Origin of the sequence: Guyparkeria sp. WRN-7 (assembly GCF_001641825.1) — a bacterium.
Taxonomy (GTDB): Bacteria; Pseudomonadota; Gammaproteobacteria; order Halothiobacillales; family Halothiobacillaceae; genus Guyparkeria.
Genome location: NZ_LRFH01000016.1, coordinates 169,204 through 284,546, shown reverse-complemented (window position 1 = coordinate 284,546; position 115,343 = coordinate 169,204). Strand labels below are relative to the sequence as shown.

The following is a 115,343-nucleotide window of genomic DNA, read 5'->3' as shown; positions in this document are numbered from 1 at the left end:
GGGGCGTGTCGCGGACCGAGAGGCGCTCGAGGCCAGCATCGGCTCGCTGTTCGCCTTTGATGCCCCCGACACGGCCAGCATCTACGGCGGGCTGTCCGGCGTGCGCTTCGGTCTCAAGCGGCTCACCGAACTGCTGGCCGGCAACTCGCGCGCACCGCGAGATCTCGAACTGACGCGTTACGTGGTCACCCTGTTCGCCGTGACCAAGTCATTCCGCAACGAGCCCGAGATGGGCGACACGCTCTTCCGCCGCCTGGAGGAACTCAAGCCCAGTTACCAGGAGCACGGCGCCGATGCGGGTCTGCTGTCCGACCTGAACAACCTCTACCGCGAGACGCTCAGCCACCTGCCGCAGAAGTTCGTCATCAACGGCGAGAAGCATCACCTCGAGGAAATGCAGGTCTCATCGAGCGTCCGCGCCCTGCTGCTCGCCGGCGTGCGGGCGACCATCCTGTTCGACCAGGTCGGCGGTCGGCGCTGGCGGCTGCTGTTCCAGCGCGGCAAGTACGTCGAGGGCGCGCAGCGGCTACTGCGTCAGGCCTGACCGGAGAGACACGGAAAACAAAAAGGCGGCCCGCGCGAGAAGCGGGGCCGCCTTTCTCGTTTGCGCCTGTCGGTGTGAAACTAGATCTGCAGGTGCTTGCGCAGCTGGTACTGCCAGATGAAGCCGATCACCGAGAAGACGGCGAAGATACAGGCGGAGATGGCCCAGAACTCCCAGCCCTTGGGCTCGATGCCGCCGATGGCGTACTCGAGATACAGCCCGGCGCTCATGCCGAGCACGAAATAGACCAGCCATTCGACAATCCGCCACCAGAACGACTTCTGTCGACCCGGCTGCGCCACGCGGATGACCAGGAACAGGCGCTGGTTGACGAACGGCAGGTTCGCCAGGACGAACAGCCCGATCAGGTAGCTGACGATGATCGAGTCGGCAATCATGGGAACCTCATTGGCTTGAGCCGGTTGCCCGCGCCCGGTTTACAGGCCGAAGGCACCGGCAGTGAGTGCGGTCAGGCCGGTAGGATACAGGCCGAAGATCAGCATGGACGCCCCACTCAGGGCCAGTACGCCACGCACGTTGGCATCCGCCTGGATGGGACTGGTGTCAGTCGGCTGGTCGAAGTAGACCATCTTGACCGCGCGGAGGTAGTAGAACGCGCCGATGACCGCCGTGACCACCGCGAAGATGGCCAGCCACCACAGGCCGATACCCACGATCGACTGCAGTACGGCGAGCTTCGCCCAGAAACCGAAGGTGAACGGGATGCCGGCCATCGAGAACATCAGCAGCAGGAAGACGAACGCCATCACCGGGCTGCGGTCGTTCAGGCCCTTGAGATCCTCGAGGCTCTCGGCCTCGAATCCCTGGCGGGCAAGCAGCAGGATGATGCCGAAACCGCCGATGGTCATCACCGCGTAGGCGATGGTGTAGAACAGCGCCGCGGCATAACCCTCGTTCGTGCCGGCCAGCACGCCCAGCAGGATGAAGCCGACATGACCGATGGTCGAGTAGGTAAGCATCCGCTTGAAGCTCGTCTGTGCGATCGCGACCACGTTGCCGATCGCCATCGACAGCATCGCCACCACGATCAGCATCGGCTGCCAGTCGGAGAACAGCGGGCCCATGCCGTCGACCAGCAGACGCATGACCAGGGCGAGCGCCGCGATCTTGGGCGCAGCGGCCAGATACAGGGTCACGGCCGTCGGTGCGCCCTCGTAGACGTCCGGCAGCCACATGTGGAACGGGGCGATACCCATCTTGAACACCGCACCGACCACGATCAGCACCACGGCCGCCTTGAGCGCCAGGGAGTCCTCGCCGCCGGCCACGCTGTCCGCGATCGCGGTCAGGGTCAGGTCACCGGTGACGCCGTAGAGCAGCGACATGCCGTACAGGAGGATCCCCGAGGCCAGCGCGCCGAGGACGAAGTACTTCATCGCCGCTTCCGAGGCGCGGCCATCGTCCCGCTTGAACGCGGTCATCGCATACATCGCCAACGACAGCAGTTCGAGGCCGAGGTAAAGCAGCAGGAGGTGGTTCGACGAGATGGTGATCATCATCCCCAGCACGCCGAACAGGCCGAGCATGTAGTACTCGCCCTTGTCGATGCCGCGCTGGCGCAGATAGGTGCGTGACATCACGAGCACCGCAGCGACCAGCGCGTAGATGACGAGCTTCATCACGTCGGCCATGGGATCGTTGACCACCATGCCGCCAAAGCTCATGCGCACGCTGTCGTCCATCTGCAGCAGCGTGATGACGAACAGGGCGACCAGCGTCAGCAGCGACAGCGCATAGCTGACCGACGGACCGCGTTTCGGCATGAACGGGTCGACGAGCAGGATCAGGCAGGCCATCGCCGCGAGGACGATTTCGGGCAGGACCGGTTGCAGGTTCAGTGAGGCGAGTGTCATAGGGAACGTCTTACAACTTGGTGGTCAGCGCCTGTTGCGCCAGGTTCTCGATCGAGGCGTGCATGACCTCGACCAGCGGGTTCGGCCAGACGCCGATCAGGACGATCAGGAAGGCGAGCACGCCCAGCACCCAGGCCTCGCGGAAGTTGAGGTCGTCGAGCGTCTTGACGCCCTCGTTCTTCACCTCGCCGAAGATCACGCGCTTGACCATCCACAGCGTGTAGGCCGCACCGATGATCAGCGTCAGCGCCGCGATCAGCGCGATCCAGAAGCTGGCCTTGAACGAGGCGAGGATGACCATGAATTCCCCAACGAAGCCCGAGGTGCCCGGCAGGCCGACGTTGGCCATGGCGAACACGACGACCAGCGCACCGAACCAGGGCATGGTGTTGACCACGCCGCCATAGGCCGAGATCTCGCGGCTGTGCAGCCGGTCGTAGAGCACGCCGATCGAGAGGAACATCGCCGCGGAGATCAGGCCGTGCGAGATCATCTGCACCATCGCGCCTTCCAGCGCCAGGGTCACGCCGCTCGCCGAGGTATTGGCCGGGTTGGACACGATCATGAAGATCACGAACATGCCGAGCGTGACGAAGCCCATGTGCGAGATCGACGAGTAGGCGACCAGCTTCTTCATGTCCGACTGGACCATGGCGACGAAGCCGATGTAGACGATCGCCACCAGTGACAGCAGGATCATCAGCCAGTCGAGCTCGGCGGCGGCGTCCGGCGTCATCGGCAACGAGAAACGCAGGAACCCGTAGCCACCGATCTTCAGCATGATCGCCGCCAGGATCACCGAGCCGCCGGTGGGCGCCTCGACGTGGGCGTCAGGCAGCCAGGTATGCACCGGCCACATCGGGATCTTGACCGCGAAGGCGATCAGGAACGCCAGGAAGATCAGGATCTGCTCGGTCAGCGTCAGCGGCAGGTCGTGCAGCACCGGGATCGCGAAGCTGCCCGACTGGAAGTACATGTAGATCAGCGCGACCAGCATGAACACCGAGCCGAGGAAGGTGTACAGGAAGAACTTGATCGTCGCGTACACCCGACGCGGACCACCCCAGATACCGATGATGATGAACATCGGGATCAGCATGCCTTCGAAGAAGAAGTAGAAGACGATGGCATCCATCGCGGCGAAGGTGCCGTTCATCATCCCTTCCATGATCAGGAAGGCGGCCAGGTACTGGTGCGCCTTGTCCTTGATCACTTCCCAGGCCGCGACCACCACCAGGATGGTGGTGAAGGTCGTCAGCACGATCAGCGGCATCGAGATGCCGTCGATACCCAGCGCGTAGTTGATGCCGAACGCCGGGATCCAGGGCACGTGCTCGACGAACTGCATCGCGGCGGTCTGGGTGTTGAAGCCCACGATCAGGCCCAGGCTGATCACGAAGACCGCCACGGACACGATCAGGGCGAACCAGCGGGCGGAATTCGCACGCCGCTCGCCGAACAGCATCACGGCAAGGCCTGCCGCGATCGGCAACCAGACGAGCAGGCTCAGTATCGGCCAGGAGGTCAGCATCGAACCGTTATCCTTCGCTTGTTATCTATGGGGTGTTACGCGCCGACGAACACGATCCAGGTCAGCAGGCCGATCAGGCCGAGGATCATGACGAACGCGTAGTGATAGAGGTAACCGGTCTGGATCAGGCGCCAGGTGCGGGCCAGATACCCGACCACGGCAGCCGAGCCGTTGACCACGAGCCCGTCGATGGCGCGCACGTCACCGACCTGCCACAGACCACGGCCCAGCAGGCGCGAGCCACCGGCGATCACGGCATTGTTGAAGCCGTCGAAGCCGTAGCCCTCTTCCATGACCCGCTTGGGCCACGCGAACACACGGGCGAACAGCTGCGGAAGCACCTTCGGCATCGCGAGATACATGATCGCCGCGAGCGCCACACCGGCCAGGGCCATCCAGACGACCGAGGTGACCCAGCCGTGGGTGAACATCGCCCAGGCACCGTGGAACTTGGCCTCGAGGCTCGCCATCGCCCCGTGGGTCGCCAGTACGCGCAGCGAGTCATCGAAGTACCCGCCGTAGAGCATCGGCTCGATCACGAGGAAGCCGATAATCAGCGACGGCACGGCCAGCAGCATCAGCGGCACCGTGACCACCTTCGGCGTCTCCTTGACGTGGTCGTACTCCTTCTGGCTCATGCGCGGTTCACCGAAGAACACCAGGAAGAACATGCGGAAGGTGTAGAACGCGGTCACGAACACGCCGGCGAACACCGCCCAGTAGGCGAACGTCGCGCCCGGCAGGGTCGAGGCCTCCACGGCATAGATGATCGATTCCTTGGAATAGAAGCCGGCCGTGCCCGGGAAGCCGATCAACGCCAATGCCCCGATCAGGAAGGTGATGAACGTGATCGGCATCTTCTTCGCCAGACCGCCCATCTTGCGGATGTCCTGCTCGTGGTGCATCGCGATGATCACCGAGCCGGCCGCCAGGAACAGCAGCGCCTTGAAGAAGGCGTGCGTCATCAGGTGGAACAGCGCCGGGCTGTAGGCGGACACGCCCAATGCGACAGTCATGTAGCCCAGCTGCGAGAGCGTCGAGTAGGCAATCACGCGCTTGATGTCGTTCTGCACGATGCCCAGCAGACCCATCGACAGCGCGGTGATCGCACCGATGACCAGGATGAACGACAGGGCGGCGTCCGACAGCTCGAACAGCGGCGAGAAACGGGCGACCATGAAGATGCCGGCGGTCACCATGGTGGCCGCGTGGATCAGCGCGGAGATCGGTGTCGGACCTTCCATCGAATCCGGCAGCCACACGTGCAGCGGCACCTGCGCCGATTTACCCATCGCGCCGATGAACAGCAGGATCGAGATCACCGTGACCAGCGACCACTCCACGCCCGGCCAGTACTCGACCTTGATGTCGGCCAGTTCCGGCAGACGCTCGAAGAAGGTGGCGTAGTCCAGCGTGTCGGCGTACATCAGGATCGCGGCGATGCCCAGCAGGAAGCCGAAGTCGCCGACGCGGTTGACCAGGAATGCCTTGAGGTTGGCGAAGATCGCCGACTCGCGCTTGTACCAGAAGCCGATCAGCAGGTAGGAGACCAGGCCCACCGCTTCCCAGCCGAAGAACAGCTGCAGCAGGTTGTTCGACATCACCAGCATCAGCATGGAGAAGGTGAACAGCGAGATGTAGCTGAAGAAGCGCTGGTAGCCCGGGTCGTCGTGCATGTAGCCGATGGTGTAGATGTGCACCATCAACGAGACGGCGGTGACCACCACCATCATCATCACCGTGAGATGGTCGATCAAGAACCCGATCTCGAAGGTGAACATGTCCGAGGCGATCCAGGTGTATACCGCCCCGTCGAAGGTGGGCAGACCACCGAAGACGTGCATGTAGAACGCGTAAGCGGACGCGGCCAGCGCGATCGCCACGCCGATGATGGTTACCCAGTGGGCGCCGGACCGACCGATCTGTCGTCCGAACAGGCCCGCGATGATCGAGGCGATCAGCGGGGCAAGTACGACGGCAAGATAAACCTTTTCCATTGAATCAGCCCTTCATCTCGGTCAGGTCTTCGACGTTGATCGTGCGCCGGTTGCGGAACAGCGTCACCAGGATCGCCAGGCCGATGGCCGCTTCGGCCGCGGCCACGGTCAGGACGAAGAAGACGAACGCCTGGCCATCGATGTCGCCGGAGAAATGCGAGAACGCCACGAAGTTCACGTTCACCGCCAGAAGCATCAGCTCGATCGCCATCAGCAACACGAGCACGTTCTTGCGGTTGAGGAAGATGCCGGCGACGCTGATCGAGAACAGCAGGCCGCCGAAGATCAGGAATTCGGACAGGCTGATCATGACGTTTCCTTATCCTGTTGGGCGGAAGTCTCGCCGGACAGGTCGCCGCGGCGGGTCTTGTCGGCATCCAGTTCGGCGATACGGACACGGTCTTCGGCGCGGACCCGAACCTGCGCGTCGATGTCCTGGTAGTGCACGCCCGGACGACGGCGATGGGCCAGCGCGATGGCCGCGACGATCGCCACCAGCAGGATGAACGCGGCGATCTCGAACGGATAGACGAACTTGGTGTAGAGCACCTGGCCGATCGCGAGCGTGTTGCCCGTACCCGCCGGGGCCGCCTCGGGCGCCGGGTAGATGTCGAGACCGAAACTCGCCGGGCCCAGGATCAGGGCCAGCTCGACGATCATCACCAGTGCGACGAACACGCCCACGGGCAGGTTCTTGATGAAGCCCTCGCGCAACGGCGCGATATTGACGTCGAGCATCATCACCACGAACAGGAACAGCACCATCACGGCACCGACGTAGACCAGCAGCAGCACGATGCCTAGGAACTCGGCTTCCATCAGCACCCAGACGAGTGCGGTGGAGAAGAATGTCAGCACCAGGAACAGCGCGGCATGCACCGGGTTCCTGACCGTCACCACCCGGATGGCGGCAATCACCGCCACCGAGGCAAATACGTAGAAAAGGATCTGATAGAGCGACATGACTATCCTTCTGCTGGGAGCGGGCTGACCGCCCCAAAGCCGGTTGACCGTTATTTCGTTCGTTGTCCGTTAGGCCGCGAGCGCGGGCGAGACGTTACCACGCCCGGGCCTTCGATGCTTAGCGGTACGCGGCATCCGCCAGGCGATCGGCCGCGATCTGCGATTCCAGGCGGTCACCAATCTCGAGGAGCTTGTCCTTGGTCATGATGTTCTCGCCACGATTCTCGAAGTGGTACTCGTAAACCCTTGTCTCAACGATGGAATCGACCGGGCAGGCCTCCTCACAGAAGCCACAGTAGATGCACTTGAACAGGTCGATGTCGTAACGCGTGGTACGACGGGTGCCGTCGTCACGCTGCTCGGACTCGATCGTGATCGCCAGTGCAGGGCATACCGCTTCGCAGAGCTTGCAGGCAATGCAGCGCTCCTCGCCGTTAGCGTAACGACGCAGGGCGTGCAGACCACGGAAACGGGGTGACTGTGGTGTCTTCTCCTCCGGGTACTGCACGGTGTATTTGTGACCGAAGAAGTACTTGCCGGTCACCGACATGCCGAGAAACAGTTCCCACAGGAACCAGGTCTTGAAGAAATGCTTGATGGCGTTCATTGCATCGCCCCCTTAGAACCACGGACCGACTTGGTAATAGTGGAAGACGCCTTCCACCGCGATCCACAGGATCGTCACCGGGATGAATACCTTCCAGCCCAGTCGCATGATCTGGTCGTAGCGGAAACGCGGGAACGTTGCGCGGAACCAGATGAACACGAACAGCAGGAACGAGATCTTGAGCAGGAACCAGACGATGCCCGGCACGAAGGCGAACACCGGCTCGAGGAACGTGCCCTGGAACGGCGACAGCCAGCCGCCGAGGAACATTACCGCCGCCAGTGCCGAGATCAGGATCATGCTCGCGTACTCGGCCAGCATGAACAGCGCGAAGGCCATGCCCGAGTACTCGACGTGGAAGCCGGCGACGATCTCGGACTCGCCCTCGGAGATGTCGAACGGCGCCCGGTTGGTCTCGGCCACGCCGGAGACGAAGTAGACGACGAACATCGGCAGCAGCGGCAACCAGTACCAGTGCAGGATGCTGCCTTCCTGGCCACGGACGATCTCGGACAGGTTGAGGCTGCCGGATGCCATCAGCACGCCGACCAGCGCGAAGCCCATTGCCAGCTCGTAGGCAACCTTGTGTGCCGCCGAGCGCATGCCGCCAAGCAGCGCATACTTGGAGTTCGACGCCCAGCCGGCGAGGATCACGCCGTAGACACCGGCCGCACCGATCGCGAGCACGTACAGCAGGCCGGCGTTGATGTCGGCCAGCACCCAGCCGTCATCGAACGGGATGACCGCCCAAGCGACCAGCGCCGCGACCAGGATCAGGATCGGCGCGAGGTAGAAGATGAACTTGTTCGCGACCGTCGGCGTGATGACTTCCTTGAACATCAGCTTGAAGACATCCGCGAACGGCTGGAACAGCCCGCGCGGGCCGACCCGGTTGGGGCCGATGCGCACGTGCATGTAGCCGATGACCTTGCGCTCGGCCAGCGTCAGGTAGGCGACCGCCACCACGATCGGCATCATGATCACCAGCGTCAGCAGCACGTGCACGACGAAGTACTGCCAATCGGGCGACATCCAGCCGATGACCGGGGAAAGCCATTCGGTGATCATGCGGCGACCTCCACCTTGATTTCGACCTTGCCGGCGCGCGGCGCCAGCTCACCGGCATGGGCGCCACTGAAGACGACCACGCTGCCCGGGGTGACGCGATAATCGATTCGGATCGGCAGCTCGATACGCACCCCGTCCTGTTCGATCGCCGCGGTCATGTCGTCTTCCCAGCCCTCGCGCTCGGCATCGGCCGGATTGACCAGCACGTGTCGCTGCAGCTCCGCCTTCTCCGTGCCCTGCAGGGCGGACGCACGACGGATGACCGGGTCGATGCCGTACATCGCCACCGGGGCGATGCGCTGGTAACCGCCCTGCCCGGCCGTGTCACCCGGTAGTTCGAAGCGGGCCTTGTCCAGGCCGGCCGTCTTGTTCTCGAGTGCCACTTCCTGGCACTGCGTCTGCAGTTCGCGGCGCACTTCGGTGGCCGCCATGTAGTCGAAGCCGTTGAGATCCAGCAGGTTGCCGAGCACGCGCAGGATCTTCCAGGCCGGCCGCGATTCGCCCAGGGCGCGGACGGTGCCGTTGACCGACTGCCAGCGACCCTCGCCGTTGACCCAGGTGCCGGCCGTCTCGACGGCGGTGCCCATCGGCAGCAGCACGTCGGCGTACTGCTTCATGGCCGGCGTGACGTAGCTGGTCATGGCGACCACGCATTCTGCCTTCTCGAGGGCCTCGAGCGCGGCACGACCGGCAGCCGAATCATGCTCGGGCTCGATCCCCTGCAGGATCATGGCCGGGCACGGCTCGGCCAACAGTTCAGCGGCGTTGCGGCCCTGACCGACGGCCTCGGCACCACCCGCCCCTCGATGCGGTACCGCACCGGCCAGCCAGGCGCCCGAGGCATTGCCGCCCTGCGAGACGATGCCCAGCTGAGCGCCGGTCAGGCGGGCCAGCTCGGTGGCAGCGGCACGGATCGCGGCGAATTCCGGCGCGTTCTGCGCGACCGCGCCGAGGAAGATCGCGGCGGACTCGCCGTCCTTGAGCTCGGAGACAATCGTCTCGGCATCGTCGAGCTTGGCCACCGGGTGGTTGGCCAGTGCCTTCGGGATCTCGCCACCGGCGGCCTTGACCAAGGCCAGGAGCGTGCCCAGCTCGCCGCCTTCGTCGACGCGGCTGGCCACCTGCCGCGCCGGGAAAGTCAGGCCCTGCTCGAACGGGTGGACCAGGGTCAGCTTGGCGCCGTTGGTCAGCGCGGCCTGGCGCAGGCGATGACCGAACAGCGGCACCTCTTCGCGAACCGCCATGCCGACGGTCAGGCCGGCGTCGAGCTCGGCGATCGCCGGGATGTCCATGCCCAGCCACGGCATGACCGGGTCGTCGGCATCGCCTGAGAAGTCCACCTGGCGCAGGCGATGATCGATGTTGTTCGAGCCCATGCCGCGCACGATACGGGCAGTCAGATACTGCTCTTCGAGGCTGGCATTGGGCGAGACCAGCGCGCCGAATGCCGACGGGCCCTGCTGGTTGACGATTTCCTGGATGCCCTGAGCGGCGGCCTCGAGCGCTTCTTCCCAGCTCGTGGGCACCCACTCGCCGTCACGCTTGACCATCGGGCGGGTCAGGCGGTCCTCGGTGAACAGACCGGTGTAGGCGAAACGGTCGCGGTCGGCGATCCAGGTCTCGTTGACCGCGTCGTTGTCACGCGGCACGGTGCGCATCACCTGCCCTTCGCGGGTGTGCACGTAGAGGTTTGAGCCGAAGGCATCGTGCGTGGACAGGTGCTTGTGCTGCACCAGCTCCCACGGACGATGGGTATAGCGCGACGGCTTGGCGGTGAGCGCGCCCACCGGGCACAGGTCGATGACGTTGCCCGACAGCTCGGAGGTCACGCTCTTGGAGATGTAGGTGCCGATCTCCATCTGGTCGGAACGACCGGTCGCGCCCAGCTCCTTGAGCCCGGCAATCTCCTCGCCGAAGCGCACGCAGCGGGTGCAGTGGATGCAGCGGGTCATGTCGGTCGCGATCAGCGGGCCGATGTCCTTGTCCTTGACCACGCGCTTGGCCTCGGAGTACTGACCGACGCCCTCGCCGTAGCCCATGGCCACGTCCTGCAGCTCGCACTCGCCGCCCTGATCGCAGATCGGGCAGTCGAGCGGGTGGTTGATCAGGAGGAACTCCATGGTCGAGCGCTGGGCGCTGATCGCCTTGGGGCTGCGCGTGGAGACCTTCATGCCCTCGGAGATCGGCGTCGAGCAGGCCGGCAGCGGCTTGGGTGCCCGTTCGACCTCCACCAGGCACATGCGGCAGTTGGCCGCGATCGAGAGCTTGCGGTGATAGCAGAAGCGCGGGATGTTGATCCCCGCCTTGTCGGTCACCTCGATCAGCATGTCTCCAGGACTGCCCTGGAGGGTCATGCCGTCGACTTCAAAGGTAATCTTCTCGTCACTCATACCGGGAAACCTGCTCGCACGGCCGGATTCAGGCCGCCTGGGAGGCGCGGTCCACCATGCTGTGGCCGTGCTTGATGTAGTACTCGAATTCCGGACGGAAATGCTTGATGAAGCTCCGTACCGGCGTCGCCGCCGCATCGCCGAAGGCGCAGATCGTGCGTCCCTCGATCTTGCTGGCGACGTCGTCGAGGCGGTCGAGATCCTCCGACGTGCCCTTGCCGTCGATGATGCGGTTGAGCATGCGGTAGAGCCAGCCGGTGCCCTCACGGCACGGCGTGCACTGGCCGCAGGATTCCTTGTAGTAGAACTGGGCCACGCGCCGCAGCGCCTTGACCATGCAGGTGTCCTCGTCCATGACGATCAGCCCGCCCGAACCCAGGAACGTGCCGGCCTTGGCGATCGCGTCGTAGTCCATGTTGGTCTCGAGCATGATCTCGCCCGGGATGACCGGCGACGACGTGCCGCCGGGGATCACGGCCTTGCACTTCTTGCCGCCACGCATGCCGCCGGCCATTTCCAGCAGATCCGCGAACGGCGTGCCCATCGGGATCTCGAACACGCCCGGCTTGTTGACGTGGCCGGAGACCGACCAGATCTTCACGCCACCACTGTTCGGCACGCCGAGATCGGCGAACCACTGGCCGCCGTTGCGCATGATCGCCGGCACGGACGACAGCGTCTCGGTGTTGTTGACCGTGGTCGGGCGACCGTAGAGGCCAAAGTTGGCCGGGAACGGCGGCTTGAATCGCGGCTGGCCCTTCTTGCCCTCGAGCGATTCGAGCAACGCCGTTTCCTCGCCGCAGATGTAGGCACCCGCACCCAGCGACCCCCACAGGTCGAAGTCGATACCCGACCCCTGGACGTTCTCGCCGAGCATGCCGTACTCGTAGGCCTCTTTCACGGCCTGCTCGAAGCGCTGGAACACCAGGTCCGAGAACTCGCCGCGCATGTAGTTGTAGCCCTTGGTCGCGCCGATCGCGTAGCCGGCGATCGCCATGCCCTCGACCAGCGCGTGCGGGTTGTTCATCAGGATCTGGCGATCCTTGAACGTGCCCGGCTCGGACTCGTCCGAGTTGCAGACGATGTACTTCTGCCCCGGGGCGTTGCGCGGCATGAACGACCACTTCAGGCCGGTCGGGAAGCCCGCCCCGCCACGACCGCGCAGGTTCGAGGTCTTGATCTCCTCGATGATCAGCGCCGGATCGGTCTTCTCCTCGAGGATCTTCTTCCAGGCCTGGTAGCCGCCGGCCTCGAGGTAGGCCTCGAGCGACCAGGGCTTCTCGTGGCCCAGCGTGGCGAAGCAGACCGCAGTGGAACTCGCGTAGTTGAAACTCATGGCGTCAATCCAGCTTGTCGAGAATCTCGTCGACCCGTTCCGGGGTGAGGTTCTCGTAGTAGACGTGATCGACCTGCATCATCGGCCCGCCGCCGCAGGCCGCGAGGCACTCCTCTTCCTTCTTCAGCAGGATACGGCCGTCCGGCGTCGATTCGCCGGTCTTGATGCCCAGTTTCTTCTCGCAATGATTGACGATCTCGTCGGAACCCATCAGCGAGCAGGCAATGTTGGTGCAGACCGAGACGTGGTGCCGCCCACAGGGCTTGGTCTCGATCATCGAGTAGAACGATGCCACCTCGTAGACCGAGATCGGCTCCATCTCGAGGTACTCGGCGATCGCGTCCATCAGGTCGACGGTGACGTGGCCGTCGTTCTGGTGCTGCACGATCCGCAGCGCGGCCAGCGAGGCCGACTGCTTCTGGTCCTCGGGATAACGAGCGAGCCAGCCGTCGATCTCCTCGCGGGTGTGATCGGTCAGCAGGTGGAGTTTGCTCTCGGTCATCAGCGGTCGACCTCTCCGAATACGATGTCCTGGGTGCCGATGATCGCCACGACGTCGGCCAGCATGTGGCCACGCGACATTTCATCCAGACCCGACAGGTGCGCGAAGCCCGGCGCACGGATCTTGAGGCGGTACGGTTTGTTGGCCCCGTCGGAGACCAGGTAGATGCCGAACTCGCCCTTCGGGTGCTCCACGGCCGAGTAGGCCTCGCCACGCGGCAGCGTGTAACCCTCGGTGAACAGCTTGAAGTGGTGGATCAGTGACTCCATGTCCGCCTTCAGCTCCTCGCGGCGCGGCGGTGCGACCTTGTGGTCGTCAGCCATGACCGGACCCGGGTTCTTGCGCAGCCAGTCGATGCACTGGCGGATGATGCGGTTGGACTGGCGCATCTCCTCGACACGCACCAGGTAGCGGTCGTAGCAGTCGCCGTTCACGCCCACCGGGATGTCGAAGTCGAGCTGGTCGTAGACCGCGTACGGCTGGTGCTTGCGCAGATCCCACTCGACGCCCGAGCCGCGCAGCATCGGACCGGTAAAGCCCATCTGCAGCGCACGCTCCTTGGAGACGATGCCGATGTCGACGGTGCGCTGCTTCCAGATCCGGTTGTCGGTCAGCAGGGTCTCGTATTCGTCGACGTACTTCGGGAAACGCTCGGTGAAGTCCTCGAGGAAGTCGAGCAGCGAACCCTGGCGCGCCTCGTTCATCCGGTTGACTTCACGCTCGCTGTGCCACTTCGAGGCCTGGTACTTCGGCATCGAGTCCGGCAGGTCGCGAGCCACGCCGCCCGGGCGGTAGTAGGTGGCGTGCAGGCGCGCGCCGGAGACCGCCTCGTAGCAGTCCATCAGGTCCTCGCGCTCGCGGAACGCGTAGAGGAACACGGCCATCGCGCCGATGTCGAGCGCGTGCGCGCCCAGCCACAGCAGATGGTTCAGGATGCGGGTGATCTCGTCGAACATCACCCGAATGTACTGGGCACGCTCGGGAATCTCGAGGTCGAGCAGCTGCTCGATGGCGCGCACGTAGGCGTGCTCGTTGCACATCATCGAGACGTAGTCGAGCCGGTCCATGTAGCCGATCGACTGGTTGTACGGCTTGCTCTCGGCGAGCTTCTCGGTCGCGCGGTGCAGCAGGCCGATGTGCGGATCGGCACGGACGACCGTTTCGCCGTCCATCTCGAGCACCAGGCGCAGCACGCCGTGGGCCGACGGGTGCTGGGGACCGAAATTCAGGGTGTAGTTGGCGATTTCCGGCATCTATCAGCCCTCGTCGAGGTCAATGTAACGGCTGTCGTCGCGGTGCACCTTCGGCACCAGCACCCGCGGCTCGATCGACACCGGTTCGTAGACGACACGCTCCTTCTCGGTGTCGTAGCGCACCTCGACGTTGCCGATCAGGGGGAAGTCCTTGCGGAACGGGTGCCCGACGAAACCGTAGTCGGTCAGGATGCGACGCAGGTCCGGATGGCCGTCGAACAGAATGCCGAACAGGTCGAAGGCCTCGCGCTCGAACCAGTTCACGCCGGCCCAGACGGACACGACCGAGGGCACTGCCGGCGCCTGATCGTCCGGGCAGTAGATGCGGACCCGCAGACGCCAGTTGTGCGTGTAGGACAGCAGGTGGGCAACGACCGCGAAGCGCGGCCGACCGAGGTCGCCGGTGTCCGGCTCGTCACCGAACTTCAGCCAACCGCTGGTATTCGGCTCCACGCCGCGGCTGTAGCCGGTGTAGGACACCGTCTCTTCACCGGCCCACTCGTCGCGGCCATATTCCAGATAATCGATGCCGCAAAGGTCGACGCACTGCTCGAAGCGGGTCGCTTCGCTCTTCTCGAGCCGTTCCGCGACTTCCCGCCAGTGCTTGGCCTCGACCTCGATGGTCATCTCGCCGCGGTCAATGGTCTGATCGACGATGTACTCGCCGATGGTTTCCTTGAGGGCCGTTTGCAGGTTCATGGATGAGGCTACCCCTGTGCTTGCCGGTACCGGTCAGGCACGCGCGATGGTGTTGGTGCGACGGATCTTGTTCTGCAGCTGGATGATCCCGTACAGCAGGGCTTCCGCCGTGGGCGGGCAGCCGGGCACGTAGATATCCACCGGCACGATGCGGTCACAGCCGCGCACCACCGAGTAGGAATAGTGGTAGTAGCCGCCGCCATTGGCGCAGGACCCCATCGAGATGACCCAGCGCGGCTCGGCCATCTGGTCGTAGACCTTGCGCAGTGCCGGCGCCATCTTGTTGACCAGGGTACCGGCGACGATCATGACGTCCGACTGCCGCGGACTGGGGCGGAACACCACGCCGAAGCGGTCGAGGTCGTACCGGGCTGCGCCGGCATGCATCATCTCGACGGCGCAACAGGCCAGACCGAACGTCATCGGCCACAGCGAACCGGTACGCGCCCAGTTGATCAGCTTGTCGGCCGAGGTGGTGACAAAGCCCTTTTCCAGAACGCCTTCTACTCCCATTCCAGCGCCCCCTTCTTCCACTCGTAAATGAAGCCGACCACCAGAACGCCAAGGAAGATGGCCATTGCCGCGAGACCGAAGCCGCCGATGTGATCAAGCGCCACGGCCCACGGGAACAAAAAGGCGATCTCGAGATCGAAGATGATGAAAAGGATCGCCACCAGGTAGTAGCGGATGTCGAACTTCATGCGGGCGTCCTCGAAGGGCGCGAAACCGCACTCGTATGCATCCAGCTTGGCCGAATCCGGACGGTTGGGTGCCAGGACCTGGCCGACGACCAGGAGCCCCAGGGAGAACAGGGTGGCCACACCGAAGAAGATCAGGATGGGAATGTAGCCTTCAAGCATCTGACACCCTCTTGCTCGAACACCGGCCGGGCCATCCGGCCGGTCTTTTTTCTGCGCGTTCGACTGCCTTGCGCGTGCCGCGGATCAGACCAGGGCAACGTACAAGGATAGCGAATCGAACCGGAAAAGTGTGTTTGGTGCGGACGGTGGGACTCGAACCCACACGGCTTTCGCCACTACCCCCTCAAGATAGCGTGTCTACCAGTTCCACCACGTCCGCTTTGATTGTCAACCGGACCAACGCTTGGTCCGGCCGTAACGACGGTTGCCCATCGTTACTTCCAGGCTCCTCCGACGGCTATTGGGTGCTGCCGTCTTCGTTCTGCCCAGAGGGTGCCGCCGAGTTCGGGGATGGGACGTCGGTCGGCTTGTCTGCCGGCTTGTCGGACGGGGTGCTTCCGTCCTGCTCGGCAACGTTCCCGCTCTCGGAAACGGGTGCAGAATCTACCACGCTCGAGGGCTCCTGGGAAGTGTTAATCACGTAGGCAAGCAACAGACTGGTGCCGAAAAAGGCCACCACCAGCCAACCCGTCAGTTTCTGCAGGCTGTTAGCCGGCCCACGAGCGCCATGAACGGTGCCGGAAGCGCCCGAACCGAACGCTGCGCCGGCATCCGCCCCCTTGCCGTGCTGAATGAGCACCAGACCGATCAGGGTCAGGCCCAGCAGCACGTGGACGATGATCACGAATGTCGTCATTGTTTAACCTACCGTCTCTGCCGCTGCACGGCAGATGCCAAGAAAATCCTCGGCCTTGAGCGACGCGCCGCCGATCAGGCCGCCGTCGATGTCCGGCTGCGCCAGCAGCTCGGCCGCGTTGCCCGGCTTCATCGAGCCGCCGTACTGGATGCGTACCGACTGCGCGACGTTCGCGTCGTGGTCGGCGAGCTGGGCGCGAATGAAGGCATGCACCTCCTGGGCCTGCTCCGGCGAGGCGGTGCGGCCGGTGCCGATCGCCCAGACCGGCTCGTAGGCGATCACGATGTTCTTGAACGCCTCGATGCCGTTGCCGGCGACCACGGCCGCCAGCTGCTGTCGAACCACCGCTTCGGTCTCGTCGGACTCGCGCTCTTCGAGCGTCTCGCCGACGCACAGGATCGGGGTCAGGCCGGCCGCCAGCGCGGCCTTGACCTTGTCGCTGACGATCGCGTCGGTCTCGCCGTACATTGCCCGACGCTCCGAGTGACCGACGATCACGTAGCGTGCGCCGACGTCATGCAACATGCCCGGAGCCACCTCGCCGGTGAACGCGCCGCTGTCATGCTCGCTGCAGTTCTGCGCGCCGAGACCCAGATCGGTCGCTTCGGCCAGCTTCGCGACCTGCGGCAGGTAGACGAAGGGCGGGCAGACGCCCACGTCGATACCGGCCAGTTCACGCATGCCATCGAGGACGCCGAGCACGAGCGACTCGTTATCGGCAGACGACCCGTTGAGCTTCCAGTTTCCAACAACAATCGGTTTACGCATCCGATGGTTCCACTTCAATGTTCAAGAGCGTTGCGACGTCCGGGTTGGCTCGACCTGTCGGGAGCCACCCCGGGAAACGGGCGACAAGCCTACTTGGCCGCCCCCCATAAATCAATCCGGCTTGGCGGTTCGACAGAGCAAGGCGACCGCCTCGGCAGCCACACCCTCCCCTCGCCCGGTAAAGCCGAGCCGCTCCGAGGTGGTTGCCTTGACGTTGACCCGATCGACGGTCAACCGAGCCGCCCGGCCAATCGCCTCGCGCATGGGCTCGATCCAGGGAGCGAGCTTCGGCGCCTGCGCGATGACGGTTCCGTCGATATTGACCACCGACCAGCCTTCCGCCGTCAGCAGGTCGACCACATGGCCGAGCAGTTCGCGGCTGTCGGCGCCGGCATAGGCGGGGTCGGTGTCCGGAAAATGCCGGCCGATGTCGCCCAGTGACGCCGCACCCAGCAACGCGTCGCAGATCGCATGCAACAGCACGTCGCCGTCGGAGTGCGCGCGAAAGCCCCGGTCGAACGGGATCCGGCACCCTCCGATACACAGATGGTCACCTGGCTCGAAGGCATGCACGTCAAAGCCATGACCGACACGCAGGGACATGGGGTCAGTCATCGAGCACCCCCTGACGAACGAGAATCGCGCGGGCGATCGCCAGATCCTCCGGATGGGTGATCTTGAGATTGTCCGCCGCCCCCGGGACCACGCGAGGATACCGCCCCGCCCGCTCCAACGCCGACGATTCGTCGGTCACCTCGAAACCGGCTGCCAGTGCCGCGTCGAGCGCATCTCGCAGCACCTGCGCGGGAAACAACTGCGGGGTAAGCGCGTGCATCAGCGGCTGCCGGTCGACCGTCTCGGCCACGTGTCCGTCGGCATCGACACGCTTGATGGTGTCGCGCACCGGCGCGGCCAGCAGCCCGCCCTCGGGGGCGCGCACCTGCCGCAGCAAGCGCTCGACGTCCGCCGGACGGACGCAGGGGCGAGCCGCGTCGTGCACCATCACCCATTCGTCTTCGCCGCTTTTCGCCTCGACCGAGGCCAGTTCAGCCCGACGCTCACGGAACATCACCAGGCCGTTGCGAACGCTCTCGGCACGGGTAGGACCGCCCTCGACCCGGTGGACCGGGACCCGGAGCTCGGCGAGGCCGTCGTTAATGGCATCGGGAATCGGGGCCGACGTCACCAGGATCACGCCGGCAAGGCCGGGAAGGTCGACAAAGCGGGAGAGCGTGATCTCCAGCACGGAGCGCTGACCCAGGCGCAGGTACTGCTTGGGGACCTCGCTCTGCATGCGCTGACCGGAGCCCGCGGCCGGCAGCAGCAGCCACCAGCGCCCGGCGGCAACCGGACCGCGCTCTCTCACCTCGGCGTCACTCATCGATCAGGGCGCGAGACGAGCGGGACGAATCCACCGTGGGCGGCATGATGGTGTCGGGACGAACCGCCTCGATCACCTGGTAGAAATGCTCGTCCGGGCGCACCAGCCCGAGGTTGAGCCGCGCCTGAGCCTCAACGGCATCGACCCCCTGACGAAGGCTCTCGACCTCCGCGACCAGGGTTTCGTTGCGCCGATCCAGGCGGGTCTGTTCGGCCTCGAGCAGTGCCAGGCGAGCTTCCTTCTGGTGAATCTCGCCCACCGAGGCATCACCGAACCAGACCCGATACTGCAGGCCGGCCAGCATCAGGACCAGGACGACGGTCAGGCCGCGCATGTCGCTGGAATCCTGGGCTGACGAGGGGTCACGGCCGCGCCTTGCGCCTTACTGGCCGAACGCCGCGCGGCCCGGGAAGCGGGCCTTGTCGCCCAGGCGCTCCTCGATGCGCAGCAGCTGGTTGTACTTGGCGATACGGTCGGAGCGCGACAGCGAACCGGTCTTGATCTGACCGGCATTGGTGGCCACCGAGAGATCCGCGATGGTGGTGTCCTCGGTCTCGCCCGAGCGGTGGGAGACGACGTTGGTGTAGCCGTTCTCCTGGGCCAGACGCATGGCGGCCAGCGTCTCGGTCAGCGTGCCGATCTGATTGACCTTCACCAGCATCGAGTTGGCGATCTTGCGCTCGATGCCCTCGCGCAGGATCTTCTCGTTGGTGACGAACAGGTCATCGCCGACCAGCTGGCACTTGTCGCCCAGGCGCTCGGTCAGCAGCGCCCAGCCGTCCCAGTCATCCTCGGCCATGCCGTCCTCGATCGACAGGATCGGGTAACGCTCGACCCAGTCGGCCAGCAGGTCGACCATGCCGGCGGCGTCCAGCGTACGGTTCTCGCCGGTCAGGACGTACTTGCCGTCCTTGATGTACTCGGAGCTCGCCGCGTCCAGACCGAGGAAGACGTCCTTGCCCGGGGTGTAGCCGGCCTTCTCGATCGCCTCCATGATGGCCTCGATGGCCGCCTCGTTGGACGGCAGGTCCGGGGCGAAGCCACCCTCGTCACCGACGGCCGTCGACAGACCGCGTGCCGCCAGGACCTTCTTCAGGGCGTGGAACACCTCGACGCCGTAGCGCAGCGCCTCGGTGAAGCTCGGCGCACCCGCCGGGATGATCATGAACTCCTGCATGTCGATGGAGTTGTCGGCGTGCTCGCCGCCGTTGATGATGTTCATCATCGGCACCGGCAGGGTCACGGCGTCATCACCGCCGAGGTAAGAGAACAGCGGTTCGCCGCGCTCGAGCGCACCGGCCTGGGCGGCCGCCAGCGAGACGGCGAGAATGGCGTTCGCGCCCAGACGCGACTTGTTCTCGGTGCCGTCGAGCTCGATCATCTTGTTGTCGATGTCGGCCAGGGCGTGAACGCTCATGCCCTTGACCGCCTCGTTGATCTCGCCGTTGACGTTGGCAACCGCCTTGGTCACGCCCTTGCCGAGAAAGCGGCTCTTGTCGCCATCACGCAGCTCGATCGCCTCGCGGGCGCCGGTCGAAGCGCCGGAGGGCACGATCGCCCGACCGATCACGCCACCGGCCAGGTGGACCTCCGCTTCGACGGTCGGATTGCCGCGTGAATCGATGACTTCGCGTGCGTGCACTCGCTCGATGGCTGCCATGCAGTGTTCTCCCAATAGATTGTTCGGTTTGGATGCGGTTGCGGCCCGAGGCACCCCGGCCTCGCGCCCAGTGATTCGTTGACCGGCCGACTCAGTCGCCCAGGCCCAGCCGCCCGTTTTCCGGGAACCCGGAGGCCTTGACTGTCCGGTCCAGGGTCGTGAGCGTCAGCAGCAGGTCGGCCATTTCGTCCAGCGGCCAGGCATTTGGCCCGTCGGACAGCGCCACGTCCGGATTCGGGTGCGTCTCCATGAACAGGCCGGATACGCCCGCGGCCACCGCGGCGCGCGCCAGCACCGGCACGAACTCTCGCTGACCGCCCGAGGCCTTGCCCTGCCCGCCCGGCTGCTGCACCGAGTGGGTGGCGTCGAAGACCACCGGCGCGCCGGTCTGGCGCATGATCGCCAGGCCGCGCATGTCGGAGATCAGGGTGTTGTAGCCGAAAGAAACGCCGCGCTCGCAGACCATCACCTGATCATTGCCCACGGCGCGGGCCTTTTCCACCACGTTGGCCATGTCCCAGGGGGCGAGAAACTGGCCCTTCTTGATGTTGACCGGCTTGCCCTGCCGGGCGACGTTCTGGATGAAGTTGGTCTGGCGGCAGAGGAAGGCCGGCGTCTGCAGGACATCGACCACCGAGGCCACTTCCTCGAGCGGCGTGTCCTCGTGCACGTCGGTCAGCACCGGCAGATCGAACTCGCGCTTGACGTCCTCGAGGATCGCCAGCCCCTTCTCCATGCCGGGGCCACGATAGCTCTCGGTCGAGGAGCGGTTCGCCTTGTCGAACGAGCTCTTGTAGATCAGCCGGATGCCGGCGGTATCCGCCATTTCCTTGAGCCGTCCGGCGGTTTCCTGCGCCAGCGTCTCGGACTCGATCACGCAGGGACCGGCAATCAGGAACAGCGGCTGGTCCAGCCCCACCTCGAAGTCGAGCAGTTTCATCGTCATTCGTTATCCATGGCCTCGGATTTACCCACCCGCTGGGCATGGGCGGCGTTGACAAAGGCGATGAACAGCGGGTGGCCATCGCGCGGCGTGGAACGGAATTCCGGGTGGAACTGGCAACCGAAGAAGAACGGATGGTCGGCCAGCTCGACGGTCTCGACCAGCTGGTTCTCGGCCGACCAGCCACCGAACGTCAGTCCGGCCTCGGCCAGCGGCTGCTGGTAGCCGTTGTTGAATTCGTAGCGGTGGCGATGGCGCTCGCTGATCTCGTCACTGCCGTAGACCTGATGAGCCAGTGTCTTGGGCTCGATCCGGCAGCGCTGCGCGCCCAGGCGCATGGTGCCGCCGAGATCCACGTCCTCGCTGCGCTCGATACGGTTGCCGTGCTCGTCGGTCCACTCCGTGATCAAGGCGATGACCGGGTGCTTGGCCTCGCGGTCGAACTCGGTCGAGTGCGCCCCCTCGAGACCCGCGACATTGCGGGCGTACTCGATCACCGCGACCTGCATGCCGAGGCAGATGCCCAGATACGGCTTGCCGGACTCGCGGGCATACTTCACGGCCGCGATCTTGCCTTCGACACCACGCGAGCCGAAGCCGCCGGGCACCAGGATGGCGTCCATGCCCTCGAGGCGGGCCACGCCGTCATGCTCGAAGGCCTCGGAATCGAAGTAGTGGATATTGACCCGCGTCCGGGTCTGGATACCGGCGTGCAGCAGTGCCTCGTTGACACTCTTGTAGGCGTCGACCAGGTCGACGTACTTGCCGACCATCGCGATGTCGACGATCCGGTCGGGCTTGGTCTGCGCCTCGACCACGCGATCCCATTCGCTGAGATCGGCCGGCCCGGCACTCATATGCAGTTTCCGCAGCACCGTCTCGTCGAGCTTCTGCGTGTGCAGCAGGCGCGGAATGCGGTAGATGGTGTCCGCGTCGATCGCGGAGATGACCGCGTCGTGCTCGACGTTGGTGAACAGCGCGATCTTGCGCCGCTCCTCTTCCGGCAGCGGCACCTCGGCGCGACAGACCAGCACATCCGGCTGGATGCCGATCGAGCGCAGTTCCTTGACCGAGTGCTGGGTGGGCTTGGTCTTGACCTCGCCGGCCGCCTTGATGAACGGCACCAGCGTCAGGTGCATGAAAATGGCGCGATCACGGCCCATTTCCACGCCCAGCTGGCGGATCGCCTCGAGGAACGGCAGCGACTCGATGTCGCCGACCGTGCCACCGATTTCGATCAGCGCGACGTCGTAGCCCTTGGAGCCCTCGACGACGCGACGCTTGATTTCGTCGGTCACGTGCGGAATCACCTGCACGGTCCCGCCGAGGTAGTCACCGCGCCGCTCGCGACGGATGACGGTCTCGTAGACCCGACCGGTGGTGAAGTTGTTGCGCCGCCCGACCGGGGAGCGCACGAAGCGCTCGTAATGACCCAGGTCGAGGTCCGTTTCCGCGCCGTCGTCGGTGACGAACACCTCACCGTGCTGGAAGGGGCTCATCGTGCCGGGGTCGACGTTGATGTACGGATCGAGCTTCATCAGCGTCACACGCAGCCCGCGCGATTCGAGCAGCGCACCCAGCGAGGCGGCGGCGATTCCCTTGCCCAGTGACGAGACGACCCCACCGGTAACGAAGACGAACTTGGTCATTAACGAACCATATCGAGAGGAGGTTGATGGCGGACCGACGGGCCCCGTTTCAGGGGCCGAATCTTACCGCAAACCGCCTGTTGCGGCAATCTGCACCACCGCAGGTAATCGGGGTTGCCCCATTCCCGCAATGGCTGCCCGAAGCCGGCTTCGCCCGGGCCGGAACCACCCCGGCAGAATGCCCTCGCAGGCACCGCCGAGCGTATCAAGATGGCGAAATCCCATCGGGGATGCGACCATATGGGTATTCGATTTTTATGACAGCCACACCGAACCCATGACCGAATCGAAAGATCCCGTCCAGCAGCGCGAAGACGAATTCACTCGACTGGTGTTCGACGTGTCGCGCCTGTGGCGCGTCCAGGTCAACGAGACCCTCGGGGCCTTCGACCTGACCGCCTCGGCCTGGGCCGTGCTGCGCATCCTGCGTGACGAAGGCGAGGGGCGCACACAGAAAGATCTTGCCGGCGAACTCGCGATCGAGGGACCGACACTGGTCAAGCTGCTCGACGGCCTGGAGAAGGGTGACTGGATCGAACGACGCGTCTCGGAGGCCGACCGACGCGCCAAGACCATCTGGCTCAAGCCGGGCGCGCGACCACGCATCGAGGAGGCCGACCGCGCGTTGGCGCAATTCCGCCACGCCGTGATCGGCGAGCTGAGCGATGAGGAAAAGCAGAGCTACATGACGTTGAGCCGCAAGCTGCGCGATCTGCTCAAGAGTCGCTAGACTCGACCGCCCGGCACGGCTGGATGCCCCGGGCCTGGACGCGACGGACCGCCCTGCTTCATGAGAGTCGGCAACTGGCCGACTAGACTCGTGTCTCCCGAGTCGACGTTCGACGAGGCCTCAATGCCACGAAAGTTCTTTCGTCGCCTGACACCGAACCGCCACCGGATCGTCAACCAGCCGTTCCTGCGGCCGGTGGCCCAGTTTCTCGGCGACCCCAACCTCTGGCATCTCAATCGCCGCTCGGTCTCCGGCGGCGTGGCACTCGGCCTGTTTCTCGCCTTCATCCCCCTGCCCGGCCAGATGCTGATCGCCGCCACTGCCGCGATCTTCATGCGCGTCAACATCGCGCTGGCCGTCGCCATGGTCTGGGCGACCAACCCGATCACCATCCCGCCGCTGCTGTGGCTCGCCTACCAGGTCGGAGCCACCCTGACCGGCTGGACCCTGCCACCGCCGGCCGGTGGCGAGATGAGCATCGGTTACGCCATGGGACAACTGCCCCATATCTGGCTGCCGCTCGGGATCGGCCTGCTGACCATGGCTTTCGTCAGCTCGATCGCCGGCTTCACCATCATCCGGCTGCTGTGGCGGCTCAATATCGCCGCTCACAAGCGCCGCCGACAGGCGCAGCGACGCCTGCGGCTGCGTCGCACGCATTCACAGCAGCGACGCTGACCCCCGCAACCGGAGCCCCCCTTCGCTGCGTTATACTGCGGGGCTTTCACCGCCATTCACCCGCCGACCGGCGCCCTGCCCGCAGCTGGGTTGCCGGCCGGCCCAGGACCCCGCGTCGCCCATGACTTCGATCGACCGAGACCATCCCGTTTTCGACCAGCTCCGTGACCTGATGCGCCAGCGCATCCTGGTGCTCGACGGCGCGATGGGCACCATGATCCAGAACGCCCAGCTGTCGGAAGACGACTTCCGCGGCGAGCGCTTCGCCGACTGGCCGGTCGACCTCAAGGGCAACAACGACCTGCTCGTGCTGACGCGCCCCGACGTGATCGAGGACATCCATCGCCAGTACCTGGATGCCGGCGCGGACATCATCGAGGCGAACACCTTCTCGGCCACGCGCATCGCCATGGCCGACTACCAGATGGAGGAGCTGTCGCGGGAGATCAACGTCGTCGCCGCGCAGATCGCCCGCAAGGCCGCGGATACGAAGACCGCCGAGACGCCCGACAAGCCGCGCTTCGTCGCCGGCATCCTCGGCCCCACCAACCGCACCGCTTCGATCTCGCCGGACGTCAACGACCCCGGCTACCGCAACACCAGCTTCGACGAGCTGGTCGATGCCTACCGCGAGTCGGCCGAGGCACTGCTCGAGGGCGGCGTCGACATCTTCCTGGTCGAGACCATCTTCGACACGCTCAACGCCAAGGCGGCGGTGTTCGCGCTCGAGGAGCTGTTCGCCGACCGCGGCCAGCGCTGGCCGGTAATGATCTCCGGCACCATTACCGATGCCTCCGGGCGCACCCTGTCGGGCCAGACCACCGAAGCCTTCTACAACAGCCTGCGCCACGCCCGGCCGCTGTCGATCGGCCTGAACTGCGCGCTCGGCCCGGACCTGCTGCGCCAGTACGTCGCCGAACTCTCGCGGGTGAGCGAGTACTTCGTCTCCGCCCATCCCAACGCCGGCCTGCCCAACGAACTGGGCGAGTACGACCTGGAGGCCGACCCGATGGCCGCCTCGATCGGCGAATGGGCCGAGGCGGGCCTGCTGAACATCATCGGCGGCTGCTGCGGCACCACCCCGGCGCACACCGCCGAGATGGCACGCCGCGTCGAGGGTGTCGCCCCGCGCAAGCCGGTCGCACCGGAAGTCGCCTGCCGCCTGTCGGGACTCGAGCCGTTCAACATCAGCCCCGACTCGCTGTTCGTGAACATCGGCGAACGTACCAACGTCACCGGCTCGGCGCGTTTCCGTCGCCTGATCAAGGAAAACGACTACGACACGGCCCTGGACGTCGCCCGCCAGCAGGTCGAGAACGGCGCGCAGATGATCGACATCAACATGGACGAGGGCCTGATCGACGGCGTCGAAGCGATGCAGCGCTTCCTGAACCTCGTCGCCGCCGAGCCGGACATCTCGCGAGTGCCGATCATGATCGACTCCTCGAAGTTCGAGGTGATCGAAGCGGGCCTGAAGTGCGTCCAGGGCAAGGCCGTGGTCAACTCGATCTCGCTGAAGGAAGGCGAGGAATCCTTCCTCGAGCAGGCGCGCGTCGTGCAACGCTACGGTGCGGCCGCCGTGGTCATGGGCTTCGACGAGGACGGCCAGGCCGACAACCTCGAGCGGCGCAAGGAGATCGCACAGCGGGCCTACGATCTGCTCACCGGAATCGGATTCCCGCCCGAGGACATCATCTTCGACCCGAACATCTTCGCCATCGCCACCGGCATCGAGGAGCACAACAACTACGCGGTCGACTTCATCGAGGGCACCCGCTGGATCAAGGAGAACCTGCCGCACGCGCTGGTCTCCGGCGGGGTCTCGAACGTGTCGTTCTCCTTCCGCGGCAACGAGCCGGTGCGCGAGGCGATCCACAGCGTCTTCCTCTACCACGCCGGCCGCGCCGGGATGGACATGGGCATCGTCAACGCCGGCCAGCTGGCCGTGGTCGACGAGATCCCCGACGAGCTGCGCGAGACGGTCGAGGACATCGTCCTGAACCGACGCGATGACGCCACCGACCGCATGCTGGAGATCGCCGACAAGTACCGCGACTCCGGCGGCGAGAAATCCAGCGGTCCAAGTCTCGAATGGCGCGAGTGGCCGGTGGAAAAGCGCCTCGAGCATTCGCTGGTCAAGGGCATCGACGAGTACGTCATCGAGGACACCGAGGAGGCGCGCCAGAACGCCGAGCTGCCGCTGCACGTGATCGAGGGCCCGCTGATGGACGGCATGAACGTCGTCGGCGACCTGTTCGGCGCCGGCAAGATGTTCCTGCCGCAGGTGGTCAAGTCCGCCCGCGTGATGAAGAAGGCGGTCGCCCACCTGCTGCCCTACATGGAGGCCGAGAGCTGCAACGCCCAGTCGGCCGGGAAAATCGTCATGGCGACGGTCAAGGGCGACGTCCACGACATCGGCAAGAACATCGTCGGCGTGGTCCTGCAGTGCAACGGCTTCGAGATCATCGATCTCGGCGTGATGGTGCCGACGCAGAAGATCCTCGACACCGCCCGTGAGGAAAACGCCGACCTGATCGGCCTCTCGGGCCTGATCACCCCGTCGCTCGACGAGATGGTCAACGTGGCCAGCGAAATGCAGCGCCAGGGCTTCGACATCCCGCTGATGATCGGCGGGGCGACCACATCCAAGCTGCACACGGCCATCAAGATCAACCCGGCCTACGACCACCCGGTCATCCACGTGCTCGACGCCTCGCGCGCCGTGGGCGTGGCATCGAAGCTCCTGGGCAAGAACAAGCAGGCCTTCGTCGACGAGGTCGAGGGCGAATACGACAAGGTGGTCGCCCGCCGCCAGGCCAACCAGAAGGAGGCCAAGCGGGTCTCCATTCAGCAGGCACGCGACAACCGCCAGCGGGTGGATTTCGACGACTACACCCCGGTCGCGCCACAACAGCCGGGCGTACACGTGCTCGAGGACTATCCGCTCGAGGAGCTCGTCGAGCGGATCGACTGGACGCCCTTCTTCCAGAGCTGGCAGCTGTTCGGCAAGTTCCCGGCGATCCTCGATGACGACAAGGTCGGCACCGAGGCGCGCAAGCTCTTTGAGGATGCCCGCGCCATGCTCAAGCAGATCGTCGAGGAGAAGTGGCTCACCGCCAATGCCGTCTACGGCTTCTGGCCGGCCGCCTCGGTGGACGACGACATCCGCGTGTTCACCGACGAGTCGCGCCAGGGCGTGCTGACCTCCCTGCACCACATCCGCCAGCAGATGCCGCGCTCCGGCGGCAAGCCCAACCAGTGCCTGGCCGACTTCGTTGCACCCACCGGCAGCAAGGTCAGGGACTGGATCGGCGGGTTCGCTGTCACCACGGGGCTAGGCATCGAGCCGCACGTCAAGCGCTTCGAGGAGGCCAACGACGACTACAAGGCCATCATGCTGCAGTCGCTCGCCGACCGCCTGGCCGAGGCCTTCGCCGAGCGGCTCCACGAGCGGGTGCGCAAGGAGTTCTGGGGGTATGCCGCCGACGAGGCACTCTCCAACGACGAGCTGATCGCGGAGAAATACCAGGGCATCCGTCCCGCTCCCGGCTATCCCGCCTGCCCGGATCACACCGAAAAGGGTCTGTTGTGGGAACTCCTGGCGCCCGAGCGCATCGGAATGGAATTGACCGACTCGTACGCCATGCATCCCGGTGCCGCGGTCTCGGGGTGGTACCTCGCCCATCCGGAGGCACGCTACTTCGGCGTCGGCCGGATTGGCCAGGATCAGGTCGAGGACTATGCCCGACGCAAGGGCTGGAGCCGGGCCGAGGCCGAGAAGTGGCTGGCGCCGATTCTGGGGTACGAGCCGGACTGACGGCCCGACGCCGCGCCCGCTCCGTGGGAGTTGAGTTATTCCGCGGGCAGGCAGAGAATGGCGAGAGCGAGACGGGCTACCCACTCTCGACGAGCATCGGCATCCAATGGATCGGAACGCACCTCTGAAAATCTTCGAGCAACCGCTGAACGAACGGATTCGGGCCTGCCTGAGGCTCGACCACCTGTTCTCGCGCATCGACCACCACCTGCAGAGCTCGTCGCGCGACGACACCCTCTGCACGGTGCTCCTGCTGCTCGAAGCCTCGGACGTTCTCTCGCGCATCGACATCAAGCGGGAACTGATCAAGGAGCTCGAGCGGCAGCAGGCACGCCTGATGAACGTGCCCGACTCCCCCGGCGTCGACCGCGAGAAGCTCAACGCGCTGCTCAAAAAGCAGGACGGCCTGATCAAGGCGCTGCATGCCTACCATGCCCAGCCCGGCGCCCACCTCAAGACACACGAACTCCTCAACGCCGTGCGCCAGCGGGCATCCATCCCCGGCGCACTGTGCGAGTTCGACATCCCCGGCCTGCACTACTGGCTGGGGCTGCCGGAGGAAAAGCGACGCGAGGACATCGACACCTGGCTGGAGCCGTTCGCCGACATCCGGCAGGCCAACGAGATGGTGATCGACCTGATCCGCAACAGCGTCGACACCATGTCGGTGGTCGCCGAAGACGGGTTCCTGCAGCAGAGCATCGAGAGCGCGACGCCGTACCAGTTGCTGCGGGTGATGATCGACGAGGGCACGGTATCCTACCCCGAGATCAGCGCCGGCAAGCACCGCTTCACCGTGCGCTTCATGACCCTGGACCGGGAGAACGGCCATCCCCGGCAAGTCCAGGAGGACATCGAATTCCGCCTCGCCCTGTGCCGCCTGTAACGGCGCGGGAACCACGATTCCAACAACAATCAGGATGAGTTTCGAGCCCCACATGACCGCAACCACTCGCAAGGCCGGCCGTACCGGCACCGCGGCCCTCGACATCGACCAACGCCCGCTCGCCCTCACCCATGTGCATCTCTACGAAACCCATCTGCTCAAGCTCACCCGCAGCCTGAGCGAGCGTTTCGGCAACCCGGGCGTCGGCGACGAGCGCGAGCCTTGCGTGATCGACCTGGCCGCCATCGCCGACAGCGGCAAGTGGATCGACTTCCCCGCACTGGTCAGCCTCCTGCGCAACTACCGGCTCGAACCGGTCGGTGTGGTCCACGGCAACGATCAACAGAAGACCCAGGCGCGCAGCGCCGAGCTGCCGGTATTCGATGACCAGGAGGTCGTGCCCACTGCTCCGGCGGCGGCAGCCGAACGCGCACCGGAACCGGAGCCCGAGCCTCAACTGGAACCGGCCGCCGAGACGGCGGCATCCGCCGAACCCCAAGCCGAGACCCCGGCACGGCCGGCCGGCCCGGTCGCGCCCATGATCCTGCGCCACCCCGTGCGGTCGGGCACCGAACTCTACGCCCAGGGACAGGACATGGTGGTAATGAACACGGTCGGCGCCGGCGCCCGCGTGGTAGCCGACGGGTCGATCTACATCCACGGCGCCCTCAAGGGCACCGCAGCGGCCGGCGCCGGCAATCAGAGCGAGGCACGCATCTTCTGCGAGTCGTTCGAGCCCGAGATCATCGCCATCTGCGGCACGTTCCTCGACGGCGAACAGCTCGCCCGGCACCCGGCATGGGGCAAACGGGTCGTGGTAGAACTGAGGGACGGCCAGCTGGCAGTCCAGGCATTCGACTGAACGTCCCAGGCAGACCGTTCATAACGGGGATCGTTGGGAAACAGACGGCTTTGTGGCACAGTCCGGCCACCCTGACGACCCGCAGCCTGCCGGCCGCAGCCGGCAGGCAACAAAAACGTCAACAATCTTTCGCGAGTAGGGAGACAATCCGTGTCCAAAGTCCTGGTGGTAACTTCCGGTAAGGGTGGCGTTGGCAAGACAACGACCAGCGCGGCCATTTCGAGCGGGCTGGCCATGGCCGGCAAGAAGACCGTCGTGATCGACTTCGATGTCGGTCTGCGCAATCTCGACCTGATCATGGGTGTCGAGCGACGGGTCGTCTACGACATCGTCAACGTCATCCACGGCGAGGCAGGCCTCAACCAGGCACTGATCCGGCACAAGGAGGTCGACAACCTCTACGTCCTGCCCGCCTCCCAGACCAAGGACAAGGACGCCCTCTCCGAGGAGGGTGTCGGCAAGGTCCTCGACGAACTGCGCGAGGAAGGTTTCGACTACATCGTCTGCGACTCGCCGGCCGGCATCGAGCGCGGCGCGCAGCTGGCGATGTACTACGCCGACGAGGCCATCGTGGTCTCGAACCCGGAAATCTCCTCGGTGCGAGACTCCGATCGCATGCTGGGCATCCTCGCCAGCAAGTCGCGCCGGGCGAAGGAAGGCGAGACCGCAATCAAGGAACACCTCCTGATCACCCGTTATGCCCCGGATCGGGTCGGCACCGGCGAGATGCTCTCGGTGGAAGACATGATGGAGATCCTGGCCGTGCCGCTGCTGGGCGTGATCCCGGAATCCAACGCGGTGCTGCAGGCGTCCAACGCCGGCCGCCCGGTGATCCTGGACGATTCCACCGACGCCGGTCAGGCCTACGAGGATGCCGTCGGCCGCCTGCTGGGCGAGGACCGTCCGATGCGTTTCATCGAGACCGAGAAGAAGTCGTTCCTCGGTCGCCTGTTCGGTCGGAGTTAAGCCATGGGACTGCTCGACATCTTCCGTACCCGATCAAACGAGCCCTCGGCCAAGATGGCCAAGGAGCGCCTGCAGATCCTGATCGCTCACGAGCGGGCTCAGGGCCAGCACCGGACCCCGAACTACCTGCCCGAGATGCAGAAGGAGATCCTCGAGGTGATCCGCAAATACGTCCACGTCGAGGACGATGCGGTCAAGTTCGAGGTCGAGCACAACGAGCAGTTCGAACTGTTCGAGCTCAACATCACGCTGCCCGAGAAGCTCGAAGGCGGGGAGCGCCAGTCCGACTGACACCGTTCCGTCCGCACCGGCAAGCTCACACCCCCGTCCCCCGGGGGTGTCTGTCGTTATGGGCACAGAAAAACATCTGCTGGCGCCGATGCCGCATCGCCGTTAAGGTGCGGGATTTCATCGACATACGGTGCCCACGGAGATGATGGATCTGCTCGAGACCTTGGTCGACGCCTTCTTCGCGCCGCTCTGGCCGCCCGTGCTGGTCGGTGCGCTGATCGCCCTGCTCGCCTTCGGGCAACGCTGGCTGGCCGACCAGCCGCTGTCCTGCTCGACCGGCTTTGCGAATCTCGCCACCAGTCTGCGTCCGGGAGGCCAACGCGACCGGGACGGCGACTGGCGGATCGTCTTTCTGCTCGGCATCGTGCTCGGCGGCCTGCTGGCCGCACTCACCGATGGTGCCCCCGCCTGGCAAGGCACCGCCGCCGAATTCGGCCGCTTCTACTCGGCTTTGATACCCGACTCCACCCTCGGCTCCGCGCTCTGGTGGCTGATCGGCGGCCTTCTGATCGGGCTCGGGGCACGGCTCGCCGGCGGCTGCACCTCCGGGCACACCATTGCCGGGGTGGCCATGGGCGCGCCGGCCAGCATCCTGGCCTCGGCCGTCTTCTTCGCCGTTGCGGTGGGCACCGCCCAGCTCGCCGCCTGGATGCTGGGGGTCTGAACGATGCTCAACCGACGCAACGCGCTCTTCCTCGCCTTCGGTATCGGCTTCGGCTTTCTCTTGAGCCGAGCCGGCGCGACCAGCCCGTTGATCATCAGCGAACTGCTGCTGTTCGACGATCTGCGACTGCTGTGGGTGATCGCCACCGCCGTGGTGCTGGGTGGCGTGCTCACCTGGTTCGCCCGGCGCCGCCAATGGCGGGCACGCAATACCGGCCAGCCGATCACGATCCAGCACAAGCCGTTCAAGCGCGGCCTGATCGTGGGCGCCGTCCTGTTCGGGCTTGGCTGGGCGGGCACCGGCGTCTGCCCGGGCACGGCACTGGCCATGCTCGGCGAGGGCAAGTGGTTTGCCGCCTGGGTGGGTGCCGGCATCGTGGTCGGCGCCGGCATTGGCAGCTGGCTGAATCACCGCCTCGGGAGCCGCTGAGGCGGCTTCCGGCGCATCAGCCGGCGAGATGCTGCTGGGCGTACCAGCCGTTCATCTTTCTCAACATCATCGGAAACATCTCGTCGAAGCCCTCGGGCAGCGAGTCGCGCACCACCGGCTCCTCGACCAGCTGCTCGCCCCAACGCTTCACGGTTGGCACGGCATCCCAGTCGACGATGGATTCCGGCAGCGCGAACAGGCGCTGGAACAGCGGTGCGAACGACGTGTCGACCAGCGACAGCTTGGCCCCGGAGAAATATGGTGCCGGCGGCGCCTTGGCCAGCTGGCGTTCGAGATTGCCGATCAGCTTCGCCAGCTCCTCCCGCTTGGCCGCACTCCCCGCTTCCTCCGGTGCGGTGATGGTGCCGAACATCGCGAACAGGGCCGCCGACCCCATCTCGATCCAGGCACGCTGCTGGGCACGCTCCAGCGCATCGTCCGAGAGCATGCGCTCGCCGAAGGACTCGTCGAGGAATTCGTTGATCACCGCCGACTCGAACAGCACCGTGCCGTCGACCTTCAGCACCGGCACCTTGCCCAGCGGCGAGACCTCGCCGAACCAGCTCGGGGGATCATCCAGCTGGATGAAAGTGGTATCGAAAGGCACACCCTTGTGCTTGAGCGTGATCACAGAGCGCTGGACGAAAGGACAGAGCTTGAAGCTGATCAGTTCGAGTTGCATGATGCCTCCACATCAAAACGATTTCCCGGACCGCGCACCACGCGCGTCCGACGAGTCCCAAAGCGTAGCCTAACGGCCACCCGGATTGTCGCCACTGACGTGAAAAAACGACCCGAGAAAAGCCCGTCCCAGGCCACATCGCCTCAGCCCGACAGCCAGCGCCTGGACACCTGGCTGTGGGCGGCACGCTTCTTCAAGACCCGCCAACTCGCCTCGGCGGCAATCGACGGCGGCAAGATCGAACTCAATGGCCAGACGGTGGGCAAGCGCGGCAAGGCCATCCGGCCGGGCGACCGGCTGACCATCGGCAAGGCGGGCATGCGCTTTGTGGTCGACGTCGAGGGTCTCAACCCCAAACGCGGCCCGGCCAGCGAGGCGCAGGCGCTCTACCGCGAAACGCCCGAGAGCATCGAGCAGCGTCGCCTGGTGGCCGAGCAGCGCCGTGCCGAACGCGAACTCAACCCGCACCACAAACCCGCCAAACAGGCCCGTGCCCTGCTGCGCGCCCTGCGCGGCAAGTCCTTCTAGTACCGCTCACCTGGCCTTCGCACCTCGGCAACCGCCAACGACGACACCTATACTCCCCGGCCAAACACACCACAACACGGGAGAGTGCATGCAAGTCAGCGAAGCGATCGAGACCCGTCGCGCCATCAAGCAGTTCGACCCGGAACACCATTTGTCCGAGTCCGAACAGGACCGCCTGATCGAACTGGCGATGAAGTCACCGACGGCCTTCAATCTCCAGCACTGGCGATTCGTCGTGGTTCGCGATCCCGCCCAGCGGCAGGCCATCCGCGAGGTAGCCTGGGACCAGGCACAGGTCACCGATGCCTCCATGCTGGTCATCCTCTGCGGTCGTCGCGACGTCTGGCAGACAGAAGCCGAACGCGTCTGGCAAGGTGCCCCCGCCGAGGTGCAGGAAATGATGCATGGCGCCATCGATGCCTACTATCGGGACCAACCTCAGGTCGAACGCGACGAGGTGATGCGTAGCTGCGGCATCGCGGGGCAGACACTGATGCTGGCGGCACGAGAAATGGGCCTCGACTCCTGCCCGATGGACGGCTTCGACTACGATGCGGTGGGTCGATTGATCGGCCTGCCCGACGACCACGTGATCAGCTTCATGGTCGCCATCGGCAAGAAGGCCGCTGATGTCTGGCCGCGTCCAGGCCAGCTGGCAATCGACGATGTCCGCTTGATCGATCGATTCTGAAACTTGTTGCGCCCCAAGGCCTCCAAGGCCGTCAGGTGCGATGGAAGCCGGCCACGTCTCGGCGAGACTGCATCGCACCGATGGCTCGGAAACCACTCCGGATACGTCCGGACAATCGACGATAAGGAGAACAAGCCATGACTGCCAGAAACGCACTGATTGCCCTGATGATGGCCCTGGGCCTGACCCTGGCCGGTTGCTCGGACAACGATGGCCCGGCGGAACAAGCGGGCGAACAGATCGATGAAAGCATGGAAGAGGCCGGCGACGAGATCGAGGAAGCCACCGACGAGATGGGTGGCGAGGCCGAGGAAATGGGTGACGAGGTCGAGGAGTCGACCGACTACTAACCGCCCGGCTGTCCCGACAGCCTGGCCGTCAAAAAGGCCCCGGCTCAGCCGGGGCCTTTCTCGTTTGCGATGCCGCTGCGGACATCACGGCAGGTCGGCATACAGCGCCCGGGCGATCACGTCGCGATAGTTGCGAATGCGCTGCACGTAATGCACCGGCTCGTAGCCCCGTGCATAGCCGTACTTGGTCTTCGGGTAGTAGCGCTTGTCCGCCTTGAGCGGCAAGACCTCACGCATGTCGCTCCAGGAGTCCGGGTCGCGACCCAGCTCCCGGGCCAACTTGCGCGCATCGAGCACGTGCGCGCGGCCGATGTTGTAACTCGCCAGCGCCAGATAGGTGCGATCGGGTTCCGGGATGTCCGCCGGCAAGCGTTCATGCCGGTCGGCCAGGTATCGGGCACCACCGATGATCGACTCTTCCGGGTCGAGCCGGTTCTCGACCCCGAGCGACTTGGCCGTCGGCTGGGTCAGCATCATGATCCCGCGCACCCCCGTGGGCGAGACGGCCTCCGGGTCCCAGTGAGATTCCTGGTAGGCCATCGCTGCCAGCAGATCGACCGGCAGCCCGGTGACCTCGCCGGCCTTCTCGAATTCGTCCAGGTAACGCGGCAGACGCTCGTCCAGGCGGCGATTTAGGGCACGCAGATCAACGAAGTCGAACTCGCCGATATAGGCGTAGTAGTGCTCGCGCACCCGGTCGACGGCGGCCTGCCCCTTGTCGCCAGCACGCCAGTCGCGAGTGGTCCTTGCCAGGTCTTCCAGCGAGTTGGCCGCATACCAACCGACGGGTTCGGGATCGTCCAGGTCGAATGCCACCTCCAGATGCGGCCAGTGACGCCGCAGCACCTGCACGATGGTCGAATCGGCCACCGTGCAACCGATCTCACGTTCGGCCACCCGGGTGAGCAGCACCTCGGTACTGACATCCGCATGCGTTTCGAAAGCCAGTTCATCGAACTGCTCGGACAATCGCTCCAGCCGGCCGGCGTAGCTCGACTCCCCGGTGACGTGCAGGTCGACGTCGGCGAGCTCCTCGACGGTATCCGGCAACGGACGGTCCTCGCGGTGACAGACCACCTGCTGGACCACCTCGCCGTGGGAAAGCCCCTGCTCGAAACGGTCGTCGCGGGCCGGCAGATGGGTCAGTCCCGCGGCGGCGAGGTGGGCCTCCCCCTCGTCGAGCGCGGCGAGTACCGCCGCGGTGGACTCGTGGACCTGCCATTCCACCGTCCAGCCCTGTGCCTCGGCGAATGCCTCGACGAGGTCGTGCTCGGGGCCGGCAGGGTCCTGATCGGCCCCCACATACCAGGTCGTCGGTCCGTTGCGGGTGGCCACGACCAGCACACCCCCCTCTCCCGGCGAGCTGGCACCAACAGCCGGGCTGTCATTGCAACCGGAAAGGACGAGCGGAAAGAGCAGGAAAGCGGTCAGCAGGTAGCGGAACATGAAAGCTCGCGGATGCGGGTTCGCATTCAGGATAGTACATATAGCCGCACGCCAACCGTCATTCGGCCACTACACTGACCCCATGAGCCGGCCACGCCAGCGACAAGACAACAGTGATACGAAGGGCCTTCCGGCCCCGCGACAGGCCGTGTTGCAGCGAGAGTTGGGGCCGGTCCTGCTGACGCTCTACGGACTGGGCACCATCCTCGGGGCGGGCATCTACGTCGTGATTGGCGAAGTCACCGGGGCTGCCGGTCTGCTCACCCCGCTGGCCTTTGTCGTGGCGGCACTGGTTGCCTCGCTCAGCGCCCTGTCATTCAGTGAGCTGACCGCCCGCATCCCGGATGCCGGCGGGCCGATCGACTACGCCCGCGAGGCCTTCGGCCGACGCTGGCTGTGCATCGCCATCGGCTGGGGCCTCGTGGCGACCGGCGTGGTATCGGCGGCCACCATCCTCACGGGCTTCGAACGCTACGCCTCACTGTTCGTCGAGCTGCCCACGCTACTGACAATCACGCTGGTGACACTCGCCCTGGGCGGCGTGGCAATTGCGGGGATGCGAGAGAGTGCCTGGTTCATGGCGGTGACCACCCTGCTGGGCATCGGCGGTCTTGCCTATGTGGTCTGGGTGGCGGCACCGGCGATGGGCGATGCGCCGCTCGTCCTTGCCGACACTCTGAGCGATGCGGCGAACAACCCCGGCGCCGGCCTGCTACTCGGTCTGTTCCTGGGCGCGTTTCTCGCTTTCTACTCGTTCATCGGTTTCGAGGACATGGCGAACCTCGCCGAGGAAGTCCGCGACGTCAAACGCAACCTGCCCCGGGCGATCGTCGCTGCGGTGATCATCTCGCTGCTGATCTACGCCCTGGTCGCGGTGGCTGCCACCAGCGTCCTTGCCCCCGACGAGCTTGCCCTCGCCCATGCACCGCTGGTCGCGGTGGTCGAGGCGCGCGGCCACCCGGGCGAACCGCTGGGCCTGGTCAGCCTGTTCATCATCGTCAACGGCGCGCTGGGCCAGATCATCATGGCCACCCGACTGATCATGGACATGGGGCGCGACCGACGGGGCGCACCGGCGGTGCTCGGCAGAATCCATCCGCGCACGCACACCCCGGTAATCGCGACGCTCGTGGTCACCGTCGCGGTACTGCTTCTCGCCCTGTTCCTGCCGCTCAAGACGCTCGCCAACCTGACCAGCGCCGTCATGCTGGCCGTTTTTCTCACGGTGAATGCCTCGCTGATCGTCCTCAAGCGCCGCGGCCAGCCGGAAGACGTGCCAAACATACGGCGCTGGATTCCGTGGCTGGGGCTTGCCCTGTCCGCCGGGGCCCTGGTCGCTCAGGGGGTAATCGTCGGACTGGGGTGAACCGCACCTCTGGCCCCGCTGATCAGCCGTATCGGCCGGCAGCCAAGTCAATGCCGTGGTAGTAAAGCACCCGGTCGAGCTCCGCGTCGTCGAGCTGCAGGCCGTGATGCGCTTCCAGGCGATTGAGCGCCTCTTGCCGTGTGGTGGGGGGTGGCTGCATCTGGCACAGGAACTCGCCGACGTCCTCGACCACGGCCCAGGGGTAGAGAATCCAGCGCCACTCGTCGATCGTCTCGGCGACGAAATCGGCGCGGCAATGGGTGTTGGCCTTCTCGTGCAGCACGCCCATGCGCACGGCAGCCGGGTCGAGCCCCTCGAGATAGGGGCGCGCGGCTTCTAGCGTCTCGCCGCTGTCGTTGACGTCGTCGACCAGCAGCACCCGCGCGCCGCTGATGTCGCTCCCCAGCGGCTCGGTCACCTCGGCACGACGCTGGGCCTGTGCGCCGGCGCCGTAGTGCTGAACCTTCAGGCTCAGCAACCGCGAGATACCGAGAAAGTCGCAGACGAACCGCGCCGGCATGAAGCCGCCCCGGGCCACGGCGATCACCGTGTCGGGCTCGAAGCCGCTCTCGCGAACGCACCGGGCCAACCGGTCGCTGGCAGTGATTACCGCCTGCACGGATATCTTCTGGACCGGCATTGTCTCGCGTCGAGTCATCGTCCCCTCCCTGCGGCAACGAGATGGCTGGACGGCGGCTCAGGCCTTCTTGACGAACTCCGACTTGAGCTTCATCGGCCCGATGCCGTCGATCTTGCAGTCGATGTCGTGATCCCCTTCGACCAGGCGGATATTCTTCACCTTGGTGCCCACCTTGACCACCGAGGAGGTGCCCTTGACCTTGAGGTCCTTGATAACGGTCACGTTGTCGCCGTCGGCCAGCGGGTTGCCGTTGGCATCGCGCACGGTCGGCTCGCCGGCATCCGCGGGCACCTCGGCCTCGCCGGACCACTCATGGCCGCATTCCGGGCAGACGTACAGCGTGCCGTCGTGGTAGGTGAAGGTCGAGCCGCACTGCGGGCAAGGGGGAAGTTCGCTCATCCGACGATCCTGGTTGATTGGCCGCTAATGGTAACCCGAGCCGGGGCGACATCCGCGGATGTCCCGACGCCGGTCGACCGCCTAGCGTCGCGAACGCGACTTGATCGCCAGCGCGGCCTGGTTGCGCAGGGTGCGCAGGCTATTGACGTTGCCTTCGCTGAATGCGGCGCGACGTCCCTCGAGATAGAACACCCCGAACGGGGCGCGATTGACCTGCAGCGGATAGACCATGGCGACGTCCGCCTGGCCGCGGAACTGCCAGCCGAGAATGTCGTCGCCGATCTGCTTCGGCCGGGGGATGCTGCGATCCTCGCCCGACTGGAACACCTGCACCAGCCGGTTGCTGCCGGACAGGGACACCGTCATTTCGCCCCGATGACGCTCGAACAGGGAGCCGGCACCCATGCGCGGCGCGAGCTGCCACGCCTTGCGATCGAGCATGAACAACACGGCCAGATCCAGCTCGAGGCCCTCGTGCATGGCCTTGAGCATCCGACCGAACACCTCGGCAAGCGCGTAATCATCGGTCAGGTCGTGCGTGGTCCGCTCGATGCATTCGATCAACAGCTCCGAGCGCGCCTCGGGTTCGTCATCCGGCGGCTGGATGTCGGCCGGAAGCGGGTTGTCCTCGTCGGCCTCGAGACGCTGGAGAAAGGCGGGTCGCTCGCCGGCACTGCTCAACAGTTCCTCGTAGCCGAGCATGTGACCCCGGGCGCTGGCGCTGGCCTGCTCGTATACCTCGCGGTCGACCTCGCAACGCCGTGCCAGATCGACCGTATCGCGGCGAATGGCCTCGGCCGATTCGCCGCGGGCAACCAGTTCGGCGCTCTCGCGCGCCAGTTGTGCCATGCGCAGGGCCCGCGCCTCCGGGGTGAGCCGGGTGATCTTTCCCGAGGCCCGCACGGTGGTCAGGAAGCGCCGCGCCGACTCGGGCAGGCCCCACTGGCGGCAGACGTCGCGCGCGAGTGCCGCCGGCAGCACGCCCACGACCTTCTGGATCGCCGTGTCCTCGTCCATCCCGTCCTCGCGACGGGCCCGCTCGATCTCGGCGATATGCTCCGGCGCGTGGCGATAGACAAGCAGCGCACCGAAGTCCTGGAACAGAGCGCAGAGGAACATCTCCTCGGCCGACAACCCGCCCAGCTCGCGGGCCAGGTCCTGGGCAAGAAATGCCTGGTAGAGCGCCTGCAGAAAGCGGCTCTGCAACACCCGACTGTGCTCGCGACTCTCGATCTGCTCGAACAGCGACAACGCCAGTGCCGCCAGGCGCACCTCCTCGAAACCGAGGACCGTCACCGCCCGGGTGACGGTGTTGATCTGGCCGCCGAGATGACGGAAATTCGCCGCATTGGCGAGACGGAGAATGCGGTGGGTGAGCGCCGGGTCGCGCAGGATCAACGCGGAGAGATCGTTGGCCGAGGCCAGCTCGTCATCCGTGATCCGATAGGCTTCCTGCACCGTGCGCGCAAACGCCGGAAAATCCGGATTCTGGTAGATCCGTTTGATCAGGGTGGTGCGGAAGCTTTCTTTCACGTCGGCGGCGAAATCCTGGTGCGTGCATTTGGCCGGCGAGACTTTACCACGACGGCAGGGCCCGATGGCGGCCGAAAGCGCACCACCCAGCCCTTTTTCGGCCTCGATCAGCCAATCTTGAGGTAGTCGCCACCATGGGCCTTGAGAAAGGCGAGGAACTCGCGCGCGATCACCGACAGTGACTTGCCGCGCGGATAGACGATGTTCCAGTAGCGCTCCAGCGGGAACCCCTCGACGTCGAGCTTCACCAGCGGCCCGGCCTCGCTTTCCAGATTCAGGGCATGCTCGGAGACGATCGAGATGCCGAGCTGGCCGACCACGGCGTGCTTGATCGATTCGTTGCCCTCCAGCACCAGCCGCTGCTTGAGACTCAGACCGTGCTGGGCGAAGTGCTCTTCGACCTTGTGGCGGATACCGGAGCCGGGCTCGCGCATGATGAACGGCTCCTGGGCGATACGCTCCAGGGAGATGTTCCGCTCCCGGGCCAGCGGATGGTCGCGGTGGGCGATCACCACTAGCGGATTGGGCGCGAACGGGATCAGCTCGAGGTCCAGACCGCTGTCCGGGACGTGACCGATGATGTAGAGGTCGGACAGGTTCTCCTCGATCCGGCGCAGGAGCGTGTCGCGGTTGGACACCTTGAGCTCCATCTCGATATCCGGGAACTGCTTGGCGAAATCGCCCAGCGCCAGCGGCGCAAAGTACTTGGCAGTGGAGATCACCGACAGGCGCAACCGGCCTTTTTTCAGACCGCGCAGATCGTTGAGCGACATCTCCAGATTCGACAGGGCGTCGATCACGTCACGACACCCTCGCGCCACGAGATTTCCCGCGTCGGTGAGGTAGATCTTGCGCCCGACCTGTTCGAACAGCGGCATGCCGACCGTCTCCGACAGGCTTTTCACCTGGGCCGAAACCGTCGGCTGAGTGAGAAACAGTTCCTCGGCTGCCCGCGTGAAACTCCCCAGCCGGGCGACCGCCTCGACAATCTCGATCTGCCGCAGCGTCGCGTGCCGCAGGAGATAGCGGGCCTCCGATTGCCGTGACTCGTCACTCATCATTCTTCTCCGAACCGATTTTCGCGCTCTGCATAGAACGAATTCTATGCAACAGCCCGTCGAAAGGCGATCAATGCCGCGTGTAGAAGGTATTCACGATCGTTGGCCGCGGCGGCAACACGCATCCATTCCATTGAAGTTTTCTAGGCAACGCATTGACTACCGTCAATCCATAGAAGGCTGCCGTCGATGCCATCGCCTGGAGCCTATAAATGGAACAAACGCGACTCTGATGCGGATTTCCGGCGAATCCCTCGCGATTCCGGCGCTTCTCATTGGCGCAAAACCTCTCTACCCCTCCATGCATAGACATTAATCAATGCAACAGCTAGGAAATCCGTATTGGTGATCGGCGAACAGCGTCACTACTGTGCGTGTCACCGGCTGACCGCACCCTCGCGGTGCCGCTCTACCAGCCTTAATCGGAGGGATACCATGGAGATGCTCACCAACTGGCCTGTCGCGGGCCTCCTGCTGCTGGCCATGCCGTTGCTGCTGGTCGTCGCAGCGATCCCGGCGACTTCAACGGGCATCGCGGCCGCACGCCGCTATCGTCAACGCGTCCGCTGGGCGGCGCTCGCCGCGCTGTCGCTGGCGCTGGTCGCCGTGGTTGCCTATCTGGCCGGCAGCCGCGAAGGCCTGACGGTCGCCGCCCTGCCCCTGCCGGGCGACATGGGTGCGCTGGCCCTGTCGGTACAGGTCGACCAGCTCACGCTCGCGCTGGCCGTGCTGGTCGCCCTGGTCGTGACCCTGATCGCCCGCTACAGCGAGAGATACCTCGATGGTGATCCACAGCAGGCACGCTTCTTCCGCCTGCTCGCGCTGACAGCCGGCTTCTTCATGCTGGTCGTCACCTCGGCCAACCTCGCCCTGTTCACGCTGGCGATCATCCTGACCGGCTTCTCGCTGCACAAGCTGCTGCTGTTCTACCCGGACCGGCCCCGCGCGGTGATGGCGACCCACAAGAAGTCGCTGTTCAGCCGAAGCGCGGATGCCTGCCTGGTCGGCGCCACGCTGCTGATCGGCCACCAGGTCGGCAGCCTCGAGTTCGACGCGATCGCGAGCTGGGCGGGCAGCCACGAGGGCGGCATGCCGCTGGGCATGCATGCCGCCGCCTTCCTGATCGTCCTTGCGGCGATCCTGAAGAGCGCTCAGTTCCCGTTCCACGGCTGGCTGTTGCAGGTCATGGAGGCACCGACCCCGGTTTCGGCCCTGATGCATGCCGGCATCGTCTACAGCGGCGCGATCATCGTGCTGCGAACCAGCGAGTTTCTGCTCGCCCAGGGCAGCGCCCTGTTCCTGCTGGCCATCGTCGGGCTCGCGACGCTGGTGATCGCCTCGCTGGTCATGCTCACGCAGACGGCGGTGAAGTCTTCGCTCGCCTGGTCGACCACCGGCCAGCTCGGTTTCATGCTGCTCGAACTGGGGCTGGGCCTGTTCGCCCTGGCGCTGCTGCACCTGGTGGGCCACTCGCTTTACAAGGCGCATGCCTTCCTCGCCGCCGGCAGCATCCCCGACCAGCTGCGCCAGCCGAAGCCGGCCGCCCGACGCCGCATCGGCATGGGCACCTGGGCGCTGACGGTGGCCGCGAGCCTCGCACTGACCGCGGCACTGGCCGCCGCCCTCGGTTTGCAGGTCAGTCACGAACCGGCGCTAAGCGCCCTGGTCGCGATCGTCGCCCTGGCCGTGGCTCAGCTGGTGCTCAAGGCGATCACCGTCGCACCGTCCGGCGCGGGCATTGCCCGGGCCACGGGAGTCGCGGCGCTGATGGCGGCCATCTACTTCGCCCTGCACGAAGCGTTCGTCAGCCTGTTCGGCCCGACCGTCGCCGCGATCCCGGACACCCTGACTCCGGCATACGGCGCGATGCTGGCGCTGACCACGATCAGCTTCCTGTTCCTCGCCTGGCTGCAGGGCCCCGGCCGCGATCATTTCAACGGATCGGGCCGCAAGGGACTGTTCGTGCATCTCTACAACGGGCTGTATGTCGACCTGCTGGTCGAGCGCGCCGCGCACCGCCTGTGGCCGCACAAGGTCGGTCAGCACCGCTCGCGGCACCAGGCCGTCCGTACGCAGACGGCCGCCACTACCCAATACTGATTCGCCGGTAACGACCGGGAGGACCCTGCCATGACTCAGGCAACCCAAGCACAGCACAGCAACGTCCAGGCGGCCGAAACGCACGAGCACCTCGATCTCGAGCACGTGCGCCGGCTTGCCGAAACGGCCAGTCGCAAGATCGCGCCGCTCTGGCCTCTGGACTCGTTCGTCGCGGTCAATCCCTACCTCGGCCTGATCGACCAGACGTTCAGCCAGGCCAGCGGCTATCTGGGGGCGATCGCCGGCGAGCGCACCGCCATGGATCACGAGTGGTACGCGGCCCGTTGGCGCGACGGCCGCCTGACGCGCGAGCACATCGAGCGTGCCGTCGAGCAGCTGGGCCACCCGGTGGCCGTCGAGACGGTCATCGACGCACTCGAGTCGCCGCGAACGGCGAGCACGCCGGTGCCCATGCTGGTGGAGGCCCTCGACCGCCCCGGCGCCGCACCCATCTCGATCTTCGTCGTCGACCAGATCAGCCACTTCCTGGCCGCGCACTTCGATCGTGGCCAGGCCATCTGGAGCGCACCGGACGAGAGCGATTCCCTGTTCCGCGCCTGGCGCGAGTACACGCTGATCGACCGCAGCGCCCAGGCCGCCGGCCTGGGCAAGGCCCGCCGCTATCTGCGCGACGTCCCCACGGACCCGATCGAGGCGATCGCCTGGGCGATCGAGACCCTGCGGTTGCCCGAGTCGGTGCATGCGGATTACCTGTTCGCCGCGCTCAAGTCGATCAACGGCTGGGCCGCCTACTGCCGTTATCGCCTGTGGGGCGCGGAACTGAACGGCGGGACCTGCAGCGATCTCACCGACCTGCTCGCCGTGCGCCTGGTCTGGGAGGCGTTGGCACTCAAGGCCACGGACAGCGCGGCGATCCGGCGCGAATGGCAACGGGAGATCAAACGGCACCACGAGGCGATCGCGACCGCGGAAAACGAGGCGGTCATCGACGAGGTCATGCTCACGGCCACCGAGATCGCCTTCCGCGACCCCGTCATCCAGCACTTCCGTGCCGGGAGCGACGCGCGGGCACATAGCGGTCGTCCGCCGGTTCAGGCGGCCTTCTGCATCGACGTACGCTCCGAGGTGTTCCGCCGGCATCTGGAAACGAGCTTCCCCGGTGCGCAGACCATCGGTTTCGCTGGCTTCTTCGGCGTGCCCCTGGCCTACAGCCGATTGGGCGAATCCAAGTGCCGCACGCACACGCCGGTACTGCTGAACCCGGGGGTCGAGGTCGCCGATCGCGTCGACGGTGACGAGGATCTCGCCACCCGCCGCGAGAAGCGCATCGGCGCGGGCCTGTCGTGGAAGCAGTTCAAGCTCTCGGCAGCCTCCTGCTTCACCTTCGTCGAGTCCGCCGGCCTGACCTACCTGCCCAAGCTGATCGGCGACACGCTCGGCTGGCACACCCCGGCCCCGCCGCCGGACCAGGCCGGCCTGACGGACGAGGAGCGGGCACGCGTCCATCCGGCGCTCGCCACCGAGGCCGCGGTCGAAGAACGCGTCGGCATGGCCGAGGGCATCCTGCGTGGCCTGGGCCTGACAGGGGAGATCGCCCCGATCGTTCTCCTGGCCGGACACGGCAGCACCACGACCAACAACCCGCACCGCGCGGGTCTCGACTGCGGTGCTTGCGCCGGACAGACCGGCGAAGTGAGCGCCCGGGTGGCCGCCGACCTGCTCAACGACCCGGCAATCCGGCCGGGGCTGGCCGAGCGCGGCCTCGAGATCCCGGCGGATACGCGTTTCGTGGCCGCATTGCACGACACCACGACCGACGAGGTCGACCTGCTCGATCTCGACGAACGGGCGGTCGACCAGACCAGGCTCGACGAGCTGCGCCAGGCCCTGGTGCAGGCAGGCGACCTCACCCGGCTCGAGCGGCTGGTCACGCTGCGGGAGAATCCTTCCGACCGCGAGGCCGCCCGCCAGGTGGCAACCCACCGCGGCCGGGACTGGTCCGAGGTGCGACCGGAGTGGGGGCTGGCCGGAAATGCCGCCTTCATCGCCGCCCCGCGCGAACGCAGCCGCGGTCTCGATCTGGCCGGCCGGTCGTTCCTGCACGACTACGACTGGCGCCAGGATGACGGCTTCGGCGTGCTCGAGCTAATCCTGACCGCCCCGCTGGTCGTCGCCAGCTGGATCAACCTGCAGTACTACGGCTCGACCGTCGACAACGAGCGGCAGGGGTCGGGTAACAAAGTGCTGCACAACGTCGTCGGCGGCCTGGTCGGCGTGCTCGAGGGCAACGGCGGCGACCTGCGGGTCGGCCTGTCGATGCAATCACTGCACGACGGCGAGGACTGGCGCCACGAACCGCTTCGCCTGTCGGCCTTCGTCGAGGCACCGGCGGAGGCGATCGACCGGATCATCGCCGGTAACGAGACGCTGCAGCATCTGATCGACAACCGCTGGCTGACCCTATTGCGCATTGCCGACGACGGCGAGGTACAACGCCGTCGGGGGCACGGCGACTGGGTCACCGCCTGACGGCAAGCGGCCTGTAAACGACAAACGGCGCGGAATCACCCGCGCCGTTTTTTTTGTCTGCCGTGTCGGTGGACGTGCCTCAATCGGCAACGCTACCCCGCACCGGCGCCGAGAGGAATCGCCGCCACACCAGTCGCCATGTCAGGGGCTCACGCCGGTTCCACGGCAACAGCGACACCAGTCGCGCCATGGTGCAGTAGCCCACCAGCACCTGGGCCCAGGTGCCGATCATCGGGATCCAGAAAAGCCATTGCATCGGCTCTGGCAGCGCGATCAGAAGCAACAGCAAATAGAAAAAGCGCACCTGGACCGGGAACGCAGTGAGGTGATCGGCGCGTACAGCAAAGTGAAGCAGGTTGATCACCGTCAAACCCACCGCCAGCAACAACCCCAGCGGATCCACCAGCACGCCGTAAGTCAGCAGTCCGGCCGTCACCAGCCAGTACCACCATCCCAAGTCCTTCACCTCCAGCATCAGCATTGTCACGCTCCTTGTTATGGTTTCGAGGCGAGGACAAGCGTAGCGACCTTTTCATTAGCTGTCTATGCATACGCACCGGGGGAGCATCGGCGTTCCGATCCGCCCCACACTCGGAACTATTAGCCTTGCTATCTTGTCGTACCGCGCGGTGATCATCACTCACGGACACGACAAGGAGATCCCGATGCGAATTGCTCCACGAACCACCGCCGTACTGGTCATCGCCTTCGGCTTTGTCCACCCGACCATGGCGGCCGACGCCCCGCACTGGAGCTACCGGGGCGACACCGGCCCGGCGAAATGGGCATCCCTGGACGCGTCGTTCGAGACCTGCGGCCAAGGGGTGAACCAGTCGCCCATCGACCTGCAAACCCCCGTACCGGCGGACCAGCCTGCCCCGACCTTCGATTACCGCGCCGGTGGTCGCCATCTGGTCAACAACGGTCATGCCGTTCAGGTCGACTACGACGAGGGCAGCACCCTGACGATCGACGGCCGTGACTATCAGCTCAAGCAGTTCCATTTCCATGCGCCGAGCGAGCACACCGTCGACGGTGAGCATTTCCCGCTCGAGGTCCATTTCGTCCATTCCAATGCCGAAGGCAATCTGGCGGTGGTCGCGGTGCTGTTCGAGCAGGGGAATGCCAGCGATGCGCTTGCCCCGATCGCGGCCAACCTCCCCGCCTCGGCCGGGGACGAGGCCGATCTCGACACCGCCATCGATGCGACCGAGCTGTTGCCGATCAAGCTCGAGCACTACCGCTACAACGGGTCGCTGACCACGCCGCCCTGCAGCGAGGGCGTGCGCTGGACTGTCATGCAGCAGCGCCCCACTCTCTCTACCGACCAGATCCAGGCATTCGAGACGGCGATCGGCCAGGAGAACAACCGGCCGGTGCAACCGCTGAATGCCCGAATCGTCATCGACTGAGGAGCTCGTCGGAGGCACCAGCGGCCCGGGCTGACTGACTGGGCTAAGCTCTCGGTCGGTGCATGATCGCGGAGGAGGACCGACCGATGTCATCAGACCGAATCACCGACAAGTCGCGCTTCAGCGATGAACTGCTGCAAGAGGCAGACGAGTTCCTCAAGGGCCTGGGTGACGAGATGAGCCTCGACCAGCGCGTGAGCGGTGGCCACAGCGAGGATTTCCAATTGTTCGTCAACAACGACCGGCACGACCTGCATGGCTATGTCGGCTACAGCGAAGACGGTGACGTCGCGATCATCGTCCCCGAACCGCCGGAATCGTTAAAAAAGGCCCATATGATTCCCGGCGACCAGGCAATCGTTCAGGCCCCGCGCGACCGGTTCTCGGGGCGGGTGCGCAATACCTTCGACGGCCGGCGCGACGAGGATCCGAGCGGCACATTCGTCATCACGCTTCACCCGAACTGAGGCCACCCCGCCTTGCATGAAAAAAGCGCGCCCAGGAGGGCGCGCTTTTTCTATTGTCGGCCCGAGCCGGGCCACCGCGGGTATCACCACGACTTGTAGGGCAGGAACTTGCCGTTCATGGTAATCACCACCCGGTCACCGGCCGGGTTGGCCTCGCGGTCAACGCCCAGAGTGAAGTCGATCGCGCTCATGATGCCGTCACCGAACTCCTCGTGCACGAGTTCCTTGATGGTCGGGCCGTACACGCCCATGACCTCGTAGATGCGATAGATCAACGGGTCGGTCGGCACGGTCTGTTCCCAGGTCTTCATCGGGCAGGCCTCGATCGCTGCCTTGGCCTCGGCCGGCAGCTCGAGAATGGATACCAGCTTGTCGGCAAACTCGGGCTTGAGGCTGTTCATGCCCAGGCAGGCCGAGGTAACGAACGTCGGCGAAAGCCCCACCCCGCTCGCGATATCGGCCCAGGACAGGCCCAGTGAGTCCTTCTTCTCCAGGATCAGGTCGGTCAGTGCTTGCTTGGTCATCATGGCGAATGCCTCCACGGATTTGCTTGAGTCGATGCCGGAAGCGGCCACTCGCGGCCACCGCCTGACCGATGACATATCAAGAAGCCTGCCAGCCCAAGGTTTTCCTTCTCCATCAACTGGTTAGTAAATACGACTCGCCTCTCCTCCGGGTCGAAACGGACATTGTCCGCCCCACCGACCGCCACGGGCGGACATTGTCCGCCAATGGCCGCACCACCACGGAGCGGCCAAAGATCGACCAGTCGTCAAATGGCGCCACGACGCCATTTCCGATTGTTGGCACAGCCCCTGCAATTCAGGAGCGGCACGGCGGGATCGCAACCGACCCGCCTCGTTCAAACCAACCATCGGAGTATTGATCCATGAGCACTGCAACCGCCCAACCCGTCGCCCCGTCCTGTGTCCGCCAGGCACTCAAGGAAATCGACGCCGACGGCCTCAAGGCCCTGGGCGAGAAGGGCAAGTCCAACCCGGATGCGATCGTCACGCTCAAGGCGAAGACCGTCTGCGAGGGCCGTTTCCGCAACCTGACCTACATCCGCGATCTGGATCCGGTCGTGGTCGACGAGCCGCCGCACCTGCTCGGCGACGACACCGCACCCAACCCCTCCGAGGCAACCCTGGCCGCCCTGGGCGCCTGCCTGGCGGTCGGCGTGCAGGCCAATGCCACCGCTCGCGGCATCAAGCTCGCCAAGCTCGAGCTTTCCATGGAGGCGGACATCAACGTCACCGCCGTCTGGGGCACGGGGGATCTCGACGAATCCAAGCCGTTGGGCTTCACCGCCATCCGTGTCTACTTCGACGTCGAGCCGGTCGAGCCGATTTCCGACGAGGAGCTGCAGGACCTGCTGGACACGGCCGAGAAGTGGTCGCCGGTCGCCAACACCATGACCCGCCCGGTCGACCTGTCCTGCCACCTGGCCTGATCCGGTTCGACGAGCGGGCGGCAGCTCCATCAAGGCTTTCATCGCCGCCCTGCTCGTCACCGACCACTGCCCGGCCCGGCCGGGCCTCACCCAGGAGGTGACTCATGACCCTTCTCTCTCCCAAGGACGTGGCGGACCCTCAATCCGCCCCGCCCCCACCCATTCCGGCATTCCTGCGCGAGGAGACGACGGCGGATCTCGACACCGTCATCCGCCGCGCCCTCAAGCCGCAGGTGATTGCCATCGATCGCGGCGAATATCCGGCCGACGTGCTGCACGAGCTGGGCGCGGCCGGCGCCTATCGCCACCACCTGGCCTCGCAGAATGACAGCGGCATGGATATCGCCGCGGCGATCGACGACATGGATCGCATCTCGGCCGAATGCATGTCCACCGGCTTCATGACCTGGTGTCAGGACGCCGTGGCCTGGTATGTCGAGAACTCTGACAACCAGCACCTCAAGGCCACCGTGCTGCCGAAACTGGCCAGCGGCGAACTGCTCGGCGGCACGGCCCTGTCCAACCCGATGAAGTACTTCGCCGGCATCGAGGACATCCTGCTGCACGCCGAGGAGACCGAGGACGGCTTCATCGTCAACGGCAACCTGCCGTGGATCTCCAATCTGGGCGAATCACACGTGTTCGGCTCGATCTTCCGCGTCGAGGGCGACAACCCGCGCGACGTGATGGCACTGGTCCACACCGACATGCCCGGCCTCGAGCTCAAGCAGCTGGTCGAGTTCTGCGGCATGGAAGGCACCGGCACGTACGCCCTGTTCTTCGAAAACGCCTTCATCCCCAAGAGCGACATGATCGCCGACCCGGTCGGTCCGTTCCTCAATCGCATCAAGGCCGGGTTCGTCCTCTTGCAGGCGGGCATGGCCACCGGCGTGATCGAGGGCTGCATTCGCCTTTGTGAAGACGTCGAACCGCGTCTGGGTCACGTCAACTGCTATCTCGACGACCGCCCCGACGAACTGCGTGAGGCACTCGAGGATGCCCGCGCGCTGGTGCGCGAGCTGGCACGCGACGTCCACAACCCGGACCCGGCCTACTTCCGCCAGGTGCTCGAACTGCGACTGGCCGGCTCGGAGCTCGCACTGCGGGCGGCCAACAGCGCGATGCTGCATACCGGCGCAAACGGCTATCTCGCCGATGCCCCGGCCCAGCGCAAGCTGCGCGAGGCGTACTTCGTCGCCATCGTGACCCCGGCGATAAAGCACCTGCGCAAGGAGATCGAGACGCTGATCGACTGATCACCATGCCTTGTGTCGCCCGCCAACTTGCACTCCATGCCTGCCAGCTGACGCTGGTGGCCACCCTGCTGCTGCGGGCGGGACTGGAGATGAACCAGACGACCCGACCCAAGCCGGACCCGCGTCTCCCGGCACTGACCGAACTGATCGAATCAAGAGTGACCCGCCATGAGCACATCTGACCAGGACATCCGCTGGATCTGCACCGTCTGCGGCTGGATATACGACGAGGACGAGGGCGATCCGGACAGCGGCATCGCCCCCGGCACCCGCTTCGAGGACATCCCCGAGGACTGGTACTGCCCGCTCTGCGGCGTCACCAAGGCCGACTTCATGCCCCTGCACGAATACGCCGCCAAGCGCGCCGCCGAGGCCGACGCCCCTCGCCCCCGCGCCGTCCGCGGCGGGGTCGGCGGTCCCGATTCGGTGGTGATCGTCGGCGCCGGCATCGCCGGCTGGACGGTGGCCGAGGAACTGCGTGCCCGCGACCCCGAGCGACCGATCACCCTGATCAGCAACGACGAGGCGGCCGCCTACACCAAGCCTGGCCTGTCGATGGCGATCGGCCAGGGGCGCGCCCCTTCCGACCTGATCGAGCAGAGCGGGCCGGCCAAGGCCGCCGAGCTGAACATCACCCTGCAGGCCAATACCGCGGTGATTTCACTGAACAGCGACGGCAAGCGCCTGCTGACCACGCGCGGGCCGGTCCATTACGGCGACCTGGTCCTGGCACTGGGCGCCCGGCAGCGATTCCGGGCCTTCGACGGCGATGCCGTCGGCCGGATCACCCGACTCAACCACCTGGCCGCCTATCGCCGCCTGCGCGAACGCCTCGACGGGGAAAGCCGTCACATCACGCTGATCGGCGCCGGCCTGATCGGCGTGGAACTGGCCGAGGACCTGACCGCCGGCGGTCATCGCGTCACGGTGCTGGACCTAAGCGAGCGCATGCTCGACCGCCTCGCCCCGGCACCGCTCGGCAGCGAACTCAACGAACACCTGAGCGCCAAGGGCGTCGATTTCCGACCCCACACCAGCCTGGCGCGACTGGATCACCACGACGGGCGGCTAAAGGTCACGCTCACCAATGGCGGCGAGCTGATCACCGACGAGGTGATCTCGGCGATGGGCCTGGTGCCCAACACCGATCTCGCCCGGCGGGCCGGGCTGGTCACCAACCGCGGCATCGTCGCCTCGCTGGACACCATGCAGACCAGCGACAACCACGTCTACGCGGTGGGCGACTGTGCCGAGATCGAGGGCCGCAGCTACTTCTTCATCGAGCCGATCCGGCGCATGGCGCAGACGGCCGCGGCGCATCTCGGCGGCGAATCACTGCCCTTCGAGCACCGCCCCGCCGCCATCCGCGTCAAGACACCGAGCCTGCCCGTCATGCTCTGCCCGCCGGACCGCAGCCAGGCGGACCTGGGCCGATGGGTCCCCCACCGCGTGGCGGAGGGCCAGCGCAACGATTTCGTCAGCCGGGGCACCCTCGCCGGTTACGCGCTGGCCGGCCCGGCCGTCAGTGAACACGAATCGCTTTACCGGGATGTCGTCTGCCGACGTGCCGAATACTGAGGCCGAACCAGCCGACCTCGTAACGCCCCTTTCGGGGCAGCCACCCCCAGGAGAGCCGCCATGAGCAACCCCGTGATCGAACCGAACGACCTGCAGCTACTGATCGAGACGACGCCACACGTACTGATCGACACCCGCAACCCGGAGGCCTATGCCGCCGGACACCTGCCGGGGGCCGTCAACATCCCGGAAATCTTCACCTTCCTCGCCAACTCGACGCCCGAGGGGCTCGCGGAGCTGGAAACCCAGTTCAGCGAGAAGTTCGGCGCGGCGGGTCTGGACGGCGAGAAGGTCGCTGTCCTCTACGAGGACGCCATGGATACCGGCTTCGGTCAGTCCTGCCGCGGCCTGTTCCTGCTCGAGCACCTCGGTTACCCGAAGGACAAGATCCGCATCCTGCATGGCGGCTTCCAGGGCTGGGTCGCCGCCGGGCTGCCGGTGAGCGATGAAGCCCCCTCGCCCAGTCCGGCGACCTTCCCTCTCGATACGACCGCGAGCGACGTGATGCTCGACAAGGACGACATCCTGGCCGCGCTGTCGTCGGACGACATCACACTGCTCGACGTGCGGGACGTGGATGAGTGGGTCGCCGAAAGCTCCTCTCCCTACGGCAAGGATTTCTGCCCGCGCAAGGGGCGCCTGCCGGAGGCGGTCTGGATCGAGTGGTACCGGTTCATGAAGCCGGGCGGGGTCGCACGCTTCAAGTCGCCCACGGAGATCCGGGCCGAATGCGACAGCGTCGGCATCACGCCGGACTCCGAGGTGTATCTCTACTGCTTCAAGGGCGCGCGGGCGTCGAACACGCTGGTGGCCCTGCGCTCGGCCGGCATCGAGAAGGTCCGCCTCTACTTCGGTTCCTGGAACGAATGGTCGCGCGACCCCAGCCTGCCGATCGAGGAAGGCCTGCCTTACGTCGCCTGAGGCACCTTTCCATCTCCATCGGGCCCGGCATGCCGGGCCTTTTTTGTGCCCACCACCCACCTCAAGGCTTGCTTTCCCCGTCAGTCTGGGCGACAACAACCTACTGATATCGTGGCTTTACGAGGCACCGCCGTGCATTCGATCACCCTCTACGACTTCCCGCTGTCCGGCAACTGCCACAAGGTGCGGTTGCTGCTCTCCATGCTCGGCATCGACTACGAGCGCGTCACGATCGACGTGGTCAAGAACGAAACCGCCTCGCCCGAATTCATTCGCATCAACCCACGCGGCCAGGTGCCGTTCCTCGTCGACGGCGACGTGCGTATCTGGGACTCGATGGCGATCCTGGTCTACCTCGCGCGGCGATATGGCAGCCGACAGTGGCTCCCCGACGATCCGGCAGACGAGGCAAAGGTCATGGAGTGGCTGGCCCTGGCCGGCGACGAACTGCTCTACGGGCTTGCCCGGGCGCGGGCGGTCTGGCGGCTCAAACGGCCATTCAACCGCGAACAGTGCCAGCAAGAGGGGCGCCAGGGGCTCGCTGTCATGGAATCCCGACTGGACCATGCCGAGTGGCTGGTCGGCACGCACGTCACCATCGCCGACCTCGCCTGCTACCCCTACGTGGCCCTGGCCGACGAGGCAGGGGTGTCGCTCGAACCCTACCCCGGCGTGCGCGCCTGGCTGTCACGGGTCGAGGCGCTGCCCGGCTGGGTGCCGCTGCTCGACGAACCGGACTGACTGCCGGACGACCGCCCACCCGCTCAGAGCGAGTCGAGCGCGCTCCGAGCTCGCGACTGCAACGGGTCTTCGATCGCGGCAGCTCGTCGCAGCGCGCGACCGGCCTCTTCCGTGCGTCCGAGCGAACGAAGCACCAGCCCGAGGTTCAGCCAGGCGGCCGCGAACTCCGGATCACTCTCGGCCGCACGGCGGAAGGCACGGACCGCCCCGGCGGCATCCCCGGTTGCAGCCAGGGCGTTGCCCAGTCCGAACGAGGCGAGCGCGAGCTCCGGGGCCCGTTCGGCCAAGGCCCGCCAGGCCGGAAGCGCAGCCTCGACGCCCTGGACCGACTCGAACGCCGAAATCGCCTTGGCCGAGCGGCGACCGACCGGAGAGGCAGGCAGGTCGCCCGGCGCCAGGGCGACGAAACCCCACCGCTCGGAGCGCGCCCAGGTCGCATCGAAACGCCCCATTTCCACTGTCATGCGTGGCGTCTCGCCGCTGTGAAGCACCAGGCTTTCCTCGCCGAGGTCATAACCGATCACCACCGCGTAGTGCCAGACCGGCAACCACGACAACGACAGGTTCTGCAGGACGGCGACCGGGTGGCCGGCGCCGACCTCCTGCAAGACCGCATCCATCATGCCGGGGATCACGAACGGAATCAGCCCGTGACGACGGACCGTGGCGAGCATCTCGGGCTGGACGCTGCCCTCGCGCCCCGGCAGGAACACCTTCGGGATCAGCTCGTCCACGCTGGCCGGTCTGCCGCCATGGGCCAGCACCATGGCGAGAGTCGCCGGGCCGCACTGGTAGTCGCGCTGGCCGTGGAACGGCACCTCCTCGATGACGTGGCGCTCGGGCACGCTGGCACGGGTCTTCTCGGACAGCGGCGGCGTGGTGGCGCAACCGCTCAGAAGAACGGACAGCACCAGGAAAAGCAAAGCGCCCGACCAGCGGGCGCTTGGGATCGAACGGCTCGTCATGATCACGGGCGTGCGCTATCAGCGAGTGAACGGGTAGACGTTGGTCAGGCCGAGCAGGTCGGTGACCAGCAGGATGACGAAGACGGCGAACAGCACGCCGACCACGCTGGCGCCGGCGGGCATCTGGTCGAGGCGCTCGTTCATCTGCCGGACTTCCTCGTCGGAGAGCGCGGCGACCCGCTGCTCGACCTCGGCCGGGTCGACGCCCTGCGCGATCAGCTGGTTGCGCACGTCGTCGCGCGACAGCAGTTCGGCGATGCGCTCGCGATCCGCGGTCGCCCCATCGGCGTTCATCGCCTCCTGGGTCGTGACCAGCCCGTCGGCCACCGCGGACGGCGCGGCCATTGCCGGCATGCTGGACATGGTGAACGAAGCAATCACGAACGGCGTAACGATTCGGGTGATGCGTTTCATGGCATATCCCTCTGGTTGATTCGACGGACCACCGACAACCCGACCCGTCCCGAGCGATCTGAAACTGTCGGGCGTACGGGATGCCGGACGGAAGCGTCAGACCGAAAGACCGGCCTTAGCGGGTGAACGGGAAGACGTTGGTCAGGCCGAGCAGATCGGTGACCAGCAGGATGACGAACACGGCGAACAGCGCGCCGACGACGGCATTCGCGCCGGCGGGCATCTGATCGAGGCGCTCGTTCATCTGTCGGACTTCCTCGTCGGAGAGCGCGGCGACCCGCTGCTCGACCTCGGCCGGGTCGACGCCCTGCGCGACCAGCTGGTTGCGCACGTCGTCGCGCGACAGCAGTTCGGCGATGCGCTCGCGGTCCGCGGACGCCTCATCGGCGTTCATCGCCTCCTGGGTCGTGACCAGCCCGTCGGCCACTGCGGACGGCGCGGCCATTGCCGGCATGCTGCCCAGCGCGAACGAAGCAATCACGAACGGACTGACAACTCGAGCTACTCGTTTCATGACATATCCCTCTGGTTGAAACCACACGTACCCGGCGGACCGGGCTCCCCTTAGTGTAGGCAACAAACCAGAGGTTCAATCCGGATGCGTGTTACGGCGGCGAGACGTTCAATGCGGCTCATGTCTGGCGCAAGCCGAGCTTGTCCAGCCGATAACGGAACTGCCGTGGCGTCATGCCCAGCCGGGCGGCGGCCTGCGTCTTGTTGCCACCCGCCTGATCAAGCGCGTGCAGCAGCGCCTCGGATTCCTCCTCGCGCACCCAGCGATAGCTTCGTGCCGGCGGTACCGCGGGAGCGACCGGAGTCCCCATGGTCGCCGCGCCCGGCTCGCTCCAGCCGCTGCCCTCGCCCGGGGCCTTCGTCGGCTCGTTGACCGATCGAGGCGTGCCGCCGGCCTCGAGATGGTCGGTCACATGCGACTCGTGGGTGAGGATCAGGTCGACGTCGGCCACAGTGATCCAGCCGTTCTGCGCCACCAGCACCGCCCGCTTGATCACGTTCTCCAACTGGCGGATGTTGCCCGGCCAGTTGTAGGCGGCGAGCCGATCGAGCACCCCGCGCTCGAACACGGCATTGCGATCGAATTCCTGGCTGGCGACCTGCAGGAAATGCCGGGCGAGCAGCTTGACGTCGCCCTCCCGCTCGCGCAGGGGCGGCAGGTGAACGGGAAAGACATTGAGGCGGTAGAACAGGTCGATGCGGAATCGCCCCTGGTTGACCGCCTCCTGCAGATTCTTGTGGGTCGCGGCAATGATGCGCACGTCCACGGGGATGTCCTTGGTGCCGCCGACGCGGTGGATGGTCTGTTTCTCGAGCACGTGCAGCAGCTTCGACTGCAGGTCGAACGCCAGATCGCCGATCTCGTCGAGAAACAGCGTGCCACCCGAGGCGAGTTCCACACTGCCCTTCTTGGCACTCACCGCGCCGGTGAACGCGCCCTTTTCGTGGCCGAACAGTTCGGATTCCAGCAACTGGTCGGGGATCGCCGCGCAGTTGATGGCGATGAACGGCCCGTCGCAGCGCGGACTGGTCAGATGCACCATGCGTGCGAAACGCTCCTTGCCGGTGCCCGACTCGCCATTGAGCAGCACGGTCGCCTGCGTAGGCGAGACGTGCAGGGTCTGGCGGACGGCCTGACGCAGGGCCGGGCTCTCGCCGAGGATGCCGTGACTGCCCTCCTGATTGCTCGACAGTGCCTGGCGCAGTGACTGGTTTTCCTGCGCGAGCGCGGCGGTCTGCTCGCGGATCAGATCGTCCACTTTCAGCACCCGCGCGATCAGCGCGGCCATGATGCGGAGCAACGTGATGTCCCGATGCAGCGGCCGGTGGCGCTCGCGGATGCGGTGCGCCCCCAGCACGCCCATCGGCTTGTCCTCGTTGAGGATCGGCACGGCCAGGAACGCCACCGTCTCCGGCGGGAGCGCGTCACGATCGACCGCCCGGGTAAGGTAGACCGGCTCCTCGTCGATGTCCTGGACCACCGCCACCTGGCCGGTGCGCATCACCCGCCCGGTCACGCCCTCCCCGATCCGGTAGCGGCCGCGCTCGCGCTCGGCGGCCACCAGGCCGTAGGAATAGCGGATCTCCATGAACTCGCCGCTGGTATCGGGCAGCACCACCCGGCCACGGTTGAGGCCGGTGATCTGCGAGAGCAGCCGCAGCATGTGGCCGATCACGGTATCGGGGTCGTTCATGTGCGAGAGCTGCTGGGTCGCCTCGTGGACGACCAGCAGTTCGGCATCGGCGCTGTCGGCGCGGGACGAGCTGGTGGCGAGGGCGGTATTGGGCATGGCGATGCTCCGATTCGGTGACAATCACCACGGCTGCAAGAAGCGGGCCTGCGACTTTGTCCGCCATTGGCGGGCATTGTGCGGCCCGCGACCGCCGGCCGACGCACCAGAAACGGGACGACCGGGCACGCTCCGCCTCCTTCTGGTGCGAAAAGCCGCCAATTCCCATTAATTGGCACCGATTGGCAAAGAACTCGCGGCATGGCACGGCATCTGCAACTCCGTCGGTGTCACTCAACCGACCGAGAGCGAAAACCATGTCCGCATTCGACAACCCGTTTGATCCCAACCAGACCCTGCACCGCGGCTGCACCTGCGGCAAGCACGCCAGCCAGGCCGATCACAACGCAGCGCTCGCCGCCAGCCCGAACCCGACGGACGAGGAGGCCGCCCTCAATCGCGCCGTCGAATCCTCGATCATGCGCTCGCTGTTCCCGGAAGACGAGACCCGCCGCAACTTCATCAAGGCCGTGGGCGTGAGCACCGCGATGGCCGCCGTCTCGACCTTCTTCCCGATGGCCGCCGCCAAGGCGGTCGCCGCCGATCCGGTCGGCCCGCTGGAAAAGAAGAAGCTCAAGGTGGGCTTCATCCCGATCACCTGCGCCACGCCGATCATCATGGCCCACCCGATGGGCTTCTATGAGCGCGAGGGCCTCGACGTCGAGGTGATCAAGACCGCCGGCTGGGCGCTGATCCGAGACAACGTCGCGAACGGCCAGCTCGACGCCTCGCACATGCTCTCGCCGATGCCGATCTCCGCCTCGATGGGTATCGGTGCCCGTCAGCAGGACACCTATGTCGCCACCATTCAGAACATCAATGGCCAGGCGATCACGATGCACAACAAGCACAAGGAAAATCGCGACCCGAGCAACTGGAAGGGCATGACCTTCGGCATCCCCTACGACCACTCGATGCACAACCTGCTGCTGCGCTACTACCTGGCCGAGCACGGCGTCGACCCGGACAAGGACGTCAAGCTCAAGGTGATCGCTCCGCCGGAGATGGTCGCGAACCTCAAGGCCGGCAACATCGACGGCTTCCTCGGGCCCGAGCCGTTCAACCAGCGCGCGGTCTACGAGGGCGCCGGCTTCATCCACGTGCTGTCGAAAGACCTCTGGGACGGCCACCCCTGCTGCGCCTTCGGTGCGACGAAGAGCTTCGTCGAGGAGAACCCCAACACCTTCTCCGCGCTGTTCCGCGCCATCGCCAGTGCCACGGTCTACGCGCACAAGAAGGAGAATCGCCCGGAGATCATCGACGCGATCGCCCCGGCCAACTACCTCAACCAGCCGAAGATCGTGCTCGACCAGGTCATGACCGGCCGCTATGCCGACGGCCTGGGCAACATCATCGAGGAACCCGAGCGTGCCGACTTCGATCCGTTCCCGTGGGAGTCGATGGGCGTGTGGATCCTCACCCAGATGAAGCGCTGGGGCTACATCAAGGAAGACATCGACTACGCGGACATCGCCGAGGAGATCTTCCGTGCCACCGACGCGCGTCAGCGCCTGGTCGAGATGGGTCTGCCGGCACCGGAGATCAACAGCAAGAAGCACACCATCATGGGCAAGGTCTTCGACCCGGCCACCCCGCAGGCATACCTCGAATCCTTCGAGATCGGGAGGAGCTAAGCCATGAGCCAGTCAATGACCTTCCGGGCCAGCATCGTCTCGATCCTGATCCTGCTGGTCTTCCTCGGCGCCTGGTGGGGAGCCACCCTGCCAACCAAGGTCGACCTCGGCGACATGGATCCCGAGTACGCCAAGATGATGGGCCTGGACACCATGCAGGAATCCGACATCCCCACCCCCGGGGATATCGGGTCGGCCATCTGGACGCACCTGTCGGATCCGTTCTACGTCGCCGGCAGCAACGACATGGGCATCGGCATCCAGCTGGCCTACTCGCTGTGGCGGGTGCTGGCCGGGTTCGCCCTCGCCGCGCTGGTCGCCGTGCCGCTGGGCTTTCTGATCGGCATGTCGCCGCTGATGCGCAAGGCCCTCGATCCGTACATCCAGGTGATGAAGCCGATCTCGCCGCTCGCCTGGATGCCGCTGGCCCTGTACATCATCCAGGACGCGTCGATCTCCTCGATCTTCGTGATCTTCATCTGCTCGATCTGGCCAATGCTGGTCAACACCGCCTACGGCGTCGCTGCCGTGCGTGACGACTGGCTGGCCGTGGCCAAGACACTGGAAGTCGGCCCGCTGCGCAAGGCCTTCAAGGTGATCCTGCCGGCCGCCGCGCCGACCATCCTCACCGGCATGCGCATCTCGATGGGCATTGCCTGGCTGGTCATCGTCGCCGCGGAAATGCTCGTCGGCGGCACCGGCATCGGCTACTTCATCTGGAACGAGTGGAACAACCTCGATCTCGCCAACGTGATCTTCGCCATCCTGCTGATCGGCGTGGTCGGCATGATCCTCGACCTGATCTTCGGCCTGCTCGGCAAGGTCGTCAGCTATAAGGAGGTCTGAGCATGAATACTCCCGCTTTCATCCAGGTCGACAACCTGGAACGGACCTTTCCCGGCCCGATGGGCCAGGATCCGGTCACCGTCTTCCGCAACCTAAACTTCACGATCGAACAGGGCGAGTTCGTCTGCCTGATCGGCCACTCCGGTTGCGGCAAGTCGACCATCCTCAACATCCTCGCCGGCCTCGACGAGGCCTCCGCCGGCTACGTGTTCATGGAGAACAAGGAAGTGACCGGACCGGGGCTCGAGCGCGGGGTGGTCTTTCAGGGTCACGCCCTGATGCCCTGGCTGACCGTCCGCGAGAACGTGGCCTTCGCGGTCAAGTCGCGCTTCAAGGACAAGCCCAAGAGCGAGATCAACGCCCAGGTGGAGAAATTCATCGACATGGTCGGGCTGTCGCACGCGATCGACAAGAAGCCCCACCAGCTCTCCGGCGGCATGCGCCAGCGGGTCGGCATTGCCCGCGCCTTCGCCATCGAGCCGAAGATGCTGTTGATGGACGAGCCGTTCGGGGCACTGGACGCCCTGACCCGCGGCGTGATCCAGGACGAACTGCTCGAGATCTGCCGGGCGACCGGTCAGACCGTGTTCATGATCACCCACGACGTCGACGAGGCGATCCTGCTGGCCGACAAGATCCTGCTGATGACCAACGGTCCGCTCGCCGAGGTTGCCGAATGCGCGGAAAATCCGCTCAAGAAGCCGCGCTCGCGCCAGGAGATGCATCACGACGGGCACTACTACCCGTTCCGCAACCACCTGATGGACTTCCTGGTCAACGGGCCGAGCACGGCCTACGCGGACAAGCTCGAGGGCGACGCCCCGCCACCGGTGGAAGCGCCGGCCGACGGTCCGCGCAAGGTGGTCAACGGCTGACGCCGGCGCCCGGCCCCGACACGACAATCCGGCCCCAGCGGCCGGATTTTTTGTGCGACGCGCTAGCCCTCGCGCACCTGCCGGGCGACCGTCTCCACCGTCTGCTGGTCCTCGGGGCGATAGACGATCAGGCGAACCTGCTTGAGCCGCCTTGGCCGGTAGGCGGCGATTTCCTCGAGGATCAGGCGCGCGCCGGTCGCCAGGTCGAAGCCGGCGACGCCGCAACCCAGCGGCGGGATCACGACCGAGGCGCAGCCAAGTTCGTCTGCCTTTTCGAGCGTGTTGCGCACCGCGTCGCGGATACTATCCTCCGTGGCGCGACCATCGCCGTAGTGCGGCATGGCTGCCGCGTGGATCACCCAGCGGGCCGGCAGGTCGAAGGCATCGGTCACGGCCACGCCGCCCAGCGGCACCGGCCCCTGGGCCATCGCCTGCTCGTTGATCGGCCCGTTCGCCCCGTCGCGCAACGCCCCGGCCACGCCACTGCCCATGGCGAGCGAGGTGCCGGCGGCGTTGACCAGACAATCGGCCGCCTCACTGGCGATATCGCCTTGTATGATCGTGAAGTCCATGACCGCCTCCGGGAAAATGCTGTTCCCGGAGTCTGGACCCCGGATGGCCGGATGTGAAACCGCATCGATCGTGAGCGGTCTCATTCGGTCGAGCCAACGGCGCGCGCCGCGCCCCTATTCAACGCCCATGGGAACCTGAAACGCATGCATCGAGCACGCCCCCTGACGAGATTCGCCACCCTGCTCTCCCTGCTGGGCTCGCTGTGCCTGCCCGGCGTGGTCTCCGCCTCGGCTGCCGACGTACACGAGGCGACGCTGGACAATGGCCTCAAGGTCCTGGTGCTGCCCGACGACCGCGCCCCGGTCGTCACCCACCAGATCTGGTACAAGGTGGGCTCGGCCGACGAACCGGGCGGTATCACGGGCATCGCCCACATGTTCGAGCACATGATGTTCAAGGGCACCGAGAACCTCGGCCCGGGCGAGTTCTCCGAGATCATCGCCCGCCTGGGCGGCGAGGAGAACGCCTTCACCGGGCGCGACTTCACTGCCTACTACCAGACGCTGGCCGCCGACGAGCTCGAGACCATGATGCGCTGGGAGGCCGATCGCATGGCCAACCTCGCCCTCGACGCCGAGGAGTTCGCCAAGGAAAAGGAGGTGGTCAAGGAAGAATGGCGCACCCGCGTGCGGGACAACCCCACCGCCCGCCTCAACCAGCTGCTCTACGCGACCGCGTTCACCAGCAGCGGGTACCACCACCCGGTGATCGGCTGGAAGACGGACATCGACGCCTACACCGTCGAGGATCTGCAGCGCTGGTATGAGAACCACTACGCCCCCAACAACGCCACGCTGATCGTCGTTGGCGACGTCGATCCCGAGACGGTGGTCGAACTCGCGCAGAAACACTACGGACCGGTCGCATCTCGTGATCTGCCACCGGCCAAGCCGCGCGAGGAGAAGGCCCAGCACGGCATCAAGCGGGCCAGCCTGTCGATCCCGGCGAAACTGCCGCACCTGTTGATGGGCTACAAGGTGCCCTCGCTCGTGACCGCCGACGATCAAGAGACCGCCTACGCACTGGCCGTGGCCGCCGGCATTCTCTCCGGCGACTCCGGCGCGCGCCTGAACAACGACCTGGTGCGGGCCGGCAAACTCTCGGCCGCTTCGGCGGGCTACAACCTCAACGCCCGCGAGACCACGCTCTTCACCCTGGATGCCACCCCGCGCGACGGCCAGTCGCTCGCCGAAGTCGAGGCGCTGCTGCGCGAGCAGATCGAGCGGCTGAAAAACGAACCGGTGGGTGAAGGCGAGCTCGAGCGCATCAAGGCCCAGGTGGTTGCCTCGGATATCTACGAGCGCGACTCGCTGTTCTACCAGGGCATGACGCTGGGCATGTACGAGACCATCGGCCTCGACTACCGGCTGGCCGACCGCTTTGTCGAGGGGATCCGCGCGATCACGCCCGCCGACGTGCAGGCCGTCGCCCGCACCTATTTCCAGGATACGGCGCTGACCCTGACCACCCTCGAGCCCCGACCCGACAGCGGCCCGCAGCTGGCCGGCTCGACCCGAAATGCATCCAGCGGAGGTACGGATCGTGATTGATCGGCGCCACCAGACACTGCGACTGATTCCGGTCGCCCTCGTTACCCTGTTCAGCGCACTGACCGCCCGTGCCGAGAGCGTCCTGCCGCTGGAAACCTGGACCACGGACAACGGCGCCGAGGTGCTGTTCTACGCCACCGACACCCTGCCGATGGTGGATGCGCGCGTGATCCTCGATGCCGGCAGTGCCCGCGATCCGGAGAGCAAGGCCGGCACGGCCAGCCTGACGGCCAGCCTGCTCGAGGAAGGCTCCACCGAGCGCGACGCCAAGGCGATCGCCGACGGGTTCGCCCGGGTCGGTGCCCAGTTCTCTGCCAGCGCCAACCTGGAATCGACCGCCATCCGGCTGCGCAGCCTGACCGAACCCGACTGGCTGTGGCCGGCCGTCGACCTGATGGCCGAGGTGATCGCCCGCCCGGCCTTCGCAGCCGCGGACGTCGACCGCGAGCGAGACCGCCAGCTGCGCGGCATCGAGGCCCGCCAGCAGTCGGCCCGGGCGGTGGCCAGTGATGCCCTGCGCCGCGCGGCCTTCGGCGACCACCCCTACGGCCACCCGACCGACGGCAGCACGGAGAGCGTCGAGCGTATCCAGCGGGCCGACGTTCAGGCATTCCACCAGCGCTACTTCGTCGCCCGCAACGCCACCGTCGTGATCGTCGGCGATCTCGATCGCGAGCAGGCCGAACGGCTGGCCAACCGGTTGACCACGAGCCTGCCCGCCGGGGAACGCCCGGCCGACCTGCCGCCGGTGCCGCCGCTGGAGGAGTCGCGGACCGTGCATGTCGAATTCCCCGCCGAACAGTCGACCGTGCTGGTCGCCTTCGACGGCATCCCCCGGCGGCACGAGGACTACATGCCCCTCTACGTCGGCAACCACATCCTCGGCGGCAGCGGGTTCGCCTCGAGGCTGATGGGCGAACTCCGCGAAGAGCGCGGCCTGGCCTACAGCACTTACAGCTACCTGATGCCGCTGCGCGCCGGCGGGCGCTTCGTGATGGCCATCCAGACGCGCAGCGATCAGGCCGAGCGGGCCTTGTCGCTGATGATCGACGAGTTGACGGATTTTATCGACAACGGGCCGACCGGCGAGGAAGTCGGCGACAGTCAGGCCAATCTCGTCGGTGGTTTCCCGATGCGACTGAACAGCAACCGCAAGATCACCGAACAGGCCGGCGCCCTGGCCTTTCTGGGCCTGCCGCTGGATTATTTCGACGACTACACCGACCGGGTGCGATCGGTCGATGCCGACGGTATCGAGGCGGCATTCGAGCGCCATATCGATCCGCAGCGCCGCATCGAGGTGATCGTGGGGCCGGATGGTGGTAAAAGGAGCGATGACGATCAGAACGGTGGCAGCTGAAGGGAACTCGACCGCCCGCCGCCAATCGAATCTGCCTGATTGGACTCGGGCGGGGCCGTCCCGCCGATCAACACACAAAGGAGACACTTCCATGTCAGTACGCATTCCGACCCTGTTAGCGGCACTGATTCTTCCCGCCACGGCCGCCATGGGCGGCGACCTGCACAAGGATGCGGCCATCGGTGGCGCCATCGGCGGGGCGCTGGGCGGCGTTGTCGGCGCCGAGGTGGGGGGTCGCGAAGGCGCGATCGTCGGCTCGGGCATCGGCGCGGCCGTCGGCACGGGCGTATCCACGCGCGACCACGACGATCACGGCGACTACCGCTACCGGGAGCGTCACCGCCACGAAATCCAGCACAACTCGCATCCGAGTCGCTTCTGCCCGCCCGGCCAGGCCAAGAAGGGCCGCTGCTGATCCACGCCGAGCCCCCCGCAACAAGAAAGCCCCCGGAAACCGGGGCTTTTTTCATGGCACATGACCATCCGCTCGACGTCGTCGGTCACGAATCGTCATGGGGCGGCTGGTCGCTCTTGATCACGCCCTTGGCCGGCGAGAGCAACCACAGGCTGGCGAAGGTCAACGCCGAGAGCAGCAGTGCGACCTCGAAGTGATTCCAGGCGACGGCCACGCCGATACCCGCCGTGGCCCAGAGGCTCGCCGCGGTGGCCGTCCCGTGAGCATGATTCGTGCTCTTGAGGATCGCGCCACCGCCGATGAATCCCATGCCGGTGACGATGCCCTCGAAAACGCGCGCCTCGGCGTCACTGGAATCGAGCACGTTGATGCCCAGCAGCATGTAGGCACAACTGGCCACTGCCACCAGCGGAAAGGTTCGTAGCCCGGCCGAGCGGGAATGACGTTCGCGTTCGAACCCAACCGGCAGCGCCAGCACGTAGGCCGCGGCGAGATAGGTCAGGTTCCAGTAGACCGAAGTCCAGTTGATGTCGAATGTCATGCAGCGCCTTCCTTGCCCGGGCGACCGTGAAGACGGCCGCCTCCGTCAACAGATCACAACGATTCGCTGACCTTCCCGGAGTACTCCTTGAGGAGCTCGCTGGCGCGGTGCTTTTCGTCCTCGCTGTCGGCGTGGGCCACGACCGTCCACTCGCCGTGCGTCGAGGCGTCCCGGGTCTCGGCGATCACCCGCTCATGATCGAGTCGAACGGAGACCACACCGGCGCCCATCATGCCGAACAGGCCGCCGATCACCGCGAAGATGCCGTATACCCAGCCCGGGCGGGCCTGAGCGAAGTCGAAACCAGCCCCGATCAGGATGCCGGCCAGGATCAGGCCGACGACGACACCGATCACGCCAAGCGCGACATGGGAGCGAAGAATGGTGCGGAAGATATCGGCCGACTCCGGCTCCAGCTTCTCCGCCCGCTGGGGGTCGTTGGGTCGGACCACGTCGATCTGCTCATCCGACAGACCGGCCTTGGCCGCCAGCGCAGTCGCCGCCTCCCGGGCGCCGCGTTCGTCGTGGAATACGGCATCGACGACATGAGGAAAACGTTCGCTGATGATTCCGGTACGTTCCATCACATACCCTCCTCTGTTGCAATCCGTACGGTTGCAGATCGAAATGATCCGCATCCTCACCGTGGGATGGATACCAAGGAGCGTAGTTCAGACAAGGCGTTCCGACAGGCCAATCAATCAGTTGCGCTTGAAACGGCTCACCAGCTCGTGCAGCTCGACGGCGATGCGCTCGAGTTCGTGGATCTTGTGATTGGCCGTCGCGGACAGGTCGAGGCTGGAACCGGCCAGCGACGAGATGTTCTGCACCTGCTGATCGACCTGGCCCGAGACGGTTGCCTGCTGTTCGACGGCCGCAGCCATCGACGTGGCCATGTCGCGGATCGAGTCGACCGCCTCGGCGATGCCGTCGAGCATTTCCTCGGACTCGTGCACCCGCTCGACACCCGCGGTGGCCGCCTCGCGGCCTCGCTGCGCCACCGCCACCGAGGCTTGAGCCTGCTCGGTCAGGCCGGCAATGATCTGGTGGATATCTCGGGTCGAGTCCTGGGTCCGGCGCGCCAGGTGGCGCACTTCCTCGGCCACCACGGCAAAGCCCCGGCCGTGCTCGCCGGCCCGCGCCGCTTCGATGGCCGCATTCAGCGCCAGCAGGTTGGTCTGATCGGCGATCTGGTCGATCAGGCCGGCCGCCTCGGCGATCTCGCCGGTCTGGCGCGAAACGCCTTCGACCGCATCACCAATGGCATTGACCGTCCCCTGCAGGTCCACGATCGACTCGCGGGTGCGCGCCGACAGCTCACGCCCCGCGTCAACGAGCTCCGCGGAGCGGCCGGACTTGTCCGCCGTTCGCTGAACGTGGCGGGAGACCTCGCTGATCGTGGTGGACATCTCGTGCATGGCCGCCGCGACCTGTTCCGTCTCGGTCTGCTGACGGGCAATCTCGTCCTTGGCCTGCGTGGAATGATCCAGCCCCACCCCGGACTGGTGGTTGACCCGCCGGGAGGCATCCTCGATGCGGGTGAGCACCGTGACCATGCGGGCCTGCTCGCTCTTGATCGCCACCTTGAGCCGCCCGAGCCAGCCTGTCTCGTTCGTGTAGGAGGCGACGGCGAGCGGATGCCGGAAGGCGTTCGGCAACTGCTCGTGCAGCGCACGCACCATGCGTGCGGCCTGCATGCGGCTCATCAGCGCGTAGACCAGACCGACACCACCGAAGGTCACCGCCCCGGGCACGACACCAGCGGTCGCGAGCACCACGCCACTGGCCAGCACGCCGGTCGCCCCGACGGTGTCCGGACCGGGAACCGGCAGCCGGCGCCCGCCGCGGCCCTGGCGGATGCGGCGGTAGAGCGTGTCCGCGCGACGCACGTCCTCCCGCGACGGCTCGGAACGCACCGACTCGTAGCCGACGATCTCGCCGTTGTCGGTGATCGGCGTGACGTAGGCGTCCACCCAGTAGAAATCACCGTTCTTGGCGCGATTCTTCACCAGCCCCATCCACGGCTGGCCCGCCTTGAGGTGCTCCCACATCACCTCGAAGGCCTCGGGCGGCATGTCCGGGTGGCGCACGATGTTGTGCGGCTGGCCGAGCAATTCGTCGCGAGTAAACCCGCTGATGGCCACAAACGCATCATTGCAGTGCGTGATTCGGCCCTTGAGGTCGGTGGTCGAGACCAGTCGCTCGCCGGGATTGAAGGTGCGCTCATTGTCGGTGACGGGCAGATTCTTGCGCATGCGGAGGCTCTCCGGATACCGCTGTCACAGGGAGTAGCGAGTGATCGGGATGTCATGGTCAGAAATCCTGAGCAAACCCCTCAGGTTTGACCGTGGCAAAGGAGGCGCGATTGTGCCAGTTCACCGGTGATTCCGCACTAATAATTAGCTATCTATGCATCGGCGCCGGGGAGAGCGAACCGGGAGGGATGCGCGTGGCGCCTGACGGGGCGATCATCGATCCGGACGACGGGACAGACGGCAAAATCGAACCCCGGCCCTGAGCGAACGTCTATGGTGAAGTGGTAATGATGGGAGCCGATACGTGATCCAGCCACTGCCGGGAACGAGACTGCTGCTCACCCTGATGGCCGCCGTGCTGCTTGCCGGCTGCGCGCTGCCCCCGGTAAAGGACCGGCCCGAGTCCAGCGCCATCACCACCGACCAGGCCCGCCTGACGCCGCTCGGCAACGCCCTGAAGTCTCAAACGGCCGCGCATCCGGGCCAGATGGGCATCTACCTGCTCGACGAACCGGCAAAAACGTTTGCCGCACTGACGCACCTTGCCCGCCGGGCGCAACGAACGCTCGATATCCAGTACTACATCTGGTACGGCGACCGCTCCGGCACGCTGTTGCTCCGCGAACTGCTGGACGCCGGGAGGCGAGGCGTGCGGGTCCGCCTGCTGCTCGACGACCAGGGCACCACCGAACTCGACACCGAGCTGGCCGCGCTGAATGCCCACCCGAACATCGAGGTGCGCCTGTTCAACCCGTTTCTCATGCGCGATGCCCGCTGGGTGGGGTTTCTCACCCGGTTCGAGCGGGCAAACCGTCGCATGCACAACAAGGTCATGATCGCGGACAACACCGCGTTGATCAGTGGCGGTCGCAATATCGGCGACAGTTATTTCGGCGCGACCGACGGCTTCCTGTTCTCCGATCTGGACATCCTCGCCATCGGCCCGGTGGTCGACGAGGTCTCCACCGGCTTCGACGACTACTGGCAGAGCCGGGCGGCCTACCCGGCCGAGCAGATCCTGCCGCCTGCACCCGACGAGGCCCTGGACCAACTCGACTGGAAGGCCGACACGCTTGCCCTGTCGAGCAACACCCGTGACCTGCTGGTGGCCGTACGGGAGAACTTCATCGTCGGCAGCCTGCTGCGTGGGGAGCTCGGACTGATCTGGGCGCCGACCGAACTGGTCATCGACCCGCCCAGAAAGGGCCTGGGGCCGATCGCCCTCGAGGATCTGCTGACCATCGACCTGCGCAACAAGCTGGGCGTGCCGCGGCAGTCCGTCGACATCATTTCCTCGTTCTTCGTCCCCACGCCGACCCTGACCGACGCCTTGAGCACGCTCGCCCGGCGTGGTGTGCGGGTCCGGGTGCTGACCAACTCCCTGGACGCCACCGACATGCCGCCCGCCCATTCGGGCTACGCCCGTTACCGCAAACCCCTGCTCAAGGCCGGCGTCGAGCTCTACGAAATGAAGCGGATCGGCGATGAGAATCCCCGACCCGAAGGGGCCGGACCGTTCGGCAGCCCGGCCACCACGCTGCATGCCAAGGCGGTGGTCATCGACGGGCAGCGGGTCTTCATCGGCTCCTACAACGTCGATCCGCGGTCGGTGCTGCTCAACACCGAGGTAGGTTTCGTCATCGAGAGCAGCGAGCTTGCGTCCGCCATCAGCCATACCTTCGACATGCATGTGCCCGAAAGCGCCTACCGACTGGAACTGGAAGACGGCGAGATCGTGTGGTTCGAGCGGCAGGACAGCGAAATCGTCCGCCACGATCGGGAGCCGGGCGCCGGGCTGATCAAGCGCGGCGCGGTCTGGCTGTTCTCCCTGATGCCGATCGAGTGGATGCTCTAGGCCCCACGCACCATCACCGTGCATGCGGGCCCATTCGGGTGCATCCGCGACCGCCCCGCACTCAACACGACGCAACAGGTTTCGATCCCAACGTGTTGTTTTGCATTACCTAGATCCATTCCTGCCCACGTTGGCACCATCCCTGCAACCAAGGTGATCGTGACGCGCAAGGAGTCTGGACGTGCGGTTCCGGACATCGTCTACAACATGGATTCAATGGGCGACTAGGGTTCCGGTCCGCACTGCGGATGACTGGTCCGAGAGTCGCCGACCTCTCCAACGAGGGGTTACACGGCGGGACAAAAGCCCGGGAGATCGCACGTGATGCTCCGGCGCGCCGTCTGTAAACCTCACAGGAGAGAACCATGTCCGGTTTCAAACGCCCGTTTCGTTCCTATCTGACCGCTGCGGCCCTGTCGGCCGCCACCCTCGCCGGCTCGTTCGCCGCTCCCCAGGCCCTCGCCGAGGAGCGCGACAGCTTCAAGATCGCCTGGAGCATCTACGTGGGCTGGATGCCCTGGGGCTATGGCGAGACCGAGGGCATCGTCGACAAGTGGGCCGACAAGTACGACATCGAGATCGACGTCGTCCAGATCAACGACTACATCGAGTCGATCAACCTCTACACCGCCGGTTCCTACGACGGCGTGACCGTCACCAACATGGACGCGCTGACCATCCCGGCCGCCGGTGGCGTCGATTCCACCGCCCTGGTCATGGGTGACTTCTCCAACGGCAACGACGGCGTCGTTTTGAAGGGCACGGACAAGCTCGAGGACATCGAAGGCAAGTCGGTCCACCTGGTCGAGCTGTCCGTCTCCCACTACCTGCTCGCCCGCGCCCTGGAATCGGTCGACATGAGCGAGCGCGACGTCAAGGTGGTCAACACCTCGGATGCCGACATCGTCGCCGCCTTCTCCTCGTCCGACGTCGAGGCCGTCGTGACCTGGAACCCGCAGCTCGGCGAGCTCAAGAAGCAGGACGGGGCCCACGTGGTGTTCGACTCCTCGAAGATTCCCGGCGAAATCATGGACCTGCTGGTCGTGAACACCGAGACCCTCGAGGACAACCCCAAGCTCGGCAAGGCCCTGACCGGCGCCTGGTACGAGATCATGAGCACCATGCGCGGTGACTCCGAGGCCGCCGTCGAGGCGCGCACCGCCATGGCCGAGGCCGCCGGCACCGATCTGGCCGGCTACGAGGCTCAGCTGGACTCCACCAGCATGTTCTACGACCCGGCCAACGCGGTCTCCTTCCTCGAGAGCGGCACGCCGAAAGAAACCATGGAAAGCGTCCGCCAGTTCGCGTTCAAGCACGGCCTGCTGGGCGAGCGTGCCGACAGCCCGGACTTCGTCGGTATCGAGTTCGCCGATGGCTCCGTGCTGGGCAGCGAATCCAACGTCAAGTTCCGCTTCAACGCCGACTACACTCGCATGGCGCGTGACGGCGAGCTCTGATCCGGGCCCGTCGATCCCCGGGCAGGCACCGAGTAAACCTTGGGCCGGCCCGGGACACCCACCGAGCCAAACGGACTGACCCATGAAGCGTTTGATCAACCAGGCACCGGCTGCCCCCTGGCGACTCGCCCTCGGCCTGCTGCCGTTCGTGCTGGTGCTGCTGGTCTACCTCTCGGCCTCCGCCAATCGGCTGGCCGAGAACCCGGACGACCCGCTGCTGCCGTCGATCGCAGCCATGGCCGACACCTTCGCCGATGTCGCCACCGAGCCCAACCGCCGCACCGGCGAGCTCACCCTCTGGGTGGACACGTCGGCCAGCCTGATCCGGCTGGGTCTCGGCGTCGGCATCGCCATGGCCATCGGCCTGGTGGTGGGCGTGCTGACCGGGTTGATCCCCTACGCGAATCGGACTTTCTCGCCGTTTGTCTCGGTCCTATCCATGATCCCGCCGCTCGCGGTGCTGCCGATCCTCTTCATCGCCCTGGGCGTTGGCGAGGTCGCCAAGATTGCACTGATCGTGTTCGGGATCGCCCCTTTCATCATGCGCGACATCCAGCAGCGCGTGGAGGAACTCCCCCGCGAGCTGCTGGTGAAGGCGCAGACCCTGGGCGCGAACACCTGGCAGATCATCCTGCGACTGGTGCTGCCCCAGGTCATGCCGCGCCTGCTCGACGCCACTCGCCTGGCGCTGGGCTCGGCCTGGCTGTTCCTGATCGCCTCGGAGGCCATCGCCGCCACCGAAGGGCTGGGCTACCGCATCTTCCTGGTGCGGCGCTACCTCGACATGGAACTGATCCTGCCGTACGTCATGTGGATCACCCTGCTGGCGTTTCTTGCCGACGTGATCCTGCGCCTGATCGTGCGCGTCGTCTTCCCCTGGTACCGGGCACGGAGGTCCTGATGAGCACCGTCACGCTCAAGAACGTCTGGAAGGAATACGGCCGCGACGTGGTACTGGAGAACATCGACCTGCACGTCGACTCCGGCGAGTTCGTCACCATCGTCGGCGCCTCCGGCTGCGGCAAGAGCACGTTCCTGCGGATGCTGCTCGGCCAGGAGAGCCCGACCCGCGGCGAGATGCAGCTCGACGGCCGACCGATGCCCGACGAGCCGGGCCCCGACCGCGGCGTGGTCTTCCAGAAGTACTCGGTCTTCCCGCACCTGACCGCGCTGGGCAATGTGCTGGTCGCCGAGGAACTGGGCCACACCCGTTTCACCGGGCGACTGTTCGGCCGGCACCGGCGCGAGGCCCGTGAGCGGGCGCGCAAGATGCTTGCCTCCGTCGGCCTGGAGCAGGCGGCGAACAAGTACCCCAGCGAGCTCTCCGGCGGCATGCAGCAGCGCCTGGCCATCGCCCAGGCCCTGATGAAGGATCCGAAGATCCTGCTCCTCGACGAGCCGTTCGGCGCGCTCGATCCGGGCATCCGCCAGGACATGCACGAGCTGGTGCGCGAGCTCTGGCAGCGCCAGGGCCTGACCATCTTCATGGTCACCCACGACCTCAAGGAGGCCTTCGAGCTCGGCAGCCGGCTGCTGGTGTTCGACAAGGTCCGCCACGACCCGCAGGCCCCCGGGGCCTACGGGGCCAACATCACCTACGACATCCCGCTGTCCCACGCGACCCCGCACCCGTCGGTCTATCGCGCAGTCGGCCAGCGCCTGGGCCTGGACGCCGATGTCGTCACCCATTCATCCACAGCCGAGGAGGAAGGATGAACACCACTTCCGAACTCAACACGCCGATCGTGTACCGGGACACCCTGCCCGGCGCGCGCTACTGGTCGCTGGTGATCAAGCGCGGCTTCACGCTGCGCCTGGTCGACCGTGACGGCCGTGCCAACGTCTCCACCCTGCTCTACAACCCGACCAATCCGTTGGAGCGCTACAACGCCCCGGACACGCTCAAGGGCCAGCACACCTCCAAGCTGACCAAGGGCAACATGCTCTACTCCGACATGGGCCGGGTGATGATGTCGATCGTCGACGACAGCGTCGGCTGGCACGACACCATCGGCGGCATCACCGACGATCGGATGATCCGCGACAAGTACGGCGAGCATAGCTACCAGGAGTACGGCAACGACTTCTACCGCAGCGGCCGCGAGCTGTTCCTGATCGAGCTGGAAAAGTGGAACCTCGGCCAGCGCGATCTGGTGCCCAACCTCAACTTCTTCAGCAAGGTGCACGCCGACGCGGACGGCGGGCTGCGATTCGACGAGGACAACAGCCAGCCCGGCGACTACATCGACCTGCGCGCCGAGATGGACACCCTGGTGGTGCTCAACACCGCACCGCATCCGATGGATCCCGCCCCGTCCTACCGCCCCGGTGACGTGGACCTGGTCATCTATCGCTCGGAGCCGGTGGTTCCCGCCTACGACTACTGCGTGAACTTCCGCCCCGAGAACGCGCGCGCCTACGCCAACACCGCGATCCACAACTGTCAGGAGGCCTACTCATGAGCAGCCAGACACTGGTCGAGAGCCCGCTCGACCCGGCCGACGCCATCTACCGCGAAGTGGTCCCGGCTGGCAAGCCGTGGATGCACGAGGTGAAGAAGGGCCAGACCCTGCGCATCCTCGATCTCGAGGGCAACCAGGCGGCCGACACGATCTTCTACAGCCTCGAACGTCCGACCGAGGAGCACTACAGCGCGATCGACACGATCCGTTCCCAGGTCAACGCCTACCTGACCGCCGGCTCGGAGCTGATGTCCAACGAGGGCAACGTGATGCTGACGATCACCGCCGACACCTGCGGCCGTCACGACACCCTGGGCGGCGCCTGCTCGGCCGAGTCCAACCAGGTGCGATACGCGCTCGACAAGAAGCCGATGCACAACTGCCGCGACAGCTTCCTGACCGCGATCGCCGAGAGCCATTACGGCCTGACCAAGCGCGACGTCGTGCCCAACATCAACTTCTTCATGAACGTGCCCCTGACGCCCGAGGGCGGCCTGACCTTCGAGGACGGCATCTCGGATGCGGGCAAGTACGTCGAGATGCGCGCCGAGATGGACGTGATCGTGCTGGTCTCCAACTGCCCGCAACTCAACAACCCCTGCAACGCCTACAACCCGACCCCGGTCGAGATGATCGTCTGGGACTGACAAAGGCATCGATCCGACCGCACCGGGGACGACCCCGGGCGAGAGTTTCCCCGGCGGGACGGCCCGCCTGACCGGGCCACTGGTTACCGGCCCCCTCTGGAATGCCCGACATGTTCGACAAGGTTCTCATCGCCAATCGCGGCGCGATCGCCTGCCGCATCATCCGAACGCTCAAGCGCCTCGGCGTGCGCTCGGTGGCCGTCTACAGCGAGCAGGATCGCCACGCCCTGCACGTCCGCCAGGCCGACGAGGCCGTCTGCATCGGTGAGGCGGCCGCCACCGCCTCGTACCTGAATGCCGATCGCATCCTCGAGGTCGCGCGCGAGACCGGCGCCCAGGCCGTGCATCCCGGCTACGGTTTTCTCTCGGAGAACGCCGCCTTCGCCGAGGCCTGCGAGGCGGCCGGGATCGCCTTCATCGGCCCGACCCCGCGCCAGATGCGCGAATTCGGCCTCAAGCACACCGCCCGGACACTCGCCGAGGCGGCCGACGTGCCCATGCTGCCGGGCACGGGCCTGCTGGACGACGTCGAGCAGGCCAAGGAGGAGGCCGAGCGCATCGGCTACCCGGTCATGCTCAAGAGCACCGCCGGGGGCGGCGGTATCGGCATGCGCCTGTGCGAGAACGCCGCGGAGCTCGAGGATGCCTTCGAGTCGGTACGTCGCCTGTCGCAGAGCAACTTCTCCGACAGCGGCATCTTCCTCGAGAAGTTCGTCCGCCACGCCCGCCACGTCGAGGTGCAGCTGTTCGGCGACGGCAAGGGCCAGGTGATCGCGCTGGGCGAGCGCGATTGCTCGCTGCAGCGACGCAACCAGAAGGTGGTCGAGGAGACCCCGGCGCCCAACCTCACCCCCGAGGTGCGCACGGAACTGCAGCGCGCCGCCGAGGCCCTTGGTCGCGGCGTGAACTATCGCTCGGCCGGCACCGTCGAGTACATCCTCGACGACGACACCGGCCGCTTCTACTTCCTCGAGGTCAACACCCGCCTGCAGGTCGAGCACGGCGTGACCGAGGAGGTCACCGGCGTGGACCTGGTCGAGTGGATGGTGCGCGGCGCGGCCGATAATCTGCCGGACCTGGAAACGCTGCGCCCGGCGCGCGTCGACGGCCACTCGATCCAGGTGCGCCTGTACGCCGAGGATCCGGGCAAGAACTTCCAGCCCTCCACCGGCCTGCTCACCGAGGTGCAGTGGCCCGAGGACAGCCGCATCGAGACCTGGGTGGAGAGCGGCACCGAGATCTCGCCGTTCTACGACCCGATGGTGGCCAAGCTGATCGTGCACGCCGCCGACCGGGAGGCCGCGATCGCCAAGCTGCGCGAGGCGCTCGATCAGACCGCCATCCACGGCCTGGAGACCAACCTGCTGTATCTCCGCCAGGTGGCCACCGACCCCGGCTTCGCCGGCGGCCACTACACCACCGCGCATCTGGCCGGCATCGAGTACCGCGCCCCGACCGTCGAGGTGATCAAGCCCGGCACGCAGACCACCATCCAGGACTACCCCGGCCGGGTCGGCTACTGGGACATCGGCGTGCCGCCCTCGGGCCCGATGGACATGCTCGCCTTCCGCCAGGCCAACCGCCTGGTCGGCAACCCCGAGGACGCCGCCGGGCTGGAGCTGACGGTCAACGGCCCGACGCTCAAGTTCAACACCGACGCCACCATCGCCCTGGCAGGCGCGGCCATGGCGGCCACGCTCGACGACGAGCCGGTGGCCTTCTGGGAGCCGGTCGCCGTCCGCCGCGGCCAGACACTCAAGATCGGCGCGGTCGAAGGCACCGGTGCGCGCGCCTATCTCGCCTTCCGCGGCGGGCTGGACGTGCCGCGGCACATGGGCAGCCGCTCGACCTTCACCCTCGGCCAGATGGGCGGTCACGGCGGCCGTGTGCTCTGGCCGGGCGATGTGCTCCACGTCGGCCAGCAGACCGAGGGTGCCCCCGAGGCCATGCCGGCGGACTCGGTCCCGGCCTACGGCAACGCCTGGGAAGTGCGCACCATCTACGGCCCGCACGGCGCCCCGGACTTCTTCACGCCCGATGACATCGAGATGTTCTTCGGCACGGACTGGGAGGTGCACTACAACTCCAGCCGCACCGGCGTGCGCCTGATCGGACCGAAGCCCGAGTGGGCGCGCGACGACGGCGGCGAGGCCGGCCTGCACCCGTCGAACATCCACGACAACGCCTACGCCATCGGCACCATCGACTTCACCGGCGACATGCCGGTGATCCTGGGCCCGGACGGCCCCAGCCTGGGCGGCTTCGTCTGCCCGGCGACCATCATCACCGCCGACCTGTGGAAGCTCGGCCAGTTCAAGCCCGGCGACACCATCCGCTTCGTCCCCACCACGCTCGCCGAGGCCAACCGCCTCGAGCGCGAGCAGACCGAAGCGATCCAGGGCCTCGAACCGGCCGAGCGCGAGGCCGAACCGGCACCGATCACCACCCCGGTGATCCGCGAACGTCGTGCCGAAGACGGCGAGCATGCCGTGGGCGTGACCTACCGCCCGGCCGGCGACAAGTACCTCCTCGTCGAGTACGGCCCGATCGTGCTCGACCTCTCCCTGCGCTTTCGCGTCCAGGCCCTGCTGGAATGGCTCAACGAGCAGGACATCGACGGCATCGTCGAGATGACGCCGGGCGTGCGCAGCCTGCAGATCCACTACGAGCCGCGGGAGCTGTCCACCGAGCGGCTGCTGGCGATCCTCGAACAGGCCGAAAGCGAGTTGAAGAGCCTTGAGGACGTCGAGCTGCCCTCGCGCATCATCCACCTGCCGCTGGCCTGGGATGACAGCCAGACCCAGCTGGCCACCGAGAAGTACATGCAGTCGGTGCGCAAGGACGCGCCCTGGTGCCCGCGCAACATCGAGTTCATCCGTCGCATCAACGGCCTGGAGAGCGAGGAGGAGGTCAAGCGCATCGTCTACGACGCCTCCTACCTCGTCATGGGCCTGGGCGACGTCTACCTGTCCGCGCCGCTGGCCACGCCGGTCGACCCGCGCCACCGCCTGGTGACCACCAAGTACAACCCGGCACGCACCTGGACGCCGGAGAACGCGGTGGGCATCGGCGGCTCGTACATGTGCATCTACGGCATGGAAGGCCCGGGCGGCTACCAGTTCGTCGGTCGGACCCTGCCGATCTGGAACCGCTACAAACAGACGCGCGAGTTCCAGCAGCCATGGCTGCTGCGCTTCTTCGACCAGATCCGCTACTACGAGGTCAGCGAGGAAGAGCTCCTGAAGATGCGCGATGCCTTCCCGCACGGCGGCATCGAGCTCGAGATCGAGGAGACCACCTTCTCGCTCGGGGGCTACAACCGCTTCATCGAGGAGAACGCCGAGGAGATCCGCGCCTTCAAGGAGCGCCAGCAGGCCGCCTTCGAGGCCGAGCGTCAGCACTGGATCGCCACCGGCCAGGCCAACTACGAGTCGGAGTCCGAGCCGGTCGACACCGGTATCGACACGATCGAGATCGGCGAGGGTCAGACGGCGATCGCCGAGCACGTCCACGGCGTGGTCTGGAAGCTCGAGGTCGACGAGGGCGACCGGGTCGAGGCCGGCCAGACGCTGATGGTGCTCGAGTCGATGAAGATGGAGATTCAGGTCGACAGCGAAACCGCCGGCACCGTGGCCAGCGTGCTCTGCAAGGAAGGCGACCAGGTCAAGCCCGGTCAGACCCTGATCGTACTTGACGACGCCGAGTGACGGGAGGAGACGCCATGAACACCATCACCGTCACCGATCTGCTCGCCGCCTACCGCGCGGGCCGGCTGGACGTCCGCACGCACCTCGGCGAGGTCATGCGGACCATCCGCGCCGCCGACGCGCACCATATCTGGATCAGCGTGCTCGACGATGCACAGCTCGAGCCCTACCTCGCCCGGCTCGAGGCCAGTGACCCGGCCGAGCTGCCGCTCTACGGGGTGCCGTTCGCGATCAAGGACAACATCGATCTCGCTGGCGTGCCTACCACCGCCGCCTGCCCCGACTACGCCTATACCCCCGACCGGTCCGCCTTCGTGGTGCAACAGCTGATCGACGCGGGCGCGGTGCCGGTGGGCAAGACCAACCTCGACCAGTTCGCCACCGGCCTGGTCGGCACCCGCTCCCCCTATGGGGCGTGCCGCAACGCCTTCGACCCCGACTACCTCTCCGGCGGCTCGAGCTCGGGCTCGGCGGTGGCCGCGGCCCTGGGCCAGGTGGCCTTCTCGCTCGGCACCGACACGGCGGGCTCCGGGCGGGTGCCGGCGATGTTCAACAACCTGGTCGGCGTGAAACCCACCCGCGGGCTGTTGAGTGCCAGCGGCGTGGTGCCGGCCTGCCGCACCCTCGATACCGTCTCGATCTTCGCCTTGACCGGCTTGGATGCCGAGCGCGTGCTCGATGTCGCCGCCGGCTTCGATCGCGAGGATGCCTATGCCCGCCCCGACCGGGTGCCCGAACTCGGCCACGGCGCCATCCCGGCGGAGGGCTTCCGCTTTGGCGTGCCGCGGCGCGAGCAACTCGCCTTCTTCGATGATGCGGAGAACCCCACGCACTTCGACACCACGATCGAGCGACTGGTCGAGCTGGGCGGCACGCCGGTGGAGATCGACTTCGCCCCGTTCCTCGAGGCCGCTCGCCTGCTCTACGAGGGCCCGTGGGTGGCCGAGCGCTATGCCGCGATCGAGGAATTCATCGAAAAATCGGCCGACAGCCTGCACCCGGTCACCCGGCAGATCATCGCCGGTGGCGCCACGCCCCGCGCGGCCGAGGCCTTCAAGGCACAGTATCGTCTCGCCGCGCTACGCCGGCAGACCGAAGCGGTCTGGGACGAGGTGGATCTGATCGTCACGCCCACCGCCGGGCGCCACTACCGCATCGACGAGGTCGAGGCCGACCCGGTGCAGAAGAACAGCGATCTGGGCTACTACACCAACTTCATGAACCTGCTGGACTTCGCCGCCCTGGCGGTACCGGCGGGGTTCCGCCGTGATGGTCTGCCGTTTGGCGTCACCCTGTTCGCCCCGGCCTTCACCGACCGCGACCTGCTCGCACTGGGCGACCGGCTGCAGCGGGCGAGTGTTGCCCGGCTCGGTGCCACGGAGCAGTCCCTGCCGGACGAGGCGGTGACCGTCGGCGGCGAGCACGTCATCCCGGTGGCCGTCTGCGGTGCCCACCTGAGCGGCCTGCCGCTCAACTGGCAGCTGACCGAGCGCCGCGCCCGGCTGGCCGAGGTGACCACCACGGCACCGGAATACCGCTTCTATGCCCTGCCCGGCGGTCCGCCGGAGCGCCCCGGGCTGGTTCGCGTCAGCCAGGGCGGTGCGGCGATCGACGTCGAGGTCTGGCACGTGCCGGCAAGCGAGTTTGGCTCGTTCGTCGCCGGCATCCCCGCCCCGCTGGGTATCGGCAAGCTCACCCTGGCCGACGGCCGCGAGGTGCCGGGCTTCATCGCCGAGCCCATTGCCATTGAAGGGGCCGTCGAGGGCGCGACCGACATCACCGAGCTCGGTTCCTGGCGCCGCCACCTCGACACGTCTCGCTGAGGATCGCCGACTGCACCACCGCAGTGCGCCCGCTTGGTGCAATGCACCGGCGCGCAGCTTCCTGCCGATGCACCGGCAGCGGGCAGCCGCGCGTTCGCGGCGCCCCATGGGCTGGCATGGGAGTTGCTCAATGTGCGGCAACCAGCGTCGACTCAAGATGCCCCGCCGGCACCTCTTGATGCGACGACACCATCCGAGGAACGACAGCAAATGCCCATCGAGCCATGCGCGTGATGCTCATCGATCAGGATCGCGGCCGCGCCGCGATCGTCGAACAGTCCCTGCAGGACGCCGGCCACGAGGTCGTCGCCCGACTCGCCAGCGTCGAGCGGCTCGCCCAGGAGGTCGAGGTACACCAGCCGGACGTGGTGATCATCGACATCGAGTCGCCCGATCGCGATGCCCTGGAAAACATGTCCGTGGTCTCGCGCGACAACCCCCGCCCCATCGTCCTGTTCTCCGAGGAGGACAGCGAGGAAAGCATCGCCCGGGCGATCAAGGCCGGGGTAAGTGCCTACGTCTCCGACGGCATGCGCGCCGAACGGGTCCGGCCGATCGTCGACGTGGCCGTGGCGCGTTTCCGCGAATTCCAGGCATTGCGCAACGAGCTCGACGAGACCCGTTCCCAGCTCGAGGATCGCAAGCTGATCGAGAAGGCCAAGGGCCTGCTGATGAAGCACCGCGACTTCGACGAGACCCAGGCCTATCACGCCATGCGCAAGATGGCGATGGACCGCAACCAGAGACTGGTCGAGACCGCGCGCAACGTGATCGCGGTCTTCGACCTGGTCGGCGACGACGGCATCTGAGAGGCACGGCATGCACCCGACCCACAAGACAACCTACCAGCCCGAGAAGCCCCGACTGGCACTCGGCTTCATTCCCCTCACCGACTGCGCCCCGCTGATCGTCGCCCGCGAGAAGGGCCTGTTCGAGAAATGGGGGCTCGAGGTGGAGCTCAAGCGCGAGGTCTCCTGGGCCAACATCCGTGACCGGGTGATCATCGGCGAGCTCGACGGCGCGCAGATGCTCGCCCCGATGCCGCTCGCCTGCACCGCCGGGCTAGGCTCGGTGACCAAGGCGATGCTCGCCCCGTTCGTGCTCAACCTCAACGGCAATGCCATCACGCTGTCGGCGGACCTGCATCGCGAACTGGTGGCACAGGCCGGCAGTGACGATGCCGATGCCCTCGGCGCGGCCCTCAAGCAGCTGGTGACCCGGGAACGCGCCGTGGGGCAACCCAAGCGCACATTCGCCACGGTCTTTCCCTACTCGATGCATACACTGCAGCTGCGGCTGTGGCTCAAGCATCACGGCATCGAACCCGACCGCGACGTGCGCGTCGTGGTAATCCCGCCGCCGCAGATGGTCGCCAACCTCGACCAGGGGCACGTCGACGGCTTCTGCGTCGGCGAGCCGTGGAACACCCTCGCCGTCCAGCAGGGTGCGGGGCACATCGCGATCACCGGCTACGAGATCTGGAACAACAGCCCCGAGAAGGTCCTCGGCGTGACGCGCGCCTGGGCCGAGGCGCATCCGCAGACGCTCAAGGCCCTGATGGCCGCCCTCTACGAGGCCTGTGCCTGGCTGGACGAGCCGGCAAACCGTCTCGAGGCGGCCCGGATGATCGCCGAGGCGCACGTGATCGACGCCCCCGAGGAGGCGATCACCCCGTCGCTTGCCGGCCGCCTGCGCATGGGCCGGGACGAACCGATCGTCGAATTGCCCGACTTCAACGTCTTCCATCGCTACGCGGCCAACTACCCCTGGTGGTCGCAGGCGCTGTGGATGCTCGAGCAGCTGCGCCTCGACGGCGATCTGGCCGGCGGCCAGAGCCCGGACACCGCCCGGCTCGCCGCCGAGGTGTTCGACGACCGTCCCTACCGCGAACTGATGCAGGATCTCGGTCAACCCCTGCCCGTCGCACGCAGCAAGCGCGAGGGCGTGCATGCGACCCGCTGGCAGGAAACGCCCGAGGGCATGACGCTGGGCGCCGACCGCTTTCTCAACGGCCAGACGTTCGATCCGACGGCCTGAACAGGGCATGCGCTGCACCACAATGGCGAGCGGCGTGACACCTCATGGGGCAGCCAACACTCCGCCGACGGGAATGGAAAACCGTAACATGTTGTTTTTTATGCATTAGAAAAAATGGCACGCCCCGTGCATTGAAAGGGGCACGCTCCGCCAACGGCGGTGGGAGCAACCAATCAGACCGAGCAACGGCGCTCACGCAACCGGGTAACGCCCCCGGTACGTGAGCGCTTTTTTTTATGCCCAACGGATCGTCCACAGGAGACATCTCATGACTCAGAAGACCCCGTCACGACGCCGCTTCCTCAAGCGTACCGCCATGAGCCTGGCCGCCGCGGCCTTCGCCGGCAGCGCCCTGACCGCCCTGCCCGCCCAGGCCGAAGTCGGTTACGCGGAAAAGGAGGCCCTGACCTTCGGCTTCATCAAGCTGACCGACATGGCGCCGCTCGCCATTGCCTACGAGAAGGGCTTCTTCGAGGACGAGGGTCTGTACGTGACCCTCGAGGCGCAGGCCAACTGGAAGGTGCTGCTCGACGGCGTGATCACCGGCGAACTCGACGGCGCGCACATGCTCGCCGGTCAGCCGCTGGCCGCCACCATCGGCTACGGCACCGAGGCCGAGATCATCACGCCGTTCTCCATGGACCTCAACGGCAACGGCATCACGCTCTCCAACGACGTCTGGGAGGAAATGCTCCCCAACCTGCCCAAGCGTGACGACGGCAAACCGGCCCACCCGATCAAGGCCGACTACCTCAAGCCGGTGGTCGATCGGCGCAACGCCGCCGGCGAGCCCTTCAAGATGGGCATGGTGTTCCCCGTCTCGACCCACAACTACGAACTGCGCTACTGGCTGGCCGCCGGCGGGATTCACCCGGGCTACTACGACCCGAGCAACGGCGATACCTCCGGGCTCATCGACGCCGACGCCCAGCTTTCGGTCACCCCGCCCCCGCAGATGCCCGCGACCCTCGAGGCCGGCACCATCAGCGGCTACTGCGTCGGCGAGCCCTGGAACCAGCAGGCCGTGTTCAAGGACATCGGCGTACCGGTGATCACCGACTACGAGATCTGGAAGAACAACCCGGAGAAGGTCTTCGGCATCACCCGCGAATTCGCCGAGAAGTACCCGAACACCACCGTGCGCCTGGTCAAGGCACTGATCCGCGCCGCCAAGTGGCTCGACGCCGATGGCAACGCCAACCGCCCCGAGGCGGTCGAGATCCTGTCGCGGCCGAACTACGTCGGCGCCGACGAGGAGGTGATTGCCAACTCCATGACCGGCACCTTCGAATACGAGAAGGGTGACGAGCGTCCGGTACCGGACTTCAACGTCTTCTTCCGCTACAACGCCACCTACCCCTACTACTCGGACGCCATCTGGTACCTGACCCAGATGCGCCGCTGGGGGCAGATCGCCGAGCACAAGTCCGACGACTGGTACATGCAGACCGCCAAGCAGGTCTACCGCCCGGACATCTACGCCCAGGCCGCGAAGGAGCTGATTGCCGAAGGAAAGATGAGCGCCGGTGACTTCCCGGATTTCGACAGCGAGACCGGCTTCAAGCCGCCGCAGAGCGAGTTCATCGACGGCATCACCTACGACGGCAGTAAGCCGAACGAGTACCTCGAGCAATTCCCCATCGGTCTCAAGGGCAAGGACCAGGTCTGATCGACCTGGCCTGCCCCAACACCCGGAGTTGAACCATGAACCCGAACCTGTCTTTGAAGACACCCCGGGCCGTCGCCCCGTTCGTCAAGCTGGCCCGGGGCGAAAGCCCCCGCGCCCAGCTCGACGTCCTGTTCCGCACCGTCGGCCTGCCGATCATCGGCCTGCTGGTCTTCCTGATGCTCTGGTCCGGCGTGGCCGCCAAGATCGACACCTCGCTGGGCCAGTTCCCCGGCCCGGCGCAGGTCTGGAACCAGGCCGAGGCGCTCTACGTCGAGCACGTCACCGAGCGTGACAAGGCCGCGGCCTTCTACGAGCGCCAGGAGGAGCGGATCGCCGAGCGACTGGCCAACGACCCGGACTATGAGCCGCGCATCCACGACTACCCCGGCAAGCCGACGTTCTTCGACCAGATCGTCACCAGCCTGATCACGGTGCTGTCGGGCTTCGTGATCGCCTCGATCCTCGCCATCCCGCTGGGCATCGTCATCGGCCTGAGCAGCAACCTGTACTCGGCGGTCAACCCGCTGGTGCAGATCTTCAAACCGGTCTCGCCGCTGGCCTGGCTGCCGCTGGTCACCATCGTCGTCAGTGCGGTCTACGTCACCGACGATCCGATGTTCGAGAAGTCGTTCCTGACCTCGATGATCACGGTCGTCCTCTGCAGCCTGTGGCCGACGATGATCAACACCGCCGTGGGCGTGAACAGCATCAGCAGCGACCTGCTCAACGTCTCGAAGGTGCTGCGCCTGGGCTGGCTGACCCACGTGGTCAAGATAGTCCTGCCCTCCTCCATCCCGATGATCTTCACCGGCCTGCGCCTGTCGCTGGGCATCGCCTGGATGGTGCTGATCGCCGCCGAGATGCTCGCCCAGAGCCCCGGGCTCGGCAAGTTCGTCTGGGACGAGTTCCAGAACGGCTCGTCCGACTCGCTGGCCCGGATCATGGTCGCCGTGCTGGTGATCGGCCTGATCGGCTTCTTCCTCGACCGCGGCATGCTCGCGCTGCAACGCGCCGTGTCCTGGGACAAGACCGCCACCCTGCGTTAAGGAGACTTCGTCATGAGCGACTCACATCTCGAACTGACGGGCGTCGACATCGAGTTCCCCACGCCCAAGGGGCCGTTCCAGGCCCTCGACGACATCAACCTCAAGGTCGACGAAGGCGAGTTCATCTCGCTGATCGGCCACTCCGGCTGCGGCAAGTCGACCGTGCTCAACATCGTCGCCGGCCTGCACCAGGCCACCCGCGGCGGCGTGCTCCTCGACGGCCGCGAGGTCGACCAGCCGGGCCCCGAGCGGGCGGTGGTGTTCCAGAACCACTCGCTGCTGCCGTGGCTGACCGTCTACCAGAACGTCGAACTGGCGGTGAAGAAGGTCTTCAAGGGCCGCATGAGCCGCGCGGAAATGCGTGACTGGATCAACCACAACCTCGCCCTGGTCCACATGGACCACGCGGCGCACAAGCGCCCGGACGAGATCTCCGGCGGCATGAAGCAGCGCGTCGGCATCGCCCGGGCGCTGGCCATGCAGCCCAAGGTACTGCTGATGGACGAGCCGTTCGGCGCGCTCGACGCCCTGACCCGGGCCCATCTGCAGGATTCGCTGATGGAGATCCAGGCCGATCTCGGCAACACCGTGATCATGATCACCCACGACGTCGACGAGGCCGTGTTGCTCTCCGACCGCATCGTGATGATGACCAACGGCCCGGCGGCCACCGTCGGCGAGATCCTGCCGATCGATCTGCCGCGACCGCGCGACCGGCTGGCCCTGGCCGACGACCCGGCCTACAACCACTACCGCCACGAGGTGCTCACCTTCCTCTACGAGAAGCAGAAGAAGGTCGAGGAAATCGCCGGCTCGAGTGCGGAAACCGCCACGAGCCAGACCAAGGCCTCCGGCAAGGCCAAGGAACGGGTCGCGTGAAACCGCGACTGGTCGTGATCGGCAACGGCATGGCCGGTGCGCGCCTGCTGGAGGAACTGGTGGCGCGCGATGCCGGGCGGCATGCCATCACCGTGTTCGGCGCCGAACCGCACGGCAACTACAACCGGATCATGCTTTCGCCCGTGCTTGCCGGGGAGAAGACGGTCGCTGAGATCATGCTCAACCCGCGCGAGTGGTACGCCCGCCACGGCATCGAGCTGCACCTCGGCGACCCGGTGGTGAGCATCGATCGCGAACGACGCGAGGTGACCAGCCACGCCGGGGTGACCGTGCCCTACGACCGGCTGGTATTCGCCACCGGCTCGCGTCCGTGGCTGCCCGAGATTGCCGGCATCGACCTGCCCGGCGTCGGCGGCTTTCGCGATCTGGCCGATGTCGAGACCCTGCAGGCACGGCTTTCCGAGCCGGAACCTGTCGTGATCCTCGGCGGCGGTCTGCTGGGGCTGGAGGCGGCCGCGGGTCTCGCCGGCCACGGGATCGAGGTCACGGTCGTGCATCGCAATCCGGTGCTGATGAACCGGCAGCTCGACGACGAGGCCGCCGCCATCCTGAGAAGGGCACTGGAGGCCCGCGGCGTGCGCTTCGTTCTCGGCGCTCAGGCCGAAGCGATCGAAGGCAGCGAACGCGCCGAGGCCGTCCGTCTCGACGACGGCCGCCGCCTGCCGGCCGCCACCGTGCTGTTCACGATCGGCATCCAGCCGGCAATCGCGCTTGCCCGACAGGCCGGGCTCGACTGCGGCCGCGGCATTCGCGTCGACGCACAGTTGCGCAGCAGTGATCCGGCGATCCATGCGCTCGGCGAATGCGTGGAGCACGACGGGCGCACCTACGGCCTGGTCGCGCCGATCTGGGAACAGGCGCGCGTGCTGGCCGAGGTGCTCGACACCGGCCACGGCCGCTACCGCGACCAGCCCACCTCCACCCGGCTGAAGGTCACCGGCATCGACGTGTTCTCCGCCGGGCGCATCGACCCCGGCCCCGGCGAACACTGCCTGCGCCTGCGCGACCCCAAGCTGGGTATCTACAAGAAACTGATTCTCCGCGACGACAACGTGGTCGGCGTGGTGCTGGTCGGCGACGTGGCCGACGGGGGGTGGTTCTTCGACCTGCTCCAGGAACGGCGCGACATCAGCGCGTTCCGCGAGCGGTTGCTGTTCGGCGAGCGCTTCTGCGAGCCGGACGACACGAACCGCCCCGCCATCGACTCGCCCACCGAAAACGCCGCCTGACACGGCGGCCAGGAGCACAGCATGAGCAACCCGAACAACACCGACCGAGAAAAACTCATCGTGATCGGCAACGGCATGGTCGGTCATGCCTTCGTCGAGAAGCTGATCGAGGCCGACGGCCTGGCCCGCTTCGACGTGACCGTCTTCGGCGAGGAACCGCGCGCCGCCTACGATCGCGTCCACCTCTCCGAGTACTTCTCCGGGCGTAGCGCCGAGGACCTCGCGCTCACCACCGCCGAGGACTACCGCAGGGAGGGCATCGACCTGCACCTCGACGACCCCGTGGTCGAGATCGACACCGACAATCGCGAGGTGGTGACCCGTGCCGGGCAACGCTGCGGCTACGACCGGCTGATGCTGGCCACCGGCTCGTACGCCTTCGTCCCGCCGATCGAGGGTCGCGACCGGGACGGCTGCCTCGTCTACCGCACCATCGAGGACCTCGACGCGATCCGCGCCCATGCCGAGTCCGGCCGACGCGGCGTGGTGGTCGGCGGCGGCCTGCTGGGTCTCGAGGCGGCCAATGCGCTCAAGAACCTGGGGCTGGAGACCCACGTGGTCGAGTTCGCCCCGCAACTGATGCCCGCCCAGCTCGATCTCGCCGGTGGCGACATGCTTCGCCGCCAGATCGAGGCGCTCGACGTCCAGGTGCATACCGGCAAGGCCACGCAGCTGATCGATGCCGGCGAAAGCCACAAGCTGCGCATGAACTTCGCCGAGGGCGACCCGCTGGAGACAGATATCGTGCTGTTCTCCGCCGGCATCCGCCCGCGTGACGAGCTGGCCCGTTCCTCCGGCATCGCGGTCGGCGAGCGCGGCGGCATCGTCATCGACGACCAGTGCCGCACCTCCGACCCGGCCATCTTCGCCATCGGCGAATGCGCGCTGTGGAACAGCCAAGTCTTCGGCCTGGTCGGACCGGGCTACGCCATGGCCGACGTCGCAGTGAAGCAGCTCGTCGGGACAGACGAAAGCGCCGCTTTCACCGGCGCGGACATGAGCACCAAGCTCAAGCTGCTCGGCGTCGAGGTGGGGTCGATCGGCGATGCACACGCCCGCACGCCCGGCGCCCAGACCTACGCCACCATCAACGAGCCGGATGCCACCTACAAGCGGCTGGTGGTGCTCGACGACAAGCTGATCGGCGCGGTGCTGGTGGGCGACACCGCCGACTACGATACCCTGCTGCAGTACGCCCTCAACGGGCTGGACCTGCCCGAGCACCCCGAGTCGCTGATCGCGCCGGCCGGCGACGGCGCACCGGCCCTGGGCCCGGACGCCCTGCCGGAGACCGCCACGATCTGCTCCTGCCACAACGTCACCAAGGGCGGCATCATCGAGGCGATCGACGGTGGCTGCGTCAATCTCGCCGACGTCAAGGGCGTGACCAAGGCCTCTACCGGCTGCGGCGGCTGCGCGGCATTGCTCAAGTCGACCGTCGACAGCGAGCTGGGCAAGCGCGGCATGGAGGTCAACACCGACATCTGCGAGCACTTCCCGCACACCCGCGCCGAGCTCTACCACCTGGTGCGGGTCGAGGGCATCCGCAGCTTCGGCGAACTACTGGAGCGCCATGGCCGCGGCCACGGCTGCGACATCTGCAAACCGGCGGCCGCCTCGATCTTCGCCTCGGTGTGGAACGAGCACGTGCTCGAGCCGATGCACCAGCCGCTGCAGGACACCAACGACACCTATCTCGCCAACATGCAGAAGGACGGCACCTACTCGATCGTGCCGCGCGTGCCGGCCGGCGAGATCACCGCCGAGAAGCTGATCGTCCTCGGCAACGTCGCGCAGAAGTACGGCCTGTACACCAAGATCACCGGCGGCCAGCGCATCGACCTGTTCGGCGCGCGCAAGGAGCAGCTGCCGCCGATCTGGGAGGAACTGATCGCCGCGGGATTCGAGACCGGCCATGCCTACGGCAAGTCGGTGCGCACGGTGAAGTCCTGCGTCGGCTCGACCTGGTGCCGCTACGGCGTGCAGGACTCGGTCGGCATGGCGATCCACATCGAGAACCGCTACAAGGGCCTGCGCTCGCCGCACAAGCTCAAGTTCGCCGTCTCCGGCTGCACCCGCGAGTGCGCCGAGGCGCAGAGCAAGGACATCGGCGTGATCGCCACGGAGAACGGCTGGAACCTCTACGTCTGCGGCAACGGCGGCATGAAGCCGCGCCACGCGGACCTGTTCGCCACCGACCTCGACGACGAGCAGCTGATCCGCTACATCGACCGCGTGCTGATGTTCTATATCAAGACCGCCGACCGGCTGCAGCGCACCAGCGTCTGGCTGGAGAACCTCGAGGGCGGGCTCGACTATCTACGTGAGGTGGTCATCGACGACCGGCTCGGCATCGGCGCCGAACTGGAGGAGCAGATGCAGGCCGTGGTCGACAGCTACCAGTGCGAGTGGAAGAGCACCCTGGCCGACCCGGCCAAGCTCAAGCGCTTCCGCAGCTTCGTCAATTCCGATGCACCGGACGACAACGTGCTGTTCGTCGAGGAGCGCGGCCAGGTCCGCCCCGCGACACCGGAGGAGAAACGCGAACGAGCCGGGATCGAGACCCTGGCCGAGGAGGCATGACCATGACCGTGGCAGAACGTACCGAGACCACCTGGATCGATGTGTGTGGCCTGGACGACCTCGTCCCGCACTCCGGGGTCGCCGCCCTGGTCGGCAAGCGCCAGGTCGCCCTGTTCCTGGCCCCCTACGCCGAGCCAAGCGTGTACGCCATCGGCAACTGGGACCCGCTGGGACACGCCAACGTCCTCTCCCGAGGCATCGTCGGCGATCTCGGTGGCGAACTGGTGGTCGCCTCGCCGCTGCACAAGCAGCACTACCGGCTGACCGACGGCAGCTGCCTGGAGGAAGACGTCAACGCCGGCAGCTACCCCGTGCGCATCGTCGACGACCGGGTGCAGGTCGGTCTTTCCGGATCGTGACCCCCTGCACCAGGATGGAACGCCTGTCCACCGGTGACGATCACCGCTGGTGCATCGAGCCGACCATCAAGACACTCGGTCGACGCAACTCGTTGATTATTGGTATCAAGGTGAGTGGCACGAACCCTGCTTGAGTAGAGACAAGCGTCCCAACGGCGGGGCGAAACAAGATCGACCTGGACAAAGGCGTCCGTTCCGCGTGGCTTCACGGCCACGCCGGATCGGGCGCCTTTTTTGTTTGCGAGCGAAAAATGCACGAGACCGTCAAGACAACCTGTCCCTACTGCGGCGTCGGCTGCGGCGTCGATGCCCGCCTCGAGGACGGGCAACTGGTGGGTGTGACCGGCAGCCAGGAGCACCCGGCCAACCTCGGCCGCCTGTGCGTCAAGGGCTCGGCCCTGCACGAGACCGTCGACCCGGCCGGCCGGATGCTGGCGCCGCAGATCGACGGGGTCGCGGTGGACTGGGACACGGCGCTCGACACCGTTGCCTCCGGCTTTCGCACCGTCATCGAGGAACACGGCCCGGATGCCGTGGCGATGTACGTCTCCGGCCAGCTGCTTACCGAGGACTACTACGTTGCCAACAAGCTGATGAAGGGCTTCATCGGCACGGCCAACATCGACACCAATTCGCGCCTGTGCATGGCCTCGGCGGTGGTGGGCTACAAGCGGGCCTTCGGCACCGACACCGTGCCCACCTGCTACGAGGACATCGAGCTGGCCGACCTGGTGGTGCTGGTCGGCTCCAACGCGGCCTGGACCCACCCGGTCACCTACCAGCGCCTGGTCGCGGCCAAGCGCGCCCGCCCGGAGATGCGGGTGGTGGTGATCGACCCGCGCCGCACTGCCACCGCCGACATCGCCGACCTGCACCTGGCCATCGAGCCGGGCAGCGACGCCTTCCTCTTCAACGGCTTGCTCGCCGCGCTGGCCGACCGGGCCGCCATCGACCGGGACTATGTCGAGGCGCACACCGAGGGATTCGATCAGGCCATCGCCGCCGCCCGTGGCGAGGCCCCCGACATCGAGACGGTGGCCCGCACGACCGGGCTCGGCCTCGACGAGCTGCAGACGTTCTTCGACTGGTTCGTCCGCCACCAGCGCACCGTCACGGTCTACTCGCAGGGCGTGAACCAGTCGACGAGCGGCTCGGACAAGGCGAACGCCATCATCAACTGTCACCTGGCCACCGGTCGCATCGGCGTACCGGGCATGGGGCCGTTCTCGATCACCGGCCAGCCCAACGCCATGGGCGGGCGCGAGGTCGGCGGACTGGCCAACCAGCTGGCCGCCCACATGGACTTCGAGCAACCGGGCGCGGTCGAACGCGTCGGGCGCTTCTGGGGCTCGCCCGGCATGGCCACATCACCCGGCCTCAAGGCCACCGACCTGTTCGAGGCGGTCGAGTCCGGCCGGATCAAGGCGATCTGGATCATGGCCACCAACCCCGTGGTCAGCCTGCCGGACGCCGATCGGGTGCGCGAGGCATTGCGCCGCTGCCCCCTGGTGGTGGTCTCCGACTGCATGCAGGACACCGACACCACTGCCTGCGCCGACGTGCTCCTGCCGGCGACCAGCTGGGCGGAGAAGGATGGCACGGTCACCAACTCCGAGCGCTGCATCTCCCGCCAGCGCGGCTTTCTCGAGCCGCCGGGCCAGGCCCGTCACGACTGGTGGACCATTACCGAGGTGGCCCGCCGGCTGGGCTTCACCGAGGCCTTCCCGTACCGGGGGCCGGCCGATATCTTCCGCGAGCACGCCGCGCTATCCGGCTACGAGAACGACGGCAGCCGCGATTTCGACATTCACGCGCTCGCCCGGCTTAGCGACGCCGAATACGACCAGCTCGACCCGGTGCGCTGGCCGATCGACCCGGCCACCGGCCGCGGCCGCGAGCGACTGTTCGAGAACGGCCGCTTCTTCACGCCCTCGGGTCGGGCGCGCTTCGTCGCGATCACCTCCACCGCGCCGGCAAGCCGCGTGTCGGACGAGCGACCGCTGGTGATGAACACCGGCCGGATCCGCGATCAGTGGCACACGATGACCCGCACCGCGAAGGCGGCCCGCCTGATGCAGCACATCGACGAGCCGTTTCTCGAGATCCATCCCGACGATGCCGATCGCTTCGGGCTCACCGACGGCCGGCTGGCCGAGATCAGCGGCGAGCACGGCCGCTATGTCGGCCGGGTGCGTCTCTCCACGGGCCAGAAACCGGGCTCGCTGTTCGTGCCGATGCACTGGAACGGCCAGTACAGCCACACCGGCCGCGTCGGTGCGCTGATCCCCGCGCACGTCGACCCGTTCTCGGGCCAGCCGGAATCCAAGCACGCCACCGTCGCGGTTCGGCCCTTCGACGCCGCCTGGTTCGCCACGCTTCTCAGCCGCGAGCCCATCGCGTGGCCCACCGCCGACGGGAAGGCCGACCACATGGCCGACTACTGGGCCCGCATCCCGGTCGACGGCGGCGTACGTTACGAGATCGCCGGTCGCGAGCCGGTGGCCGACTGGTCGCAGTGGGCCCGTCATCTCCTCGGCGCGGACGGCGAATGGCAGGCCTACGAGGACAGCGCCGGCCCGTTCCGTGCCGCCCGCCTGGTCGACGGCCGGGTTGCTGCCGTGCTGTTCGTTGCCACCGACCCCGACCTGCCGTCACGCGAATGGCTCGCCGAGCTGATTCGCACCGACGAGCTCTCGCTCACCCAGCGGCTCGGCCTGCTCGCCGGCCGTCCCGCCGAACCGATGCCCGATACCGGGCCGATCGTCTGTTCCTGTTTCCAGGTCGGCGAAACCACCGTCCTGGAAGCGATCGACGCCGACGGCCTCGATACGCCGGAGGCACTGGGCAAGGCCCTGCGCTGCGGCACCAACTGCGGCTCCTGCATCCCGGAGCTCAAGCAACTCATCGCCCAGCGCCTTACCGAAACAAGCACCTGAGGGGACCGACCCATGGACCAGCTACCCATCTTCATGAACCTGCACGACAAGCCATGCCTGGTGGTCGGCGGCGGCGCGGTCGCCGCGCGCAAGGCCGACCTGATGCGCGCGGCCGGCGCCCGCGTGACGGTGGTCGCCCCGATGATCACCGGCGAAACCCGCCGCATGGTCGACGACGGACGTCTTTCCTGGCGCGAGGATGTGTTCGAGGAACCCATGGTCGCCGGCAACCGCCTGGTGATCGCCGCGACCGACGAGCCGGCCGTCAATCGCGCGGTGTACGCCGCCTGCGAGCGCCGCGGCATCCCGGTCAACGTCGCCGACGAACCCGAGCTGTGCAGCTTCATCCTGCCGGGGATCGTCAATCGCAGCCCGGTAACCATCGCCCTGTCGACGGGCGGGCGCTCGCCGGTGCTCGCCCGGCTGATGCGTGCCCGCCTCGAGACCCTGATTCCGTCCGGTTTCGGCCGGCTGGCCGACCTGCTGGGACGCTATCGCCAGGCGGCCAAGGACCGCATCCACGGCCTGGAGACCCGCAAACGCTTCTGGGAGAACGTGATCGACGGCCCGATCGGCAACCTGGTGCTCTCGGGCAAGGACCGCGAGGCGGAGGACAAGCTCGCCGGGCTGCTCGCCGACCAGGACGCACCGACCGACAGCGGCGAGGTCTACCTGATCGGCGCCGGCCCCGGCGACCCGGACCTGCTGACCTTCCGCGCCCTGCGCCTGCTGCAGAAGGCCGACGTGGTCGTCTACGACCGGCTGGTCGCCCCGGCGATCGTCGATCTGGCCCGCCGCGAGGCCGAGCGGATCTACGTCGGCAAGCGCGCCGGCCACCACAGTTGCTCGCAGGAGGACATCAGCAGCCTGCTGCGTGATCTGGCCGCCGAGGGCAAGCGCGTCGCCCGGCTCAAGGGCGGTGACCCGTTCATCTTCGGCCGCGGCGGCGAGGAGATCGAGGTGCTGGCCGAGGCCGGCCTGCCCTTCCAGGTGGTGCCCGGCATCACCGCCGCCAGCGGTTGCGCCGCCTATGCCGGCATTCCGCTCACCCACCGCGATCATGCCCAGTCGGTACGTTTCGTTACCGGTCATCGGCGTGGCGACGGGCTGGATCTCGACTGGCGGAACCTCGCCGAGGGCCGCGACACGCTGGTGTTCTACATGGGACTCGGCAGCGCCCGTCAGATCTGCGACCAGCTGATCGCCCACGGCATGCCCCGCCACCGCAAGGCCGCCCTGATCGAGCGCGGCACCACCGACAACCAGCGCGTCTACACCGGCACGCTCGCCTCCCTGCCCAACAAGATCACCGCGGCCGAGTCCCCCTCGTTGCTGGTGATCGGCGAGGTCACCGGACTGCACGATTCGCTCGGCTGGTTCCAGGGCCGCGGCGCGGCGACCGCCCTGTTCCCCGACAGCGAGCCGTGTCTCGCCGAGGGGGCGGCATGAGCCGCGTCCGCGAGATCCCCCAGGTATTCCACGGCTGCCGGGTCGCGCTGCCGGAATCGCGCCAGATCGACATCCTGGCCGGGCTGCTGGAACGCCGCGGCGCGACGGTGACACGCTGCCCGCTGGTCAGCATCCACGACTCGCCCGACCAGGACGGCGTGGTCGCATGGATCGACCGTTTCCTGGCCGACGGCAGCATGAGCGACCTGATCGTGCTCACCGGCGAGGGGATCGCCCGCCTGCACGCCGCCGCCGAGCGCAGCGGCCGGGAGACGGCGTTCCTGCGAAAACTCGAACGCATCCGCCTGATCGTGCGCGGGCCGAAGCCGGGGCGCGTGCTCAAGCGCTGGGGGATCAAGGCCGAGGTACAGGCCGAACGCCCCACCAGCGACGGGGTGATCGCCACCCTCCAGCAGCTCGACCGGCCGGCGGCGCGCACCGGCGTGGTGCTCTACGGTACCGAACCGAACATTCCGCTGATTCGCGCCGTCCACGAAGTCGGCAGCGAGCCGGTTCCCGTCGCCCCCTATGTCTACGCCAGCGAGAGCGAGACCGCGGCCGTGCTGGAGCTGGTCGAGCAACTGGCCGACGGGCGGACGGACGTGATCCTGTTCACCGCCCAGCCGCAGATCAACCGCCTGCGCCGGGTCGCGCAGAAGGCCGGGCGTCTCGACGCCCTGCACGCCGGCCTCGAACGCGCCGTGGTCGCCGCCATCGGCCCGGTGATGGCCGAACACCTGGAAAGCCTCGACATCGGGGTCGACGTGATGCCCGGGCGACGGTTTTTCATGCACCCGCTGGTCGACGCCCTGGCCGACCACCTTCAGCGCCGCGAGGCCGTCTCGTGAACGGTGTGTCACTGCCGGCCGGGACCAAACTGAGCGCACTGGTGCTCGCCGGCGGTGCGGGGCGGCGCATGGGCGGCCGCGACAAGGGGCTCGAACCGTTCCTCGGCCAGCCGATGGTCAGCCACGTCACAGAGGCGCTGGCTCCGTTGGTCGACGAACTGGTGATCGTCGCCAACCGACACCTTGACGCCTATCGCCGCCTCGGCCACACCGCGATCACCGATCCGGACGGCATCCGCCGCGGTCCGGCGGCGGCCGTGCACGCCGCGATCACGAGGCTGCGGCATGACTGGGTGCTGCTCGCGCCCTGCGACATGCCCCGCTACCGCGCCCAGTGGCCGGCCCGGCTGGTCGCCCGCCAGCGCGCCACCGGCGCCCCGGTGGTGATCGCCGACGACGGCGATCGCCTGCAACCCGGCGTGGCCCTGTTCCATGCCCCGACGCTACGCCGCCAGCGGGTCGGCCCGGTGCCCGCGCGCCTGACCGACCTGCTGACCGGCGGACCGCACGCCTGCTGCGATCTCTCCGACGACCGCGAGGCCTTCCTCAACGTCAACACGCCGACCGACCTGCTCCAAGCGCCGATGACCGCCAGCATGGGGAGGACAAGACCATGACCCGTTGCACCTGTGCCACCGCCAGCCCGAGCGTGGACGACGCGCTCGCGACCCTGATCGCCGCTGCTGCACCGCTCGACACCGTCGAGGTGCCGCTACGTGACGCGCTTGGTCGGCTGCTCGCCCGGACCCTCCGCGCCCCACGCGCCTACCCGCCGTTCAACCGCGCCATGATGGACGGCTATGCCGCCCGCCACGCCGACCTCGCCGGCAAGGCCGCGCTGCGGATCCGGCTGGCCACCGATGCGGATCAAAGTGCCCCGGCACCACTGCCGACCGGCCATTGCGCGCCCATCGCCACCGGCGCCCCGCTCCCCCCGGGCGCCGACGTGGTGCTGCGGCGCGAGCGTGTCAGCGTAGCGGCGAACACCCTTGTGGCGACCGAACCGGTCCGCCCCTGGGCCGACTGCGAGACCGTCGGTGCGGTCACCATGCCGGGTGCCCCCGTCCTGTCGGCCGGCACCGCCCTGCAACCGGGGCACCTCTCGCTCGCCGCCCGGCACGGGCTCGCCAGCCTGCCGGTGGTCCGAACCCCGCGCGTGGCCGCGCTGGTCACCGGCGACGAGCTGACGCCACCGGGTCAGTCCTGCCCGCCGGGCGGCATCCACGACAGCAACAGCATCCTCCTGCAGGCGACACTTTCCCAACTGGGCGCCGCGGTGATGGGTCCCGACGCGCCGATGGCCGACCACCTGCCCACGCTGGAAGCCACCGTGCGCCGGCAACTGCCTGATGCGGACATCGTCTGCATCGTCGGCGGCAGCTCGGTCGGCAACCGGGACTTCGGTCGCGAGATCCTCGCCCGCGTCGGCACCCCGCTGTTCGAAGGCATCGCCATGCGGCCCGGGCGCCCCACCAGTGCCGCCGTGACGCCCGACGGCAAGCTCGTGCTCGCCCTGCCCGGACGTCCCGCCGCCCTGCTCACCGCGCTGCATGCCCTGCTCCGTCCATTGCTCGACGCGATGCAGGGCAAGGCCGCGTTGAAGCCGCCCCCGAGCGCAAGGCTGACGGTCCCGCTGCCGGCAACGCCCGACACCCGTTATCTCCCCGTGCGGTTCGATTGCCGTGACGGTATCTGGTGGGCGCTCGCTCAGGAGGTCGAGATCGAACGGGCCGATGCACTCGCGGTGATTCCCGCCCACATGGAGATGGCTGCCAACGCTCCCGTCGAGGTGATTCCCCTGAGCTGACCGCTCCCGCACGCCCTGTCGGCAAGCGCAGCACAGCAACCCGCCCGCCGCTACACTCCGGGACGGACAGACCAACCCGTTCCAACACCTGATGGAGTCTCGGCATGGGGGACAGGCACTCGCAGCTCGATCAGGACGAAGAGAAACGACTGGAGCCATCGGCCATGCCCGACTGGGTCGCACCGATGCTCGCCACGCTCACCGACGCGCGTTTTTCCTCGCCCGACTGGCTCTACGAGCGCAAGCTCGACGGCGAGCGCTGCCTGGTGTTTCGAGACGACGATGGCGCGCGGATCCTTTCGCGCAACAAGAAGGCGTTGAACCGCACCTACCCCGAGCTGGTCGAGCCGCTCGAATCCGCCTGTGACCGGCCATTTATCGCCGATGGCGAGATCGTCGCCTTCGACGGCAATGTCACCAGCTTTTCTCGCCTGCAGCAGCGCATCGGCATCACCGACCCCGACAAGGCCCGCGAGAGCGGTGTGGCCGTGGTGCTCTATCTCTTCGATCTCATCTATCTCGAGGACAGCCGTCTCGATCAGCTGCCACTGCGTCGGCGCAAGGCCCTGCTGCGCTCGACCCTCGCCTTCGAGGATCCGCTGCGTTTCACCGCCCATCGCAACGAGGACGGCGAGACCTTCTTCGACGAGGCCTGTCGCAAGGGCTGGGAGGGGTTGATCGCCAAGCGGGCCGACGCCCCCTACCACCACAGCCGCTCGCGCGACTGGCTAAAGTTCAAGTGCGTCAACCAGCAGGAACTCGTCATCGTTGGCTTCACCGACCCCAAGGGCGAGCGCCACGGTTTCGGCGCGCTGCTGCTGGGCTACTACGAGGACGACGAACTCCGCTATGCCGGCAAGGTGGGCACCGGCTTCGACGACCGCACCCTCACCGAGCTGCATGCCGAACTGGCCAAACGCGAGCGACGCACCGCACCCGTCGAGAACGGCCCCGACCTGGACTCGGTGCACTGGGTAACGCCGGAGCTGGTCGCCGAGATCGGTTTTACCGAGTGGACCGAAGACGGCCGCCTGCGTCATCCGCGCTTTCTCGGCCTGCGCGATGACAAGCCCGCCACGGCCGTGCATCGCGAGCGGCCAAAGGTCTGATTTCCCTCACCCCGCCGGCAGGCCCGCCAGCACGTGGTAGGGGCCGGGCCGGCCATGGCTCCCCGATTCGATCAGCACGAGCCGGTCGGCGAACCAGTGAATCGGCTCGTCCAGAACCGGTTCGCGCGGGGCATGGGCATGCCGGCGCAGGCTGACATGCGGTGCGAACGGTCGGCCATCGGTTGCTATGCCGCAGGCAAGACACAGTCCCCGCGCCCGCTCGGCCAGCCGGTGCAGTTCCTCGGGGCACCGGCTCGGCCCGGCCCAGGCCACCCGGGCCCGGTCGAAGTGGCCGACTCGGTCGAGCAGGATCGGGATCGGGTCGAACCGCAGGCTGTCCAGCCGTTCGGCCAGGCAGGCGGCCCGTGCCGAGTCGATGGTGCCCGGAAAGGCGAGCGTCAGGTGCAGATGGCCGCGCGGCACCGGCCGTCCACCAAGATCGAGCCCGCGCGCCAGATGATGCAGCGCCCCGCGCGTGGCCTCGTCGGGCCACAGCGCCAGGAACACCCGTTGCTTCGGGCTCGTGTCCGGCCCGGCATCCCGGTTCACGACGTCTCGGCCTTCGCGGCGATGCGATTGCGCACGCCGGCCAGCAATTCGTAGGAGCGACAGCGGGCGGCGTGGTCGAAGCTCGAGTTGGTGACGATCAGCTCGTCGGCTTCGGTGGCCTTGAGAAATCGCTCGATCTCGCCCTCGACCGTCTCGGGCGAGCCGATGGCCGAGCAGGCCATGGTTCGCTCGACCACCATGCGCTCGAAGCGCCCGGCCCGCTCGCGGTAGTCGGCGACCGGCGGCGGGATCGGGCCGGGCCGGCCTTCTCGCAGGGCAACGAAGGATTGCTCCATGGAACTGGCGTGGAAACGGGCCTCATCGTCCGTGTCCGCGACGTAGGCGTTAAAGCCCACCATCGCGTAGGGCTTTTCCAGAAAGCGTGACGGCCGGAACTGCTCACGGTAGTCGGCCAGCGCGTTCATCAGCTCGCCCGGGGCGAAGTGCGAGGCGAAGGCGTACGGCAGACCCAGGGCGGCGGCCAGCTGGGCGCCGAAGCGGCTCGAGCCGAGGATCCACACCGGCACCCGGGTCCCCGCGCCGGGGATCGCGCTCACGGTCTGGCCGGGCGCGGGATCGTCCAGCAGGGCGATCACCTCGGCGACGTCGTCGGGGAAGCGGTTGGGGTCGCTGCCCTCGCGACGCAGGGCGCGAGCGGTAGTCTGATCGGTCCCCGGCGCGCGGCCGAGCCCCAGGTCGATCCGGCCCGGGAACAGCGTCTCGAGCGTGCCGAACTGTTCGGCCACCACCAGCGGCGAGTGGTTGGGCAGCATGATGCCGCCGGCGCCGACACGGATGCGCTGGGTGGCCGCGGCGACCTGGCTGATCACCAGCGCGGTGGCCGCGCTGGCGATGCCGGGCATGTTGTGGTGTTCGGCCAGCCAGTAGCGCCGGTAACCGAGGTCCTCGGCATGCCGGGCGAGATCGACGCTGTTCTCCAGCGCCCGACGCGCATTCGAGCCCTCGGTGATCGGGGCCAGATCGAGTATCGAGAAGGGAATCATGCCGGCGAGTGTAACGAATCCGCGCTCACCGACAGCCGATGCGACCTGCCGCGCGCGCCGCGCCGGGATTTGCCATACTGCCTTCAGCGGGCCCGACCGGGCGCGCACCGATCCGATCGACTTCACGGACGACTCCATGACTCGCAGCGATTCGCCACGTCACGACCGCGCCGACGAGGAACATCCCCCGGAAAGTCCGTCGTTCTGGAGCTTCGTCCCCATCGGCGAATACCAGCCACCGGGACTGCCCGCCAGCAGCGCCATCGCCGATGCCTGGGCGTCGTTCAAGCGGCTGTTGCGCAAGGTGGATCAGTCATCGCTGCAACCGGCCCGTGACGAGGCCAAGCTGCGCGCCCTGCCCGAGGTGCAGCTCGAGCATCTCGCCCCGCCGATCGATCCGACCGAACCGGCCGATGCCCTCGACACGGCCCTCTACGACTGGCTCGACAACAAGCCCGCCGACTGGCCAATCCGCTTCGTGATCGGCCAGCCGTATGCCCACCCCGAGCTGCTGCCCCTCTGGGCCGCCCGGCACGGCGCAGCGGTGATCGAACCACCCAGCGTCGAGCAGATCCTCGATGGTGACCTCGACTGGTTCGACCAGTGGCCCGTCGACGGCAATCCCGGCCGCCTGTGGGTTTTGCCACGCCTGGCGCACTGCTACCTGCGGCACACAGACGGCCTCAAGCTGGTACGCACGCTGCTTGCCCGGGCCGAGGCCGGCGAGCTGGGCCGCGGCGTGATCGGCTGCGACAGCTGGGCCTGGGCGTACCTGATGCACCTCTGGCCGGTACCGCACCCCGGCGCGCTCACCGCCCAGGCCTTCGACGGGCCGCGCCTGACCCGCCTGCTGACGCACCAGATCAAGCGCCGGCCGCATCGTCGGGTACGTTTTCGCAACGCCAGCACCGGCAACGATATCCTCAGCGTTCCATCGGACGACACCGAGGTGCATCCCGAGATCGTCCGGCTGGCCGCCCACACCCGCGGCAACCCCGGAACGGCACTGACCTACTGGCGTCGCTCCCTGCGCACCGAACCCCACGAGGATGTCGTCGAAACGTCCGACGAACCGATATCGGGCGAAGTCTTCGACGAGGAAGACGTGTGGGTCTCGGCACACCTGAACGAACCACTGCTGCCCAACGAGGCCGACGAGGACGTCGCGCTGGTGCTCCATGCCCTGCTGCTGCACGACGGCCTGCCGGCCGCCCTCCTGCCCACCCTGTTGCCGCTCACGCACGACGGCTGTCTGGCGATCCTGCTGCGGCTGCAACGGGCCCGGCTGATCGCCCAGCGCGACGAACGCTGGGCCGTCACCGCAACGGGATATTCGAGCGTGCGTTCGCTGCTTGCCGGGCGCGACTATCTCACCGACGGATTCTGAGGCCGGCCATGAACGAGAACCTCTCCAGCACCCAGATATTCCGCGAAATCGATCTCGTCATCATGCTAGAGATCGCCGCGATCCTAGCCGTGGCAGTGGTCCTGATCATGGCCATGCAACGCGCCATGAACTGGCTCGGTCAGCGCCTCTACGGCCAGCGTCGCCTGACCCTGCTCGCGCTGGTGCCGCTGCTGCGCCTGCTGATCGGCATCAGCGCGGTGATCCTGATCGTCCCGCTGGTGATCGAACCCTCGCTACAGAACATGGTCGCCGTGCTCGGCACCGTCGGCATCGCCCTGGGCTTTGCGTTGAAGGACTACGCCAGCAGCCTGATCGCCGGCGTGGTCGCCATCGGCGAGAAACCCTATCGCAACGGCGACTGGGTCCGTATCGGCGATCACTACGGCGAGGTCATCCACGTCGGCATGCGCACCGTCGAGCTGATCACCGCCGACGACGACCGCATCGTCATCCCACACAACCGGCTATGGAACGACTCCATCGTCAATTCCAACGACGGCAAGCCGCGGCTGCAGTGCGTGGCCGATTTCTACCTGCATCCCGAGCATGATGCCGATCTGGTCCGTTCAATGCTCAAGGACGTGGCGCTCACCAGCCCCTACCTGCACCTGGATTCGCCGGTGATGGTCATCATCGAGGAGCGCCCCTGGGGCACCCACTACCGCCTCAAGGCCTACCCGGTCGACAGCGGTCAGCAGTTCCGCTTCGTCACCGATCTCACCGTCCGCGGCAAGGAACTGCTCACCCGCCAGGGCATACGCTTTGCCGCCACCGCCGCCATTCCGGAATCCGGCGCCATGGCATAACCGACCGCATGGCCACGCCCCGCTTTCTCTGCGACGAAATGCTCGAGCGCCTCGGCCGCTGGCTGCGGGCCGCCGGCCACGATACGGCGATCGCCGCGCCCGGCAGCGACGACCGTGCCCTGGTCGAGCAGGCACGCGACCAGGGCCGCTGGCTGGTGACCCGCGACCGGCACATGGCCCACTTTCGCAACGGCGATGGGCGCATCGTGCTACTGGAGAGCAACGACACCACCTCGCTTGCCGCCGAGCTGAGCGAGCGTTTTCGCATCGACTGGCTGCACCGCCCGTTCTCGCGCTGCCTCGACTGCAACGCCCCGCTCCAGCCGGCAACCGCCGAGCAGGCCGAGCGCTTACCGCCGGGCAAGCGGGTGTTTGCCGCGGATGCCTGCTACTGCCCCACCTGCGACAAGGTGCTCTGGCGCGGCAGCCACGTGCGCCGGATGCGCCACACGCTGGAAAACTTCGCCCACCGACGCTGGGTCGTGGCAAGAAACTGAAAGCCGGCGCCGCAGCGGATGATTTGCTCTGCTAAGGTCCTGCTCGCAGCACACCTCGCTCCCAGGCCGAAGACCATGACAAACAAGCCTCTTGCTCGCCCCCTCGCCCGCTTTCTGACGGCGACGTGCCTTGTCATCAGTCCCATGGCACACGGGGAAACCCTGTTTTCGGTCCAGTCCGAGAACGATGCCTATGTGGGCGCGGGGGACGGCCACTACACCAACGGCTTCAAGCTATCCTGGGCGGTCGAAAACGAGGCGGACCACTGGAGCGGCAGCATTGCCCGCGCCGCACCCGGCTGGGCGGCCACCGAGGTGGTGGGGACGTCCTACCGGCTCGGTCACCGTATCTACACCCCGACCCGGATCACCCTCTCGACGCCGCAACCCGATGACCGCCCCTACGCCGGCGTGCTCTACGCCGGCGCCTCGATTCACGGGGTGACCCGGCACGACGGCTGGCACGAGACCCGCAGCATCCACCTGGATGCCGGCATGGTCGGGCCCAGCGCGCAGGCCGAGTGGATCCAGGAAACCTTTCACGAACACATCGCCGGGGCGGAGCCGCAAGGCTGGGACTACCAGCTCTCCGACGAGCCGTTTCTCAACCTCGGCTATGAACACGCCTGGATGGATCGTCGCGAACTCGGTTCGCTCGAATTCGAGTACGGCCCCACCGCCGGCTTTGCCGTCGGCAACCTCTACAGCTACGGCTCCGGCGGGTTCGCCCTGCGCATCGGCAAGGGGCTAGATCGCAGCTTCGGCATCCCGTCGATCGCCCCGGCACAAAGCCAGCGGGCGTTCTTCCGCCGCAGCGACACCCTCGGCTGGTACCTGTTCGCCGCCGCCGAAGGCCGCTACATGGCGCACAACATGCTGCTCGACGGCAATACCCGGAAAGACAGCCCGTCGGTGGATCGCAAGCCGTGGGTAGGCGACGCGCAGATCGGCGTTGCGGTGAACTGGGACCGCTGGCAGCTGGCCTATACCGTGGCCGTGCGCAGCAAGGAATTCGAGAGCCAGGACGGCACCGACAGCTTCGGCTCGCTCACCCTGTCGATGTGGCTGTAGCGCCGCCGCTCCCGGGCGGGCAATCGAGAAAAAGCCGTGGTCCCGGTCGAAGCGGGACCACGGCTTTTTGATACCCGACGGGCTGTCGGTTCGAAGCGGTTACTTCATGAACCGGTCGTGGGTGAAGACAAGGTCCTTGCCGGGGGCTGCCTTGTGGCAGGCAATGCATCCCTTGTTACTGCCCTTGCCGATACGACCGGCGAGCGACATGCCCTTGGGGTTCTTCTCCAGCTCGCCTTCGGGGCTGAATTTCGCCCAGTACCAGTTGTCGTGGTCAGGATCGTAGCCATCCGCACGCTGGAACATCACGGTAATGGAGGCGAGGTTCTTTTCGCGCTCGTTGAGCACACCGGCCTTCAACGTATCGAGATCACCCTCGCCGCCATAGTTCTTCTTCACCATGACCACGCCTTCGTGGTTGTCGACCGTGATCATGGTTTCGAGGTATTCCAGCGCCTGGCCGTGCGGGTGATTGCCCTGGTAGGGAAAGCTGCGAATCGATTCCGGCCCGACCAGCTTGTTGCCCTGCAGCCGATCCCAGAGCACCTTCGCGTACTCGATGTTCATGGGACCCCCGAAGGGCGGATCCGTCTCGAGTCGACTGTCGTCGGTGACACTGGCCTCGCCTGCAAGCGCACTGCCAGCGCCCGGTATCACAAACAATGCTCCGACCATCAGCGCCGGCAGCACACGCCCGGCGACTCGGTTCCACTCTTTCATCACACTCCCCCTCGCTGGCGCGCCAGCATCGGATGCTTCGCCAACCGCCTCGCAGCCACCCGACCGCCAAGCGACCCGACCGATATACCCGGCCGCCACCAGGGCAGCCCGAGGCGCGACCTGCACGGTCGATACCAGGAGAGTAGTTACAAATATCAGCGACTTGCCGAACGTTCGTGTCACCGAGCTAGCCATTACCCGGCTAACGGTTCCGCCACCCCGCGACTGACGCGCACCGGGCGAAGGCCGGTGGCTTCCGGACGACCGACGCCTAGGCCGGAAACGCCGCCCACCCGATCTAGCCGGTCTCGTCAGACCGGTCGACCGCTACCGAGCGGCTCACCTCGAGCGCCTCGTAGGCACGCTGCAACGCGGCATCCGCATCCCCGTCCTCAACGCGGAAGGCATCCACGCCAACGCTCACGTCAAACTTCACCGATGCCGAGGCATCCTCGACCAGAAAATAGGCGGCCGCCAGGCGCAACTTGTCCGCCACCGCCGAGGCGCCAGCCAACGAGGTATCGGGCAGCACCACGGCGAACTCGTGCTCGGCGATGCGGAACGACATGTCCATGCCGCGCAGCGTCTCGCGCAGGCAGTCGGCGAACGCGCACAGGACCCGGTCGCCGGCCGCCTCCCCGTGGTGGTCGATGAACCGAACGATGTCCAGCAGGATCAGGCTCACCGGCAGGTCGTTGCGCTGGTGCTGGGCGAACAGGGTGTCGAGCTGGCGGACGAAATCGCGCCGATTCCCCAGACCGGTGAGCCCATCGATCAGCGACAGCTGGCTCTGGCGCCGCTGCTCGCGCTCATGGGCCTCGTCCAGCGCGGCGGCGACCTCCCGCACGCGGCCACGCAGTTGGTCGGCGTCGAGGGAATCGAGGTCCGCCAGCCAGGGTTCGGACGGCGGTGATGCGGAGTATTGGCTCACTGGGCGCTCCTAAATTCTCGTCAACCGGACCGCCACGATCGATAACGGCGGTTCGTGGCAACGATAGCAACTTCTCGAACGGCGCGTACGCGGATGGATTCGCCCGTCGCCATGAAACGGCATGAGCGCCTACCGGTCACCACCTCGCGCACCCACTCGCAGTTTCAGCAGCCGACCGACCAGCAGGTGCAGCAACGGCGCGCCCACGATTAAAAGACCGAAGGCCGAGACAAACGGGTCCACACCGGCGAGCACCAGTGCGGCATAGGCACTGGCCAGGACGATCAACTCGATAAGCAGGGCCCAGAACAGTCGCATCATTGCCTCGCCGTGACGCTGTGGCGAACGATCATTCCGCCAACCAGCGCAGCGCGGCGTCACGGGATTCGAAGAAGCGCGCGTCGCCGGAGATGAACCAGGAGCCGATCCTCGCCGCGACCTCCTGCCAACGCTTGTCCCCCCAGATGGCCACCCGGTCGAATGACGAGCCATGCCGCAGCCCCAGGCGGAAGTCGTCCCACAGGGCCCGCGGCTCCCAGCCCTCGAACTCGGTCGCCTCGACAAGGGCGCGCAACCGTGGCTCTTTCACGCCACTCAATGCCCCCTCGATGACAGGCGCGATCTGCTCATAGTCGGCATGAGTGAGTCGCCCGACGGCCTTCAGCACCAGAACGCTATGCGCCCCGCTGCGTTCAACACCGATGGAAAGTCCATGTCGATCGCTCGTCATGCCGACCACCTCGACGTGTGGATGGTGACTCTGCCGGGTACGGCGAACCGCCGCTCCCGCCAAGGACATTAGTCGCCAGACCGGGAAGGTGAAAGTCGATGGCCATCGCGCAACAAAATGCGATGATCGACTACGGAAGCTCCACTGTCCGGCTCACGTCATTCCCGTGAGGCACGAGCATTTCGCCCACGCTCAGATACCAAGACCAAGAACGTGCGAAGCCTAGAACAACGCATCGGTGAACTCGAAGCGGCCCTGGCAAGCGAGAAGGCGCGAGCCGACGGTCTTTTCGACGAAATGTTCGTCCGCAACGCGGCGCCGAAGTTGCTGATCGTCGCCGACTCCGGGCGGATTCTGGACGCCAACCCCGCCGCCGTGGCGTTCTATGGCTATGACCGCGATGCCCTGCTTTCGCTGAATATCAGCGACATCAACACCGCCAAGCGGGAAGAGATCGCGGAGGAACGACAACGTGCCAAGCGGGAGGAGCGGCGCTATTTCCGTTTCGAGCACCGGCTGGCGAACGGCGAGATTCGCGATGTGGAGGTCTACTCCGGGCCCGTGACCATCGACGGCATCGACTGCCTGCACTCGATCATCCACGATGTCACCGATACCCGTCGCTATCAGGAACGGCTGGAGCATTACCGGGACATCTTCCAGTCGCTGCCGGTGGGCGTATACGAAAACGCCCCCGGCCACCATGGCCACTTCTCGTCGATCAACCCGGCCATGGTCGAGCTGTTCGAGGCCGACAGCGCCGAGCAGCTGATGGCGACACCCACCGCTCGCCTCTACCCGGACCCGAGACACCGCAAGGCCTTCTCCGACAGGCTGCTCAAGGCCGGCCAGCTGCACGGCGAGATCCTGCATCTGCAGACGCTCAAGGGCACCCCGATCACCGTTTCCATCACGGCAATGGTGCGCCACTCCACCCGGGGCGATGTCGTCTTCGGCGGCGTGATGACCGACATCACCGAACAGCAGCGCACGCGGCAGCAGCTGATCGAAAGCGAAGCCCGTCACCGCCGCATCCTCGAGTCGATGGCCGAGGGCGTCATCCTGCAGAATCGCGACGGCGAGATCGTCGAGGCGAACCCGGCCGCACAACGCATCCTGGGACTCGACGACCCGGAGCTCCTCGGTCGGCGTTCCACCGATCCCGCCTGGCAGGCCATCCACACCGACGGCTCGCCCTACCCCGGCGAGGAGCATCCCGTGTCGGTGAGCCTGAAACAGGGCGCCTCGGTCCGGGAAGACGAGATGGGTCTGCCCCAGCCTGACGGCAGCATTCGCTGGCTGCGCATCAACAGCGAACCGCTGTACCTGAGTGACAGCGACACACCGGATGCGGCCGTGGCCACCTTCATCGACGTGACCGAACGCTTCGAAGCGCGCCGGCGGCTGGCCGACAACGAGGCCCGCTACCGCGACCTGGTCGAAAACCAGCCACAGATCGTCCACCGCTACCTGCCGGACACCACTATTACCTTCGCCAACGGGGTGCTGGCTCAGCTCGTGGGCCGGGAACCGGCAGAACTGATCGGCCACCGCTGGATCGAGTCGGTGAAACCGGAGTCCCGCGACGAAATCCTCGGCATACTCAACAGCCTCACACCCGAGGAGCCGGTCAACGACTACGAGAATGCGCTGACCGACGCCGAGGGACGGCAACGCTGGATCCACTGGACCAATCGCGCCTTCTTCGACGACTCGGGCAAGCCGGTCGAGTTTCAGGCCGTCGGCGTCGACCTGACCGACCGGCGCGAACTCGAGGAGCAACAGCAACAGCTCACCGAAATCATCGACAACCTCCCGGACCTGGTGGCGATCGCCACACCCGACGGCAAGCCGTTCTACTACAACCGGGCGGGCCTGAGCCTGCTGGGTATCGATTCGATCGATCAGCAGGCCGGGACCACCATCCGTGACCGCCACCCGCCCTGGGCCCTGTCGGTTCTCGAGGGCACCGCTTTGCCCACGGCCCGCGAGAACGGCTGGTGGCAGGGCGAGACGGCCTTCCTGGACTGGCACGGCAACGAGATCCCGGTCCTGCAGACGATCATCGCGCACCACGATGCCGACGGCGAGCTGACGCGCTATTCGACCATGATGCGCGATCTGACCGAGCAGAAGGCGCGCGAATCGCATCTGCGGCAGCTGACCGCCATCCTCGAGGCCACCCCGGACTTCATCTCGCTGGCCGATCCGGACGGCAAGGTGCTTTACGTCAACCGTGGCGGCCGCCGCCTGCTCGGCCTGCCGGAAAACAGCAGTCGGTCGGTCGAAGGGGAGGCACACCTCGGCATGCCGTTCCGGGCCGGCATCTGGGCGCACCCCGACTGGGCATCGACGCTGATACGGGAGAAAGGCATTCCCGCGGCGATCCGCGACGGCCAGTGGGAAGGCGAGACCGCGCTGGTGACCGCCTCGGGCGAGGAACTGCCGGTCTCGCAGGTGATCCTGTCGCATCGCGACGATGACGGCCGGCTGCAGCGGCTATCGACCATCATCCGCGACATCAGCCGGCACAAGGCGCTCGAGCATGCCCTGGAGCGCCGCCAGCGAACGCTCGCAGAGCTGCAGCGCATCACCGCCTCCAATGACGATCTCGACACGCGCCTGCACAACTTGCTCACCCTGGGCGCGGAGTCCTTCGAACTGCCCTTCGGCATCATCAGCCAGGTACAGGGCAACGATTACTGGGTGCGCAATGCCGTCTCGCCCGACGACGTGCTGGCACCCGGCACCCATTTCGATCTGCAGGACACCTTCTGCGTCCACACCCTGGCCGCGGACAAGGCCACCGGCTTCTACGAGGCCGGCAAGTCGTCGATCCGCAACCACCCCTGCTACGTCAAGCATCAGCTGGAGTCATACCTGGGTGCGCCGATCCACGTCGGCAACACCGTCTACGGCACACTGAACTTCTCGCGCCCGGAGCCGCGCCAGCCATACACGCGGTACGACTGGCAGCTGATCACGCTGATGGCCCAGTGGGTGAGCTACGAGCTTACCCAGGCGACCAACCGGCGCGCGCTGGAGACCGAGCGCAACCGGTTTATCGGCGGGCCGACCGTGGCCGTCGAATGGCGCTGGGAATCGGGGAGCCCGATCACCTACGTCTCGCCAAACGTGCGCTCGGTGTTCGGGTTCGAACAGGCTGACCTGATCGGGCAGCATTACCTCGACCTGGTCCACCCGGAGGACCGCAGCCGCTGCATCCGCCAACTCGACGCGTTCGAGTCAAACCAGATCGGCCAGACCGAGCGTGAATACCGCCTGCAGGCCGGCAACGGAGACTATCGCTGGGTGCATGATTTCGTCGTCGCCGCACGCGACGAGCAGGGTCGGGTCGATTCCCTCAGCGGCTATCTCCTCGACGCGACACAGCGCCGCATGATGGAGGCCGACCAGCGCCTGCTGGCCGTGGCCTTCCAGACCGGCCAGGCCCTGATGCTCCTGAATCCCGACTGGCGCATCGAGCGGGTCAACGATGCCTTCACCCGCCTCACCGGCTACACCTCCGCAGAAGTCGTCGACAGAAATCCCGACTTCCTCGACTCCGAACGGGCCCGCGACGACATCCTGCCCGGGATCTCGGAAGCCCTGTCCCGGCATGGCTGCTGGGAGGGCGAGGTCAACCGCCGCCACAAGGACGGCCACGAGGTGCCGCTGTGGGAATCGATCTGTGCGGTCTCCAACGCCGACGGCGAGATCGAGCACTACGTCTCCGTGTTCCATGACATCAGCGAGCAGAAGCGCGTCGAGCGCGAACTCGAGCACCTCGCCTCGCACGACCGCCTCACCGGGGCGTACAACCGTGGCCGGATCTACGAACTGCTCGAGGCCGCCGAGACCGCGCGCCAGCGCTACGGCACGCCCTTTTCCGTGCTGATGTTCGACATCGACCACTTCAAGCGGATCAACGACACCTATGGCCACCAGACCGGCGACGACGTGCTGGTGGAGCTCTCGCGGCGCGTCGACGACCTGCTGCGACTGCCCGACCACTTCGGCCGCTGGGGCGGCGAGGAATTCCTCATTATCGCCACCCACACGCCGCTGAACGGCGCGGTGAAGCTCGCCGAACGTATCCGCGAAGCCATCGGCAACGAGCCCTTCCCCGAACCGGGGCAGGTCACCATCAGCGTCGGCGTGGCCGAGATGCGCGACGGCCTGACCATCAAGGGCCTGGAGGCCGTGGCCGACCGCGCGCTCTACCAGGCCAAGAATGGCGGACGCAATCGCGTGCAGGTGGCGTCCGGGTAAGTACCGCCTCGTGAACCGTGATCGTCAGGCAGGCGCCGCGGCACACCGCTCGAGCGACGACATGCCCAGATGTCGCAATCCACATGTGACATCCCGGCCCCGAGTGCGCTATACCGGTTGGAAAAACGGGTAAACACCACGGCAGGCGACGTCGCGGCGATGTCGCCCCACGCAAGGCGGAGGTTCCACCATGCCGGTCAACCCGCACCGCTTGATGACCATCGTGGCTGCGCCGCTCGCCCTGGCCGCCTGTACCGCCACGGCCCCCGCACCGGCAGGCCAGTCGTATGGCACCCTCAACGGCGTGCTCGCCGCCAATGCACCGATCCTGTTCGTGCCGGTCGGCACCAATGAGCAGGGCTGCACCCAGTACACCAAGAAACCGCTGCGCGACGGCATCATGGTCGACACCGGCATCTGGTACCGCACGGCCGACGATCAGTTCGTGCTCGATGCCGGCCGTTGCGTGCCGGACGACCTCGCTCCGAGCAAGGACAGGCAGCGATGATCCCGCTCAGACGTGCCATCGGGGCCGGCATGGCGGCGGTCTCCCTCCTGCTGCTGACCGCCTGTGGCGGCGGGGGCGGCGGCGCGACCCCACCGCCGGGTGACTCGGATACCGGCAGCTACACCTTCACCCCGGTCCAGCCGGCGGCGACCATCACGGAAAGCAACTCCGGGGTCAGCAACCCCTCGGAAGTGGTCGCCCTGATCGACTCCGGCCTGGACCTGAACCACGACGAATTCCAGGGGGACAACCCGGTGGGCAAGCCGATCGTCACCACGACCACCGACTCGGCGTCCAACTGGTGCACGAACACGGGCGGGTCGGGCTGCTCCGACCCCAACGACGTCAGCGACGAGAGCAGCCACGGCACCGCGGTCGGCTCGCTGATTGCCGGCAAGACCCTCGCCTACTCCGGCAACTCGCAGCTCGCCGTCTACGACGTCTCCGACGCCGCCAGCGGCGACATCACCACCGTCGGCTGGATCACCCAAGCGATGAGTGACCTAGTCGACAACGGCAACCGGGTCGCCAACCTGAGCTATACCTTCGACGCGGTGACCGCCCGACAGGTTTATCCGACCACGTCCACCGAGCGACAGCAGATCGACAAGTTCGTCAACTCGGGCGCCGTGCTGATCTCGTCGGCCGGCAACGACGCCGAGAGCTATTCGGATAAGGTCGGCTCGACCTGGAACGCCGACGTGAACGAGGCCAACACCCTGGTCGACCAGTACCTGGTAGTCGGCGCCCTGGACGGTGACGAGCTGGCAAGCTATTCCAACTTCGCCGGCGACAACCCCCTGGTCCAGGACCGCTTCCTGGTCACGCAGGGCACGCACACCGTGGCTATCGCGAACAGCGCGCCGGATGCCTACGGCACCGGCACGGGCACCTCGTTCGCCGCCCCGATCGTCTCGGCGGCCATGGCGACGATCCTGTCGAAGTGGGACCACTTCACCCCCGTGCAGGCCGCGCAACGGCTGCTCGACACCACCGACCGGGAATTCGCCAATCGCAACGACGCCGGGGGCGACGACTACGGCGACACCTCCTGCGGCGCCTCCGACGACATCGACTGCGGGCTCTATACCTACGGCCAGGGCCGGCTGGACATCGAAGCCGCCCTGGCGCCCGAAGGTGTGCTCTCGGTGGCCACGACCGCCAGCGTTCCGGATGGCAGCGATCCCGATGCCGGCTCGTCGATCACCACCTCCGGACTGCTCCTGCCCGCCGGGCTCGGCGATACGGCCGATCAGATTGCCGCGGCCGCCTCGCGCGTCGAGGTGTTCGACGAGCTCGGGCGCAACTACACCGCCGATCTCTCCGGCATGGTTCAGGCGGCCAGCGACCCGACCCAGGGGCTCGGCTACCGGATGAGCGAATTCCTCGCGAACGGGCTGGCCAGGCGGGCGACCTCCCGCGACGAGGCCACCGGCGCCGTCCAGCGAGTGCATATCGATGGCTCGGGCCGGCTGAGCCTCGCGGCCGTGGGCACCGATGCCGGCAGCGGCCTGAACGTCGAGGCCTACCACTTCGGGCACGGCACCTCCGCACCCGGGACCGGTGCTTCGCCCGGCATGGCCATGGTTTCCTACGCCGGCAACACCCCCATGGCGAACCAGATCGACTCCGCCAACGGCATGAGCGTCGAACTGCCCCTTGCGCCCCTGCTCTCACTGACCTCGCGCTACTGGCAGGGCGAGAAACGCCTGTCGCTCGATCCGACGGGGGCGGCCAACCGGATCAGCAACGCCGCGGTGGGTCTCAGGGCCGAGCTGGCCGACGGACTCGACCTGACCGCCGGCTACGCGTGGCTCGACGAAAGCGCGGGCTTTCTCGGCATGAGCGGCATGGGCGGCTTTTCCACGCATTCGGGCTCGGCCATCGGCCTGATGCAACTGGGCCTGAACGCCCGCCTCGGTCCGTTCTCCGCGTTCGCCAGCTACCAGGCCGGCGAGGCGCAGGCGCAGTTCGACCGCAGCCTGATCACCCGCCTGGATGCCGACGTCGAGCAACTCGCCATCGGTGCGAGCTACGGCTTCGACGACGGCCGCAAGCAGATCGCCTTCGTCGCCAGCCAGCCGATGCACCTGACCAGCGGCGCCGCCGACTTGAAGCTGGCCGCCGACCGCAGCCGCGACGGCGACGTCATCTACCGCCACGAGACCGTTCCCCTTTCGGCCGCCGACACCCCGACAAACTACGAAATCGGCTACCGCCAGCGCCTCGGCAAGAAGACCCTGCTGGGCATCAACGCCATTCGCATGGAGAACGCCCCCAACCAGCCCGCGGGCAACGTCGACCACGGGGCAATGGCGATTCTCGGCTATCAGTTCTGAGCCAGGGGCTTCGAGCTGCCTCGGTGCTGTGAGGCGTCCGGTCGGCGCCGTCCGCGTCTGCCACAATGAACCGGACAGTCAGGCGATGCGGAGTGGCATCACGATGAATTACACGGCGTTACGCGAGGGCGAAGTCAGGCTGCTTGACGGCGCGACCGGCACCGAGCTGGAAAAGCGTGGCGTGCCGATGAGCACCAACGCGTGGTGCGGCCGGGCCTCGCTGGACCATGTCGAGACACTGGAGGCCATCCATCGGGACTACATCGAGGCCGGCGCGGACATCATCACGGCGAACACGTACTCGTCCTCGCGCGCGCTCCTCGCACTCGACGGCCTCGGCGATCGGTTCGAGGAGGTCAACCGCGCATCGGTCCGGGCCGCGCTTTGGGCCAGGGAGAGATGTGGCCGGCCCGAGGTGATGGTCGCCGGGTCACTCTCCCACCGCGGGCCGATCGCGACGGGCTCGGCCCGGCCGAACAGCGGCGCCATCAGCCTCGGCCAGATGGCCGAGGCGGTTCGCGAGCAGGCGCTGCTGCTCCGCGACGAGGGCTGCGACCTGCTCCTGCTCGAGATGATGTACGACCCGGAACGGATGCCGCTCATCTTCGAGGCGGCCGCGGAAACCGGCCTGCCCGTCTGGGCCGGGTTCTCGGCGCGGCGCAATGAGGCGGGCGAGCTGCTCGGCTTCGGGCCGGGGGAGGACATCCCGTTCGCGGATATCGTCTCGATCCTCGATAACTGGCAAATCGACGCGGCCGGCATCATGCACACGCCGTCGAACCTGATAGCCGATGGCCTGGAGATCCTGCGCAGTCGCTTTGACGGTCCCCTCATGGCCTACCCGGACTCCGGGTATTTCACCTCCCCACACTGGCAGTTCGAGGACGTGATCGCGCCCCGCGAGCTGCGCCGCTATGCCGAGGGATGGGTCGAACAGGGCGCGCAGATCATCGGAGGCTGTTGCGGCCTGTCCCCCGAGCACATCGCGGCACTCGCTCCCCTGAAGCGGGCACCCATCACAACGGCCGGGTAATCGACGCTCGGTGACACGCGAGCCAGTGAAGAAACGATCGCGCTCAGAAGAAACGATCGCGCTCACCGGGCCACCGCTTGTCGAATGCCATCGTCCGCAGAAGTGGTTCGCTGTTAACGTGCGCAAAACCACCCAGCGCCCACTCACCGGCGCCATTGCCCTAAGACCCAATTGCAACGACATGCCCAATCCATGCGAAACATAACGGCAAAAGAACTCGCCACCTGGCTCGACGACCGGGCAAGCACGGCCCCGGTGCTACTCGATGTGCGAGAACCGTGGGAGTACCAGCTCTGTCATATCGACGGCTCACGGACGATGCCGATGAACACCGTCCCGGCACATGTCGAACAATTGGAGCCAGATAGGCCGATCGTCTGCATTTGCCACCATGGCATGCGCAGCATGCAGGTTGCCTTGTTCCTGGAACAGCAGGGATTCTCCGACGTGATCAACCTCACCGGCGGCGTCGATGCCTGGGCCGCGCAAGTCGATAGCGGCATGCCCACGTATTGACGGTTACCTGCCTGTCGACACGGCACGCGTACCGACACCACCCCACCTGGCCGGCCAACAACAGCGATATCCCAACTCGCCCCAACGTAACCGACCGTTCGTCACCAGGTGCACCCGGGAACACCCATGAGCCAAGAACAGACCCAACAACAGAACCAGGCACACTCGCCCGAAACGCGCGCGCCCATCTCGAGCCTCGAGGAACTCGCCGACGTCGTCGACTACTCCCTGATGGAAACGCTCAACCGCGATCCGGACGCGACGAGCGATGGCATCGACCACGCACCGCGACAGGTTTTCTCCGGGCATTACGTCCCCGTCAAGCCGACCCCGATCGAGAACCCGGAGTACGTCGCTCACGGTCGAGCGCTTTTCCGCGACCTGGGCTTCGACGAGCATCTGGCCCGTTCCGACGGGTTCGTCCGCCTGTTTTCCGGCGACCTTTCCGTCGTCCCCGAGACGATGAGCCGTGTCGGCTGGGCCTCTGGCTACGCCCTGTCCATCTACGGCACGGAGTTCGACTGTCAGTGCCCGTTTCAGACCGGCAACGGTTACGGCGACGGCCGAGCCATTTCCGTACTCGAGGTCGTGACCCGCGGCAAACGATGGGAGATGCAACTGAAAGGTGCGGGTCGCACGCCCTACTGCCGGGGCGCGGATGGGCGCGCGGTATTGCGCTCCAGCGTTCGCGAGTTCCTCGCCCAGGAGCACATGCACGCCCTTGGGGTGCCGACATCGCGGTCATTGAGCCTGTACGTTTCGAAAACCGAAACCGTCGATCGGCCCTGGTACTCGGATGGCAGCAACGCCATGAACCCCGACACGCTGGTGAGGGAACCCGTTGCCATCTCCACCCGGGTGGCACCCTCGTTCATCCGGGTCGGCCAGCTCGAGCTCTTCAGTCGCCGCGTTCGCAAGCAGGCCCACCCGAAGGCCAGGGAAGAACTCGAAGCGCTCGTCTCGCACCTGATCGAGCGGGAATATCCGGATATCGTGGATCCAGAGACGGGGCTCGGCCAGCAGATCATCTCGCTTGCGTACGCGTTCCGAGACCGGCTCACCTCGCTGGTTGCCGACTGGATTCGGGTTGGCTACTGCCAGGGCAACTTCAACAGCGACAACTGCGCGGCCGGCGGCTTTACGCTCGACTACGGCCCATTCGGGTTTTGCGAGGTCTTCGACCTCTACTTTCAACCCTGGACCGGCGGCGGGCGTCATTTTTGTTTTTCCAACCAGCCCGCCGCCGCGGAACGCAATTTCCGCACATTCTGCACGGCACTGCGCCCCCTGCTGGATGACGATCCGGGAGCCATCGAGCGACTGGACGCGATTCAGGACGACTTCGCCAAGGTGATGGGCGAGAAACTGGAACGGATGTGGGCCAGCAAGCTGGGCCTGGCATCGGTCAACGCCGAGTTGTTCGTCGAACTGCAAACGCTGATGACCACCACCCCGGTGGACTACACGATCTTTTTCCGCGAGCTTTCGGCGATTCCCGAAAGCATCGAGCCGCTCAAGAAGAGCTTCTATGCCGATCTGGGGGGCTCAAACACCCCGTCGGCGGAAGATGCCCAGGCGACCGAAGAGCGCTGGTCCGAGTGGCTGACCAAGTGGAGAAGGCTCATCGGCGTCGACAATGACACCCAGTCGGCAACCGAGTTGGCTAGAAGGCGGGACGAGATCTCCAAGGCCATGAAAAAGGTCAACCCGAAATACACCTTGAGAGAATGGTTTCTCATGCCCGCGTATCGACAAGCGGCGGCCGGCGATTATTCGCAAATCAGGGAACTGCAGGACGTGATGACCAACCCATACGCGGAGCAGTCAAAAACGGTGCAGGAAAAATACTACCGCCTCAAGGCCTCATCCCTGTTCCACGTCGGTGGGATATCCCATTACAGCTGCTCGTCGTGACGACGACACCCTTGGCTCGGCAATGCGTCCTTTTCGCCGTTTCGGCTCCAGCAATCTCAGCGACTCACCACGGACGTGGAAACGAAATCGCTTAGCTCCTCGGCATCGATCTTGTCCGCCGTGCCCGCCGGCACCGAAGCGATCATTGTGGAGTTGATCACACGGGAACTCGTTTCGTCGGGTGTCAGAATCGTCGCTGTGTGAAGGACGCCTTGCCACGCCGATTGCGACTCGG

Annotated in this window: 108 protein-coding genes, 1 tRNA gene and 1 riboswitch (2 of these 110 only partly in view); of the genes, 62 read left to right on the top strand and 47 right to left on the bottom strand. The window is 66.4% G+C overall.

From position 1 onward, the window contains the following. A protein-coding gene (locus AWR35_RS09640) for a DUF489 family protein (protein WP_058575732.1) crosses the window boundary here: on the top strand, window positions 1-544 show its 3' portion. The gene continues 83 nt to the left of window position 1, outside the view; only the last 544 of its 627 coding nucleotides appear in the window; the start codon falls outside the window, past its left edge; the stop codon is at window positions 542-544. Between the two features lie 80 nt (window positions 545-624). On the opposite strand, the gene AWR35_RS09635 is transcribed toward AWR35_RS09640, so the two are convergent. The 24 genes from AWR35_RS09635 to AWR35_RS09520 all read right to left on the bottom strand — a co-directional run bounded on the left by AWR35_RS09635 (window position 625) and on the right by AWR35_RS09520 (window position 22,722). Further along, window positions 625-942, bottom strand: a complete 318-nt coding sequence (locus AWR35_RS09635; RefSeq protein ID WP_058575731.1) for a DUF2818 family protein — start codon at window positions 940-942, stop codon at window positions 625-627. 39 nt (window positions 943-981) lie between these two features. Then, window positions 982-2,418, bottom strand: a complete 1,437-nt coding sequence (gene nuoN, locus AWR35_RS09630) for an NADH-quinone oxidoreductase subunit NuoN (protein ID WP_058575730.1) — start codon at window positions 2,416-2,418, stop codon at window positions 982-984. Window positions 2,419-2,428: 10 nt separating this feature from the next. Continuing rightward, the gene (locus AWR35_RS09625) at window positions 2,429-3,949 is read right to left on the bottom strand and encodes an NADH-quinone oxidoreductase subunit M (protein WP_058575729.1); all 1,521 of its coding nucleotides are present in this window, start codon (window positions 3,947-3,949) and stop codon (window positions 2,429-2,431) included. A 35-nt stretch (window positions 3,950-3,984) separates the two neighbouring features. After that, window positions 3,985-5,946: an NADH-quinone oxidoreductase subunit L gene (gene nuoL, locus AWR35_RS09620; RefSeq protein WP_058575728.1), complete on the bottom strand. Its 1,962-nt coding sequence runs from the start codon at window positions 5,944-5,946 to the stop codon at window positions 3,985-3,987. Window positions 5,947-5,950: 4 nt separating this feature from the next. Then, window positions 5,951-6,256 (bottom strand): NADH-quinone oxidoreductase subunit NuoK, encoded by a 306-nt coding sequence (gene nuoK, locus AWR35_RS09615; protein WP_058575727.1) that lies wholly within the window; start codon window positions 6,254-6,256, stop codon window positions 5,951-5,953. Beyond that, on the bottom strand, window positions 6,253-6,909 hold the full coding sequence (locus AWR35_RS09610) for an NADH-quinone oxidoreductase subunit J (RefSeq protein ID WP_058575726.1): 657 nt from the start codon (window positions 6,907-6,909) through the stop codon (window positions 6,253-6,255). Before AWR35_RS09610 ends, nuoK begins: the two co-directional genes overlap by 4 nt. A gap of 118 nt (window positions 6,910-7,027) precedes the next feature. Then, window positions 7,028-7,516, bottom strand: a complete 489-nt coding sequence (gene nuoI / locus AWR35_RS09605; protein WP_058575725.1) for an NADH-quinone oxidoreductase subunit NuoI — start codon at window positions 7,514-7,516, stop codon at window positions 7,028-7,030. Between the two features lie 12 nt (window positions 7,517-7,528). Continuing rightward, window positions 7,529-8,548: an NADH-quinone oxidoreductase subunit NuoH gene (gene nuoH, locus AWR35_RS09600; RefSeq protein ID WP_058575787.1), complete on the bottom strand. Its 1,020-nt coding sequence runs from the start codon at window positions 8,546-8,548 to the stop codon at window positions 7,529-7,531. Window positions 8,549-8,580: 32 nt separating this feature from the next. Further along, window positions 8,581-10,974, bottom strand: coding sequence for an NADH-quinone oxidoreductase subunit NuoG (gene nuoG, locus AWR35_RS09595; protein ID WP_058575724.1), 2,394 nt, complete (start codon window positions 10,972-10,974; stop codon window positions 8,581-8,583). 28 nt (window positions 10,975-11,002) lie between these two features. After that, window positions 11,003-12,310: an NADH-quinone oxidoreductase subunit NuoF gene (nuoF, locus tag AWR35_RS09590; RefSeq protein ID WP_058575723.1), complete on the bottom strand. Its 1,308-nt coding sequence runs from the start codon at window positions 12,308-12,310 to the stop codon at window positions 11,003-11,005. A 4-nt stretch (window positions 12,311-12,314) separates the two neighbouring features. Next, window positions 12,315-12,812 (bottom strand): NAD(P)H-dependent oxidoreductase subunit E, encoded by a 498-nt coding sequence (locus tag AWR35_RS09585; RefSeq protein ID WP_058575722.1) that lies wholly within the window; start codon window positions 12,810-12,812, stop codon window positions 12,315-12,317. Further along, window positions 12,812-14,065 (bottom strand): NADH-quinone oxidoreductase subunit D, encoded by a 1,254-nt coding sequence (locus AWR35_RS09580; protein ID WP_058575721.1) that lies wholly within the window; start codon window positions 14,063-14,065, stop codon window positions 12,812-12,814. The genes AWR35_RS09585 and AWR35_RS09580 overlap by 1 nt, the downstream gene beginning before the upstream one ends. A gap of 3 nt (window positions 14,066-14,068) precedes the next feature. Next, window positions 14,069-14,764 carry an NADH-quinone oxidoreductase subunit C gene (locus AWR35_RS09575; protein ID WP_058575720.1) on the bottom strand — a complete coding sequence of 232 codons (696 nt, stop codon included), beginning with the start codon at window positions 14,762-14,764 and terminating at the stop codon, window positions 14,069-14,071. Window positions 14,765-14,797: 33 nt separating this feature from the next. Beyond that, window positions 14,798-15,277: an NADH-quinone oxidoreductase subunit B gene (locus tag AWR35_RS09570; protein ID WP_058575719.1), complete on the bottom strand. Its 480-nt coding sequence runs from the start codon at window positions 15,275-15,277 to the stop codon at window positions 14,798-14,800. Beyond that, window positions 15,268-15,624 (bottom strand): NADH-quinone oxidoreductase subunit A, encoded by a 357-nt coding sequence (locus tag AWR35_RS09565; protein WP_058575718.1) that lies wholly within the window; start codon window positions 15,622-15,624, stop codon window positions 15,268-15,270. Before AWR35_RS09565 ends, AWR35_RS09570 begins: the two co-directional genes overlap by 10 nt. A gap of 135 nt (window positions 15,625-15,759) precedes the next feature. Beyond that, a tRNA-Leu gene (locus tag AWR35_RS09560) sits at window positions 15,760-15,844 on the bottom strand. A 78-nt stretch (window positions 15,845-15,922) separates the two neighbouring features. After that, on the bottom strand, window positions 15,923-16,321 hold the full coding sequence (gene secG, locus AWR35_RS09555; protein WP_058575717.1) for a preprotein translocase subunit SecG: 399 nt from the start codon (window positions 16,319-16,321) through the stop codon (window positions 15,923-15,925). Window positions 16,322-16,324: 3 nt separating this feature from the next. Further along, window positions 16,325-17,089: a triose-phosphate isomerase gene (gene tpiA, locus AWR35_RS09550; RefSeq protein ID WP_058575716.1), complete on the bottom strand. Its 765-nt coding sequence runs from the start codon at window positions 17,087-17,089 to the stop codon at window positions 16,325-16,327. Window positions 17,090-17,200: 111 nt separating this feature from the next. Continuing rightward, the gene (gene ispF / locus AWR35_RS09545) at window positions 17,201-17,692 is read right to left on the bottom strand and encodes a 2-C-methyl-D-erythritol 2,4-cyclodiphosphate synthase (protein WP_197408193.1); all 492 of its coding nucleotides are present in this window, start codon (window positions 17,690-17,692) and stop codon (window positions 17,201-17,203) included. 4 nt (window positions 17,693-17,696) lie between these two features. Then, window positions 17,697-18,470: a 2-C-methyl-D-erythritol 4-phosphate cytidylyltransferase gene (ispD, locus tag AWR35_RS09540; protein ID WP_058575715.1), complete on the bottom strand. Its 774-nt coding sequence runs from the start codon at window positions 18,468-18,470 to the stop codon at window positions 17,697-17,699. Continuing rightward, window positions 18,463-18,804 carry a septum formation initiator family protein gene (locus AWR35_RS09535; RefSeq protein WP_058575714.1) on the bottom strand — a complete coding sequence of 114 codons (342 nt, stop codon included), beginning with the start codon at window positions 18,802-18,804 and terminating at the stop codon, window positions 18,463-18,465. Before AWR35_RS09535 ends, ispD begins: the two co-directional genes overlap by 8 nt. A 48-nt stretch (window positions 18,805-18,852) precedes the next feature. Then, complete coding sequence (gene eno, locus AWR35_RS09530) at window positions 18,853-20,130, bottom strand: phosphopyruvate hydratase (RefSeq protein WP_058575713.1); 1,278 nt, start codon at window positions 20,128-20,130, stop codon at window positions 18,853-18,855. Between the two features lie 91 nt (window positions 20,131-20,221). After that, window positions 20,222-21,070 carry a 3-deoxy-8-phosphooctulonate synthase gene (kdsA, locus tag AWR35_RS09525; RefSeq protein WP_058575712.1) on the bottom strand — a complete coding sequence of 283 codons (849 nt, stop codon included), beginning with the start codon at window positions 21,068-21,070 and terminating at the stop codon, window positions 20,222-20,224. A gap of 2 nt (window positions 21,071-21,072) precedes the next feature. Then, window positions 21,073-22,722, bottom strand: coding sequence for a CTP synthase (locus AWR35_RS09520; RefSeq protein WP_058575711.1), 1,650 nt, complete (start codon window positions 22,720-22,722; stop codon window positions 21,073-21,075). Window positions 22,723-22,999: 277 nt separating this feature from the next. Between AWR35_RS09520 and AWR35_RS09515 the strand changes: the two genes are divergently transcribed. From AWR35_RS09515 to AWR35_RS09475, 9 genes are all read left to right on the top strand, one after another. Continuing rightward, window positions 23,000-23,452 carry a MarR family transcriptional regulator gene (locus AWR35_RS09515; RefSeq protein ID WP_058575710.1) on the top strand — a complete coding sequence of 151 codons (453 nt, stop codon included), beginning with the start codon at window positions 23,000-23,002 and terminating at the stop codon, window positions 23,450-23,452. A gap of 123 nt (window positions 23,453-23,575) precedes the next feature. Beyond that, window positions 23,576-24,130, top strand: a complete 555-nt coding sequence (locus tag AWR35_RS09510; RefSeq protein WP_058575709.1) for a DUF2062 domain-containing protein — start codon at window positions 23,576-23,578, stop codon at window positions 24,128-24,130. Window positions 24,131-24,251: 121 nt separating this feature from the next. Further along, window positions 24,252-27,947: a methionine synthase gene (gene metH, locus AWR35_RS09505; protein ID WP_082664045.1), complete on the top strand. Its 3,696-nt coding sequence runs from the start codon at window positions 24,252-24,254 to the stop codon at window positions 27,945-27,947. Between the two features lie 106 nt (window positions 27,948-28,053). Further along, on the top strand, window positions 28,054-28,833 hold the full coding sequence (zapD, locus tag AWR35_RS09500) for a cell division protein ZapD (RefSeq protein ID WP_058575708.1): 780 nt from the start codon (window positions 28,054-28,056) through the stop codon (window positions 28,831-28,833). Window positions 28,834-28,885: 52 nt separating this feature from the next. Then, window positions 28,886-29,695, top strand: a complete 810-nt coding sequence (minC, locus tag AWR35_RS09495) for a septum site-determining protein MinC (protein WP_197408189.1) — start codon at window positions 28,886-28,888, stop codon at window positions 29,693-29,695. A 150-nt stretch (window positions 29,696-29,845) separates the two neighbouring features. Further along, window positions 29,846-30,661, top strand: a complete 816-nt coding sequence (gene minD, locus AWR35_RS09490; RefSeq protein WP_058575706.1) for a septum site-determining protein MinD — start codon at window positions 29,846-29,848, stop codon at window positions 30,659-30,661. A 3-nt stretch (window positions 30,662-30,664) separates the two neighbouring features. Continuing rightward, window positions 30,665-30,952: a cell division topological specificity factor MinE gene (minE, locus tag AWR35_RS09485; protein WP_058575705.1), complete on the top strand. Its 288-nt coding sequence runs from the start codon at window positions 30,665-30,667 to the stop codon at window positions 30,950-30,952. Window positions 30,953-31,094: 142 nt separating this feature from the next. After that, the gene (locus AWR35_RS09480; protein WP_082664044.1) at window positions 31,095-31,616 is read left to right on the top strand and encodes a YeeE/YedE thiosulfate transporter family protein; all 522 of its coding nucleotides are present in this window, start codon (window positions 31,095-31,097) and stop codon (window positions 31,614-31,616) included. 3 nt (window positions 31,617-31,619) lie between these two features. Beyond that, window positions 31,620-32,045: a DUF6691 family protein gene (locus AWR35_RS09475; protein WP_058575703.1), complete on the top strand. Its 426-nt coding sequence runs from the start codon at window positions 31,620-31,622 to the stop codon at window positions 32,043-32,045. Between the two features lie 16 nt (window positions 32,046-32,061). Here the strand turns inward: AWR35_RS09475 and AWR35_RS09470 are convergent, their stop codons facing one another. Then, the gene (locus AWR35_RS09470; protein WP_058575702.1) at window positions 32,062-32,727 is read right to left on the bottom strand and encodes a glutathione S-transferase family protein; all 666 of its coding nucleotides are present in this window, start codon (window positions 32,725-32,727) and stop codon (window positions 32,062-32,064) included. 99 nt (window positions 32,728-32,826) lie between these two features. Between AWR35_RS09470 and AWR35_RS09465 the strand changes: the two genes are divergently transcribed. The 3 genes from AWR35_RS09465 to AWR35_RS09455 all read left to right on the top strand — a co-directional run bounded on the left by AWR35_RS09465 (window position 32,827) and on the right by AWR35_RS09455 (window position 34,296). Next, window positions 32,827-33,255 (top strand): RNA-binding S4 domain-containing protein, encoded by a 429-nt coding sequence (locus tag AWR35_RS09465; protein ID WP_058575701.1) that lies wholly within the window; start codon window positions 32,827-32,829, stop codon window positions 33,253-33,255. Window positions 33,256-33,343: 88 nt separating this feature from the next. Beyond that, entirely contained in the window at window positions 33,344-33,946 is a 603-nt protein-coding gene (locus AWR35_RS09460) for a nitroreductase family protein (protein WP_058575700.1), read from the top strand. Between the two features lie 137 nt (window positions 33,947-34,083). Next, window positions 34,084-34,296 (top strand): hypothetical protein, encoded by a 213-nt coding sequence (locus AWR35_RS09455; protein WP_058575699.1) that lies wholly within the window; start codon window positions 34,084-34,086, stop codon window positions 34,294-34,296. Between the two features lie 84 nt (window positions 34,297-34,380). Here AWR35_RS09455 and mltF read toward each other — a convergent pair whose 3' ends face one another. Further along, on the bottom strand, window positions 34,381-35,742 hold the full coding sequence (gene mltF / locus AWR35_RS09450; RefSeq protein WP_058575698.1) for a membrane-bound lytic murein transglycosylase MltF: 1,362 nt from the start codon (window positions 35,740-35,742) through the stop codon (window positions 34,381-34,383). A 151-nt stretch (window positions 35,743-35,893) separates the two neighbouring features. Between mltF and AWR35_RS09445 the strand changes: the two genes are divergently transcribed. After that, window positions 35,894-37,108 (top strand): APC family permease, encoded by a 1,215-nt coding sequence (locus AWR35_RS09445; RefSeq protein WP_197408188.1) that lies wholly within the window; start codon window positions 35,894-35,896, stop codon window positions 37,106-37,108. Window positions 37,109-37,130: 22 nt separating this feature from the next. Here the strand turns inward: AWR35_RS09445 and AWR35_RS09440 are convergent, their stop codons facing one another. The 4 genes from AWR35_RS09440 to AWR35_RS09425 form a co-directional block, all read right to left on the bottom strand. Beyond that, window positions 37,131-37,748: a phosphoribosyltransferase gene (locus AWR35_RS09440; protein ID WP_156413988.1), complete on the bottom strand. Its 618-nt coding sequence runs from the start codon at window positions 37,746-37,748 to the stop codon at window positions 37,131-37,133. Window positions 37,749-37,805: 57 nt separating this feature from the next. After that, complete coding sequence (locus tag AWR35_RS09435) at window positions 37,806-38,147, bottom strand: zinc ribbon domain-containing protein YjdM (RefSeq protein WP_058575695.1); 342 nt, start codon at window positions 38,145-38,147, stop codon at window positions 37,806-37,808. 81 nt (window positions 38,148-38,228) lie between these two features. Beyond that, window positions 38,229-39,680: an HDOD domain-containing protein gene (locus AWR35_RS09430; protein ID WP_058575694.1), complete on the bottom strand. Its 1,452-nt coding sequence runs from the start codon at window positions 39,678-39,680 to the stop codon at window positions 38,229-38,231. Window positions 39,681-39,787: 107 nt separating this feature from the next. Continuing rightward, entirely contained in the window at window positions 39,788-40,738 is a 951-nt protein-coding gene (locus AWR35_RS09425; RefSeq protein WP_058575784.1) for a LysR family transcriptional regulator, read from the bottom strand. A 435-nt stretch (window positions 40,739-41,173) separates the two neighbouring features. On the opposite strand from AWR35_RS09425, the gene AWR35_RS09420 reads away from it, so the two are divergent. After that, window positions 41,174-42,838 carry a proton-conducting transporter membrane subunit gene (locus tag AWR35_RS09420; RefSeq protein ID WP_058575693.1) on the top strand — a complete coding sequence of 555 codons (1,665 nt, stop codon included), beginning with the start codon at window positions 41,174-41,176 and terminating at the stop codon, window positions 42,836-42,838. 30 nt (window positions 42,839-42,868) lie between these two features. After that, entirely contained in the window at window positions 42,869-45,328 is a 2,460-nt protein-coding gene (locus AWR35_RS09415; protein WP_082664042.1) for a DUF2309 domain-containing protein, read from the top strand. A gap of 79 nt (window positions 45,329-45,407) precedes the next feature. On the opposite strand, the gene AWR35_RS09410 is transcribed toward AWR35_RS09415, so the two are convergent. Next, on the bottom strand, window positions 45,408-45,809 hold the full coding sequence (locus AWR35_RS09410; RefSeq protein ID WP_058575692.1) for a hypothetical protein: 402 nt from the start codon (window positions 45,807-45,809) through the stop codon (window positions 45,408-45,410). A gap of 184 nt (window positions 45,810-45,993) precedes the next feature. Between AWR35_RS09410 and AWR35_RS09405 the strand changes: the two genes are divergently transcribed. Then, the gene (locus tag AWR35_RS09405) at window positions 45,994-46,740 is read left to right on the top strand and encodes a carbonic anhydrase (protein ID WP_058575691.1); all 747 of its coding nucleotides are present in this window, start codon (window positions 45,994-45,996) and stop codon (window positions 46,738-46,740) included. 86 nt (window positions 46,741-46,826) lie between these two features. Further along, entirely contained in the window at window positions 46,827-47,207 is a 381-nt protein-coding gene (locus AWR35_RS09400) for a hypothetical protein (protein WP_058575690.1), read from the top strand. A gap of 83 nt (window positions 47,208-47,290) precedes the next feature. Here AWR35_RS09400 and cynS read toward each other — a convergent pair whose 3' ends face one another. Continuing rightward, window positions 47,291-47,734, bottom strand: coding sequence for a cyanase (gene cynS / locus AWR35_RS09395; protein ID WP_058575689.1), 444 nt, complete (start codon window positions 47,732-47,734; stop codon window positions 47,291-47,293). Between the two features lie 362 nt (window positions 47,735-48,096). On the opposite strand from cynS, the gene AWR35_RS09390 reads away from it, so the two are divergent. From AWR35_RS09390 to AWR35_RS09370, 6 genes are all read left to right on the top strand, one after another. Next, complete coding sequence (locus tag AWR35_RS09390) at window positions 48,097-48,660, top strand: OsmC family protein (RefSeq protein WP_058575688.1); 564 nt, start codon at window positions 48,097-48,099, stop codon at window positions 48,658-48,660. A 104-nt stretch (window positions 48,661-48,764) separates the two neighbouring features. Then, window positions 48,765-49,916, top strand: coding sequence for an acyl-CoA dehydrogenase family protein (locus AWR35_RS09385; RefSeq protein ID WP_156413981.1), 1,152 nt, complete (start codon window positions 48,765-48,767; stop codon window positions 49,914-49,916). Between the two features lie 5 nt (window positions 49,917-49,921). Then, window positions 49,922-50,098, top strand: a complete 177-nt coding sequence (locus AWR35_RS10800; protein ID WP_156413980.1) for a hypothetical protein — start codon at window positions 49,922-49,924, stop codon at window positions 50,096-50,098. Next, window positions 50,085-51,494: an FAD-dependent oxidoreductase gene (locus tag AWR35_RS09380; protein WP_058575687.1), complete on the top strand. Its 1,410-nt coding sequence runs from the start codon at window positions 50,085-50,087 to the stop codon at window positions 51,492-51,494. Before AWR35_RS10800 ends, AWR35_RS09380 begins: the two co-directional genes overlap by 14 nt. 60 nt (window positions 51,495-51,554) lie before the next feature. Continuing rightward, entirely contained in the window at window positions 51,555-52,415 is an 861-nt protein-coding gene (locus AWR35_RS09375) for a sulfurtransferase (RefSeq protein WP_058575686.1), read from the top strand. A gap of 132 nt (window positions 52,416-52,547) precedes the next feature. Continuing rightward, window positions 52,548-53,156: a glutathione S-transferase family protein gene (locus tag AWR35_RS09370; RefSeq protein ID WP_156413979.1), complete on the top strand. Its 609-nt coding sequence runs from the start codon at window positions 52,548-52,550 to the stop codon at window positions 53,154-53,156. 23 nt (window positions 53,157-53,179) lie between these two features. Here AWR35_RS09370 and AWR35_RS09365 read toward each other — a convergent pair whose 3' ends face one another. From AWR35_RS09365 to AWR35_RS09350, 4 genes are all read right to left on the bottom strand, one after another. Next, window positions 53,180-54,121, bottom strand: a complete 942-nt coding sequence (locus AWR35_RS09365; protein ID WP_058575780.1) for a PA2778 family cysteine peptidase — start codon at window positions 54,119-54,121, stop codon at window positions 53,180-53,182. Window positions 54,122-54,139: 18 nt separating this feature from the next. Continuing rightward, entirely contained in the window at window positions 54,140-54,535 is a 396-nt protein-coding gene (locus tag AWR35_RS09360; RefSeq protein WP_058575685.1) for a PA2779 family protein, read from the bottom strand. A gap of 115 nt (window positions 54,536-54,650) precedes the next feature. Beyond that, on the bottom strand, window positions 54,651-55,049 hold the full coding sequence (locus AWR35_RS09355) for a PA2779 family protein (protein WP_058575684.1): 399 nt from the start codon (window positions 55,047-55,049) through the stop codon (window positions 54,651-54,653). Window positions 55,050-55,167: 118 nt separating this feature from the next. Beyond that, a complete protein-coding gene (locus tag AWR35_RS09350; RefSeq protein ID WP_058575683.1) occupies window positions 55,168-56,838 on the bottom strand; it encodes a sigma 54-interacting transcriptional regulator in 1,671 nt (556 codons plus the stop codon). 257 nt (window positions 56,839-57,095) lie between these two features. Here AWR35_RS09350 and AWR35_RS09345 point away from each other — a divergent pair, with 257 nt between their 5' ends. From AWR35_RS09345 to AWR35_RS09335, 3 genes are read left to right on the top strand one after another with little or no spacing between them, the layout of a single operon-like run. Next, window positions 57,096-58,472, top strand: a complete 1,377-nt coding sequence (locus AWR35_RS09345; RefSeq protein WP_058575682.1) for an ABC transporter substrate-binding protein — start codon at window positions 57,096-57,098, stop codon at window positions 58,470-58,472. Window positions 58,473-58,475: 3 nt separating this feature from the next. After that, window positions 58,476-59,318, top strand: coding sequence for a nitrate ABC transporter permease (gene ntrB / locus AWR35_RS09340; RefSeq protein ID WP_082664041.1), 843 nt, complete (start codon window positions 58,476-58,478; stop codon window positions 59,316-59,318). A gap of 2 nt (window positions 59,319-59,320) precedes the next feature. Continuing rightward, window positions 59,321-60,193, top strand: a complete 873-nt coding sequence (locus tag AWR35_RS09335) for an ABC transporter ATP-binding protein (protein WP_058575680.1) — start codon at window positions 59,321-59,323, stop codon at window positions 60,191-60,193. Window positions 60,194-60,255: 62 nt separating this feature from the next. On the opposite strand, the gene AWR35_RS09330 is transcribed toward AWR35_RS09335, so the two are convergent. Beyond that, window positions 60,256-60,765, bottom strand: a complete 510-nt coding sequence (locus AWR35_RS09330) for a macro domain-containing protein (protein WP_058575679.1) — start codon at window positions 60,763-60,765, stop codon at window positions 60,256-60,258. A gap of 144 nt (window positions 60,766-60,909) precedes the next feature. Between AWR35_RS09330 and AWR35_RS09325 the strand changes: the two genes are divergently transcribed. The 3 genes from AWR35_RS09325 (at window position 60,910) to AWR35_RS09315 (ending at window position 64,091) form a co-directional block, all read left to right on the top strand. Then, window positions 60,910-62,316: a pitrilysin family protein gene (locus AWR35_RS09325; protein WP_156413978.1), complete on the top strand. Its 1,407-nt coding sequence runs from the start codon at window positions 60,910-60,912 to the stop codon at window positions 62,314-62,316. Next, entirely contained in the window at window positions 62,309-63,676 is a 1,368-nt protein-coding gene (locus tag AWR35_RS09320) for a pitrilysin family protein (RefSeq protein WP_058575678.1), read from the top strand. The genes AWR35_RS09325 and AWR35_RS09320 overlap by 8 nt, the downstream gene beginning before the upstream one ends. 91 nt (window positions 63,677-63,767) lie before the next feature. Beyond that, window positions 63,768-64,091, top strand: a complete 324-nt coding sequence (locus tag AWR35_RS09315) for a glycine zipper domain-containing protein (protein ID WP_058575677.1) — start codon at window positions 63,768-63,770, stop codon at window positions 64,089-64,091. A gap of 85 nt (window positions 64,092-64,176) precedes the next feature. On the opposite strand, the gene AWR35_RS09310 is transcribed toward AWR35_RS09315, so the two are convergent. The 3 genes from AWR35_RS09310 to AWR35_RS09300 form a co-directional block, all read right to left on the bottom strand. Then, window positions 64,177-64,632 (bottom strand): MgtC/SapB family protein, encoded by a 456-nt coding sequence (locus AWR35_RS09310; RefSeq protein ID WP_058575676.1) that lies wholly within the window; start codon window positions 64,630-64,632, stop codon window positions 64,177-64,179. A gap of 53 nt (window positions 64,633-64,685) precedes the next feature. Beyond that, window positions 64,686-65,216 carry a hypothetical protein gene (locus tag AWR35_RS09305; RefSeq protein WP_058575675.1) on the bottom strand — a complete coding sequence of 177 codons (531 nt, stop codon included), beginning with the start codon at window positions 65,214-65,216 and terminating at the stop codon, window positions 64,686-64,688. A gap of 117 nt (window positions 65,217-65,333) precedes the next feature. Beyond that, complete coding sequence (locus AWR35_RS09300) at window positions 65,334-66,887, bottom strand: PAS domain-containing methyl-accepting chemotaxis protein (protein ID WP_058575674.1); 1,554 nt, start codon at window positions 66,885-66,887, stop codon at window positions 65,334-65,336. Between the two features lie 304 nt (window positions 66,888-67,191). On the opposite strand from AWR35_RS09300, the gene AWR35_RS09295 reads away from it, so the two are divergent. From AWR35_RS09295 to ligD, 22 genes are all read left to right on the top strand, one after another. Next, on the top strand, window positions 67,192-68,742 hold the full coding sequence (locus AWR35_RS09295; protein ID WP_197408187.1) for a phospholipase D family protein: 1,551 nt from the start codon (window positions 67,192-67,194) through the stop codon (window positions 68,740-68,742). Window positions 68,743-68,955: 213 nt separating this feature from the next. Then, window positions 68,956-69,058, top strand: a riboswitch (guanidine-I (ykkC/yxkD leader). 49 nt (window positions 69,059-69,107) lie between these two features. Further along, window positions 69,108-70,199 carry a putative urea ABC transporter substrate-binding protein gene (locus AWR35_RS09290; RefSeq protein WP_058575673.1) on the top strand — a complete coding sequence of 364 codons (1,092 nt, stop codon included), beginning with the start codon at window positions 69,108-69,110 and terminating at the stop codon, window positions 70,197-70,199. Window positions 70,200-70,281: 82 nt separating this feature from the next. Next, window positions 70,282-71,100 (top strand): ABC transporter permease, encoded by an 819-nt coding sequence (locus tag AWR35_RS09285; RefSeq protein WP_058575672.1) that lies wholly within the window; start codon window positions 70,282-70,284, stop codon window positions 71,098-71,100. Further along, complete coding sequence (locus tag AWR35_RS09280) at window positions 71,100-71,915, top strand: ABC transporter ATP-binding protein (RefSeq protein ID WP_058575671.1); 816 nt, start codon at window positions 71,100-71,102, stop codon at window positions 71,913-71,915. Before AWR35_RS09285 ends, AWR35_RS09280 begins: the two co-directional genes overlap by 1 nt. Then, a complete protein-coding gene (locus AWR35_RS09275) occupies window positions 71,912-72,661 on the top strand; it encodes an urea amidolyase associated protein UAAP1 (protein ID WP_058575670.1) in 750 nt (249 codons plus the stop codon). The genes AWR35_RS09280 and AWR35_RS09275 overlap by 4 nt, the downstream gene beginning before the upstream one ends. Further along, complete coding sequence (locus tag AWR35_RS09270) at window positions 72,658-73,308, top strand: urea amidolyase associated protein UAAP2 (RefSeq protein ID WP_058575669.1); 651 nt, start codon at window positions 72,658-72,660, stop codon at window positions 73,306-73,308. The genes AWR35_RS09275 and AWR35_RS09270 overlap by 4 nt, the downstream gene beginning before the upstream one ends. 110 nt (window positions 73,309-73,418) lie before the next feature. Continuing rightward, window positions 73,419-77,015: an urea carboxylase gene (uca, locus tag AWR35_RS09265; protein ID WP_058575668.1), complete on the top strand. Its 3,597-nt coding sequence runs from the start codon at window positions 73,419-73,421 to the stop codon at window positions 77,013-77,015. A 14-nt stretch (window positions 77,016-77,029) separates the two neighbouring features. Then, window positions 77,030-78,838 carry an allophanate hydrolase gene (atzF, locus tag AWR35_RS09260; protein WP_058575667.1) on the top strand — a complete coding sequence of 603 codons (1,809 nt, stop codon included), beginning with the start codon at window positions 77,030-77,032 and terminating at the stop codon, window positions 78,836-78,838. Between the two features lie 233 nt (window positions 78,839-79,071). Then, the gene (locus AWR35_RS10990; RefSeq protein ID WP_082664053.1) at window positions 79,072-79,647 is read left to right on the top strand and encodes an ANTAR domain-containing protein; all 576 of its coding nucleotides are present in this window, start codon (window positions 79,072-79,074) and stop codon (window positions 79,645-79,647) included. Between the two features lie 10 nt (window positions 79,648-79,657). Next, entirely contained in the window at window positions 79,658-80,875 is a 1,218-nt protein-coding gene (locus AWR35_RS09250; RefSeq protein WP_058575665.1) for a CmpA/NrtA family ABC transporter substrate-binding protein, read from the top strand. 268 nt (window positions 80,876-81,143) lie between these two features. Beyond that, on the top strand, window positions 81,144-82,544 hold the full coding sequence (locus tag AWR35_RS09245) for a CmpA/NrtA family ABC transporter substrate-binding protein (protein ID WP_058575664.1): 1,401 nt from the start codon (window positions 81,144-81,146) through the stop codon (window positions 82,542-82,544). Window positions 82,545-82,579: 35 nt separating this feature from the next. Then, window positions 82,580-83,590, top strand: a complete 1,011-nt coding sequence (locus AWR35_RS09240) for an ABC transporter permease (RefSeq protein WP_058575663.1) — start codon at window positions 82,580-82,582, stop codon at window positions 83,588-83,590. Between the two features lie 12 nt (window positions 83,591-83,602). Beyond that, window positions 83,603-84,469, top strand: a complete 867-nt coding sequence (locus AWR35_RS09235) for an ABC transporter ATP-binding protein (protein ID WP_058575662.1) — start codon at window positions 83,603-83,605, stop codon at window positions 84,467-84,469. Further along, window positions 84,466-85,719 carry an FAD-dependent oxidoreductase gene (locus AWR35_RS09230; RefSeq protein WP_058575661.1) on the top strand — a complete coding sequence of 418 codons (1,254 nt, stop codon included), beginning with the start codon at window positions 84,466-84,468 and terminating at the stop codon, window positions 85,717-85,719. Before AWR35_RS09235 ends, AWR35_RS09230 begins: the two co-directional genes overlap by 4 nt. Window positions 85,720-85,740: 21 nt before the next feature. After that, window positions 85,741-88,302, top strand: coding sequence for a nitrite reductase large subunit NirB (gene nirB / locus AWR35_RS09225; protein ID WP_058575660.1), 2,562 nt, complete (start codon window positions 85,741-85,743; stop codon window positions 88,300-88,302). Window positions 88,303-88,304: 2 nt separating this feature from the next. After that, window positions 88,305-88,661: a nitrite reductase small subunit NirD gene (gene nirD / locus AWR35_RS09220; RefSeq protein ID WP_058575659.1), complete on the top strand. Its 357-nt coding sequence runs from the start codon at window positions 88,305-88,307 to the stop codon at window positions 88,659-88,661. 251 nt (window positions 88,662-88,912) lie between these two features. Continuing rightward, the gene (locus tag AWR35_RS09215; protein ID WP_058575658.1) at window positions 88,913-91,597 is read left to right on the top strand and encodes a nitrate reductase; all 2,685 of its coding nucleotides are present in this window, start codon (window positions 88,913-88,915) and stop codon (window positions 91,595-91,597) included. Between the two features lie 12 nt (window positions 91,598-91,609). Further along, window positions 91,610-93,046, top strand: coding sequence for a siroheme synthase CysG (gene cysG, locus AWR35_RS09210; protein ID WP_058575657.1), 1,437 nt, complete (start codon window positions 91,610-91,612; stop codon window positions 93,044-93,046). After that, window positions 93,043-93,894 carry a uroporphyrinogen-III synthase gene (locus AWR35_RS09205; RefSeq protein ID WP_058575656.1) on the top strand — a complete coding sequence of 284 codons (852 nt, stop codon included), beginning with the start codon at window positions 93,043-93,045 and terminating at the stop codon, window positions 93,892-93,894. Before cysG ends, AWR35_RS09205 begins: the two co-directional genes overlap by 4 nt. Beyond that, on the top strand, window positions 93,891-94,511 hold the full coding sequence (locus AWR35_RS09200; RefSeq protein WP_058575655.1) for an NTP transferase domain-containing protein: 621 nt from the start codon (window positions 93,891-93,893) through the stop codon (window positions 94,509-94,511). Before AWR35_RS09205 ends, AWR35_RS09200 begins: the two co-directional genes overlap by 4 nt. Beyond that, window positions 94,508-95,701: a molybdopterin molybdotransferase MoeA gene (locus tag AWR35_RS09195; RefSeq protein ID WP_058575654.1), complete on the top strand. Its 1,194-nt coding sequence runs from the start codon at window positions 94,508-94,510 to the stop codon at window positions 95,699-95,701. The genes AWR35_RS09200 and AWR35_RS09195 overlap by 4 nt, the downstream gene beginning before the upstream one ends. Window positions 95,702-95,805: 104 nt before the next feature. Continuing rightward, window positions 95,806-96,810 (top strand): non-homologous end-joining DNA ligase, encoded by a 1,005-nt coding sequence (gene ligD / locus AWR35_RS09190; protein ID WP_058575653.1) that lies wholly within the window; start codon window positions 95,806-95,808, stop codon window positions 96,808-96,810. A 6-nt stretch (window positions 96,811-96,816) separates the two neighbouring features. Here ligD and thpR read toward each other — a convergent pair whose 3' ends face one another. Continuing rightward, window positions 96,817-97,359 (bottom strand): RNA 2',3'-cyclic phosphodiesterase, encoded by a 543-nt coding sequence (gene thpR, locus AWR35_RS09185; RefSeq protein ID WP_058575652.1) that lies wholly within the window; start codon window positions 97,357-97,359, stop codon window positions 96,817-96,819. Beyond that, a complete protein-coding gene (locus AWR35_RS09180) occupies window positions 97,356-98,363 on the bottom strand; it encodes an LLM class flavin-dependent oxidoreductase (RefSeq protein ID WP_058575777.1) in 1,008 nt (335 codons plus the stop codon). The genes thpR and AWR35_RS09180 overlap by 4 nt, the downstream gene beginning before the upstream one ends. Window positions 98,364-98,499: 136 nt before the next feature. Here AWR35_RS09180 and AWR35_RS09175 point away from each other — a divergent pair, with 136 nt between their 5' ends. The 4 genes from AWR35_RS09175 to AWR35_RS09160 all read left to right on the top strand — a co-directional run bounded on the left by AWR35_RS09175 (window position 98,500) and on the right by AWR35_RS09160 (window position 102,145). Beyond that, window positions 98,500-99,750 carry a hypothetical protein gene (locus AWR35_RS09175; RefSeq protein ID WP_058575651.1) on the top strand — a complete coding sequence of 417 codons (1,251 nt, stop codon included), beginning with the start codon at window positions 98,500-98,502 and terminating at the stop codon, window positions 99,748-99,750. 8 nt (window positions 99,751-99,758) lie between these two features. Further along, window positions 99,759-100,577 (top strand): mechanosensitive ion channel domain-containing protein, encoded by an 819-nt coding sequence (locus AWR35_RS09170; protein ID WP_058575650.1) that lies wholly within the window; start codon window positions 99,759-99,761, stop codon window positions 100,575-100,577. A gap of 8 nt (window positions 100,578-100,585) precedes the next feature. Continuing rightward, entirely contained in the window at window positions 100,586-101,074 is a 489-nt protein-coding gene (locus AWR35_RS09165; protein ID WP_058575649.1) for a DUF5615 family PIN-like protein, read from the top strand. A 75-nt stretch (window positions 101,075-101,149) separates the two neighbouring features. Next, a complete protein-coding gene (locus AWR35_RS09160) occupies window positions 101,150-102,145 on the top strand; it encodes a lipid A deacylase LpxR family protein (RefSeq protein WP_058575648.1) in 996 nt (331 codons plus the stop codon). 99 nt (window positions 102,146-102,244) lie between these two features. Here the strand turns inward: AWR35_RS09160 and AWR35_RS09155 are convergent, their stop codons facing one another. The 4 genes from AWR35_RS09155 to AWR35_RS09140 all read right to left on the bottom strand — a co-directional run bounded on the left by AWR35_RS09155 (window position 102,245) and on the right by AWR35_RS09140 (window position 104,526). After that, on the bottom strand, window positions 102,245-102,865 hold the full coding sequence (locus AWR35_RS09155) for a cytochrome P460 family protein (RefSeq protein WP_058575647.1): 621 nt from the start codon (window positions 102,863-102,865) through the stop codon (window positions 102,245-102,247). Window positions 102,866-103,163: 298 nt separating this feature from the next. Further along, window positions 103,164-103,796 (bottom strand): GGDEF domain-containing protein, encoded by a 633-nt coding sequence (locus AWR35_RS09150; protein WP_058575646.1) that lies wholly within the window; start codon window positions 103,794-103,796, stop codon window positions 103,164-103,166. A gap of 129 nt (window positions 103,797-103,925) precedes the next feature. After that, complete coding sequence (locus AWR35_RS09145) at window positions 103,926-104,114, bottom strand: hypothetical protein (RefSeq protein ID WP_156413976.1); 189 nt, start codon at window positions 104,112-104,114, stop codon at window positions 103,926-103,928. Between the two features lie 31 nt (window positions 104,115-104,145). Continuing rightward, a complete protein-coding gene (locus tag AWR35_RS09140; RefSeq protein WP_058575644.1) occupies window positions 104,146-104,526 on the bottom strand; it encodes an STAS/SEC14 domain-containing protein in 381 nt (126 codons plus the stop codon). A 213-nt stretch (window positions 104,527-104,739) separates the two neighbouring features. Between AWR35_RS09140 and AWR35_RS09135 the strand changes: the two genes are divergently transcribed. From AWR35_RS09135 to AWR35_RS09110, 6 genes are all read left to right on the top strand, one after another. Continuing rightward, entirely contained in the window at window positions 104,740-108,798 is a 4,059-nt protein-coding gene (locus tag AWR35_RS09135; protein WP_058575643.1) for a PAS domain S-box protein, read from the top strand. A gap of 190 nt (window positions 108,799-108,988) precedes the next feature. Next, window positions 108,989-109,306: a hypothetical protein gene (locus AWR35_RS09130; RefSeq protein WP_058575642.1), complete on the top strand. Its 318-nt coding sequence runs from the start codon at window positions 108,989-108,991 to the stop codon at window positions 109,304-109,306. After that, window positions 109,303-111,645, top strand: a complete 2,343-nt coding sequence (locus tag AWR35_RS09125) for a S8 family serine peptidase (RefSeq protein WP_058575641.1) — start codon at window positions 109,303-109,305, stop codon at window positions 111,643-111,645. Before AWR35_RS09130 ends, AWR35_RS09125 begins: the two co-directional genes overlap by 4 nt. Before the next feature lie 28 nt (window positions 111,646-111,673). Continuing rightward, entirely contained in the window at window positions 111,674-112,678 is a 1,005-nt protein-coding gene (locus AWR35_RS09120; protein WP_156413975.1) for a homocysteine S-methyltransferase family protein, read from the top strand. A 192-nt stretch (window positions 112,679-112,870) separates the two neighbouring features. Next, complete coding sequence (locus AWR35_RS09115) at window positions 112,871-113,194, top strand: rhodanese-like domain-containing protein (RefSeq protein WP_058575639.1); 324 nt, start codon at window positions 112,871-112,873, stop codon at window positions 113,192-113,194. 231 nt (window positions 113,195-113,425) lie between these two features. After that, the gene (locus AWR35_RS09110) at window positions 113,426-115,108 is read left to right on the top strand and encodes a protein adenylyltransferase SelO family protein (RefSeq protein WP_197408185.1); all 1,683 of its coding nucleotides are present in this window, start codon (window positions 113,426-113,428) and stop codon (window positions 115,106-115,108) included. A gap of 56 nt (window positions 115,109-115,164) precedes the next feature. On the opposite strand, the gene AWR35_RS09105 is transcribed toward AWR35_RS09110, so the two are convergent. Next, window positions 115,165-115,343, bottom strand: partial view of a hypothetical protein gene (locus AWR35_RS09105; protein ID WP_058575637.1) — the 3' portion only. The gene runs 502 nt beyond the window's last position; the window shows 179 of its 681 coding nt (coding positions 503-681); the start codon falls outside the window, past its right edge — the gene reads right to left on this strand; it ends in the stop codon at window positions 115,165-115,167.

Coding starts and splice junctions, on each gene's coding strand:
- AWR35_RS09405 (WP_058575691.1), top strand. CDS start 45,994: ATGCGAATTGCTCCACGAACCACCGCCGTACTGGTCATCGCCTTCGGC.
- AWR35_RS09310 (WP_058575676.1), bottom strand. CDS start 64,632: ATGACATTCGACATCAACTGGACTTCGGTCTACTGGAACCTGACCTAT.
- AWR35_RS09385 (WP_156413981.1), top strand. CDS start 48,765: ATGACCCTTCTCTCTCCCAAGGACGTGGCGGACCCTCAATCCGCCCCG.
- AWR35_RS09400 (WP_058575690.1), top strand. CDS start 46,827: ATGTCATCAGACCGAATCACCGACAAGTCGCGCTTCAGCGATGAACTG.
- nuoI (WP_058575725.1), bottom strand. CDS start 7,516: ATGAACGCCATCAAGCATTTCTTCAAGACCTGGTTCCTGTGGGAACTG.
- ispD (WP_058575715.1), bottom strand. CDS start 18,470: ATGAGTGACGCCGAGGTGAGAGAGCGCGGTCCGGTTGCCGCCGGGCGC.
- AWR35_RS09115 (WP_058575639.1), top strand. CDS start 112,871: ATGCGAAACATAACGGCAAAAGAACTCGCCACCTGGCTCGACGACCGG.
- AWR35_RS09455 (WP_058575699.1), top strand. CDS start 34,084: ATGACTGCCAGAAACGCACTGATTGCCCTGATGATGGCCCTGGGCCTG.
- AWR35_RS09440 (WP_156413988.1), bottom strand. CDS start 37,748: ATGCCGGTCCAGAAGATATCCGTGCAGGCGGTAATCACTGCCAGCGAC.
- atzF (WP_058575667.1), top strand. CDS start 77,030: ATGAACACCATCACCGTCACCGATCTGCTCGCCGCCTACCGCGCGGGC.
- AWR35_RS09510 (WP_058575709.1), top strand. CDS start 23,576: ATGCCACGAAAGTTCTTTCGTCGCCTGACACCGAACCGCCACCGGATC.
- AWR35_RS09205 (WP_058575656.1), top strand. CDS start 93,043: ATGAGCCGCGTCCGCGAGATCCCCCAGGTATTCCACGGCTGCCGGGTC.
- AWR35_RS09470 (WP_058575702.1), bottom strand. CDS start 32,727: ATGCAACTCGAACTGATCAGCTTCAAGCTCTGTCCTTTCGTCCAGCGC.
- AWR35_RS09300 (WP_058575674.1), bottom strand. CDS start 66,887: ATGCGCAAGAATCTGCCCGTCACCGACAATGAGCGCACCTTCAATCCC.
- AWR35_RS09290 (WP_058575673.1), top strand. CDS start 69,108: ATGTCCGGTTTCAAACGCCCGTTTCGTTCCTATCTGACCGCTGCGGCC.
- nirD (WP_058575659.1), top strand. CDS start 88,305: ATGACCGTGGCAGAACGTACCGAGACCACCTGGATCGATGTGTGTGGC.
- AWR35_RS09110 (WP_197408185.1), top strand. CDS start 113,426: ATGGAAACGCTCAACCGCGATCCGGACGCGACGAGCGATGGCATCGAC.
- AWR35_RS09535 (WP_058575714.1), bottom strand. CDS start 18,804: ATGCGCGGCCTGACCGTCGTCCTGGTCCTGATGCTGGCCGGCCTGCAG.
- AWR35_RS09125 (WP_058575641.1), top strand. CDS start 109,303: ATGATCCCGCTCAGACGTGCCATCGGGGCCGGCATGGCGGCGGTCTCC.
- AWR35_RS09250 (WP_058575665.1), top strand. CDS start 79,658: ATGCACCCGACCCACAAGACAACCTACCAGCCCGAGAAGCCCCGACTG.
- AWR35_RS09365 (WP_058575780.1), bottom strand. CDS start 54,121: ATGACGAGCCGTTCGATCCCAAGCGCCCGCTGGTCGGGCGCTTTGCTT.
- AWR35_RS09580 (WP_058575721.1), bottom strand. CDS start 14,065: ATGCCGGAAATCGCCAACTACACCCTGAATTTCGGTCCCCAGCACCCG.
- AWR35_RS09330 (WP_058575679.1), bottom strand. CDS start 60,765: ATGGACTTCACGATCATACAAGGCGATATCGCCAGTGAGGCGGCCGAT.
- AWR35_RS09165 (WP_058575649.1), top strand. CDS start 100,586: ATGGCCACGCCCCGCTTTCTCTGCGACGAAATGCTCGAGCGCCTCGGC.
- nuoK (WP_058575727.1), bottom strand. CDS start 6,256: ATGATCAGCCTGTCCGAATTCCTGATCTTCGGCGGCCTGCTGTTCTCG.
- AWR35_RS09155 (WP_058575647.1), bottom strand. CDS start 102,865: ATGAAAGAGTGGAACCGAGTCGCCGGGCGTGTGCTGCCGGCGCTGATG.
- nuoF (WP_058575723.1), bottom strand. CDS start 12,310: ATGAGTTTCAACTACGCGAGTTCCACTGCGGTCTGCTTCGCCACGCTG.
- AWR35_RS09410 (WP_058575692.1), bottom strand. CDS start 45,809: ATGCTGATGCTGGAGGTGAAGGACTTGGGATGGTGGTACTGGCTGGTG.
- AWR35_RS09280 (WP_058575671.1), top strand. CDS start 71,100: ATGAGCACCGTCACGCTCAAGAACGTCTGGAAGGAATACGGCCGCGAC.
- AWR35_RS09420 (WP_058575693.1), top strand. CDS start 41,174: ATGGAGATGCTCACCAACTGGCCTGTCGCGGGCCTCCTGCTGCTGGCC.
- zapD (WP_058575708.1), top strand. CDS start 28,054: ATGGATCGGAACGCACCTCTGAAAATCTTCGAGCAACCGCTGAACGAA.
- AWR35_RS09285 (WP_058575672.1), top strand. CDS start 70,282: ATGAAGCGTTTGATCAACCAGGCACCGGCTGCCCCCTGGCGACTCGCC.
- minE (WP_058575705.1), top strand. CDS start 30,665: ATGGGACTGCTCGACATCTTCCGTACCCGATCAAACGAGCCCTCGGCC.
- AWR35_RS09315 (WP_058575677.1), top strand. CDS start 63,768: ATGTCAGTACGCATTCCGACCCTGTTAGCGGCACTGATTCTTCCCGCC.
- AWR35_RS09610 (WP_058575726.1), bottom strand. CDS start 6,909: ATGTCGCTCTATCAGATCCTTTTCTACGTATTTGCCTCGGTGGCGGTG.
- ispF (WP_197408193.1), bottom strand. CDS start 17,692: ATGTCCCTGCGTGTCGGTCATGGCTTTGACGTGCATGCCTTCGAGCCA.
- AWR35_RS09480 (WP_082664044.1), top strand. CDS start 31,095: ATGATGGATCTGCTCGAGACCTTGGTCGACGCCTTCTTCGCGCCGCTC.
- AWR35_RS09305 (WP_058575675.1), bottom strand. CDS start 65,216: ATGGAACGTACCGGAATCATCAGCGAACGTTTTCCTCATGTCGTCGAT.
- AWR35_RS09175 (WP_058575651.1), top strand. CDS start 98,500: ATGACTCGCAGCGATTCGCCACGTCACGACCGCGCCGACGAGGAACAT.
- AWR35_RS09245 (WP_058575664.1), top strand. CDS start 81,144: ATGACTCAGAAGACCCCGTCACGACGCCGCTTCCTCAAGCGTACCGCC.
- AWR35_RS09415 (WP_082664042.1), top strand. CDS start 42,869: ATGACTCAGGCAACCCAAGCACAGCACAGCAACGTCCAGGCGGCCGAA.
- AWR35_RS09355 (WP_058575684.1), bottom strand. CDS start 55,049: ATGAAACGAGTAGCTCGAGTTGTCAGTCCGTTCGTGATTGCTTCGTTC.
- AWR35_RS09575 (WP_058575720.1), bottom strand. CDS start 14,764: ATGAACCTGCAAACGGCCCTCAAGGAAACCATCGGCGAGTACATCGTC.
- AWR35_RS09585 (WP_058575722.1), bottom strand. CDS start 12,812: ATGACCGAGAGCAAACTCCACCTGCTGACCGATCACACCCGCGAGGAG.
- AWR35_RS09145 (WP_156413976.1), bottom strand. CDS start 104,114: ATGCGACTGTTCTGGGCCCTGCTTATCGAGTTGATCGTCCTGGCCAGT.
- AWR35_RS09275 (WP_058575670.1), top strand. CDS start 71,912: ATGAACACCACTTCCGAACTCAACACGCCGATCGTGTACCGGGACACC.
- AWR35_RS09375 (WP_058575686.1), top strand. CDS start 51,555: ATGAGCAACCCCGTGATCGAACCGAACGACCTGCAGCTACTGATCGAG.
- tpiA (WP_058575716.1), bottom strand. CDS start 17,089: ATGCGTAAACCGATTGTTGTTGGAAACTGGAAGCTCAACGGGTCGTCT.
- cynS (WP_058575689.1), bottom strand. CDS start 47,734: ATGATGACCAAGCAAGCACTGACCGACCTGATCCTGGAGAAGAAGGAC.
- ligD (WP_058575653.1), top strand. CDS start 95,806: ATGGGGGACAGGCACTCGCAGCTCGATCAGGACGAAGAGAAACGACTG.
- AWR35_RS09240 (WP_058575663.1), top strand. CDS start 82,580: ATGAACCCGAACCTGTCTTTGAAGACACCCCGGGCCGTCGCCCCGTTC.
- AWR35_RS09425 (WP_058575784.1), bottom strand. CDS start 40,738: ATGAGTGACGAGTCACGGCAATCGGAGGCCCGCTATCTCCTGCGGCAC.
- AWR35_RS09515 (WP_058575710.1), top strand. CDS start 23,000: ATGACCGAATCGAAAGATCCCGTCCAGCAGCGCGAAGACGAATTCACT.
- AWR35_RS09140 (WP_058575644.1), bottom strand. CDS start 104,526: ATGACGAGCGATCGACATGGACTTTCCATCGGTGTTGAACGCAGCGGG.
- AWR35_RS09360 (WP_058575685.1), bottom strand. CDS start 54,535: ATGAAACGCATCACCCGAATCGTTACGCCGTTCGTGATTGCTTCGTTC.
- AWR35_RS09270 (WP_058575669.1), top strand. CDS start 72,658: ATGAGCAGCCAGACACTGGTCGAGAGCCCGCTCGACCCGGCCGACGCC.
- secG (WP_058575717.1), bottom strand. CDS start 16,321: ATGACGACATTCGTGATCATCGTCCACGTGCTGCTGGGCCTGACCCTG.
- AWR35_RS09215 (WP_058575658.1), top strand. CDS start 88,913: ATGCACGAGACCGTCAAGACAACCTGTCCCTACTGCGGCGTCGGCTGC.
- AWR35_RS09180 (WP_058575777.1), bottom strand. CDS start 98,363: ATGATTCCCTTCTCGATACTCGATCTGGCCCCGATCACCGAGGGCTCG.
- AWR35_RS09625 (WP_058575729.1), bottom strand. CDS start 3,949: ATGCTGACCTCCTGGCCGATACTGAGCCTGCTCGTCTGGTTGCCGATC.
- AWR35_RS09520 (WP_058575711.1), bottom strand. CDS start 22,722: ATGACCAAGTTCGTCTTCGTTACCGGTGGGGTCGTCTCGTCACTGGGC.
- AWR35_RS09130 (WP_058575642.1), top strand. CDS start 108,989: ATGCCGGTCAACCCGCACCGCTTGATGACCATCGTGGCTGCGCCGCTC.
- AWR35_RS09380 (WP_058575687.1), top strand. CDS start 50,085: ATGAGCACATCTGACCAGGACATCCGCTGGATCTGCACCGTCTGCGGC.
- AWR35_RS09325 (WP_156413978.1), top strand. CDS start 60,910: ATGCATCGAGCACGCCCCCTGACGAGATTCGCCACCCTGCTCTCCCTG.
- AWR35_RS09335 (WP_058575680.1), top strand. CDS start 59,321: ATGAATACTCCCGCTTTCATCCAGGTCGACAACCTGGAACGGACCTTT.
- AWR35_RS09635 (WP_058575731.1), bottom strand. CDS start 942: ATGATTGCCGACTCGATCATCGTCAGCTACCTGATCGGGCTGTTCGTC.
- AWR35_RS09570 (WP_058575719.1), bottom strand. CDS start 15,277: ATGGGAGTAGAAGGCGTTCTGGAAAAGGGCTTTGTCACCACCTCGGCC.
- AWR35_RS09160 (WP_058575648.1), top strand. CDS start 101,150: ATGACAAACAAGCCTCTTGCTCGCCCCCTCGCCCGCTTTCTGACGGCG.
- AWR35_RS09170 (WP_058575650.1), top strand. CDS start 99,759: ATGAACGAGAACCTCTCCAGCACCCAGATATTCCGCGAAATCGATCTC.
- AWR35_RS09235 (WP_058575662.1), top strand. CDS start 83,603: ATGAGCGACTCACATCTCGAACTGACGGGCGTCGACATCGAGTTCCCC.
- nuoL (WP_058575728.1), bottom strand. CDS start 5,946: ATGGAAAAGGTTTATCTTGCCGTCGTACTTGCCCCGCTGATCGCCTCG.
- AWR35_RS09350 (WP_058575683.1), bottom strand. CDS start 56,838: ATGCCCAATACCGCCCTCGCCACCAGCTCGTCCCGCGCCGACAGCGCC.
- AWR35_RS10990 (WP_082664053.1), top strand. CDS start 79,072: ATGCTCATCGATCAGGATCGCGGCCGCGCCGCGATCGTCGAACAGTCC.
- AWR35_RS09195 (WP_058575654.1), top strand. CDS start 94,508: ATGACCCGTTGCACCTGTGCCACCGCCAGCCCGAGCGTGGACGACGCG.
- nuoG (WP_058575724.1), bottom strand. CDS start 10,974: ATGAGTGACGAGAAGATTACCTTTGAAGTCGACGGCATGACCCTCCAG.
- AWR35_RS10800 (WP_156413980.1), top strand. CDS start 49,922: ATGCCTTGTGTCGCCCGCCAACTTGCACTCCATGCCTGCCAGCTGACG.
- metH (WP_082664045.1), top strand. CDS start 24,252: ATGACTTCGATCGACCGAGACCATCCCGTTTTCGACCAGCTCCGTGAC.
- nirB (WP_058575660.1), top strand. CDS start 85,741: ATGAGCAACCCGAACAACACCGACCGAGAAAAACTCATCGTGATCGGC.
- kdsA (WP_058575712.1), bottom strand. CDS start 21,070: ATGAAACTGCTCGACTTCGAGGTGGGGCTGGACCAGCCGCTGTTCCTG.
- cysG (WP_058575657.1), top strand. CDS start 91,610: ATGGACCAGCTACCCATCTTCATGAACCTGCACGACAAGCCATGCCTG.
- mltF (WP_058575698.1), bottom strand. CDS start 35,742: ATGTTCCGCTACCTGCTGACCGCTTTCCTGCTCTTTCCGCTCGTCCTT.
- AWR35_RS09565 (WP_058575718.1), bottom strand. CDS start 15,624: ATGCTTGAAGGCTACATTCCCATCCTGATCTTCTTCGGTGTGGCCACC.
- minC (WP_197408189.1), top strand. CDS start 28,886: ATGACCGCAACCACTCGCAAGGCCGGCCGTACCGGCACCGCGGCCCTC.
- AWR35_RS09390 (WP_058575688.1), top strand. CDS start 48,097: ATGAGCACTGCAACCGCCCAACCCGTCGCCCCGTCCTGTGTCCGCCAG.
- AWR35_RS09460 (WP_058575700.1), top strand. CDS start 33,344: ATGCAAGTCAGCGAAGCGATCGAGACCCGTCGCGCCATCAAGCAGTTC.
- ntrB (WP_082664041.1), top strand. CDS start 58,476: ATGAGCCAGTCAATGACCTTCCGGGCCAGCATCGTCTCGATCCTGATC.
- nuoN (WP_058575730.1), bottom strand. CDS start 2,418: ATGACACTCGCCTCACTGAACCTGCAACCGGTCCTGCCCGAAATCGTC.
- AWR35_RS09345 (WP_058575682.1), top strand. CDS start 57,096: ATGTCCGCATTCGACAACCCGTTTGATCCCAACCAGACCCTGCACCGC.
- uca (WP_058575668.1), top strand. CDS start 73,419: ATGTTCGACAAGGTTCTCATCGCCAATCGCGGCGCGATCGCCTGCCGC.
- eno (WP_058575713.1), bottom strand. CDS start 20,130: ATGGCAGCCATCGAGCGAGTGCACGCACGCGAAGTCATCGATTCACGC.
- AWR35_RS09475 (WP_058575703.1), top strand. CDS start 31,620: ATGCTCAACCGACGCAACGCGCTCTTCCTCGCCTTCGGTATCGGCTTC.
- nuoH (WP_058575787.1), bottom strand. CDS start 8,548: ATGTCGCCCGATTGGCAGTACTTCGTCGTGCACGTGCTGCTGACGCTG.
- AWR35_RS09435 (WP_058575695.1), bottom strand. CDS start 38,147: ATGAGCGAACTTCCCCCTTGCCCGCAGTGCGGCTCGACCTTCACCTAC.